The organism is Mycobacterium lehmannii (assembly GCF_002245535.1).
Taxonomy (GTDB): domain Bacteria; phylum Actinomycetota; class Actinomycetes; order Mycobacteriales; family Mycobacteriaceae; genus Mycobacterium; species Mycobacterium lehmannii.
The window spans coordinates 169,341-268,178 of sequence record NZ_NKCN01000004.1 but is presented as its reverse complement, the minus strand read 5'-3'; the positions used below and the strand labels follow the sequence as shown (position 1 = coordinate 268,178).

The following is a 98,838-nucleotide window of genomic DNA, read 5'->3' as shown; positions in this document are numbered from 1 at the left end:
AGATAGGTATAAGAGACAGCCGGGGACCACGTCGCCGCCGGCGCCACCACCGCCCACGACAACCCGTTCGGGCCCGCGACAGGTCACCTATTCGGTGACGGGAACCAAAGCACCGGGAGACATCATCACCGTGACCTACATCGACGCGTCGGGCCGAAGCCGGACCCAGCGCAACGTCTACATCCCGTGGTCGTTGACCGTGACGCCGATCTCGCAGTCCGAGGTCGGTTCGGTGCAGGCGTCGAGCCTGTTCCTGGTCAGCCGGTTGAACTGCTCGATAACCACGAGCGACGGCACCGTGCTGTCGTCGAACACCAACAACGCCGCACAGACCAGCTGCTGATGACGTACGAAACGGACGCGTCGGGGCGCTCGCGGTTGACCCCGGCACTGGATCTCCGCGAACTCGACCGCACCGATCGCATCCTGCTCGGCTCGTGCGCGGCGATCTGGCTGGTGGCGCTCGGCACCGGGGTCGCCGCGACGGTCGCGCTGGTCGACCTCGGGCGAGGGCCGGCCGAGTCGTCCAGGGATGCCGGCACGCCGTGGCTGCTCTACACCGTCATCGGGATCTCCGCGGTGGTGATCATCGGCGCGGTTCCGCTGCTGTTGCGCGCCCGCCGGGACGCGCTGGCCGAATCGCCGCAGCCCCAAGCCGCCGGACCCGCGCCGGCCGCCTCGGCGGCTCCCGGCCGGGGGCGGCCGATGGACCCGACACCGCCCACTGAGAAGTTGCCGTACGCGGCGCCGCGCCAGGAGCGCATCCTCGAGGCGCCTGCGCCGGCGTCGACGCCCGCATCCGCGGCCGTTGACCTGCTGGGGCTGCGCTGCGCCGTGGCGATCGCCTGCGCGATCGGAGTCGCCATGGTGGCCATCGGTGTGGCCACCTATCTGATGGCGGTCGACAGCAATGTCGCGGCCTGGGTTTTTTATGGGTTGACCGCTCTGGTCACGCTCGCCATGCCCGTCGTGCCGTGGTTCTACCTCAAAGAACTACGCGCCCTGCTCGATCAGCAGGGCGCGTAAGTCCTTCACAGCGGGCGCTTTTCGAGCGTGCCGGCTGCCTCAGTGGTGGCCGTTGGACGAGTCTCCGTCGCGAGAGCCATGCCCGTTCGACGAGCCGTTGCGCTCCTGGTGCTCGGCCAGCGCGGTGAGCGCCTTGCGCTCGCCGGCGTGCAGAGCCGCGGTCAGCGCCTCGTGCTCTTCGATCGGGTCGGCCGTGAGGAAGCTGCCGGTACCCGGCGCGCCCGCGGAGCCCAGCTTGTTCATCCGCTTCGGGATGGCAGCGCCCTGGTATTCCAACGGAATCGGATGACCGTGCTCGTCCACCGGGCCCAGCGGCTGGTGCAGCTCGATGTAGGCACCGTGCGGCAACCGCTTGATGATGCCGGTCTCGATGCCGTGTTCGAGTACCTCGCGGTCACTGCGCTGGAGGCCGACGGCCCACCGGTAGGCGATGTAGTAGACGATCGCGGGCAGCACCACCATGCCGATGCGTCCGATCCACGTCGTCGCGTTCAGCGAGATGTGGAACTTGAACGCGATGATGTCGTTCATCGCGCACAGCGTGAACAGCATGTACAGCGCGATCGCCGCCGACCCCAACGCGGTCCGCACCGGGGCGTCACGCGGACGCTGCAGCAGGTTGTGGTGTGCAGTGTCGCCGGTCAGCTTCTTCTCGATGTACGGGTAGGCGATCAGCAGCGTGAACACCAGGCCCATGAACAGCGCCACCCAGGTGGACGCCGGGACGGTGTAGTTGCCGAAGTAGAGCTCCCACGGCGGGAAGATACGCGCCACGCCCTCGGTCCACATCATGTAGAAGTCCGGCTGGCTACCCGCCGACACTTGAGATGGCTTGTACGGCCCGAGATTCCAGACGGGGTTGATCGTCAATAGCCCACCCATCAGGCCGAGGATGCCGACGGTCATCGCGAAGAAGGCACCCGACTTCACCGCGAACACCGGCATGACGCGCACGCCGACGACGTTGGTCTCGGTGCGGCCCGGGCCGGGGAACTGGGTGTGCTTCTGGAACCACACCAGGGCGAGGTGAAGCCCGATGAGCGCCAACATGATTCCGGGGATCAGCAGGATGTGCAGGGCGTACATCCTGGGAATCCAGAATCCGTCGGTCGCACACTCGTAACCGACGCCGCCGCAGGGGAAGTCGCCGCCGAACAGCGCCCAATGCAACCAGGTGCCGATCACCGGCATGCCAAGCGAGATCGACGAGAGCGCGGCTCGCAGCCCGATGCCGGACAGCAGGTCATCGGGCAGCGAGTAACCGAAGTAGCCCTCGAACATCGCCAGGATCAGCAGCAGCGCGCCGATCACCCAGTTCGCCTCACGCGGCCGCCGGAAGGCGCCGGTGAAGAAGATGCGAGCCAGGTGCACCATGATCGCCGCGGCGAACAGCAGTGCGGCCCAGTGGTGGATCTGGCGGACGAACAGTCCGCCGCGGACCTCGAAGCTGATGTCGAGCGTCGACTCGTAGGCCTTCGACATCTGCACACCGCGCAGCGGCTGGTACACGCCGTCGTAGGTGACCTCGGCCATCGACGGGTCGAAGAACAGCGTCAGGTACACGCCGGTGATCAGCAGCACGATGAAGCTGTACAGCGCGATCTCGCCCAGCAGGAAGGACCAGTGGGTCGGGAACACCTTGTTCAGCTGGCGTCGCACCGCCGCGGAGGGGTGATAGCGGGAATCGATGGCATTCCCTTGGCCCGCCGCGACTTCGGCGAGGTTCGGCGGCTTCGGCAGTGATGGACTCATGCTGTTTTCCGTTCCCAGAAGGCCGGCCCGACGGGTTCGATGAAGTCGCCGTTGGCGACGAGGTACCCGTCCTGGTCGATGGTGATGGGCAGCTGCGCCAGCGCGCGCGCAGCCGGGCCGAATATGGGTTTAGCGAAGTGCAGCGCGTCGAACTGCGACTGGTGGCACGGGCAGAGGATGCGATACGACTGCTGCTCGTACAGCGACGAGGGGCAGCCCAGGTGAGAGCAGACCTTCGTATAGGCGAACAGGTCGCCAAAGTTGAAGCTCTCCTGCCCCTTGCGCTTGACCACCCGGGGCAGGTCTTGCGCCTTGATTCTGATCAACATGACGGGATTGCGCACACCCATCGCGATCTCGGCGAGATGGTGGTGCGACTCGACAGTGGTTCCGTCGCCGTCGGATTCGCGCCACGGGAACACCGTCTCCATACCGCCGGCATCGATGTCCTCGGGGCGCATCTTGACGAAGGTGCCGCTGCCGGTGGAGCGGGCCAAAAAGATGGTCTCGCCCTCGTACCGCGGTGTCCACCCGGACGTCCACAGCACCGCCTTCTTGCCTTCGGCGGTCTGGACGACGGGTTTCCACGGGTTCTTGATCAAACCGCCCGCGAACGCCACCAGCGTGCCGAGGCCGAACGCGCCGAGGCCGATGCCCAGCGAGAGGCCGACCAGCTTGCGCCGCTTGATCGTCGAGCCTTCCAGCGCGTCGGTCAGGTTCGCCACGACCGTCTTGCGGTGGATCTCGGGGGAGGCGCCGTCATGGCGTTCCTGGATCGAGATCTCCTCGGGGATGAACTTCTTCTGGTACAGCACCGCACCGATGCCGATCGCCAAGATCGACAGCCCGAAGGTCAACCCGTACAGCGGCGTGGTCAGGCTGAACAGGAACTCGCCCTCGGAGCCGTAGGGCACGTACTCCCACGGCCAGAACAGGAACACCAACAGCAGGGCCAGGCCCGAAAATCCGCCCAGCAGAAGCCAGTACGAGACGACGCGGCTGGCGCGCTTCTCGGCCTTGGTGTCGGGGACCGGCCAGCGGCTTTCCTTGTAGACGATTTCGACGCCGTCGAGTTTGCCGCCGAGTTCGACCAGTTCCTCGCGGGACATCGCGGCCAGTTCGGCGTCGGTGGGCTGCCCCGGTACACCGGCCTGGCCGGGCGCGTCGGTGCCCTTCGGGGTGTTCTCTGTGCCGTTGCCCGGTTCGCTCATGCTCGCGCTCCGATCCACAGGGCCGCGGCGATGACGGCCACCATGCCGATGATCCAGGCCGCCATGCCCTCGGGCGCGGGGCCGAACCCGCCCAGGCCGTAGCCGCCGTAGCTCGGTGCCTCCGCCGACTCGCGGACGTAGGCGACGATGTCGCGCTTCTCATCCGGCGACAGCTGCCGGTCCGAGAACTTCGGCATGTTCTGCGGGCCGGTGAGCATCGCGGTGTAGATCTGCGCGGGCGTGGCGTCACCGAGGTCGGGCGCGTACTTGCCCGACGACAGGGCGCCGCCCTTGCCGGTGAAGTTGTGACACGAGGCGCAGTTCAGCCGGAACAGGTCGCCGCCGCGGGCGACGTTGTCGCCCAGCAGCGACTCCTGTGCGACGCGTCCGTTGTCGTCGCGCGGGACGACCGGGCCGCCGCCGTTGGCCTGCACGTAGGCGCCGAGCGCGTCGGTCTGCGCCTCGTCGAATACCGGGTCCTTCTTCGGGGCCTGGGCCTCGCCGCGCATCGCGGGCATGCGGCCGGTCGAGACCTGGAAGTAGACCGCCGCCTCGCCTACGCCGATGAGGCTGGGCCCGCGGTCGGGCACACCCTGGAGGTTGACGCCGTGGCAGGTCACGCACGAGGTGTCGAACAGCTGCTTACCCGTGCGCAACAGCGCCGACTGCGATTCGTCGGCGACCGCGACTTGCGGCGCGGGCGTCAGGGTCGCGGCGAGACCGCCGGCGACGCCCAGTCCGAGCAGCAGCAGCACAGCACCTGACAGGCGCCGGCGTAGCCGACGGCGCGACTTGTCGGTCATCGAACTCCTTCTCATCGGATTCATCGGCGAGCCGATCAACGGACGAAGTAAATGACGGCGAACAATGCGATCCAGACGATGTCGACGAAGTGCCAGTAGTACGACACCACGATCGCCGCGGTGGCCTGAGCCGGAGTGAACTTACTCATCCGGGTTCGGGCCAGCAGGATGAGGAAGGCGACAAGGCCGCCGATCACGTGCAATCCGTGGAATCCCGTGGCCAGGTAGAACACTGAGCCGTAGGCGCTGCTGGAGATGGTGGTGCCGTGCTTGACCAGTTCCATGTACTCGTAGCCCTGGCCGAGGACGAAGAACAACCCCATCGCGAAGGTGAGGGTGTACCAGCGGCGCAACCCGAACACGTCGCCGCGTTCGGCGGCGAATACGCCCATCTGGCAGGTGAACGACGAGGCGATCAGAACCAGCGTGACCGGGACGGCCTGCATGAGGTTCAACTCGGTCGGCGGCGGCGGCCATTCGCCCGCCGCTTGCGAACGCGCGGTGAAGTACATCGCGAACAGGCCAGCAAAGAACATCAGCTCGCTGGACAGCCAGACGATGGTGCCGACACTGACCATGTTCGGCCGGTTCAGCGAATGTACTCGCGACGTGATTGCGGTTCCGGAGGTACCTACAGCGCTCGTCACAGGAGCAAGTATGACGCTTTGTAGTTGTCGATCACCACCCGGGTCCGCAGTTTCGTCAATAATCGCGTGGTGGCTTCTCCCAAAAACCCCGATTCCTTCACCTGGCCCCGGATCCTTGGCCGCCTCACCACCGGTCAGTCGCTGGAGAACGGCCAGGCGGCGTGGGCGATGGACCAGATCATGACCGGCGCGGCCACCCCTGCTCAGATCGCCGGTTTCGGGGTGTCCATGCGGATGAAACGCCCGACGTCGGCCGAGGTGACGGAGCTGGCCGACATCATGCTCAAACACGCGCGCCGTGTCCCGACCGACGTGATCGGCACCGCGACCGTCGACGTCGTGGGGACCGGCGGGGACGGCGCCAACACCCAGAACCTGTCCACGATGGCGGCCATCATCGTCGCGGCCGCGGGCGTGCCGGTGATCAAGCACGGGAACCGTGCCGCGTCGTCGCTGTCCGGCGGTGCCGACACGCTCGAGGCGCTCGGGGTGCGCATCGATCTGGGTCCCGACGAAGTCGCGCGCAGCGTCGCCGAGATCGGTATCGGGTTCGCGTTCGCGCCCCACTTCCACCCGTCGTACCGGCACGCAGGCGTGGTGCGCCGCGAGCTCGGGGTGCCCACGGTGTTCAACCTGCTCGGCCCGCTGACCAACCCGGCAGCGCCGCGGGCCGGGCTGGTCGGTTGCGCATGGGGCGACCTGGCCGAGGTGATGGCCGGCGTGTTCGCGGCCCGCGGGTCCAGCGTGCTGGTGGTCCACGGCGACGACGGTCTCGACGAGCTCACCACCACCACGACCAGCACGATCTGGCGCGTACAGGCGGGCACGGTCGAACAACTGAAGTTCGACCCCGCCGCGTTCGGCTTCAAGCGCGCCGAGATCTCCGAACTGGTCGGTGGCGACGCCGAGGCCAACGCGGCCTCGGTGCGCGCGGTGCTCGGCGGTGCGCCGGGGGCGGTGCGCGACGCCGTGATCCTCAACGCCGCGGGCGCGCTGGTGGCGCACGCGGGCCTAGCCAGCGACGCCAAATGGTTGCCGGCCTGGGAGAGCGGGCTGGCCAAGGCGGCCGAGGCCATCGACTCCGGGGCGGCCGAACAGCTCCTCGCGCGTTGGGTGCGGTTCACTCAAAAAGCCTGAGCGGGTTGTCCTTTCGACCTGTTCGGCGGCCAGCCTCGCCGAGCGCGCCGACGCGGCCCACGCCGCCCACCGGCCCGCTGCATGCGTCGGCAAGCAGTAGCCCTCGTCGGCGCGCACGATGCGCACGCCGGGCTGGTGTAGCCACCGCGCGATCAGTGCCGTCTCCTCGACCAGCGCGCCGCCCAACGGTGCCGTCGACGGCAGAATGGCTTGTGCGCCAGCGCAAATCGCGTCGACAACGGGCATCGGGGGAACCCCGCGCGGCGCGTTTCCCGCCGCGGCCAGTTGGCCGTTGCGGATCACCGCGAGGTGCCATCCACCGCTGCCGTCCGGGCGTGCCGCCACCAACTCGGTGACGGCGACCAGCGCCCGCAGTCGCTGGCCTCGCCACAGTCCATCGATCGCGGCGGCGGCGTGATCGCGTAGTCGCGCCGCGGTCTCGTAGCGGCCGCGGTCGGCGAGGTCGGCGACGTGGGCCAGCACCGCGGCCAGCGCCCGGCCGTCGCGGCCGGCCATCAGGTCGGCCGCCTGCGCGACCGTCTCCGCGTACTCGTCGGCGCCCACGTCGCGGGGCGCCGGGCACGGCGACAACTCCCGGTCGGGGCAGGCCGGGCCGTGCACCGCGGCGCGCCCCAGCTTCTTGGTGCACGTCCGCACCCCGGTGAACCGAGCCAGCAGGGCGGCGGTGTCGACGGCGTCCGCACGCGCGCGGAACGGGCCGATCACCGCGTCGTGCTTGGGGGTGCGCACGATCGAGAAGCGGGGAAAGGCCTCGTCGGTCAACGTGATCCACCACCATCGGTGCGGGAACTTCGACCGGCGGTTGTAGGGCGGGGCGTGCGCGGCCAGCAGGCGCAGCTCGCGCACGCCTGCCTCGAGATCGTGCGCGCATTCGACGTGGTCGACCGCGGTGGCCAGCGACGCCATCTCCTTGATGCGGGTGCGTGAGTCGGAGCCGTTGAAGTACTGCCCGACGCGTCGCCGCAGGTTGACGGCCGTGCCGACGTAGAGCACCTGGGCGCCGGGGCCGCGGAACAGGTAGACGCCGGGCCGGTGGGGCAGCGCGGCGGCGAGGTGGCGGTTGCGCCGCTGCGCCGGGGTGACGTCGGGCAGGTACGAACGCAACTCCGTGTACGTGTGCACGCCCTGGTTGCCCACGCGCTCGATCAGCCCGTGCAGCACGTCGACCGTGGCGCGCGCGTCGTCGAGTGCTCGGTGCGTCGGGGTGGTGCTCGCGCCGAACAAGCGGGCCAGCGCGGAGAGGCGGACGCTGGGCGCCTCGTCGCGGGTGAGGACCCGACGGGCCAGTTTGACCGTGCACAGCACCGGCGGCCGCGGCCAGGCGATCTGAGCGCGTTCGGCGGCGGCCCGCAGGAACCCGATGTCGAATCCGGCGTTGTGGGCGACCAGCACGGCCCCGCGCGAGAACTCCAGGAATGCCGGCAGCACCGACTCGATCCGCGGCGCGTTGCACACCATCGCGGTGGTGATCCCGGTCAGCGCAACGATCTGCGGCGGGATGCTGCGGCCCGGGTCCACCAGCGTCGCCAGTTCGCCGAGCACGACGCCGCCGCGCACCTTGACCGCCCCGATCTCGGTGATCTGGTCGTGGTTGTCGCCGCTGGCGCGGCCTCCGGTGGTCTCGAGGTCGACGACGACGAACGTGGTGTCGCGCAGTGAGACGTCAGCCTGCCGATCGACATCGGCGAAGCTGAGCTGGCTCACGGATCGACCGTAGAAAACCCCACCGACAGCTTCGGGTTGCCACGCGGACCCGCAGAATTTGTCGGTACCTCCCGATAGCGTGCGGACCGCACCGACCGAGAGGAGCCATTCGTGGGCACGGTGAAGATCGACTGCGACGACTGCGCGGTCCGCGGACCGGGCTGTCAGGACTGCGTCGTGAGTGTTCTGCTGGGCGTACCCGACACCTTGCTGGACGACGAGCGTCGAGCTTTGGAGGTGCTCGCCGACGTGGGCCTGGCACCGCGGCTGCGACTGGTACCCATCCGGCGGGAAGGCAGTTCAGGTGTCGCCTGATGACACGCGGCGCGACGGGCGACGGAACGAAATATGAGCTGCCTGTTAAATTTGCGTCTTCTGTTGGACAACGCCGATGCCGTTTCGTAACCTGTCTGAGACCTAAGGGCTATTCGACACGGCTTCGTTCCGGAAGTTGAAGGACGCAAAATCTTGAGGCTCGACCGCACGCGTTTGACCATTCGTGGGTTCCTTCGCCCCTTCGTCAGCGCGATAGTCGGTATCACTTTTTTCGCAAGTCTCTTCGCGGTCAGTGTGCAGGCCGATCCGGCCGACGACGCGCTGGCGAAGCTCAACGAACTGTCGCGTCAGGCCGAGCAGACCACCGAGGCGATGCACTCGGCGCAGCTCGATCTCGACAACAAGCTGGCCATCCAGCGGGATGCGGAGGCCAAGCACGCCGCCGATGCGGCAGCGGCGAACGCGGCCCGCGAACAGCTGGCAAAGTTTCAGGTCGCCGTCGACAAGGTTGCCGCAGCCCAATATATGGGCGGTAGAACCGATGGACTGGACGCGATCCTGACCGCCGGTTCGCCGCAGGGCCTCATCGATCAGCTGTCCGTACAACGCGTGATGGCCGCCCAGATGTCGGCGCAGATGAAGAGCTACCGCGAAATGGGCAGGCAGGCGGCCCTGGCCGAAGAAGCCTCCGCGAAGTCGGCCGCCGAGGCGAAGACCGCGGCCGAACAGGCCGCCGCCGTCCGGGCCGATCTGCAGTCCAAGCAGAGCACGCTGCAGGTGCAGATCGCGGTCGTGAAGTCGCAGTACGAGGCGCTGACCCCGAACCAGCGTGAGGCGCTCGCCGCCCTCCCGCCCATGCCTCCGGTGCCTGCGCCGGCGCCGGTGCCACCCGGCGATGATCCCGCGGTCCTGGCCGCACCGCCCGCGCCCGGGGCCATTCCGCCCGGAGACGTCGCGGCCCCGGGGGCCGGACACTCCGCGACCGTGATCCAGGCCGCGCTGAGCCGTATCGGCTCGCCGTACTCCTGGGGCGGATCCGGACCGAACGCGTTCGACTGCTCGGGGCTGGTGATGTGGGCGTTCCAACAGGCCGGCATCTCGCTGCCCCACTCCAGCCAGGCGCTGGCCCGCGGCGGTCAGCCGGTGTCGCAGGACCAGATGCAGCCGGGGGACGTCGTCAACTACTACTCCGACGCGTCGCACTCGGCGATCTACATCGGTGACGGAATGATGGTGCACGCCTCGACCTACGGCACGCCGGTGCGGGTCGCCCCGGTGGACAATGCGCCGATCTACAACGTCCGCCGTTACTGACCGCCGGGGTGTCGCGCACGCGAGGAGTAGGTCTCGGCTCGCGGCGCTGCTCATCGCCGAACTGATCTTCGCACTGCTGATCGTCGGCCGCTCCGAGGTCCCGTCCGGTCCGGTGGTGGCCACGCCGCCCGCTGCTCCGGTGTCGCTGACCACGCCGACCGCGGCATCGCGCGTCCACACGCTCGCCGACGGCCGTGCGGTCCGGTTGATGAATCTCGGCGGGCCGCGGACCGAGCGGTTGCTGTCCCGGATCGCGGCTGAGTCGGACGGGGCCGCGGCGGCGGTCACCGCGTTCTGGGGACCGGAGTGGCCGCGCGAGATCGTCATCGCCGTCGCAGGCACCGGCGCGCAGTTCGCGGCGATCGGCGGCGGTGACTCCCACACCGCGGCCACCACTACGCCCGAGCGGATCATGTTCGCCCCCGGCGCTGCCGATCTGAGCGACGCCGCGTTGCGAATCGTGTTGCGCCACGAGCTGTTTCATTACGCTGCCCGCACTCGAACCGCGTCGGACGCTCCGCGCTGGCTCACCGAGGGGGTGGCCGACTTCGTGGCCCGGCCCGCCACACCGGTGCCGGACGCTTCGCTTCTCACGCTGCCCGGTGACGCCGAACTGTCGGGGCCAGAGCGTTCGCTGGCCTACGACCGGGCGTGGTGGTTCAGCAGGTTCGTCGCCGACCGGTTCGGCGAAGCCACGCTGCTCGCGCTGTACCAGCGGGCCTGCGGAGCCGGCCACCCCGACGTCGCGACGGCGGTGCGCGACATCCTCGGAACGGACCTCGATACGGTGCTGGCCGAGTGGCGGCAGTGGGCGAGTCGATGACGTGACGCGGGTTCTGTTGGTCACCAACGACTTTCCGCCGCGGCGCGGTGGCATCCAGTCCTATCTGCAGGAGTTGGTCGACCACCTCGAGGCCGAAGGGCGGCACACGCTGACGGTGTACGCGCCGAAATGGAAGGGTTCCGACGCGTTCGACCGGGACGCGTCGTATCGAGTCGTGCGGCACCCGACCACCCTCATGCTGCCCGAACCGTCGGTGAGCGGCCGGATGCGGCGCCTCATCGAGCAGACCGGGGCCGAGACGGTTTGGTTCGGCGCCGCGGCTCCGCTGGCGCTGATGGCGCCGCTGGCCCGCGACGCGGGCGCACGCCGGGTGATCGCCAGTACGCACGGTCACGAGGTCGGCTGGTCCATGTTGCCCCTGGCTCGAACCGCGCTGCGGCGCATCGGATCCGCCACCGATGCGGTCACCTACGTCAGCCAGTACACCCGGCGCCGATTCGCCTCGGCGTTCGGGCCACGGGCCGCGCTCGAACACCTACCGCCGGGGGTCGACACGGACCGGTTCACGCCCGACGAGGTCGCGCGAGCCGAACTGCGCGCCCGCTACCGGCTCGGCAACCGCCCCGTCGTCGTATGCCTGTCGCGACTGGTTCCGCGCAAGGGGCAGGACATGCTGATTCGGGCGATGCCCGCGATCCGGCAGCGCGTGCCCGATGCGGCGCTGGTGATCGTCGGCGGCGGGCCCTACCGGTCGACCCTGCACAAGCTGGCGCACAGCTTCGGGGTGGCCGACGACGTCGTCTTCACCGACGCCGTCCCCGGCGACGAGTTGCCCGCACACCACGCCATGGCCGACGTGTTCGCAATGCCGTGCCGGACCCGCGGCGCCGGGCTGGACGTCGAGGGACTGGGCATCGTTTATCTCGAGGCGTCGGCGGCCGGTGTTCCGGTCGTGGCGGGCCGGTCGGGTGGTGCGCCGGAGACCGTGCGGGACGGCGAGACCGGCGTGGTGGTCGACGGCTGGGACGTCGGCGCGATAGCGGCGGCTGTCAGCGACCTGCTGGCCGATCCCGACCGTGCCGTGCGGATGGGCGCGGCGGGTCGGCGCTGGGTGGTCGAGAACTGGCAGTGGCACACCCAGGCGAGGCGACTGTCGAACCTGCTCTACCCCGAGTAGAGCGCCTCGATGTCGCTGGCGAACTTCTCCGCCACCACCTTGCGCTTGACCTTCATCGTCGGGGTCAACTCACCGCTGTCCTCGGTGAAGTCCACCGGCAGGATGCGGAACTTGCGGATCCCCTCGGCCTTGGACACCGCCTGATTGGCGTCCTTGACGGCGAGGTCGATCTCGGCGACCAGGTCCGGGTCGGTGGCCAGGTCGCCCACCGAGGCGTCCGCGTTCTTGCTGTTGCGTTCCTTCCAGCCCTCGATCGCCTCGGGGTCGATGGTGATCAACGCGCCGACGAAGGGTTTGGCGTCGCCGACCGCCATCGCCTGGCTGATCAGCGGGTGTGCACGCAACCGGTCCTCGAGGATTGCCGGGGCGACGTTCTTGCCGCCAGCGGTCACGATGATTTCCTTCTTGCGGCCGATGATGGTCAGGAAGCCGTCGTCGTCGATCGCGCCGAGGTCGCCGGTGTGGAACCAGCCGTCGGAGGAGAAGACGGCCTTGGTCTCCTCCTCGTTCTTCCAGTAGCCGTTGAACACAACGCCGCCCCTGACCAGCAACTCGTCATCGTCGTTGATGCGCATGCTGTTGCCTGGCAACGGCGTTCCGACCGAACCGACCTTGACGTTGTCGATCCGGTTGACGGTGATCGCGGCGCTGGTCTCGGTCAAGCCGTAGCCTTCGTAGATCGTCAGCCCCACCCCGCGGTAGAAGTGACCGAGCCGTGCGCCCAGCGGAGCGCCGCCGGAGATGGCGGCGCGGCAGTCGCCGCCCAGCGCCGCCCGTAGTTTGCCGTAGACCAGGCGGTCGAACACCGCGTGCTTGGCGCGCAGCAGCAGGCCGGCCTTGCCGGTGTCCAACGACTTGCTCCACTCGATCGCGGTGTTGACGGCCATCTCGAAGATCCGGCCCTTGCCGTCGTTGTGGGCGTTCTGCTCGGCGGTGTTGTAGACCTTCTCGAACACCCGCGGCACCGACACCACCACGGTCGGCTTGAACACCGCGAACGTCGCCACGAGGTTCTTGATGTCGCTGGTGAAGCCCAACGTGACCTTGTTGGCGAGCGCGGCGAGCGTGATCGCCCTGGCCAGCACGTGCGCGAGCGGCAGGAACACCAGCATGCGCTCGCCCTTGGCCAGCAGCGTCGGGAAGCACTCCTTGGAGCCGCGGATCTCGTAGACCAGGTTGGAGTGGGTGAGCTGACAGCCCTTCGGCTGGCCGGTGGTGCCGGAGGTGTAGATCAGCGTCGCGGGATCGGCGGCCGCCAGACCGGCCATCCGGTCGTCGAGTTGTTTGGCATCGACCGACTTTCCCGCCTCGGCGAGTTCGTCGAGCGCCGACGTGCCCGCGCTCTCGATGCGCAGCACATCGCGCAGCCCGGGCAGTTCGTCCTTGAGGTGCTCGATCCTGTCGGCGTGCGCGTCGGTCTCGACGATCAGCAGCACGGATTCGGAGTCCGAGAGCACGAACTTCACCTGCTCGGGCGAACTGGTCTCATAGATCGGCACGGTGAGCGCACCGGTGGCCAGGATCGCGAAGTCCAGGATGGGCCATTCGTAGCGGGTGGCCGACAGCAGCGCCACGCGGTCGCCCGGTTGCACGCCCCTGGCGATCAGGCCGAGCGCGGCGGAGCGAATCTGGTCGGCGGCCTGCCTGCACGTCACATCTGTCCACGAACCGTCGACGAGGCGCTGGAAGATCACATGGTCGGGATCGTCGCGCTCATGGTCGAACACGGCGGTGACGACGTTGTCGTGCTCCTCCACCGTGAAGGACGCTGGCACACTGAACTCACGCACGGTCTTGGCCTCTCGATGCGGCTGCTCTTGCCGTATCCACCCTAGTCGGCCGGTATCCGGGCGGGCAGGATCGTATGTGAAGCTGGTATGCCATGCACAGCATTCAGATCGCGGACGACACGTTCGTCGCGGCTGACCCCGCCGAGGTCGGCCGCTACATCGCCGAGCCCGCGAGCTGGCGTCGCTGGTGGCCGGACCTGCGGCTGACCGTGGTGGAGGATCGCGGCGACAAGGGCCACCGGTGGACTGTCACCGGGGCGCTCGTCGGGACCATGGAGATCTGGCTGGAACCGGTGCTCGACGGGGTCGTGCTGCACTATTTCCTGCACGCCGAGCCGGCGGGGGTGGCGGCGTGGCAGCTGGCCAAGATGAATCTGGCGAAGATGAACCACCGGCGACGGGTCGCGGGTAAGAACATGGCATTCGAGGTGAAGCAGCGGCTGGAGGCCACGCGCCCGGTGGGTGTTTCGCCGTTGGCCTGAGGCTTCGGCCGCCGACAACAGGGGAGGGTAGATTTTCAACGTGGCGGACAAGACGGCGCAGACCATCTACATCGATGCCGATCCCTCGACGGTCATGGACGTCATCGCGGACATCGGGTCCTATCCGGACTGGGTGGCCGAATACAAGGAGACCGAGGTGCTCGAGGCCGACGCCGAGGGCTATCCCAAGACCGCCCGGCTCGTGCTGGATGCCGCCGTCCTCAAGGACACCATGGTGTTGTCCTACAACTGGCCGCCTGACCGCAAGTCGGTGACGTGGTCGCTGGTGTCGAGCTCCCTGCTGAGGTCGCTGGAAGGCGCATATCGACTGTCGCCCAAGGGATCCGGGACCGATGTCACCTATGAGCTGTCGGTTGATCTGATCATTCCGATGATCGGGCTGTTGAAGCGCAAAGCCGAACGGCGCCTCACCGACACCGCGTTGAAGGACCTCAAGAAACGAGTCGAGGCTGAGTGAGCTGAATGCCCCCGACCCGCCTGTCGCCAAGATCGGCCTGTTCGTCGGTAAGGGCGGGGTCGGCAAGTCGACGTTGGCGACCGCCACCGCCGTGCGTGACGCACGCGCGGGGCTGCGTGTGCTGATCGTCTCGACCGATCAGGCCCACTCCATTGGCGACGTGCTCGGGGTGACCGTGACACCGACCGGCGCGCGCCGGCCCACCCGGGTGTTCACCGACGACGCCGACGCCGGTGGCGGAGCACTGGACGCGCTGGCGTTGGATACGTTGGCCCTGCTCGAAGCGCGGTGGCGCGAGATCGCGGGCCTACTGTCCGACAGGTTCCCCGAGTCCGAATTGGGAAGCGTTGCCCCGGAGGAACTTTCGGCCCTGCCCGGTGTCCAGGAGGTGCTCGGCCTCTACGAGGTGGGCGAACTGGCGGCCTCTGGGGACTGGGACCGGATCGTGGTTGACTGCGCGTCGACCGCCGACGCGCTGCGCATGCTCACCCTGCCCGCGACGTTCGGTTTGTACCTGGAGCGGGCGTGGCCGCGGCACCGGCGGCTGTCCACTGGATTCGACGATCCGCACAGCGCGGCCGTCGTGGCCCTGTTCGAACGCATCAGCGCGGGCACCGACACACTGAGCGCGATGCTCACCGACGGTTCCAAGGTCAGCGCGCATCTGGTGATGACCGCCGAGCGGGTGGTGGCCGCCGAGGCCGCCCGGACGCTGGGTTCGTTGGCGCTGATGGGCGTTTCGGTAGCCGAGCTGATCGTCAACCAGATACTCGTACAAGACGATTCGTTCGAATACCGCAACCTGCCCGAACATCCCGCCTTCGATTGGTACACCGAGCGGATATCCGAACAGCGGGCCGTCCTCGATCAGCTCGACGCGACCATCGGCGATGTGCAACTCGTCCTGGTCCCGCATCTGGCCGGCGAGCCGATAGGGGCGAAGGCGCTCGGTGAGCTGCTGGACTGCGCACGCCGCCGCGACGGGTCGCCCCCGCCCGGTCCGTTGCGCCCGATCGTCGACCGCGAGTCCGGCTCCGGCCTCGAATCGGTGTACCGGTTACGGCTAGAGTTGCCGCAGGTCGACTCCTCGGCGCTAACGCTGGGCCGGGTCGACGACGATCTGATAGTCGGCGCGGGCGGATTGCGGCGCCGGGTCCGATTGGCGTCCGTGTTGCGGCGATGCATCGTCGTGGACGCGCAGCTGCGTGGGAGTGAGTTGATCGTGCGGTTCCGACCGAATCCGGAGGTGTGGCCGAAGTGACGACGCCACACGGCGATCTCGGACCGGAGCTGCGGGCGCTCGCGCAGGCCATCCTGGACCGGCTGGACCCCGCGGTGCGACTGGCCGCGGCGCGCGCGACGACCGGTACGGCGGGCAAGTGTCAGCAGGTCTGGTGCCCGGTGTGTGCGCTTGCTGCCCTGGCCGCGGGCGAACAGCATCCGTTGCTCACCGTCGTCGCCGAGCACAGCGTCGCCCTGCTTGCCGTGGTTCGGGCGATTCTGGACCAGGCAGCAGAAGGCCCGTCGGGGCCGGACACACCTCCGGACGGGCCACCGGACGGCCCGGGCCCGAACGGCTCGGCTCCGCCTCCTGCGCCGGGTCGATATCAGCACATTCCGGTAACTGTCGAGGAGTAGTCTTGCGCGCTGTGGTCGCATCCACAGTGCGTGGGTAAAGTTGGCGCAGAACACCGGCCGGTGTTCGATCACCGGGAGGGCCCATGTGGTATTGGCTGTTCAAGTACATCTTCATGGGACCTCTGCTGACCTTGCTGGGACGGCCGAAAGTCGAAGGGCTGGAGCATGTTCCGCCGTCTGGCGCGGCGATCTTGGCGAGTAACCACCTTGCGGTCGCGGACAGTTTCTACAAGCCGCTCGTCGTCAGCCGGCGCATCACATTTCTGGCCAAGGCCGAGTACTTCACCGGCACCGGGCTCAAGGGCTGGTTCCAGCGCTGGTTCTACACCGTCGCCGGTCAGGTGCCGATCGACCGCACCGACGCGGATTCGGCACAGGCCGCACTGACCACCGCAGAACGCATCCTGGGTGAGGGCAAGCTGCTCGGGATGTATCCGGAAGGCACCCGGTCCCCGGACGGGCGGCTTTACAAGGGCAAGACCGGACTGGCGCGGCTCGCGCTGCAAACGGGCGTGCCGGTGATCCCGGTTGCGATGATCGGCACCGACTCGGTCAACCCGCCCGGCAGCAAGATGTGGCGATTCGGCAAGGTCCACGTGAAATTCGGCAAGCCGATGGACTTCACCCGCTTCGAGGGGTTGGCGGGCAACCGCTTCATCGAGCGCGCGGTCATCGACGAGGTGATGTACGAGCTGATGCGGCTGTCGGGTCAGGAGTACGTCGACCTCTACGCCGCCGACGTCAAGGAAGGCAGGGCCGACGACACGGCAAAGCCGTCGGCCCGCATGCCGGAGGTAGCCGCCGGCTGAGCCGGCAATTCAACCGGGGCCGGCTGAGCCGGCAATTCAGCCGGGGCCGGCTGAGCCGGCAATTCAACCGGGGCCGGCTGAGCCGGTAATTCAACCGGGGCCGGCTGAGCCGGTAATTCAACCGGGCCGGCTGAGGCCGCCTAGTTCACCGCGGGTACCGGCGCCTCGTCGACGACCGGCCTGCTGCGCATCGCCGGCGCCGCCGTCAGCGACCCGGCAACCACAATCACCGCGATCGCCCACCACACATAGGAACCGCCGACCAGCTGTCGCCACAGCGACGCGGCGGTCTCCTGGTGCTCGGGCATCAGCGTGATCGGTGTCCACACCATCAACGCAAAGCCCGCGGCGGCCACCACGCCCAGCGCCGCATGGCGCCTCCGATAGGCCACCAGCGCCGTGACCAGCAGGGTCGGCAGCGCCCACACCCAGTGGTGCGACCACGACACCGGCGACACCACCAACCCGAACATCGCCACGCAGATCAGTGCCAGCACCGGTTCGTCGGCCTTGAGCACGCGTCGCACCGCCCACACGGTGAGCGCCAGCACCGCGAAGCAGGCCGCGGTCCACAACACGAACCGTGGCCCTTCGCTCAGCCCCAGCCGAGCCAGGGCCCCGGCGATGTTCTGGTTGGTGTTCAGCGTCGCCGTGCCGATGCGATCGGTGTTGCGCACGGTCTCGGTCCAGTACTCCAGGGAGTCACGCCAGGCGAACGCCACCCCGATCAGCGTGGCGACGACGGCGGACACCGCGGTGACGACCACCGCGCGAACGTCGCGGCGCAGCACGAAATACAGCAGGAAGACCGCCGGGGTCAGCTTCAGCGCGATGGCCAGACCCAGGAGCATGCCCCGCGGCCAGGGTGTCCTGCGCGGCACGCAGTCGGCGATCACCAACGTCATCAGCACGACGTTGATCTGGCCGAAGTCGAAGTTCGACCGGATGGGCTCCAAATAGACCACCGCTGGGGCGACGATCGCGGCGGCCAGCCACGCCTGCCGCAGCCACGCGGGTTCGGTCGTCACCGACGTCTTCGACCAGACATCGCACCGGTGCAGCACGATCGTCAGCGCGACGATGAGCAGCACCAGCGTGGTCACCGTGATCGCGACGCTTGCCGCTTCCAGCGACAGCAACGCGAACGGCGCGAACACCACGGCGGCAAGTGGGGGATAGGTGAACGGCAGATCGAGGCCGCCCCTGGTGTGGAACATCGCGCCGTCGGCGTAGAGCGGCCTGCCGTCCAGCCAGGCCTGCCCGCCCATCCGGTAGACGTCGACGTCGATGCGGTAGGGCACCCGGCCGAGCACACGCCAGCCCGCCCAGGCCAACGCCGCCAGGGTCAGCAGCTGAAACAGCCGCCAGGCGAGCGTTGGCCCCCAACCAGCCCCGCCGGGCGACCGCCACGTACTCATGTCGCTGACCAGACTATCGGGGTGCCTCGGCGCGTCGGTCGGTATCCCGGGCGCGACACGCGCAGGTCGGCGTAAGTTTTCTGGGTGCTCGCGGACTTACACCTCGTATTCGGCGTCCCGCACGCGCGGGTGCCGCTCATGTACTGCCTGATCGCGTTCATCCTGACGTTCTTCGTCACCCGCACGATCGTGCGGTACATCCGCAGGCATGCCGGCAGCGATGCGCCGCGCAAGTGGTGGCAGCCGCGCAACATCTCTGTTTCCGGCTCTGGGCTGCACATCCACCACGTGGTGATCGGCGTGGTCCTGGTCATGATCTCCGGTGTGACGATGGTGACGTTGAGTGTCGACGGGGGAGTACCCGAATTCACGGCGGCGGCAATCTTTTTCGGAATCGGTGCAGCGCTGGTGCTTGACGAGTTCGCGCTGATCCTGCATTTGCAGGACGTGTACTGGGCCGAGGACGGCCGAACCTCGGTCGATGCGGTGTTCGCCGCCGTCGCCGTCGCAGGCCTGCTGATCCTGGGCTTCAACCCGTTGTCGTTCTTCGACATCGACATCTGGCGCAACGACCACTCGCTGACCGCGCGGGCGGGCGTGATCGTGGCGGCCGTGCTGACCTTGATGCTGGCCGTCATCGTGTTGCTCAAGGGCAAGGTGTGGACCGGGCTGGTGGGGATGTTCGTGACGCCGCTGCTGTTTGTCGGAGCGATCCGGTTGTCGAGGCCGCATGCGCCTTGGGCGCGCTGGCGCTACACGAACCGCCCGCGCAAGATGCATCGGGCGCTGGAGCGCGAGCGCTGGCTGCGGCGCCCGGTGGTTCAGGCCAAACTGTGGCTGCAAGACGCCATCGCGGGTATGCCCAAGTTTCCCGACGACGCCAAGGTCGATGAGCAACTCGACCGCGAGATCCACGCCGCACCCGCCCCGAAGGATCGGTCGGTCGCGGCCGCACCCCAGAAGGAACCCGCGTAGTGCGCTACTTCTACGACACGGAATTCATCGACAACGGGCGCACCATCGACCTGATCTCGATCGGTGTCGCCGCCGAGGACGGTCGCGAGTATTACGCCGTGTCAACCGAATTCGACCCTGACCGGGCAGGCAGCTGGGTCCGCAAGCATGTGTTGCCCAAGCTTCCGCCGCCGTCCTCACAGCTGTGGCGCTCGCGTCGGCAGATCCGCTCGGAGCTGGAGGACTTCTTCGGAATCGACGGAGACGAGCCGATCGAGCTGTGGGCCTGGGTGGGCGCCTACGACCACGTCGTGTTGTGTCAGCTGTGGGGCCCGATGACCGATCTTCCGCCGGCGATACCGCGCTTCACCCGCGAGTTGCGCCAGTTCTGGGAGGAGCGCGGTTCGCCGCGCATGCCCCCGCGCCCGCGCGACGCCCACGATGCATTGGTCGACGCTCGCCACAATTTGCGGCGGTTCCAGCTGATGACCACCGGTGAAGCGCCGGGCCAGCGGTGAAAAGCACATGTCGCGGGCCGTTACCATGAACGGGTGAACTGGACCGTCGACGTACCCATCGAACAGCTGCCCTCGTTGCCGCCGCTGCCCGATGAGCTGCGGCAGCGGCTCGACGCCGCGCTCGCCAAGCCCGCGGTGCAGCAGCCGACCTGGGATGTCGAAGCGGCGAAGAACATGCGCACCGTGCTCGAGAGCGTCCCGCCGGTGACCGTGCCCGCCGAAGTGGAACGACTCAAGGACCTGCTGGCCGCCGTGGCCCGCGGCGAGGCGTTCCTGCTGCAGGGCGGCGACTGCGCCGAGACCTTCGTCAACAACACCGAGCCCCACATCCGGGCCAACCTGCGGGCGCTGCTGCAGATGGCCGTGGTGCTGACCTACGGCGCCAGCGTGCCGGTGGTCAAGGTGGCCCGCATCGCAGGCCAGTACGCCAAACCGCGCTCGGCCGACATCGACGCGCTCGGTCTGCGGTCCTACCGCGGCGACATGATCAACGGATTCGCGCCCGACGCCGCTGTGCGTGAGCACGACCCGTCGCGGCTGGTCCGCGCGTACGCCAACGCCAGCGCCGCGATGAACCTGGTACGCGCCCTGACCGGTTCGGGCCTGGCGTCGCTGCACCTGGTGCACGACTGGAACCGCGAGTTCGTCCGCACGTCGCCCGCCGGTGCCCGGTACGAGGCGCTGGCCGGTGAGATCGACCGCGCGCTGACGTTCATGAGCGCGTGCGGGGTCGACAACCGCAACCTGGAGACCGCCGAGATCTACGCGAGCCACGAGGCGTTGGTGCTCGATTATGAGCGCGCGATGCTGCGGCTGTCGGAGACCGAGCAGGGCTCGAAGCTCTACGACCTGTCCGCGCATTACGTGTGGATCGGTGAGCGCACCCGTCAGCTCGACGGCGCCCACATCGCGTTCGCGGAGGTGATTGCGAATCCGATCGGGGTCAAGCTCGGCCCGACCATGACACCGGAGCTGGCCGTCGAGTACGTCGAACGCCTCGACCCGAACAACGAGCCGGGTCGGCTGACGCTGGTCACCCGCATGGGTAACAACAAGGTGCGTGACCTGCTGCCGCCGATCATCGAGAAGGTGCAGGCCACCGGCCATCAGGTGGTTTGGCAGTGCGACCCGATGCACGGCAACACCCACGAGTCCTCGACCGGCTACAAGACCCGCCACTTCGACCGGATCGTCGATGAGGTGCAGGGTTACTTCGAGGTGCACAGGGCGCTGGGCACCCATCCCGGCGGCATCCACGTCGAGATCACCGGCGAGAACGTCACCGAATGCCTCGGTGGGGCGCAGGACATCTCGGACGCCGACCTCGCCGGGCGTTACGAGACGGCGTGCGACCCGCGGTTGAACACCCAGCAGAGCCTGGAGTTGGCGTTCCTGGTCGCGGAGATGCTGCGCGACTAGTCGGACGACGATCAAGCGGCGAGGGACGAGCCGCGTTGAGGAGTCCGACAGTGCAATTAGTCGGACGACGATCAAGCGGCGAGGGACGAGCCGCGTTGAGGGGTCCGACAGTACAACTAGATCAGGCTGGACAGGTTGCTGCCGGTCGTCCACGCAACCGCCGCAACCAGCGCCGTCAGTGTGATCACCGCGATCACCCAGAACAGCAGTGCGCGCCTGGCGCGCTGCCGCGCCCAGTAGAACTCCTCGAGCTCGATTCCGGCGAACCGTCCCGACACCGTTTCGTATTCGGGTTCGGGGGCCTGCCAGTCGTCGCGCGGTAGCGTCCGGGTCGCCTGACGTGGTGCGGGCGGGGCCGCAGCCGCCGGCGGCGCCGCAGGCGGGTGAAGAGGAACCGACGCGTTCTGAGCGGAGTTGCGTGGTGCCGGCACCCGAAACGGCGGGAGGCCGAGTTCGTCGACGATCGCTTCGAGCTCCTCACCCATCTCCCGGGCATCGGCATAGCGCCGGGCCGGATCGCGGGCGGTCGCGCGCAACACCAGCTCGTCGAACTGCGCGGGCACGCCAGCGATCACCGAGCCCGGAGCCGGGACGTCATTGTCCATCCGCTGATACGCGACGGCCAGCGCCGAGTCGCCCGCGAACGGCGTGCGGCCGGTCAGCAGTTCGTAGGTCAAGATGCCCGCCGCGTAGACGTCGCTGCGGGGATCGGCGTCACCGGTGCTGACCTGTTCGGGTGACAGATACGCCGCGGTGCCCAGGATGACGCTGGTCGAGGTGATTTTGGCTTCGGCCACCGCCCGCACCAGTCCGAAGTCGGCGATCTTGACGTCGCCGTCGTCGGAGATCAGCACGTTCTCGGGTTTGACGTCGCGGTGCACCAGGCCTGCGCGGTGTGCTGCGGCCAGCCCGCCGAGAACCGGGCCGAGCACCGCAGCGGCGGCGTGCGGCGGCATCGGCCCACGCTCGCGCAGCAGCTCCCGCAGCGTGCCGCCCTCGACGAGTTCCATCACCAGGAACGGCGGAGGACCGCCCGTGCGTCCGCCGCCCTGGTCGTACACCGCGACCAGACCCGGATCGGTCAACCGCGCCACCGCGCGCGCCTCGCGCTGGAACCTGGTGAGGAACTGAGAGTCGCCCGCATAGCGGCTGTCCATCACCTTCAGCGCGACCGGACGATCCAGCCGCAGATCGAGTCCGCGGTACACGGACGACATGCCCCCAGTCGCGATCATCACGTCGACGCGGTACCGACCGTCGAGCACGGTTCCCAGCAGCGGGTCCGTCCGCGGGTAGGCCTCCACCGGAGACATGTTACGGAGCACGACACCGGCGGCTTGCGGCTCCGGCCGACGGTTAGGAGACTTAGACTCGGTGCGGTGAGCAGTATTCCGGCCTCCGAGGATGTCCTCGATCCCGGCGAGGACGTCTACGACCTACCCACCGTCGCCGAGATGCTCGGTGTCGCGGTGACGAAAGTGCATCAGCAGCTGCGGGACGGCCATCTGATCGGCGTCCGGCGCGACGGGGTCGTCGTGGTTCCGAAAGTGTTCTTCGACGACACCGGCCACGTCGTCAAGAGCCTGCCCGGACTACTCGTCGTGCTGCGCGATGGGGGCTACCACCACACCGAGATCGTTCGGTGGCTGTTCACGCCCGACGCATCCCTGACCATCAGGCGCGACGGCGCGACCGGCGAACTGCCTAATGCTCGGCCCGTTGATGCTCTTCACTCGCATCAGGCCCGTGAGGTGGTGCGCCGGGCCCAGGCGATGGCTTATTGACCGCCCGCGGTCGTGGCCTATTGACCGTCCACGGTCGTGGCTTATTGACCGCCCGTGTTCTTTGCGGCGCGTTCTTCAGCGAGTACCACGCCACCGCGGCGCATGCCAGCGAGAGCAGCACGTGGGGCCACGAGTACATCCCGTGCGCCCCATCGGGTTTCCAGATCACCATGATCCACGTCGACAGGCCCGCGATGATCGCGATCGACCGCCTGCTCTGAGCCAGCGCAGCCACCACGGCCAGCGGCCAGGTGTAGTACCAGGGCAGCGCCGCGGGCACGAGAAGCACCACGATCACCATCACCACCGCGATACCGGTCAGCGCTTCGCGGTCGGTGTGCCGAAACCGCCACCACACGAACGGAAGTGACAGTGCAATGAGCGCGATGCCGATGATCCTGGCGACGTCGAGCACCGCATAGAAGTTCACCGGCAGGAACAGGCCGCCGACCGCGTTGATCACGTTGGCCGCCGCGGTGGGCAGGGTCAGCCAGTTGATGATCTTCACCGAACCCGCCAAGGCCGTCAGCCAGCCCAGCCCGACGCCCGCGGCAAACGACAGCACGGCGAACACCGCGGTGAAGATCAGCGCCGAGCCCGCCGACGCCGTCACGAATGCCTTGACCGCCGAGACGTCGCGCCTGTTGCGCATGTCCCGCGCCCACACCCAGACCATGAACGGAAGCGCCAGTCCCGCGGTCGCTTTCACCGCGACCGCCGCGGCGATCAGGCTCACGCCCCACAGGTGGCGGCCGGAGAACGTCAACGCGATGCCTGCCATCATCAGGCCGACCATCAGCATCTCGTTGTGCACGCCGCCCATCAGGTGGATGATCACCAGCGGGTTGAGCACGCAGATCCACAGCGCGGTCGCACCGTCGGCGCCGATATGTCTTGCGACGCGCGGCGCGGCCCAGATCAGCAGCGCCAAGCCGGGAAGCATGCCCAGCCGCAACAACATGGTGCCCGCGACCACATCGTTGCCGACCAGCATCGTGACGAACTTGGCGATCAGGATGAAACCCGGCCCGTACGGTGCCGTGGTGGTGGTCCAGATGGGACTGACGTTGTCCAGCAACGAGTTCGGGTTGTCGACGGGCCCGACCGCGTACGGGTCGAGGCCGTCGCGCAGTAGTGCCCCCTGCGCGAGGTAGGAGTAGGTGTCGCGGCTGAACAGCGGGACGCTCAGCAGCAGCGGCGCCAGCCAGATGCCGGTGGTGGCCACCATCGTGTATTCGGTTGCGGTGCGGTCGATCACCCGTCGTCCCAGCCACAGCCACGCCGCCAGCATCAGTGCCACACCGCCCCACAACAGGATCGACGACAGCACCAGGCCGTGCCCGAACCGCAGCCACGACAGGTGCAGCGACTCCAGCAGCGGGTCGTGCAGGCGCGTGCTTCCCGCGCCCAGCCCTCCGGCGGTGATCAACACGGCGCCGAGGAAGCCCAGCCGGGCAGGTTGGGCCTGTGGTGACGTCGCAAACGAGGTCAACCGTGAAAGGTGTGCAGTGAAGCCGGATTTCGACGGCCGTGTTGATGGGGAGGTCGATGGGGAGGTCGTCATCGTTATGCGGTTCGATTCGCGACCAATCGGGCGAGCTCGGACAACCCCGTCTTGGCATGGGCGTCGATGTCGACGGAGTCGAGGATGTCGAGCGCGCGGCGGGTGAGCTCGGAGATGCGGTTCTCCACCGCGGCGAGCGCGCCGACGGACTCGATCACTGTGCACAGTTCCTGGACCTGGGCGTCGGAGAGTTTCGACCCGATGGAGGTGCGCAGCAGCTTCGCCGCCGCGGGGTCGGCCTCTTCGGCCAGCTCGACCGCCTCGGCCAACAGCACCGTGCGCTTGCCTGCTCGCAGATCGTCACCGGACGGCTTGCCGGTGACCGCGGGATCGCCGAACACCCCGAGCACGTCGTCGCGTAGCTGGAACGCCACACCGAGGTCGGTGCCGAACTGATGGAAGGCGGCATGGACGTCGGGCCGGTCGGCGGCCGCGGCGGCGCCGAGTTGTAGCGGCCGGGTGATCGTGTACGACGCGGTCTTGTAGATGTTGACCGTCAGCGCCGAAGCCACCGAATCGGCTCCGCTGGCCTCGGCGACGATGTCGAGGTACTGGCCGCCGAGCACCTCGGTGCGGATCGCGCCCCACACCCGGCGGACCCGCACGGCGGCCTCGGTCGACAGGTTCGCCGTTGCGACGACGTCGTCAGCCCAGACCAGGGCCAGGTCGCCGAGCAGGATCGCCGCCGACACGCCGAACTGCTCGGCCGAGCCGTGCCAGCCGTGCGTGCGGTGCCGCTCGGTGAACAGCCGGTGCACGGTCGGCAACCCTCGGCGGGTCGCCGAGGCGTCGATGACATCGTCGTGGACCAATGCGCAGGCGTGCAGCAGCTCGAGCGCCGAACACAACCGCAGGACGTCCGGATTGAGGGGGTCCTCGGGCTGCTCGGCGACCGCCCGCCACCCCCAGTAGGCGAACGCGGGCCGCAGCCGCTTGCCGCCGCGCAGCACGAATTCCTCCAGCGCGGCGGTCATTTCGGCGTAGTCGTCGCCCATGTAGGCGCATTCGCTGCGACGCTGCCGTAGATAGTCCCGCAGCTGATCGGTGACGGCCCCCGCCAACTCGACGGCCGACGGTGCCGTGGCATGCACGCTCAGCGGGCGCCCCTTTCTCTATGCGACCACCCTGCCCCGAACGCCTTCAGCGTAGAGCCTGCGCTAATCGCGGGCTTCGCCCACTTTCGGCGATTGGTCACGGCTCATGTACGCCAGGGTTCCGATGATGGCCGCCACCACGAAGGAGCCGAGGCCCAGCCAGATCGCGGCACCGGTGAAGGACCGTGCGCTGGGGTCGGTGTAGCGGGCTTGTGCGTTCATGGTGCTGACCACGCCGGGCCGCAACTGCCACTCGACGATCTCGGCCGACACCTGATCACCGTTGGTGGAGGTGACTTCGCCAGGGAACGACACGGTCACCGACACGTCGGCCTCCGAATCGCTGAGCGAGGTGAGGTCGGCGCGCCCCTCGAGGATGACGAGGTCACCCGCCCGGCGCAACGAGAGGTCGACGCCGGCGGCGTCGCGGTTCATGTTGGCCAGCTGAGGCAGTTCGGCGAAGGTGAGGTCGGAGAACACCGCCTGAGAGCCGACGTAGTCGTCGCGGCTGTACTCCGAGACCGCCACCTTGTTGGCGAACGGCAGGTTGTTCAGCAGCTGCGGGCCCTTGTCGTCGGCGTTCCGCGGCTTTGCCGCCGCGACGATCTGACCGGACACCCGGTCGTCGGGAGAGACCGTGATCGAGGCCCGCACCCGGACGCAGCCGACGGCGGTCGGAAGCACGACGAGGATCAGCATCACGAGTGCGAGCAGGCGGGTTCTGCTGCTGCGGTGGCGGGCCGGCACGTGGTCATCGTGCCAGACCGAGCCGAGCCGAGGCGTCGGTGACATCAAATCCGTGTCACAGCGGCAATGACCGCCCCAGGATCGCGAAAGCCCGCGGATCGCCCGCGAAATGGTAGCCACGGATGACGTCGGTGAAGCCGAGCCTGCGGTACAGCCGCCACGCCCGGTTCGCCTCACCGTTGATCTCCGGCGTCGACAACAACACGTGGGACTCCTGGCGGTCGGAGAGCAGTCGGCGTGCCAGCGCCTCACCGAGCCCCTGTCCCTGGGCTCGCGGGTGGATGTGCAGTTCGGTGAGCTCGAAGTAGCTCGTCATCAACGCAGCGATGGAGTTGCGGTCGGTGCCGACCCGCTGCAGCCCGGCCACCACCTGCTGCTGCCACCACTGGTCAGGGGCGCCGCAGTAGCCGTAGGCGATGCCGACCATCGGGGCTGAGGTCAGTTCGGCCTCGCCGGCGGGTGCGTCCTCGGAATCGCCGATGGTCACCGCCGCCACGGCCTTCCACCCGGGCCTGCGGGTGTGCTCGAGCCACATCGACGCCCGCTGTGCCTCGGTGCCGCGCGGATAGCGCATCGCGTCGACGTAGACGGCGAGCGCGTCACCGAGCCGGCGCTGCATATCGCTCGGCGACAGATCGATGAGAAATGTCGCCAACTGTGTCTGCCTCTCCGCGTATCGGGGCGGTGTCGTCTCAACCATTATCGAGTGGATCCGCCTGCGCCTCCCACGCGGCGGCGTCCGTCATACAATCGGGCGTCGAACAAGGTGGTACGGCTCAGATCGACCTCGTATCATGACTGTTAGATGCCCGTGAACGCGGGCACACATGACTTTGAACAATGAGATGGCCACGGTGGGCCCCTGGGTTCCGAGGGAGGGACGAATGCCACTCTCCGATCATGAGCAGCGCATGCTCGACCAGATCGAGAGCGCGCTCTATGCCGAGGACCCGAAGTTCGCTTCGAGTGTCCGAGGCGGAACCCTGCGCGCACCCTCGACCCGGCGCCGCCTGCAGGGTGCCGCGCTCTTCGTGCTCGGCCTCGCCATGCTGGTGTCCGGTGTCGCGATACCTGCCACCCAGATCGGTGGCTTCCCGGTGCTCTCGGTACTCGGGTTCATCGTGATGTTCGGCGGTGTGGTGTTCGCGATCACCGGCCCGCGCGTCCCCGGTGGACGCGACCGTTCGGTCGCCGAACCGGGCGCTCCCCGGCAGAAGCGGGGCAAGGGTTCGGGTGGATCGTTTGCCAGCCGCATGGAGGATCGCTTCCGTCGCCGCTTCGACGAATAGGCGCTGACGCGACACAGGGGTAGCCCGCACCGCGGGCTGCCCCTTTTTCGTGTGTCCGACTGCTGACCGCCCCCACTTCACCCCACCGCCTCCCGCGCCGCGTCCACCTGCGCTTTTCTTCACCATTGCGCTCGACGCCGGGACGTTGTCGCCCTCGCCACGTCGGCTGTGGGGCGAGGGGTGGGGACTCACCAGGAAAATTGACGCGCAAATGGTGGATGGTGGGGGATTGTGGGGTAAAGTGGCGGACAACGGAGCGACCGGGGCTCTGTTGATCGGCAGGGAGGTGGCGAGATGTTTCTCGGCACCTACACGCCGAAGCTCGACGACAAGGGGCGGCTCACGCTGCCCGCCAAGTTCCGCGACGCGCTGGCAGGAGGGTTGATGGTCACCAAAAGCCAAGATCACAGCCTTGCCGTCTACCCGCGCGCCGAGTTCGAGAAGCTGGCCCGACGGGCGTCGCAGGCATCGCGTAGCAACCCGGAAGCACGCGCATTCCTGCGGAACCTGGCCGCGGCCACCGACGAACAGCATCCCGACGCACAAGGCCGAATCACGCTGTCAGCTGATCACCGCCGCTACGCGAACCTCTCGAAGGACTGCGTGGTGATCGGATCGGTCGACTACCTGGAAATCTGGGACTCCACCGCATGGCAGGAGTACCAGCAGACCCACGAAGAAAACTTCTCCGCGGCCACCGATGAAGCTCTGCACGACATCATCTGATTCGGCGGTCGACCGGCACAGGCATCCAGTCCGTGCATCGCGGCCTCTGCCCGAACCGGCCCTGGCGTACTTCCCCGACGTCAGGTCCGCGCTCTCGGACAGGGACCCCGGTGCAGGGATTTCGGGTGGAGGCGAGGGAGACAGGGCGATGGCACGGCGCAGCGGCGACCACGGACATGTGCCGGTCCTGCTGGACCGCTGCGTCGAGCTGCTCACACCCGCACTGACACGGCGCGGTTCCGACGGTGAGGGTGCGGTGCTCGTCGATGCCACCCTCGGAGCCGGCGGGCATGCGGAGCGCTTCCTGACCGAACTGCCCGGTCTGCGGCTGATCGGCTTGGACCGCGACCCCAACGCGTTGTGGATCGCCGGCGAGCGCCTGTCGCGGTTCGGTGACCGGGTGATGCTGGTCCGCACGCGGTACGACGGCATCGGCAGGGTGCTTGGCGACGACCGCTACCGGGCCAGCCATGCCGATGGAATCCTGTTCGACCTCGGCGTGTCCTCGATGCAGCTCGACCGCACCGAACGCGGCTTCTCCTACGCCGCCGACGCGCCACTGGACATGCGGATGGATCCCGACGCGGAACTGACCGCCGCCGAGGTGGTGAACACCTACGACCAGAAATCGCTGACCCGGCTTCTGCGCGAGTTCGGCGAGGAACGTTTCGCGAGCCGGATCGCCGCCCAGCTCATCCGCAGGCGCGCCCGCCAGCCGTTCCGAACCACCGGGGAACTCGTCGAGCTGCTGTACCAGGCGATTCCCGCGCCGGCGCGCCGAACCGGTGGCCACCCGGCGAAGCGCACATTTCAAGCGCTTCGCATCGCGGTCAACGGAGAATTGGACTCGCTGCGCGAGGCGTTGCCTGCGGCGCTGAACGCTCTGGCTCCCGGCGGCCGCATCGTCGTGATGGCCTACCAGTCCCTGGAGGACCGCATCGTCAAGGCGGCCTTCGCCTCCGCAACGGCGTCCAGGACGCCGCCCGGCTTACCGGTGGAACTGCCGGGTCACGAGCCGGAGTTCGTCGCACTGACTCGCGGTGCCGAGCGTGCAGCTCCCGAGGAGATCGAACGGAACCCGCGTAGCGCACCTGTGCGGCTACGAGCACTGGAGAAGGTGGGGGCACCCAGGTGAACGCCAAGCAGGCCAAGCAGACCAAACAGCGCAAACCGGCCAAGCCGGCCAAGCGGGCAAAAGCGGTGCGCAGCGCCGACGAACGACGGCGCACCGGCGCTCAGCGGCGCTCAGCCGACGCGCAGGCGCGCCGCAAGCCGACCCGCGAGCAGCGACCGCAGCGCTCAGCGCCGCAGACCAACCCCATCCCGCGCCCGACCGGCGCACCGAGCAGGCCCAAGAACGCCAGCCAGGCCAAGGCGCGTGCCAAGGCGCGGAAGGCCAAGGCGCCAAAGGTCGTTCGGACACCATTACGCCAGCGCATCATCGTCAAACTGGCCTCGGTGGAGCTCAGCCCGCGGGCGCTGGTGGCCAGGGTGCCGTTCGTGGTGCTGGTGATCGGCGCGCTGGGAGTGGGCCTGGGCACGACGCTGTGGCTGTCCACCGACGCCGCCGAGCGGTCCTATCAACTGGGCAACGCTCGCGAGACGAATCAGGCTCTGCTGCAACAGAAGGAAGCGCTCGAGCGCGACGTGCTCGAGGCGCAGGCCGCCCCGGCGTTGGCAGAAGCGGCACGCGAGCTCGGGATGATCCCGTCCCGCGACACCGCACACCTCGTACAGGACCCGGCCGGTAACTGGGTGGTGGTCGGCACACCCAAGCCGGCGGAGGGCGTTCCGCCACCGCCGCTGAACACACCGCTGCCCGACGCGACCCCGCAGGCGCCCCCACCCGGTCCGCGGCCGCCCGCGCCGCGGGTCGTCGATCCCCGCGAGGTCACCGTCCGGATGCCGACGCGTACGGCGCCCACCCCGAATGTGCCCACCCCGAATGTGCCCGGCGCCGCGGTGCCGCAGGCTATCCCGGCGGCGCCGCAGGCGCTCCCGGGTCAGCCGCCGGTGCCCGGTGCCGCACCGGGGCCGATGGTCCCGCCGGCGGCGCCGATGGCCCCGACCGACGCCCTGCACATCCCGAACCCGCAGGTGCTGCCGGGTCCCGTGCCCGGCGCCGAACAGTTCAGCCCGGCGGTCGTGCCTCCCGCGGTCGTGCCCCCCGCGGTCGTTCCTCCGGCGGGTCCCGGCGCATGAGCCGCGAGCGTCGGCCCCGCAAGGCCGCACCGGCCGCCGGCCCTCAGGAGCGCTCGGCCAAAGCGCGGCGGACGCGCGCTCCGATCACTGAAACCGGGCTGCGCAGTGCCTCTTTCGTGTTCCGGCATCGCGTGGGCAACGCGGCGATCTTCCTCGTCCTGATCGTCGCGGCGGGGCAGCTGTTCCATCTCCAGGTGCCCCGCGCCGACGGATTGCGGGCCGAGGCGGCCAGCCAGCTCAAGGTCACCGACGTCGACAAGGCCGTTCGCGGGGCGATCGTCGACCGCAACAACGACAAGCTGGCCTTCACCATCGAGGCGCGCGCGCTGACCTTCCAGCCGCAGAAGGTCCGCAAGCAGTTGGAGGAGGCCAGGGCGAAAAGCACCGAGGCGCCCGAACCCGACCGCAGGCTTCGCGACATCGCCGCCGAGGTGGCGTTGCGGCTGAACAACAAGCCGGACTCGGCCACCGTCCTCAAGAAGCTCAAGAGCAACGAGACGTTCGTCTATCTCGCCCGTGCGGTCGATCCCGCCATCGCCGAGGCGATCACCAAGAAGTTCCCCGAGGTCGGTTCGGAGCGCCAAGACCTGCGCCAGTATCCAGGCGGCTCGCTGGCGGCCAACATCGTCGGCGGTATCGACTGGGATGGGCACGGCCTTCTGGGACTAGAGGATTCGCTCGATGCCGTACTGGCGGGCACCGACGGGTCGATCACCTACGACCGCGGGTCCGACGGCGTGGTCATCCCGGGTAGTTACCGCAACCGCCACGACGCGGTCGACGGTTCCACGGTCATGCTGACCATCGACGACGACATCCAGTTCTACGTCCAGCAGCAGGTGCAGCAGGCCAAGAACCTGTCCGGCGCCAAGAACGTCTCCGCGGTCGTCCTCGACGCGAAATCCGCTGAGGTGCTGGCGATGGCGAACGACAACACGTTCGACCCGAGCCAGGACATCGGCAGGCAGGAGCACCGCCAGCTGGGCAACCCCGCGGTGTCCTCGCCGTATGAACCGGGTTCGGTCAACAAGATCGTCACCGCCGCATCGGTCATCGAGTACGGGTTGTCACATCCCGACGAGGTGCTGCAGGTGCCGGGGTCGATCCACATGGGTGGGGTCACGGTCGGGGACGCCTGGGAGCACGGGACGATGCCGTACACCACAACGGGCATCTTCGGTAAGTCCTCCAACGTCGGCACGCTGATGCTGGCGCAGCGCCTCGGTCCTGAGCGCTTCTTCGAGATGGTCCGCAAGTTCGGCCTCGGGCAGCGCACCGGAGTGGGCCTGCCGGGTGAGAGCGCGGGCCTGGTCCCGCCGATCGACCAGTGGTCGGGCAGCACATTCGCCAACCTGCCCATCGGACAGGGCCTTTCGATGACCCTGCTGCAGATGGCGGGCATGTATCAGACCATCGCCAACGACGGTGTGCGCGTCCCGCCGCGCATCGTCAAGACCACCATCGCCTCCGACGGCACCCGCACCGACGAGCCTCGCCCCGAGGGCGTTCGGGTGGTGTCGCCGGAAACGGCCGAGACCGTGCGGCAGATGTTGCGGGCCACGGTGCAGCGCGACCCGACAGGGGTGCAGCAGGGCACGGGTTCGCAGGCGGCGGTCGAGGGCTACCAGATCTCCGGGAAGACCGGAACCGCACAGCAGATCAACCCGGCCTGTGGCTGCTACTACAGCGACGTCTACTGGATCACGTTCGCAGGCATTGCCACCACCGACGACCCGCGCTACGTCGTGGCCATCATGATGGACCACCCGCAGCGCACGGCCGACGGCCAGCCGGGCACCACGTCGGCGCCGCTGTTCCACAACATCGCCTCCTGGCTGCTGCAGCGCGAGAACGTGCCGCTGTCGCCGGATCCCGAGTCGCGGTTGACCCTGGTAGCCGACTGACGAAGATGCCGACGGCCCCGATATGTCGCGGGGGCCGCCAGCGCGACTGGGTACTGTGTCAACGCCATGAACCTGCGACCCAGCCATCCCGCCGGCGCGGCGCTTGGACCGCTGGCCGGGCAGGTCCAGGCGGTGCCCGCGGGCGGTGCCGTACCGGAGGTCCGCGTCACCGGCGTCACGTTGCGCAGCGGGGACGTCGAACCGGGTGACCTGTTCGCGGCGCTGCCGGGGGCGTCGTCGCACGGCGCCCGCTACGCCGCCGAGGCGGTCGCTCGCGGTGCGGCAGCGATCCTCACCGACCCCGACGGGCTGGCGATGTTGGGGCCCGATGTGGAGATCCCGGTCGTGGTCCACCCGGATCCGCGGTCGGTGCTCGGCGCGGTGGCCGCCGAGGTGTACGGCCGGCCGTCCGAGCGGCTGCGGGTCATCGGCGTCACCGGCACCTCCGGCAAGACCACCACCACCTATCTGGTGGAGGCCGGGCTGCGGTCGGCTGAGCGGGCGGCCGGACTGGTCGGCACCGTCGGCATCCGGATCGACGGCCGCGATCAGGCCAGCGTCCTCACCACGCCCGAGGCGCCGGACCTGCAGGCTCTGCTCGCGGTGATGGTCGAGCAGGGCGTCGACACCGTCGTGATGGAGGTGTCGAGCCACGCGCTCACCCTCGGCCGCGTCGACGGTGTGCATTTTGCGGTCGGCGGGTTCACCAACCTGTCGCGTGACCATCTCGACTTCCACCCGACGATGCGGGACTACTTCGAGGCCAAGGCGCGACTGTTCGCTCCCGAATCTGCCAACCGCGCAGAGCTTTCCGTGCTCTGCGTCGACGACGACGCAGGTCGGGAGATGGCCAGGTTGGCGCGCGAGCCCGTGACGGTCAGCGCGACCGGCCGGGTCGCCGACTGGACTATCGAGGACATCCGAACGGTCGGCCGCAACGCACAGGAGTTCTTCGCGGTGGACCCGGCGGGTGTGCACCACCACCTGCAGATCGGGCTGCCGGGACGTTACAACGTGGCCAACTGCCTGCTCGCGATCGCGCTGCTCGACGCGGTCGGGGTGTCACCCGAACAAGCCGTGCCCGGTCTGCGCACCGCGACGGTGCCGGGGCGGATGGAGCCCGTCGAGCGCGGGCAGGACTTCCTGGCGGTGGTCGACTACGCGCACAAGCCCGGTGCCCTGCAGGCCGTGCTGGAGACGTTGCGGGCAGACACCGACGGCCGACTGGCGGTCGTGTTCGGGGCGGGCGGTAACCGCGATCCCGGCAAGCGGGGCCCGATGGGCCGCGTCGCCTCCGAACTGGCCGATCTGGTGGTCGTGACCGACGACAACCCGCGCGACGAGGACCCCGCCGAGATCCGCGCGGCGATCGTGGCCGGCGCGGTGGGCCGTGCGGAGGTCGTCGAGATCGGTGATCGCCGCGCCGCGATCGAGCACGCCGTGGCGTGGGCGCGACCGGGGGATGTCGTGCTCGTCGCGGGCAAGGGCCACGAGGCAGGGCAGACCGGCGCCGGGGTCACCCGACCTTTCGACGACCGCGAGGAGTTGGCTCGCGCCATCGAGGCACAAGGACCCCTGCCGTGATCGACCTGACGCTGGCCAGGGTCGCCGAGATCGTCGGCGGCCGCCTCGCCGACATCTCCGAAGCCGACGCCGCGACCACCCGGGTCACCGGCACCGTCGAGTTCGACTCGCGGGCCGTCACACCCGGCGGTCTGTTCCTCGCGCTGCCCGGAGCCCGCTCGGACGGGCACGACTTCGCCGCCGCGGCGGTGCAGGCCGGGGCGGCGGCGGTGCTGGCCGCCCGCCCGGTCGGGGTGCCTGCGATCGTCGTCGACCCGACACCGGAGACATCCGACCGCGCGGCGGGCGTGCTCGAACACGACGCCGACGGTTCGGGTGCAGCCGTGCTCACGGCGTTGGCGAAGCTGGCCGGTGCGGTCGCCGCGGAACTCGTCGCAGGCGGGCTCACGATCATTGGGATCACCGGATCGTCGGGTAAGACCTCGACCAAGGACCTGGTCGCCGCGGTGCTGGCCCCGCTCGGTGAGGTGATCGCGCCGCCCGGTTCGTTCAACAACGAACTCGGGCATCCGTGGACGGTGCTGCGCGCGACGCGGTCCACCGACTTCCTGGTGTTGGAGATGTCGGCACGGCATCGCGGCAACATCGCCGCGCTGGCCGCGATCGCCCCGCCCTCGATCGCGGTGGTGCTCAACGTGGGCACCGCACACCTGGGCGAATTCGGGTCGCGGGAGGCCATCGCCGAAACCAAATCCGAACTGCCACAAGCGGTCCCATCATCGGGGGCCGTCGTACTCAACGTCGACGACGCCGCGGTGGCGGCGATGGCCGCCAAGACCGCCGCGCGCATCGTGCAGGTGTCGCGCGAGCCGGGCGGGCGCGACGTGGACGTGTGGGCCGAAGCGATCACGCTCGACGAGCTGGCCAGGCCGCGGTTCAGCATGCACGCCGGCGCCGGGTCCGTCGACGTCGCGCTGGCCGTCCACGGGGACCACCAGGTGTCCAACGCGCTGTGCGCGGCGGCCGTGGCGCTGGAGTGCGGCGCCTCCCTCGAGCAGGTGGCCACCGCGCTGGCGACCGCCGGTCCGGTGTCCAAACACCGCATGCAGGTCGTCACCCGCAGCGACGGCGTCACCGTCATCAACGACGCCTACAACGCCAACCCCGATTCGATGGGCGCGGGCCTCAAGGCGCTGGCGTGGATGGCCCGCGTGGGCGGGGGCCGGCGCCGCAGCTGGGCGGTGCTCGGCGAGATGGCCGAACTCGGCGACGACGCGATATCCGAGCATGACCGCATCGGCCGGCTGGCCGTGCGCTTAGATGTGTCACGACTCATCGTCGTCGGAACCGGGAGGACTATGAGCGCCATGCACCACGGCGCGGTGATGGAGGGATCGTGGGGGGCTGAGGCCACCATGGTCGCCGACGCCGACGCGGCGCTTGACCTCCTGCGCGCCGAACTGCAGCCGTCCGACGTGGTGCTGGTGAAGGCGTCGAACGCAGCCGGCCTCGGCGCACTGGCCGAAGCTTTGCTCGAGCTTCGGTCCGCCGACATCCAGGACCCGAACGCATGAGGCAGATCCTCATCGCCGTCGGCATCGCGCTGACGGTGTCGATCCTGCTCACACCGGTGCTGATCCGGCTGTTCACCCGCCAGGGGTTCGGGCACGAGATCCGCGAGGACGGACCGCCCACCCACGCCAAGAAGCGCGGCACCCCGTCGATGGGCGGCGTGGCGATCGTCGCGGGCATCTGGGCCAGCTACCTGGGAACGCACCTCGTGGGCGTCGTGATCGACGGCCGGGGGCCGTCGGCTTCGGGCCTTCTCGTGCTGTTTCTGGCCAGCGCCCTGGCCGTCGTCGGATTCGTCGACGACCTGATCAAGATCCGGCGTTCGCGCAACCTAGGGCTCAACAAGACCGCCAAAACCGTCGGCATCCTGACCGCCGCGGTGATCTTCGGTGTGCTGGCGCTGCAGTTCCGCAACGCCGACGGGTTGACGCCCGGCAGCGCCGAACTGTCCTATGTGCGCGAGATCGCCACGGTCACACTGCCACCCGCACTGTTCGTGTTGTTCTGCATCGTGGTGGTCAGCGCGTGGTCGAACGCGGTGAACTTCACCGACGGGCTGGACGGGTTGGCCGCGGGCGCGATGGCGATGGTGTGCGCGGCCTACGTACTGATCACGTTCTGGCAGTTCCGCAACGCCTGCGCGACGAGCCCGGGCCTGGGCTGTTACAACGTGCGCGACCCTCTGGACTTGGCGATCATCGCCGCGGCCACCGCGGGCGCCTGCATCGGGTTCCTGTGGTGGAACGCCGCGCCCGCCAAGATCTTTATGGGCGACACCGGCTCGCTCGCCCTCGGCGGCATCATCGCCGGGCTGTCGGTGGCCAGCCGCACCGAGATGCTCGCCGTAGTGCTCGGCGCCCTGTTCGTGGCCGAGGTGGTCTCGGTCGTCGTGCAGATCCTGGCGTTCCGCACCACCGGCCGTAGGGTTTTCCGGATGGCGCCGTTCCACCACCACTTCGAGCTGGTGGGGTGGGCCGAAACCACGGTGATCATCCGGTTCTGGTTGCTCACCGCGATCGCCTGCGGCCTCGGCGTCGCGTTGTTCTACAGCGAGTGGCTGACGACCGTCGGTGCCTGACATGACGCATCTCGAGCCGCTGGTTCCCGGCGCCCGGGTGCTGGTGACCGGCGCGGGCCTGACCGGCCGCTCGGTGAGCGCCGTACTGGAGCCCACCGGCGTGCGGTTGACGATCTGCGACGACGATCCGCTGGCGCTGCAGCGGTTGATCACGCCCGCCAGGGTCGTGACCACCGCCGAGGCCCAGGCCACCATCGGCGAATACGCGCTCGTGATCACCAGTCCCGGGTTCGCGCCGACCGCTCCCGTACTGGCCGCAGCGGCACAAGCGAGCGTTCCGGTCTGGGGCGACGTGGAACTGGCCTGGCGGTTGGACCGGGCGGGCTGGTTCGGGCCGTCGCGGCGCTGGCTCGTGGTCACCGGGACCAACGGCAAGACCACGACCACATCGATGTTGCACGCGATGCTCGTCGCCGCCGGGCGAAACGCGGTGCTGTGCGGCAACATCGGCAACCCCGTCATCGACGTCCTCGCCGAACCGTCCGACCTGCTGGCGGTGGAGCTGTCCAGCTTCCAGCTGCACTGGGCGCCGTCGCTGCGGCCGGACGCGGGCGTGGTGCTCAACGTCGCCGAGGACCACCTCGACTGGCACGGGTCCATGGCCGCCTACGCCGGTGCCAAGGCCCGGGTGCTCGACGGCCGCGTCGCCGTGGTCGGACTCGACGACCCGGTGGCCGCAGGCCTGCTGGACACGGCGGCGGCCCCGACGCGCGTCGGGTTCCGGCTGGCGGAGCCAGGCCCCGGCGAACTGGGCGTGGTGGACGGCGCGCTGGTCGACAACGCGTTCGGGACCGGTGTGCGGTTGGCCGATGCCGCATCGATCGCGGTGGCCGGCCCGGTCGGGGTGCTCAACGCGCTCGGTGCCGCCGCGCTGGCCCGCGCGGTCGACGTGCCCCCGGCCGCCATCGCCGACGCGCTCGCCGGTTTCCGGGTGGGCAGGCACCGCGCCGAGGTCATCGGCACCGTCGACGGCGTCACGTACGTCGACGACTCGAAGGCGACCAATCCGCACGCCGCCCGGGCATCGATCGCCGCGTACCCGCGAGTGGTGTGGGTGGCCGGTGGGCTGCTCAAGGGCGCCTCGGTCGAGGAGCTGCTCACTTCGATGTCGAATCGGCTGGTCGGAGCGGTGTTGATTGGCCGCGACCGGGCCCTGATCGCCGAGGCGTTATCGCGACACGCCCCGGATGTCCCCGTCATCGAGGTTGTGACGGGGGAGGATTTTGGGGTGCAAGGGACAAATGGGTCGGATGTTAATCCTGTTACTCATGTGATCAGGCTCGAGGGAACGCAAACCGGTGACACGATCATGGCCGCAGTGGTCGACGCCGCCCGCGGCCTCGCCAGGTCCGGCGACACCGTGCTGCTGGCTCCCGCAGGCGCCTCCTTCGACCAGTTCAGCGGCTACAGTCACCGCGGCGACGCGTTCGCCGACGCCGTGCGCGCTCTGACCCGATAGTCGCCGATGACCACCATCCTGACCCGGCTGCGGCTTCGCAGGGCGGGCGCCGAAGACAAACCGGCCGAGCCGGTGCCCGCGACCGCCGGGCATCGGACCCGGGTCGGGGCGTGGCTCGGCCGCCCGATGACGTCGTTCCACCTCATCATCGCGGTGGCCGCGCTGCTGACCACGCTGGGGCTGACGATGGTTCTGTCGGCGTCGGGGGTGTACTCCTACGACCAGGACGGGTCGCCGTGGGTCGTCTTCGCCAAGCAGGTGTTGTGGACGGTCATCGGGCTGTTCGGGTTCTACGTCGCGATGCGGATCCCGGTGCAACTGATGCGACGCATGGCCTTCTCCAGCTTCGCGCTCACCATCGTGCTGCTGATCCTGGTGCTGATCCCGGGAATCGGCACCGTGGCCAACGGTTCGCGTGGGTGGTTCGTGGTCGCGGGGTTCTCGATGCAACCCTCCGAACTGGCCAAGATCGCGTTCGCCATCTGGGGCGCGCATCTGCTGGCCGCGCGCCGCATGGAGCAGGCCTCGCTGCGGGAGATGCTGATCCCGTTGGTGCCCGCCGCATTCGTCGCACTGGCGCTGATCGTCGCCCAGCCCGACCTCGGGCAGACGGTGTCGCTGGGCATCATCCTGCTGGGTCTGCTCTGGTACGCGGGCCTGCCGCTGCGGGTGTTCGTGTCCTCGCTGTTCATGGTCGTGGTGTCGGCCGCGGTGCTGGCGATGGCCGAGGGGTACCGCTCCGCGCGGGTGCAGTCCTGGTTGAACCCCGCCGCCGACACACAGGGTTCGGGCTATCAGGCCCGCCAGGCACGGTTCGCGCTGGCCAACGGCGGTGTGTTCGGCGACGGCCTGGGTCAGGGCGCGGCCAAGTGGAACTACCTGCCCAACGCGCACAACGACTTCATCTTCGCGATCATCGGCGAGGAACTCGGCTTCATCGGAGCCGGCGGCCTGCTGTGCCTGTTCGGCCTGTTCGCCTACACCGGGATGCGCATCGCGCGGCGCTCCGCGGACCCGTTCCTGCGCCTGCTCACCGCCACCGCAACGCTGTGGATCATGGGCCAGGTGTTCATCAACGTCGGCTATGTGGTGGGCCTGCTTCCCGTGACCGGGCTGCAGCTGCCCCTCATCTCGGCGGGTGGAACCTCAACGGCGACAACACTTCTGATGATCGGCATCATGGCGAGCGCGGCACGGCACGAACCCGAGGCGGTGGCGGCGTTGCGGGCCGGGCGCGACGACCGGGTCAACAGGCTGCTGCGGCTGCCCCTGCCCGCGCCCTACGTGCCGTCGCGGACCGAGGCGGTGCGCGACCGGCTCAACAAGCGCGGTTCGGAGCGACCCGGCAAACCGCCGGCGGGCAAGCGCACCCGGGCACCCAAGCCCGCGGCCAAACAGCCACCCAAGTCCGCCCGCAAACGCCAGACGGCCGGTAAGCCGGCCCGGGCGGCAAGGCATCATGGAGGCGGCCGCGCGGACAGCAACCGGCGGCGCGCACTGGAAGGTCAGCGTTACGGGTGAACGACACGGGTCCCGTCCCTCGGCGGCCGGGGGACGACCGGGGAGTCTCCGTGATCCTCGCGGGCGGTGGCACCGCAGGACACGTCGAACCGGCGATGGCGGTGGCCGACGCCCTGACCGACTTGGTGCCCGACGTGCGGATTACCGCCCTGGGCACCGAGCGGGGCCTGGAGACCCGGCTGGTCCCCGAACGCGGCTATCACCTCGAGCTGATCACGCCGGTGCCACTGCCCCGAAAACTCTCCGGCGACCTCCTGCGCCTGCCCCTGCGGGTGCGGCGGGCGGTGCGCCAGACCCGGGCGCTGCTCGACGAGGTCGAGGCCGACGTGGTGATCGGCTTCGGCGGTTACGTCGCGTTGCCCGCCTATCTGGCCGCGCGAAGCGTGCGCAGAAGCAAGCGCGTGCCGGTGGTGGTGCACGAGGCGAACGCTCGCGCGGGCTGGGCCAACCGCGTCGGTGCCCGTTCGGCACGACGGGTGCTCTCGGCCGTCGCCGACCCTGGACTGGGCAAGCCAGCCGAGGTGGTCGGGGTTCCGGTGCGCGCGGCGATCACCTCGCTGGACCGCACGGCGTTGCGGGCCGAGGCGCGCGCCCACTTCGGTTTCGCCCCTGACGCCCGGGTGCTGTTGGTGTTCGGCGGGTCGCAGGGCGCGCAGTCGCTGAACAGGGCCGTCTCGGGCGCCGCCAAAGACCTTGCGGCGGCTGGTATCTCGGTGCTGCACGCCCACGGCCCCAAGAACACCCTCGATTTGCGCGAGCCCGCCGACGGCGACCCGCCGTATGTCCCTGTGCCCTATCTGAACCGGATGGACCTGGCGTACGCCGCCGCCGACGTCGCGATGTGCCGGTCGGGAGCGATGACGGTCGCCGAACTGACCGCGGTCGGGTTGCCCGCGGTATACGTTCCGCTGCCGATCGGCAACGGCGAACAACGGCTCAACGCACTTCCCGTCGTCGAGGCCGGGGGCGGGCTGATCGTCGACGACGCCGACCTGTCGCCGGGTTTCGTCGCCGAGACCGTCGTCGACCTGCTCACCGACACCGGCCGGTTGCAGACGATGACGGCGGGCGCCGCCCTGGCCGGTCACCGCGACGCGGCACGGCGGGTCGCCGAGATCGCCATCGAGGTGGCACAAGCCGAGTCCCGAAAGGGTCTGCGGTGAAACCGAAATCGCTGCCCGAGGAGCTGCAGCGGGTGCACATGGTGGGCATCGGCGGTGCCGGCATGTCGGGCATCGCGCGCATCCTGCTCGACCGCGGCGGGCTGGTGTCGGGCTCCGATGCCAAGGAGTCGCGCGCGGTGGCCGCGTTGCGGGCCCGCGGTGCCGCGATCCGGATCGGACACGACGCCTCCTCGCTGGACCTGTTGCCGAACGGCCCGACCGCCGTCGTCACCACCCACGCCGCCATCCCCAAGACCAATCCGGAACTGGTCGAGGCCCGTCGACGCGGTGTCCCGGTGATCCTGCGGCCGGTGGTCCTGGCCAAGCTGATGGCAGGCCACACCACGCTGATGGTGACCGGCACCCACGGCAAGACCACCACGACGTCGATGCTCATCGTGGCGTTGCAGCACAGCGGGTTCGACCCGTCGTTCGCGGTGGGCGGGGACCTCGGCGAGGCGGGCACCAACGCCCACAACGGCAGCGGCGACGTCTTCGTGGCGGAGGCCGACGAAAGCGACGGCTCACTGCTGGAGTACAGCCCCGATGTCGCGGTGGTGACGAACATCGAGGCCGACCATCTCGACTTCTTCGGAAGCGCCGAAGCCTACGGCGCCGTGTTCGACGACTTCGTCGAACGCCTCAAACCCGGTGGCGCGCTTGTGGTCTGCACGGACGACCCGGGCGCCGCGGCGCTCGCCGAGCGCACCGAGGAGCTGGGCATCCGCGTACTGCGCTACGGCAGCGACCCGAGCCGGCCGCTGCAGGGCACCTTGTTGAACTGGGAGCAGCACGACACCGGCGCGGTGGCGCACATACAGTTCGCCGACGAACCGCACCCGCGGGTGATGCGGCTCGCGGTGCCGGGACGGCACATGGCGCTCAACGCGATCGGCGCGATGCTCGCGGCGGTCGAGGCGGGTGCACCGGTCGATGCGGTGCTCGACGGGCTGGCCGGTTTCGAAGGGGTGCGGCGCCGGTTCGAGTTGGTCGGAGAGGCGAACGGCGTGCGGGTCTTCGACGACTACGCGCACCATCCGACCGAGGTGCGCGCCACGCTCGGTGCGCTGCACACCGTCACTGAGCAGGCCGGCGGTCGTTCGATTGTCGTCTTCCAGCCGCACTTGTATTCACGCACACAGACATTCGCCCGCGAGTTCGGACAGGCGCTCGACGGTGCCGACGAAGTGTTCGTGCTCGACGTCTACGCCGCCCGCGAGCAGCCGATCGCGGGCGTCAGCGGAGCAAGCATCGTCGAGCACGTCAGCGTGCCGGGAACCTATGTGCCCGACTTCTCGGCGGTCTCAGCGCGGGTGGCCGAGGCCGCCGCACCGGGCGACGTCGTCGTCACGATGGGCGCCGGCGACGTCACGATGCTCGGCCCGGAGATCCTCACCGCGCTGCGCGTCAAGGCCAACCGGAGCACACCGGGGTCGCGATGACCGGGCCGAGCGACCGTGACCCGGAGCCCTCGGAGGCGCCCGAGCCGGGGGAGGATGCGCCGCAGTCGCATGAGACGCCGCAAGACGCGGAGTCGCCGCCGGACTCCGAAACGTCGCCAGACTCTGAAACATCCAATCAGACACCGGATTTCGAAGGCCCGCGCCGGCGCGCGCGCCGCGAGCGTGAGGAGCGCCGCGCGGCTCAAGCCCGCGCCACGGCGATCGAGCAGGCCCGCAGGGAGGCCAAGCGGCGCGCACTGGGCAAGCCCGCGGGCGACACCCGCAAACTGCGGAGGGGAACGGTCCGCGGCCTGAAGGTGCTGATGTGGTCGGCGCTGATCAGCGTCATCGTCGTCGGGCTCGGACTGCTGCTGTACTTCACTCCGGTCATGGCGGTGCGCAACACGGTGGTCACCGGTGTGGGCGCGGTGACGCAGGAGGAGATCGTCGCCGCGGCGGCCGTCGCGCCGGGCACGCCGCTGCTGCAGGTGAACACCGACAACGTCGCCGAGCGGGTGGCCGCGATCCGGCGGATCGCCAGCGCACGTGTTCAGCGCCAGTATCCGTCCACCCTGCGGATCACCGTCGTCGAGCGAGTTCCGGTGGTGGTCAAGGACTATCCGGATGGACCGCACCTGTTCGACCGCGACGGCGTCGACTTCGCGATCGGCCCGCCGCCGCCGGGGGTGCCCTACCTCGACACCGACAATCCCGGTCCCAACGACGCACCGACCAAAGCGGCGCTGCAGGTGATGACGTCGCTGCGCCCGGAGGTCGCCGCGCAGGTCGCCCGCATCGCGGCGCCCTCGGTCGCGTCCATCACCCTGCAGCTCATCGACGGCAGGGAGGTGGTGTGGGGAACCACTGACCGGACCGAGGAGAAGGCGCTCAAACTCGGGGCGTTGCTCACCCAGCCGGGCAAGACCTACGACGTGTCGAGTCCCGACCTGCCGACCGTGAAGTGAGTCTCTGCGTCCAACTCGCCGTTGCGAGTCCAGCGCGAAGTTGCACGAAAATTTGTCGCGCGTGTCGGCGCGCCTGCGTCGCTAGGTCGCGACCTCGCCCTACCGTTCTGGTTGCGCGGAACAACTTGACATAACTATAACCCTCTGGTTGAGGTTTAGGGTTTGCCAAGGCTCGGCGTGTCGTCGGACAACTTGGGAGGAAGGGATCGCGATGACCCCCCCACATAACTACCTCGCCGTCATCAAGGTGGTCGGCATCGGTGGCGGCGGCGTCAATGCCGTCAACCGGATGATCGAGCAAGGCCTCAAGGGCGTGGAGTTCATCGCCATCAACACCGACGCACAGGCGTTGTTGATGAGCGACGCCGACGTCAAGCTCGACGTCGGTCGCGATTCCACGCGCGGTCTCGGCGCCGGCGCCGATCCCGAAGTGGGGCGCAAGGCCGCCGAAGACGCCAAGGACGACATCGAGGAGCTGCTGCGCGGCGCCGACATGGTGTTCGTCACGGCGGGCGAGGGCGGCGGCACCGGCACGGGTGGCGCTCCGGTGGTGGCGTCGATCGCGCGCAAGCTCGGCGCGTTGACCGTCGGCGTTGTGACGCGGCCGTTCTCGTTCGAAGGCAAGCGGCGCAGCAACCAGGCCGAGAACGGCATCCAGGCGTTGCGGGAGAGCTGCGACACGCTCATCGTGATCCCCAACGACCGGCTGCTGCAGATGGGCGATGCTGCGGTCTCGCTGATGGACGCGTTCCGCAGCGCCGACGAGGTGCTGCTCAACGGCGTGCAGGGGATCACTGACCTGATCACCACACCCGGCCTGATCAACGTCGACTTCGCCGACGTCAAGGGCGTGATGAGCGGGGCGGGCACCGCGCTGATGGGCATCGGTTCGGCACGCGGCGACGGCCGTGCGCTCAAAGCCGCCGAGATCGCGATCAACTCGCCGCTACTGGAGGCGTCGATGGAGGGCGCGCAGGGTGTGCTGCTCTCGGTCGCCGGCGGCAGCGATCTGGGCCTGTTCGAGATCAACGAAGCCGCGTCGCTGGTGCAGGACGCCGCCCATCCCGATGCCAACATCATCTTCGGCACGGTCATCGACGACTCGCTCGGCGACGAGGTGCGGGTCACCGTGATCGCCGCAGGCTTCGACTCCGCCGGTCCTGGACGCAAACCGGTGGTCAGCCCGGCCGAAGGGCAGGGCATCACCCCGGGCAAGGCCGGCAAGGTGAGCACATCGCTGTTCGAGCCCGCGGATCCGGCGAGCGTGCCGGTACACACCAACGGCGCGACGGTCAGTATCGGCGGGGACGATGACGACGACGTCGACGTGCCGCCGTTCATGCGCCACTGATCCGGCAATACTGGCGACCGTGACGGTTCGCATACGGCGCGTGACCACGACACGGGCCGGCGGCGTCTCCGCGCCGCCGTTCGACACCTTCAACCTCGGCGACCACGTCGGCGACGATCCGCAGGCCGTCGCCGCCAACCGCAAACGGCTCGGCGGCGCCATCGGATTGGGCGATGACGCAATCGTGTGGATGAATCAGGTGCACGGGGATCACGTCGCCGTGGTCGACGACGCCACGGATCATCCGGTCGACAAAACTGACGCATTGGTCACCGCCACACCGCGGTTGGCTTTGGCGGTGGTCACCGCCGATTGCGTTCCCGTTTTATTGGGCGACGCGCGCGCCGGTGTGGTGGCCGCCGTGCACGCCGGGCGCGTCGGTGCGCAAAACGGCGTCGTGGCGCGCACCGTCGAGGCGATGCTGTCGCTCGGCGCGCACGCCGAGGACATCTCGGCGTTGCTCGGACCGGCGGCCAGCGGGCGCAACTACGAGGTCCCCGAGGCCATGGCCGCCGAGGTCGAGACCGCGCTGCCCGGCAGCCGCACGATGAGCGCGAAGAACACACCCGCGCTGGACCTGCGAGCCGGAATCCACCGGCAATTAACGACTTTGGGTGTCACCGCCATCGACGTCGACCCTCGCTGCACGATCGAGGACCGCAACTTGTTCAGCCATCGCCGCGACGCCCCGACCGGGCGGTTCGCCTCACTGGTGTGGATGGAGTGAGCGACACCGTGCCGTCCTCCCGCGAAGTCGAGCTGAGCCAAGCGCTGGCGGCCGTGCGCAAACGCCTGGCCGCCGCCGCCGAGGCCGCAGGGCGCGATATCACCGACATTGAATTGTTACCGGTAACCAAATTCTTTCCCGCCCACGATGTCATTATTCTTCGCCGTTTGGGTTGTGAGGCTTTCGGCGAATCACGCGAACAGGAAGCGTCGAATAAAGTCCGAGAAATCGCCGCCATTCCCGATGTCGGATCCATTCGCTGGCACATGGTCGGCCGGATACAGCGCAATAAAGCGCGATCCATTGCCGGCTGGGCGTATGCGGCGCACTCGGTCGACACCCGCAAATTGATCGACGCGCTGAGCCGCGCGGCGTCCTCCGCGCTCGACGAGGGCAGGCGCAACGAACCGCTGCGCGTCTTCATCCAGCTGAGCCTCGATGGGGACGAAAGCCGCGGCGGCGTCGACATCGACGAACCCGATTCGGTCGACGAATTGTGCGCCGCCGCGCACGCCGCACCCGGACTGGAGTTCGCCGGGCTGATGGCGATCCCTCCGCTCGGCGAGGATGCGGACGCGGCGTTCGCGCGCGTGAACGCCGAGTACAAGCGGGTGCAGGCCGGCTACCCGCAGCGCCTTCAGCTGTCGGCCGGTATGTCGAACGATCTCGAAGCGGCGGTCAAACACGGCTCGACATGTGTGCGTGTCGGTACCGCGTTATTGGGACAACGTCCTTTACCGTCACCAGAAGTAGTCACTCCAGTCACATCTTCATCACAGACACCAGAGTCCAGGGCATGAGAAGGGTCGAACGATGAGCACACTTCACAAGGTCAAGGCCTACTTCGGTATGGCCCCGATGGACGACTACGACGACGAGTACTACGAGGACGACGACCGCGGCGCCTCACGTGGATATTCGCGCCGTAGTCGAGACGAACACTTCGACGACGACGGGTACGGCCCGGGCCACCGCGGTTACGACGACCGCGACTACGACGATGCGCCGGGCGGTTACCGCGGTTACGAGGACCGCTTCGAGCCGAGACTGCGCGCACCGCGCGAGTTCGAGCGCCCGGCACCCCGTTTCGCCCCGATGCGCGGCGCCACCCGCGGCGCGCTGGCCATGGACCCCCGCAGGATGGCCGAGCTGTTCGAGGCGGGCAGCCCGCTGGCGAAGATCACCACGCTGCGGCCGAAGGACTACAGCGAGGCCCGCACGATCGGCGAACGGTTCCGCGACGGAACCCCGGTGATCATGGACCTGGTGTCGATGGACAACGCCGATGCCAAGCGCCTCGTCGACTTCGCCGCAGGCCTGGCCTTCGCGCTGAGGGGGTCGTTCGACAAGGTGGCCACCAAGGTGTTCCTGCTGTCGCCGGCGGACATCGACGTGACGGCCGAGGAGCGGCGCCGCATCGCCGAGGCCGGCTTCTACTCCTATCAATAGGTCGTCTCACAGACGGGTAGGCTGGCGTCGCGTGCGGGCTTGAGAGGTCTCGGGCGAGACTTGCCTGTATCAAGCCTGTAGTAAACGTCACATCTGAGCCCGTAGTGAGGACCGTCCGCGTTGTCGCTTTTTTTCGAAATCCTGGGCTTCGCCCTGTTCGTCTTCTGGCTGCTGCTGATCGCGCGGGTTGTGGTCGAGTTCATCCGGTCGTTTTCCCGGGACTGGCATCCGAAGGGCGCCACCGTGGTGATCCTCGAGATCATCATGACGCTGACCGATCCGCCGGTGAAGCTACTGCGGCGGCTCATTCCCCAGCTCACGATAGGTGCGGTGCGCTTCGACCTGTCGATCATGGTGCTGCTGCTCGTCGCCTTCATCGGCATGCAACTGGCCTTCGGCGCGGCGGCCTGAGACCGCATCGAGCCAGACGGAATCGGCTCTCCCGATGAGTGGAGACCGGGCCGTTTGCCGGCAAGAAATTGAGCGGCGAAATGGTCGCCGCGTGTCCGGCCGTGTTTGAAATTCGCTCTTAATTTCATCCTCTTCTGCTACGGCCGCGTCTGGTGTGACAGGATGGACGCCAGTTACGTTCCACCCACGCTCTACACTTTGAGACCGGTTGACTGTCCAGACTTCAAGGGGGCGACAATGCCGCTCACACCCGCCGACGTTCACAACGTCGCGTTCAGCAAGCCACCCATTGGCAAGCGCGGCTACAACGAGGATGAGGTTGACGCGTTCCTCGATCTGGTCGAGAACGAGCTGACGCGCCTCATCGAGGAGAACGCGGATCTTCGGCAGCGTGTCGCCGAGCTGGAGCAGGAGTTGGCTTCCGGCTCCGGCGGAAGCCAGTCGACACAGGCCATGCCGGTCTACGAGCAGCCCGCCCCCGAGCCTGCTCCGACTCCGCAGCCGGCCTATGAGGCGCCTTCGTCGCAGCCCAGCGAGGACCAGGCGTTGAAGGCGGCCAAGGTGTTGAGCCTGGCCCAGGACACCGCGGACCGGTTGACCAGCACCGCGAAGGCCGAGTCGGAAAAGCTGCTCGCCGATGCGCGGGCGCAGGCCGATGCCCTGGTGAGCGAGGCGCGGCAGACCGCCGAGACCACCGTCGCCGATGCTCGCCAGCGCGCCGACGCGATGCTCGCCGACGCCCAGACCCGGTCCGAGGCGCAGCTGCGCCAGGCGCAGGAGAAGGCCGACGCCCTGCAGGCGGATGCGGAGCGCAAGCACTCCGAGATCATGGGCACCATCAATCAGCAGCGCACCGTGCTGGAGGGCCGCCTCGAACAGTTGCGCACGTTCGAGCGCGAATACCGCACCCGGCTCAAGACTTATCTGGAGTCCCAGCTCGAGGAGCTCGGCCAGCGCGGTTCGGCCGCGCCCGTCGACTCCAGCGCCGGAAACGACGGCGGTGGTTTCAATCAGTTCAACCGGGGAAACAACTGAACCCGCTTTGGCCTAGGGTTGATCAATGCTGATCGTTGCGCTCGTCCTCGCTGTCATCGGCCTCGCGGCACTGGTGACGGCCGTCGTCACCAGCAATGAACTGATCGCCTGGGTCTGTATTGCGGCCAGCGTGATCGGTGTGGTGCTGCTGATCGTGGATGCGGTGCGGGAGCGCTCGGGCCGCAAGGCCGACGCGGCGCCCGACGCGCAGACCGATGCCGATCCGGAGTACTACGAGGACTATCCCGACGACGAGGCCGTCGCGGAGCAACCCGAGTACGCGGGCGAGCCCGGCGCCGACGACGAGACCACGGTCGTCGAACAAGCCGACTCCGGCGAAGACCGCCGCTAATTCCCTTGGCGCCCTTGCTGGTCCGGCTCGCCGGGGGCCAGCAGGTCGCGCACTTCGTCGTCGCTGACCTGATGGAAGTCGGCGAACACCTGGCCGACGGCCTCGAATCCCTGCGGCATGCTCGCGCAGACGACGTCGTCGGCTTCCTTGGCTAGCTCGCGGCACGCCGACGGCGGTCCGACCGGGACGGCGACGACGATCCGCGCCGGGTTCTTGGACCGCACGGCACGCACCGCGGCGAGCATGCTGGCTCCGGTGGCGATCCCGTCGTCGACCAGGATCACCGTCCTGCCCGTCAACTCGGGAGGCGGGCGGTCGCCGCGATAGGCCTGCTCGCGCCGGTTCAACTCCTCGGTCTCGCGAGCGATCGCGGCCTGCATCGCCTCGTCACCGATGCCCAGGTTGCGCACGAGGTTGTCGTTGACGACGACACCGCCCCCGCTGGCCAGCGCGCCCATCGCGAGCTCCTCCCATTGCGGCACACCGAGCTTGCGGACCAGGAAGACGTCGAGGGGAGCCTGCAGCGAGCGGGCCACCTGCGCGGCGACCGGAACGCCGCCGCGCGCGAGTCCCAACACCACCACATCGTGACCGCGGTAAGACGACAACTCGCGGGCCAGAACCTCGCCGGCCTCCCGGCGGTCCTGATACAGGCGTTTGCCGCTTCGGCGGGCGAGCCCGCTCCATCCGTTCATGACTACGACCGTGGGTACCCCACCCTGAAGCAATCCATCGGCATGACGGCGACGAATATCGACACATGGGAATCGAATACGAGAGCGTCGTCGGGCACACGCTCGACGAGGTGTTCGGCTGGTACGCACGACCCGGCGCGATGAGGCGGCTGATCCCGCCGTGGCAGCCGATGAAGGCGATCGCGGAAGCCGAGTCGCTGGCCGATGGGCGCGCGGTGCTCGGGCTGCCGGGTGGTCTGCGTTGGATCGCCCAGCACGACCCGGGCCGCTATGACCCGCCGCGCCGCTTCGTCGACGTGCTGACCTCGGACGGGCCGGCCTCGTGGCCGCCGCGACTGGTCGGCCGGTGGACCCACGTTCACGAGTTCGGCGAGGCCCCCGGCGGCACCCGGGTTTATGACCGCATCGAGGCGCCGGTGCCGGCGGCGGCGCTGCGGCCGATGTTCGTCTACCGCCACCGCCAACTGGCCGACGACCTTGCCGCTCACCGCGACGCCGCCGACGCAGGGCTTCGCCCGCTCACGGTCGCGGTCAGCGGCGCATCGGGTCTGGTCGGGTCGGCGTTGACAGCGTTCCTGAGCACGGGAGGGCACCGAGTGATCCGGCTGGTGCGGCGGGCGGCGGCGGGCGCGGACGAGCGGCAGTGGAATCCCGATCGGCCGGATCCAGGGCTGTTGACCGGGGTCGATGCGGTCGTGCACCTGGCGGGTGCGTCGATAGCCGGCCGGTTCACCGACGCCCACAAGGACGCGATCCGCGCCAGCCGCCTCGAACCGACCCGTCGGCTCGCCGAGGTGGCGGCGCGGGCCGATGACGGACCGAGAATCTTCGTCAGTGCGTCGGCGGTGGGCATCTACGGTTTCGACCGCGGCGATGCGGCGCTGACCGAGGAAAGCGTGGCCGGGGACGGCTTCCTGGCCGAGGTGGTCCGGGATTGGGAGGCGGCGACGGCGCCGGCCGCCGAGGCGGGGTTGCGGGTCGTCACCATCCGGACGGGGATCGTGCAGTCCGCGCGCGGGGGCACGCTGCGCCTGATGCGGCCGTTGTTCGCCGCCGGCCTGGGTGGCCGGCTGGGCAGCGGCAGGCAGTGGCTGGCGTGGATCGCGCTCGACGATCTGCTCGACGTGTATCTCCGCGCGCTCTACGACGACCGGATGGCCGGTCCCGTCAATGCGGTGGCCCCACATCCGGTGCGCAACGCCGACTACACCAGGACGCTGGCGCGGGTGCTGCGCCGTCCCGCCGTCGTGCCGGTTCCGTCGTTCGGGCCGCGACTACTGCTCGGGGAACAGGGAGCGCGCGAACTCGCCGAAGCCAATCAACGAGTGCTGCCCGCCGCATTGCAGGCGCTCGGCCATCGCTTCCGTCATCCGTCGCTGGACGGTGCGCTCGCTCACGAGCTCGGGCACGGTTGACCGGCCACACGTGTCACGAAGCCGTGCACGAGACACCGTACCCGGCTGGCCGCGTCGCCTGCGAACCTGTCTGTCTGAGAACGTAATTCGTCACGGGTGAGGCCGAAGGCGGCGACTTCGCCGATATCGTCGTCGGCCAGCCATCGGTCCAGCAGCTCGAGGTCGACCTCGGGGTGGAACTGCAGCGCGAGCGCGCGGCCGAACCGGAACGCCTGGGATGCGTCGGCGGTGCGGGCCAGTTCGGTGGCGCCGGGCGGCAGTGTCCAGCGGTCGTGGTGCCATTGGAACCATCGACCGCCGGGCACCAGTTCCGGATCGGTGGACTCGACGTCATACCAACCGATCTCGGGTGACAGCGACCGTGTGACCGTCCCGCCGAAGCTCTGCGCCAGCAGTTGTCCGCCGAAGCAGATGCCGAGGATCGCGATGCCCGCGTCGGCCGCGCGGCAGATCATCGCCATCTCCTCGCCGACCCAGGTGCGGCGCAGCGCGTCGTCGTAGACGGGCCAGCGCGCGCCGAGAGGTACAAGCACGTCGTAGTGGGTCGGGTCGGGAAACGTGACGTCGTCGGCAGGGGAGTGTGTGCGCTCACGGGGCACCACCTCGAAGGTGTGCACGTCGAAGCCCTCGTCGACGAACGCCTCGCCGAGCAGCGCCTCGGTCGCGAGGGGGTCGTTGTAGAGAAACAGGACTCTTGCCGTCACGCGGCCCATTATTCCGCGCGTAGATCCAGCGTCGAGTGGGCATCCCACGGGGTGTCAGTGCTGGCCGAATGGTTCCTCACCGCCGGTGAACGCGGTAACCCCGATTGGGAGCTGCCGGCGTGGAGCGAGGGCAACCACGCCGAGGCTCTTATTCACGGCGCGTCGTACTTCGATCGGCTCGTCACCGAGGTTGAGGCGCTTCGCGCGGGAGATCACCTGTTCTTCGCCGACTGGCGCGGCGACGCCGACCAGAGGTTGCGCGACAACGGCCCTACCGTCGCCGAACTGTTCCGCTCGGCCGCCGAGCGCGGCGTGCTCGTCAAGGGTCTGATGTGGCGGTCGTATCCAAATCGCTTGCAGTTCAACGAGGAGCAGAACCGTCACCTGGCCGAGACCATCGAGCGCGCCGGTGGGGAGGTGCTGCTCGATCAGCGGGTGCTGGTGGGCGGATCGCATCATCAACGGCTGGTGCTGCTCCGCCACCCCGGTGAACCGGAGCGGGACGTGGCGTTCATCGGAGGCATCGACCTGTGCCACTCGCGTCGCGACGACGCGTCGCACCGCGGTGACCCGCAGGCGGTGCAGATGTCGAAGCGGTACGGGGAGCGCCCGCCGTGGCACGACGTGCAGCTGCAGGTGCGCGGTCCGGTCATCGGGGCGCTGGACGTCACCTTCCGGGAGCGGTGGACGGCGCGCGCGCCGCTGGATCTGTTCAACCCGCTTGCGTGGCTTCGCGACAGGTTCGGGGGCGAGGACCAGCGGCCGCGCCCGCTACCGGAGCAACCGCCGGACCCGCCGGCCTGCGGACCGCACGCGGTGCAGGTGCTCCGCACCTACGGCGACGCCTTGATCCAGTACGAGTTCGCCAAGGAGGGCGAACGCAGCATCGCACGCGGCTACACGAAGGCGATTCGGCGCGCCAGGAGCCTGATCTATCTGGAGGACCAGTATCTGTGGTCCGATGAGATCGCCAACCTCTTGGTCGAGGCGTTGACCAACAATCCCGACCTGCAACTGGTGGCGGTCGTGCCGCGCTACTTCGATCTGGAAGGTGGTCTTGGCCGCCCGCCGACGCTGGTCGGGCGTCAACTGGCGCTCGACGCGTGCCGCCGCGCCGCGCCTGACCGGGTGCACGTGTTCGACGTCGAAAACCACGAGGGCACACCGGTTTATGTGCACTCGAAGGTGTGTGTCATCGACGACACCTGGGCCTGCATCGGCAGCGACAACTTCAATCGCCGGTCGTGGACACATGACAGCGAACTGTCGTGCGCGGTGCTCGACGCCGACGACCGGTTCGCGCGTGATTTACGGCTGCGGTTGTTGCGCGAGCATCTCGACCGGGCCGAGGACGGCAGCGAAGACGAGGGTCTGGTCGACCCGGTCGCCGCCGTCGACGAGATGATCGCGTGCGCAGCGATTTTGGAGGATTGGCATCGGTCGGGCCGCTCCGGGTCGCGACCGCCGGGACGACTGCGACCGCACGAGAGCGAGCGGGTCGATCCGCTGACACGGCTGTGGGCCGAACCCGCCTACCGGATGATCTTCGACCCCGACGGTCGCTCGTATCGCGACCGGCTGTTGCGGCGGCGGCCGTGAACGTCGAGGAGTGGTTCCTGACCGAGCAGGAGCGCGGCAACCCGGCGTCGGACATCCCGGCGTGGTGCGAAGGAAACCGCGTCGAACCGCTCGTGCACGGCTCGACCTATTTCGACCACCTCGCCACCGAGGTGGAGGCGCTCGCGGCGGGCGACTACGTGTTCTTCACCGACTGGCGTGGCGACCCCGACGAGAAGATGCGTGACAACGGGCCGACGGTTCGCGAGTTGTTCTGCCGTGCAGCCGAACGCGGGGTGGTGGTCAAGGGTCTGGTGTGGCGGTCGCATCTCGATGAGCTCTCCTACAGCGAGGAGGAGAACCGCCATCTCGGTAAGCACATCGAGAAGGCCGGCGGCGAGGTCCTGTTGGACCAGCGGGTGCGGATCGGCGGTTCGCATCATCAGAAGCTGGTCGTGATCCGCCATCCCGGTTCCCCGGAGCGCGATGTGGCGTTCGCGGGAGGCATCGACCTGTGTCACTCGCGGCGGGATGACGCCTCGCACCACGGCGACCCTCAGGCGATCGAGATGTCACCGCGCTACGGCGACCATCCACCGTGGCATGACGTGCAGTTGCGGTTGCAGGGGCCGGTCGTCGGCGCGCTGGACATGACGTTTCGTGAACGGTGGAACGATCCTGCGTCCCTGGACATGCTGAATCCTTTGGCATGGCTGCGGGACAAGTTCAGTGGCACGGACATGACCGCCGATGCGCTGCCGGAGCAACCGCCGCACCCGCCACCGTGCGGTCCGCACAGCGTGCAGGTGCTGCGGACCTACCCGGACGCCCATTTCGCGTACGACTTCGCGCCGCACGGCGAGCGCAGCATCGCCCGCGCGTACAGCAAGGCGGTGCCGCGGGCTCGCCGGCTGATCTACCTGGAGGACCAGTACCTGTGGTCCAAGCGGGTGGCCGACCTGTTCGCGGCGGCGCTACGGGCCAACTCCGATCTGCATCTGGTCGCGGTGGTGCCGCGTTACCCCGATGTCGACGGCCGGCTGGCCCTGCCGCCCAACCAGGTCGGGCGTTGGCAGGCCATCGAGACGTGTCAACGTGCCGCACCGGATCGGGTGCACGTGTTCGATGTCGAGAACCACGAGGGCACACCGGTGTACGTGCATGCGAAGGTCTGCGTGATCGACGATGTGTGGGCGTGTTCGGGTAGCGACAACTTCAACCGGCGATCGTGGACGCACGACAGCGAGTTATCCTGTGCGGTACTGGATTCCGAGGGCGTTTTCGCACGGGATTTCAGGCTGAAGCTGATGCGCGAGCATCTGGACCGCAGCGAGGACGGCGGCCTGGTCGATCCGGTCACCGCGGTGTCCGAGATCGTTGAAACCGCAGAGGCGCTGGAGGCGTGGTACGCCTCGGGTCGGCGAGGACCGAGACCGCCCGGCCGCTTGCGCCCGCACAAGGCCGAACGACTCGGGCTGCTGACGCGGCTGTGGGCCGAGCCGGTGTACCGGTTCATGTACGACCCGGACGGGCGTTCGTACCGAGACCGGCTCCGGCGCAAGCTGTGAATCCGGCGTGCCTAGGATCGCTGTATGACAGTGGTTCTGGTGCACGGTAATCCGGAGACGGATGCGATCTGGGGGCCCATGGTCGACGTCCTCGGCCGCGATGACGTGGTGCTGCTGTCGCCGCCGGGGTTCGGCGCACCGCTGCCCGACGACTTCTCGGCTACGTACCTTGACTATCGGGACTGGCTCGAGCGCGAACTGGAGCGCATCGGTGAACCCGTCGATCTGGTGGGACACGACTGGGGCGGCGGTCACGTCGTCAACGTGGCGATGCGCCGTCCCGAACTCCTGCGCACCTGGGCCAGCGACGTCGTGGGGCTATTCGATCCCGACTATGTCTGGCACGAGCTCGCCCAGGTGTGGCAGACGCCCGGAGCCGGTGAGGAACTGGTCGAGGCGATGATGGGCGGCACGGTCGAAGACAAGACGGCGCAAATGGCCGGTCTGGGACTCCCACCCGATGTCGCAACAGCGCTCGCCCGGGCGCAAGGTCCCGAGATGGGGCGCGCGATCCTGGCGCTGTACCGCTCTGCGGCCCAGCCGGTTCTGTCCGAGGCGGGCCGCCAGCTCGAGAAGGCTGCCGCCCGTCCGGGGTCGTCGTTTCTCGCGACGGAGGACACGTACGTGGGCACCGAGGACATGCGCCGGCGGGCGGCGGCGCGAGCAGGCGCGCGCACAGAGGTTCTCGACGGCTTGGGGCACTGGTGGATGGTGCAGGATCCCGCACGCGCGGCCGAGGTGCTCGCCCGATTCTGGGAGACGGCTGCCTGACGGGCCGACCTGTCCGTTCTGATCGCTCGCCGGCCGGCGTAACCCACGCCACATTTGTTTCGTCAACGTTTCCGGCGACCGGACCGCCTTGCACCGCCTGTGTGAGCGGGAGTTGACCTTTCGGTCACGGACGTGCAACGGCTACGGAATGGCCGCACTTCATCGTGATGCCTGTGAAGACTCTGAGCCGCAGCCGCACCATCGACAACTGGGACGCCGAGGACCTCGAGGCCTGGGAATCCGGTGGCAAGAAGATCGCCAAGCGGAACCTGATCTGGTCGATATTCGCCGAGCACGTCGGATTCTCAGTGTGGTCGATCTGGTCGGTGATGGTGCTGTTCATGCCCCAGGACGTCTACGGCATCGATGCGGCGGGCAAGTTCTACCTGGTCGCCATGCCCACCCTGGTCGGCGCATTCATGCGGATCCCGTACACCATCGCCCCCGCAAGGTTCGGCGGGCGTAACTGGACCATCGTCAGTGCCCTGCTGCTATTGATCCCGACCGTGCTGACGCTGTGGGTGATGAACACCCCCGGCACGTCCTACACCACGTTCATGATCGTGGCCGCGGTCGCGGGAGTCGGCGGCGGTAACTTCGCGTCGTCGATGACCAACATCAACGCGTTCTACCCGCAGCGGCTCAAGGGGTGGGCGCTCGGCCTGAACGCCGGCGGCGGCAACATTGGGGTACCGGTGATTCAGCTGGTCGGGCTCCTGGTGATCGCCACCGTCAGCAACACCGCACCCGAAATCGTCTGCGCCATCTACCTTGTCCTGATCGCGTTGGCCGCGCTGGGGGCGGCACTGTTCATGGACAACCTCGGCAATCAGCGGTCGAACCTGGGCGCCATGGCAGAGGCGTTGCGGTTCAAGCACTCCTGGGTGATGAGCTTTCTCTACATCGGCACGTTCGGCTCGTTCATCGGCTTCTCGTTCGCCTTCGGGCAGGTGCTGCAGATCAACTTCCTCGCCGGCGGCGACACCCCCGCGCAGGCGTCGCTGCACGCCGCCCAGATCGCGTTCATCGGCCCGCTGCTGGGTTCGATCTCGCGTCCGTTCGGCGGCAAGCTGTCCGATCGGGTCGGCGGGGGCAGGGTCACCCTCTACACCTTCATCGCGATGATCTTCGCCGCAGGAATCCTGGTGGCGGCCGGCGTGCTCGACGACGGTATGGCAGGTGCGGCCACCAGCGGTCAGATGGCCGCCTACGTAACCGGTTTCATCCTGTTGTTCGTCTTGTCGGGCATCGGCAACGGCTCGACCTACAAGATGATCCCGTCGATCTTCGAAGCCAAGGCCCAGGGTCGCGACGACTGGAGCCGCGAGGACAAAGCCGCCTGGTCGCGCAGCATGTCCGGCGCGTTGATCGGCTTCGCTGGTGCGGTCGGCGCCCTCGGCGGCGTATTCATCAACGTCGTGCTGCGCGCGTCGTACGTCAGCGACGCCAAGTCCGCCACCAACGCGTTCTGGGTGTTCCTCGGCTTCTACGTGATCTGCGCGATCGTCACGTGGTTTGTGTTCCTGCGCATGCAGACCTCGCGGACCGGCGCCGGCGAGCAGGTCGGCCGCGTCGCTTCACCGGTGCCCGCCTGACGCCCATGGTGACTCGGACGGCGTGTTCGTACTGCGGCGTGGGCTGCGGTATCGAGGTGCACACCACCACCGACCGGCAGACCGGTAACCCGGTGATCGCGCGGGTGTCCGGGGACAAGCTGCACCCGGCCAACTTCGGCAGGCTGTGCACCAAGGGCGCCACCCACGCCGAGTTGATGCGCGCCGCGGACGGCCGGTTGACCTCGGCGATGCTGCGGCCCAGCCGCGACGAGGAACTGGTCCCGATCCCCGTTGACGACGCCGTTGCCGAGGCCGGCCGGCGGCTGCGGGAGATCGTCGAGCAGCACGGTCCCGACGCGGTGGCGCTGTACGTGTCGGGCCAGATGTCCATCGAGGCGCAGTATCTCGCGACCAAACTGGCCAAGGGGTTCCTGCGCACGGTGCACATCGAGTCGAACTCACGGCTGTGCATGGCCAGCGCCGGAACCGGCTTCAAACAATCGCTGGGCGCCGACGGTCCGCCGGGGTCGTACGCCGACTTCGATTGCAGCGACCTGTTCTTCGTCATCGGCTCGAACATGGCCGACTGTCACCCCATCCTGCACCTGCGCATGGTCGACCGGCTCAAGGCAGGCGCCAAGCTGATCGTCGTCGACCCCCGCCGCACGACGACCGCCGAACGCGCTGACCTGTTCCTGCAGATCAAACCCGGCACCGATCTCGCGTTACTGAACGGGCTGCTGAATCTGTTAGTCGAAAACGGCGCCATCGACCTCGTTTTCATTGATCAACACACCGAGGGTTGGGAGGCGATGCCGGCGTTTCTCGCCGACTACACGCCCGAAAAGGTCGCTCACGTCACGGGTTTGGCGGAGGCCGACATCCGGCTCGCCGCCCAGATGATCGCCGACGCGGGGGAGTGGCTGAGCTGCTGGACGATGGGGCTCAACCAGAGCACTCACGGTACGTGGAACACGAACGCGATCTGCAACCTGCATCTGGCCACGGGCGCGATCTGCCGACCGGGCAGCGGGCCGATGTCGCTGACGGGACAACCCAATGCGATGGGTGGACGCGAAATGGGTTATATGGGCCCGGGGCTGCCGGGTCAGCGCTCGGTGACATCGGCGCAGGACCGCGCATTCGTCGAGAAGCAGTGGGGCGTGGCCCCCGGCACGATCCGTGCGGACGTCGGCCCAGGCACCGTCGACATGTTCCGGCAACTCGCTGAAGGCGACATCAAAGCGTGCTGGATCATTTGCACCAATCCCGTTGCCAGCGTGGCCAACCGGGCGACGGTCATCGATGGGTTACGTGCCGCCGAGCTCGTCATCACCCAGGACACCTACAGCGCGACCGCCACCAACACCTACGCCGACATCGTGCTACCCGCGACCATGTGGGCGGAATCCGATGCGGTGATGGTCAACTCCGAACGTAATCTCACGCTGCTGCAGCAGTCCATTCCGGCGCCGGGACAGGCCAGGCCCGACTGGCAACTGATCTGCCAGGTCGCGACCCACATGGGCTTCGGCGAGCATTTCGCCTACACCTCCAGCGAGCAGATCTTCGACGAGATCCGGCGGTTCTGGAACCCGAAGACCGGCTACGACATTCGCGGTGCCAGCTACGCGCGGCTGCGGGAGACCTCGGTGCAGTGGCCGTGCGCGCCGGACGACGAGTCCGATCGCCATCCCATCCGCTACGTCAACGACGGTGTCAGCCAGGAGTACTTCGTCGACGAGCGCGGACAGGCGCCGCGACTGGCCTTCCCAACCCCGTCGCGGCGGGCGATCTTTCACGCCCGCCCGCATATGGACGCGCGGGAACTGCCCGACGATGACTACCCGATGGTGCTCAACACCGGTCGGCTGCAACATCAGTGGCACACCATGACCAAGACGGGACGCGTCGAGTCGCTCAACAAGCTCACCGGTGAGCCGTTCGTCGAGGTGCATCCCGAGGATGCGCTGCGGCTGGGCATCGAGAACGGACGACCGGTCGAGCTCACGACGCGGCGCGGGGGCGCGGTGCTGACCGCCGTCGTCACCGAACGCGTACGGCAGGGCAGCTGTTTCGTGCCTTTCCATTGGAACGACGAGCACGGTCAGAACCTCACCGTCAACGCGTTGACCAACGACGCGGTCGACCCCGATTCGCTGCAGCCCGAGTTCAAGGTCTGCGCGGTCGACCTGCGACCGGTCGCGTCGCCGACGCTCAGCGAGCAGGAATCGCTCTACGTGTCAGGCTTTTTCAGCGGACTGGCCGAGGCCGGGGCCGATGTTCCGGTGCTGCCCGATTCAGCGCCCGTATGCACCGAGGTACGACAGTGGATCAACGGCCTGCTCGCGGGCCAGGCCCACCGTTCCTCCGAAGAACCGGTCGCTCGACCAGAACTCGACGATGGGCCGCTCGTGCTGTGGGCGTCGCAGACCGGCAACGCCGAGGACTTCGCCTCCCGACTCGCCGAGCGGCTCGGCAACGCCCAGTTGGTGAACATGGACGACCTCGCGCCGGCCGACCTCGCGACGGCCCGTGACGTACTCGTGGTCACGAGCACGTTCGGCGACGGCGGACCGCCCGACAACGGCGCGAGCTTCTGGCAGCGGCTGCAGTCCTCGGAGGCGACGCCGTTGACCGGCGTGCGGTATGCGGTGCTGGGCATCGGCGACCGCTCCTACGACGACTTCTGCGGCCACGCCAAGGCCGTCGACACGAGGCTGGCGGACCTCGGCGCCGTGCGGCTGCTCGAGCGCGCCGACTGCGAGGCCTATGACGACGAGCGGATGCGACGCTGGGCCGACGATGTCACCGCACTGCTCACCCCCGGCATCGACACGTCGCCGCCCAGGGGTGGCGTAACGACACTCGCGCGCCCGGCCACCGTCGCTCAGCCGTTCACTCGCGCGCGCCCCCTCGTCGTGCCGCTGGCCCGCAACGTAGTGCTCACCGGACCGGCGTCTCGAAAAGAGGTGCGGCAGTTCGGATTCGACATCTCCGAACACGACGTCACCTACGCAGCAGGTGATTCGCTGGGAGTGTGCGCCACCAACGATCCCGCGACGGTCGACGCGTGGCTGGCGGCCACCGGAATGCCGACTCAGCACAGCGTCGAAATCGACGGCGCCGAGATGTCGTTGCGCGATGCGCTCATCTCGCACTTCGACTTCTGCCGGATCACTCCCGACCTGGTGCGCTTCATCGCCGAGCACAGCCGCGACGCCAAGGCGCTGCGGGCACCCAAGGCCAAGCTGGACAAGTGGCTGGCCGGCCGCAACGGCCTTGACCTCGTCCAGGAATTCGTCGTGCACGCCGATCCCGACGAGTGGCGCGAGGTGCTGGTCCGGTTGACTCCGCGCAGCTATTCCATTTCGTCGAGCCCGCTGGTCAGCCCGCACGAGGTGCAGCTGACGGTGTCGGTGGTGCGCTACCGTGGCGCCGACGGCGGTCGTAGTGGCGGCGTCTGCTCGACCTTTCTGGCCGACCGCGCGTCGTCGGTGCCGGTTTTTCTGCAGCGCTCACCGCATTTCCGCCCGCCGGAGGACGGCTCGGTTCCGATGATCATGGTGGGTCCCGGCACGGGCGTCGCGCCGTTCCGTGGCTTCCTGCAGGAGCGACGGGCCCTCGGCCACCGCGGTCGCAACTGGTTGTTCTTCGGTGAGCAGCACCGCGACCAGAACTACTACTACCGCGACGATTTCGAGGATATGGCTCGCGACGGCCTGCTCGACCGGTTGGACCTCGCGTTTTCCCGCGATCAGGCCTCGCGGGTCTACGTCCAGCACCGGATGCTCGACCGCGGTGCTCAACTGTGGCGCTGGCTCGACGACGGCGCGCACTTCTACGTCTGCGGCGACGCCAGCCGCATGGCCAAGGACGTCGACGCCGCGTTGACCACGATCATCGAGCGGCACGGCGCGATGTCACACGAACAGGCGCACGACTACAAGCGCGAACTGGTCGCGGCCAAACGCTACGTACGCGACGTGTACTGAGCGCTCGCCGTGTCGCGAGCGTGCAGAGACTGCTGAACTCGAGAGGCGCGTCGTGGGCAGACACGCACGTTCGCCGAGATAGTGCTCGGTGTGTGGAACCACGGCATAAGTGCAGTTGAGTCAGGTTTGGAGAAGTCTGCACACCACGATTTCCCACGGCCACAATGACTTCCAACCACCCTCAACCCCCATGCGCCACCTAATTGAACGGCCCGCACCGCTACCGCGAACTCTCGCTACGCGAACTCTCGCTACGCGGACGCCTTCGACCTCCGATCGCCCCGCGACTTCGGATCACTTCTGGACACCCTTCTGCGGGCTACAACATCGAACACGCCGACCGCCGGCGTGCCAGCACAGTCGCCGGCCGGATCTGTCAGACCTCGAATGTATGTTCGAAGCATGTCGGGGACAGCGTTGCAGGTGGCGATCGCCGAGTTGCGGGCCGCCTATGAGCAGGTGGTTGCCTGTGATCTGGAGCTGTTGACCCGCCATGACCTGGTGGCCGCCCTCGATGAGTTCGAAACGCTGTCGTGTCAGCTGCCGACGTTGGGCCAGCGTTTGCTGGCCCGTCTGCGGTGCGAGGCCACTCCGGCTGAGATGGGTGCGCACTCCTGGAAGGAAGTCCTGCGAGTGCGCTACCGGACCTCCACACGCGAGGCCAATCGGCGCCTGACCGAGGCTGACTTGTTGGCCCCCCGCCAGGCGGTGAGCGGCGCGTCGCTGCCACCGGCACTGGCCGCCACGGCAGCCGCTCAAGGCCACGGGCTAATCAACGCCGAACATGTCGAGGTCATCCGCAAATCACTGCACAAGCTGCCGGGCTGGGTCGACACCGCCACCCGCGAACAATTCGAACTGGACCTGGTGCGCACCGCGGTCACGGTCGGACCCAAAGAACTCACCGACACCGCCGAACTGACGCTGTTTCTACTCGACCAAGACGGCCCCGCGCCCAGCGACGTCGACCGGGCCCGCAAACGCGGAATCACAAAATCCCCACAAGGCCCTGACGGGATGGTGGGGCTGCGCGCGATGCTCACCCCCGAAGCGTGGGCGCTGTGGGAGGCGATCTTCGCCAAATACGCCGCCCCGGGCATGTGCAACCCCGACGATGCCCAGCCGTGCACCTCGGGCACCCCCTCCCAGGCCCAGATCGACAACGACCACCGCAGCCTGGCCCAGCGTCAGCACGATGCGCTGATCGCTGTGGGGCGTATCGCGTTGATGAGCGGTGAGTTGGGCCGGCTCAACGGGCTACCGGTGTCGATCATCATCCGCACCACGTTGCAGGACCTGGAATCGCGCGCCGGGGTCGGCACCACCGGCGGGGGCACCCGCATGCCCATCAGTGAGGTGATCCGGTTGGCCGGCCACGCCAACCACTACCTGGCGGTGTTCGACCAAGCCACCGGTTCGGCGCTGGATCTGTTCCGCACCAAGCGCATCGCCTCCCCTGCGCAGCGGATCATGTTGATCGCTCGTGATGGCGGATGCACTAAACCGTGCTGCACCGTGGGGGCCTACGGCTGCCAAGCACACCACGTCGAAGCTGATTGGACCGATGGGGGCAACACCAACATCGACGAACTCGGCCTGGCCTGCGGACCCGACAACCGCAGCGTCACCGACGGCGGCTGGACCACCCGCATGAACAACCGCGGCGAAGTCGAATGGCTGCCCCCGCCGGGCCTCGACACCGGCCAAGCCCGCCTCAACTACTACCACCGACCCGAACGCCTCCTGCACCCCCACGACCCCGAAGAGCAACCCTCGACGCCTCGCACCGAACCGACCACGACCCCCGATGAAGACCCGCCGTCGAATGCTGAGCCTGCTGACGGCAACCAGGTCGCCGAGTCCGAGCCACCTGCGGTAGCGCCCGCCGACGATAACCAGACAGCCGACGAAATCGCAGACACGGCGTCAAGCACCGAGCCTGCTGACGGCAACGTCGCCGAAACAGAAACGGGCGCCGCAGTACCCACCGACGACAGCGAAATAGCCCACGAAGACACTGCGTCGGTTGCCGAGCCCGCCGACGACAATAACGCCGTCGAAACCGATTCCGCCGCCGCAGTGTCAGTCGACGGATCCGGTGAGCCCGGCGGACCAGCACCCCCAGGAGGCCGGGCGGCCTGACCGCCGGCGCGAACAAGCCCCGGGGATCCGCCTGGATTATCCGAGGCCGCGGGATCAACATCACTCGAGCAATTCGGCAAGTTCACGTTAACCACGGCAGCCGACTACACGACCTATGCACCGGCCGCGACCACGACACCGCCTCCAGCGCAATTACTGGCGCAAACCAACAGAAAAACCCCGGCCGATGGCCGGGGCGATCTGTAACCAATGACTCAACTCATCACAATGGTGTCCGAGGGGGGACTTGTCCGTCTACGACACGGGTCGTGGTCTGGCGATTGGGGCGCTGACCGCTTCGGTCAAGCACCGGTCCACCTTTTTCGCTCAATCGCGACGCCGAGGAGCTCGCCCATCGGGCGGCCAGCCGTCGGTACCGGACTCAAGCGGAATATTCAGAGATCGAAGCAGGATCGAAAAGAGCCGCCAATTGGCGATTGCTCCGACAAGTTCGACCAAAACCGCGTGATCGCTATTGAACGCCTTCTGGCACCCAGCCCAGTTTTCCTCGGAGATGACCCCGTCGCGTACCACATCATCGGTCGCTGCGAGGACCGCACGCTCGACTGGCCCGAGGCTTTCGGAATTCTGCCAGTCGCGCACCGCGAGGAGATCACGCTCAGGCACGCCGAGCAGTGTGGCGATTCGCCAATGTTGAGTCCATTCGTATTCGGAGCCAGTGATCCAGCCGATGCGCAAGATGACCAGCTCGCGTAGCCGCGCGTCAAGGGAACCGCGGAAGAGTAACGCGTCCAGCAGCCCATACAGCGCAACCGCCACACGCGGCTGATGAAGTGCCACGCGGAATACCGACAGCTCTGCCAACTCTTCGGGCAACCCACATTCGGCAGCTCGCAGCTGGGCCTGCTCACGGTCGAGCATCGGTACGCGTTCCGCCATGGTCACGGGTGGCCCTCTCTGTTGAACCTCTGCACCGCCGTTAGGGCGTGGGCAAAAAGACGTTGTGGAGCGCCCCACTTGATCGGGCACTTTCATCTGCAAGCGAAGTGAGCAGCTGTGCGAGCCCAGCGAATCCGGTTGATTCTCTGGTGATCCGGTCGAACGGCCAGCGGCCCATGGCGAGAATCTCGAGGGCTGCCCGGTAGGCGGGATACTCCACGCCGAGTGCGCCTACGACGTGTAATTCTTTATAGACCAACAAGTCTGGTTCAAACCGGGGCGCGCCGCCTCCTCCGCGGGTGCCGGCCACCACAATTGTGCCGCCGGGCCTGGCAAGGCCGACGGCATCGGCGAACGCGGAGGGTGCTTTGGCGGTGACGTCGACGACCACGTCGGCAAGCCGTCCGCCTGTCTCACGCTGAAGCGCGGTCGCTGCATCGTCCTGCGATACATCGATGGGCAGGTCGACACCGAATGATCTGGCGATGGCCAGTCGTTGTTCGTCGCGTGGGCCGACGCCGGTCATCGCGACGAACGCGGCTCCCGCCTCTTTGGCCGCCACCGCCGCACAGATTCCGCGGATGCCGGGCCCCAGGATCGCTACGACGTCCCCGGCCTTGGTGTCGGGAAGAGTCGCCCCCCATTGGATACCGGCCCCGAGAGGGTTGAACAACGTGGCGAGAACGGGGTCCATGTCTTCGGCAATCGGGAGCAGCATCGCGTCCCACGGAAGCTCCACATGGGTGGCGTATCCGCCCCATAAGCCCGCGCCGATCTCCACGTCGACGAACCCGAACATGGTGGCGATGCCGTTCACCGCGCACCGCCGGTATTCGCCGCGGCGGCACTCGGGGCAGTCTCGGCAGGACCGGAACACCTCAACGGCCACGCGCTGGCCGGCTTGTACACCCCAGCGTTGGCCGGCCGCAGCGCCGACATGTTCGACGATGCCGACGATTTCGTGCCCTGGAACGAATGAGAAGCCGGCAGGCAGGTGTCCGGTGAATTGTTCGTGATCTGTTCCGCACAGACCGCATGCTTCAACTCGCAGGATCGCACCCCGGTCGCCGACGTCGGGGATGATCATCTGGCGCCGCTGCAGACTCCGCGGTCCGGTCAGCACCATCGCCTCGGCGATCATGGAAGCTCGAATCCGGTGAACGACCCTGTGTTTCGGAGGCACACCGTTTTACCTACATACATTTCCCCGCCCATCGCCTCGGCAATCTGCGGATCGTCGCTGCGTGCGACGACTCTTCGCCCGTCGGACAGGTGCGCGATGATCGGAGTCCATCGAGGTTGCCCGTCTCGGTCGTAGACGACGGTGTATCCGTCCACTGTCGCGCAACCGGTCGCCTCGTCGACGCCTGCGACACCCAACCTCGATGAATCGATCTGAGCTTGCTCGACCGCCGTGTCGAGCAGTCGCCACCCGGTTGGTGGCGGGGTGGCCGACCACAGACCGACCGAATGCTTCGTCGAATACCACCCGAGGCCGGTGACGAGTCCGACATCGGTTGGGTCGCGTCTACACCGTCGGACCATCTCAACGATCGAGTGGCTGACGTAATTGTTTCCGGGACCGCCGTGATACGGCAGGCCTCCGGTTACTGTGAGGCCTCTGTCGTCGAGGGGGTCCAAGTCGAGAGCCTCGGCAGTCATCTCAATTGCCGACGGGAAGCAGGAGTAGAGATCGAACCACCGGATGTCGTCGATGGTCAACCGCCCCGCATTGAGAGCCTTCCGTGCCGCTACCTCGATACCCGATGAGCGACTGAGGTCCGGCCGTTCCACGGGGAAGTACACGTCGTTGCAAGTCGCTGCTGACCAGGGAAAGACCCAACGATCGCGCGCGACGCCCAATTCGTCCGCCACCTCGGCCGCCATGAGAATGAAGGCGGCAGCCATGTCGACGGACATGATGCTGTTGAGCAACTTGGGATAGGGCAAGCAGACCATGCGGTTTTCCGCGGTGACTTCGCTGAGTTCGGTGGCACTTCGTGCGCGTGGGAACCAGGCCTGTTCCGGATGGCGTGCCGCCTCGGCTGTGAACGGTGCCATCAGCGTGCCCAGCCACTCCCGTTGAGCATCGAAGTCGCGGCCGTGGCGCGCGGCGATCGCGGACTCGAAGATGGGATACACCTCGTGCGGCCAACTCAGACCCACCGACAATTCGGCTTGACTCAGCCCGGGGCGGGCGTCGCCCAGGGATTCGTCGCCGGAGCGGGGTGGGGGCGGCGAGTCGAGAAGTGCCCTGCCCTGAAGCTTGCGTGCGGAATGCCCGCTCTCCGCCCCGACGACCAGGACGACATCTGCACGGCCTTCGCGTATTTCGCCACCCAACACCTCGACGAGATACTGCGGGGTGTTTCCGCCGACGGGACAGCTGATGCGGCGGGCGGGACTGATGTGCATCGCTTCGGCGATCCTGCTGGCGGGATTGTCGCGCGGTATGACCAGGATGCCGGGAGTCGCGACGGTGTCGATGCGCCGCTCGACCGGGCGACCTGCGTCTTTGACCGCGCGGCGTGCGGCTTCTACCGCCAAGTCGATCGGGTCCACGAAGTCGTTCCCGCGATGGGTAACTTCGCCCACGCCGACGACAACCGGGGTACGCGCTTCTACCAACATCGGCATCGGCATCCGCTCAGGGCCACGGGGCTGACTTGAGACATAACTGCGATGGTGTCATGTGCGTGGGCAAGTCACAATGGTGTGCGCGCGCGGCATACTGGCTGTGTGTCGACGAGGTTGTTGAGATGGGGCGCCGCCGCGCCGACAGATCGTGGGTCCGCTCGCGACCGGTTGCTCGATGCTGCCGAGCGGTGCCTCGAGAGTTGCGGTGTGGTGGGCACGACTATGGAGGACATCGGCAGAACAGCGGGTGTGTCCAGGGCAACGGTGTATCGCTACTTCCCCAGTCGGGAGGCGGTGATGTCGGGCGTCATCATTCGCGCCGCCGAGCGCTATCTCGACCGCATCAGCCCGCGGATCGCGGCGCACGCCGACCTGGGCTCCGCGCTCGTCGACTTCGTGGAATACACGGTTGAGGCCGCGCGCCGCGAAGAGATCATCGGATTGTTGTTCGGCAGCGACGAGGAACTAGCCGGCGTGGGTCTCGCGGCGGGGACCTCGACGTCCCTCTTCGAAATCGTCACCGAATTTCTGCGTCCCATCTTCACCAGACACTGGAGTTGCGTGGAACCGGGGGTCTCCGTCGACGACGCCGCCGAGTGGGTTGTCCGCACGATACTGAGCCTGCTGACTGTTCGAGGGCCGCGGGAGCGCAGTCGTGACGGACTCCGGGCGTTTCTGTCGAGGTTTCTCCTTCCGGCGATCCTGGCGGGTGACCACGCTCGACCGATGTGACATCTATGGAGTAATGTCTCGACGGCAGATGAGGTAGGAGGGCCTGTGCAATTCACCACGTTCAACGAACAGGTCGCTGAGCAACTCAAGAGCGCAGCAGAAACCACGGGCGGGTTGGCCGGTTACCTCGGCTTCCGTCACACCGAATTCGCTGCGGGACGGCTCGTCGCGGAGATGGACGCACGCGACGACCTGAAGACGCCGTTCGGCAACCTGCATGGGGGCTGCTTATCGGCCATGGTCGACCACTGCCTCGGCGTGGTGTTTTATCCCGTGATTCCACTGGGATCTTGGGTCGCGACAACGGAGTTCAAACTGAATCTGCTTCGTCCGGTCTCCAGCGGCACCTGTGTAGCCACAGCTGAGATCATCGCGCTGGGCAGAACCAGCGGGGTGGCGCGGATCGACATCTGCAACGACGGCAGAGCGGTGTGTGCGGCCCAGGGAACCGTCACCGTCGTCGCACCGAAGACGAGCTCCTGATGTCGGCAAAGAGAACAGGCGATTCGTCGGCTCCTGTGGTCGAGCGCGTGCCCACGGCAGACGGGCTGGCGCTGGCCGTCGACCTCTACCACTGTGACGCACCGCGGGCGGTCGTGTTGCTCCTTCACGGCGGCGGTCAAAGCCGACACGCCTGGGACGTCACCGCCCAACGCCTGCACCAGCGGGGATACACGGTGGCCGCGTACGACACCAGGGGACACGGGGACAGCGACTGGGACCCCGACGGACGCTATGACATGGACCGGCTGGGGTCCGACCTATTGGCCGTGCGCTCATACGCCGATTCCGGCCGCCCCGTCGCCGCGATCGGCGCATCTCTGGGCGGGTTGACCATTCTCGGAACACACTTGCTCGCCCCGCCGGATCTATGGCAGGCCGTCGTGCTGGTTGACGTCACTCCGCGAATGGAGATGGACGGCGCCCGACGAGTCGTAGCGTTCATGTCGGCACACCCCGAAGGTTTCGACAGCCTAGAGTCGGCCGCTGACGTGATCGCCGCCTACAACCCGCACCGCCCTCGCCCCGAAAACCTCGACGGGCTCCGAAAAGTCCTCGCCCGTCGCGAAGACGGTCGCTGGTCCTGGCGATGGGATCCAGCCTTCGTGACGTCGAATTTCCAGTTCCTGCAGGGTGATCCAGACGAGGGCGCTGAGTACTTCGAGATGATGAGCGCCTTCCTTCTCGATGGTGCGCGGCAGGTGTCCGCGCCAACGCTGCTGGTCCGGGGCCTACTATCTGACATCGTCTCCGAAGAGACAGTAAGGCATTTCCTGACCGTCGTTCCGCACGCGCAAACCGTTGACGTGTCGGGCGCGGGACACATGATTGCCGGCGACAACAACGACGCATTCTCGACGGCGGTCGTCGAATTCCTCGACAGGACCATATGAACCCTGCTGTCGGTTGACTGCCCATGTAGGGCTGGCGCCTATCCTGCTCCTATGCCAACTGAACCAGTGCGGGTGTCTTTCCGCCGGCATGTGCGCGAAAAGGTTTTGAGGGCGACACGAGAACTCGCCATCGAGAAGGGCTGGGATCAGGTCCGGATGAGCGAGGTTGCCGAATCGGTCGGCGTCTCCCGCCCGACGTTGTACAAAGAGTTCGGCGACAAACAGGGGCTCGGCGACGCGCTTGTGGTGTCGGAGGGCCAGCGCTTTATGGAAGGCATTCTTGCCGTCCTTGCCGAACACGTGGGCGACGTGCGGGGCGGCATCACCGCAGCGGTGCAATTCACCCTCTGTGAAGCAGAAGACAGCCCGCTCCTCAAGGCAGTTCTGACGTCCAACCCTTCGGGGAATGATCGCGGTGGCTCGTCGTCTACTGGAGTCCTACCTCTTCTGCCGACGTCGGCTTCCCTGCTTCAGCTCTGCTCCGCGGCTCTGATCACGTGGTTTAACGACCACTTCGACGATCTCGATCCCGAAGACGTTGAGGAGGTCGCAGATGTTCTGGTGCGACTGACAGTGAGTCATGTTGTACTCCCCGCCGCGGACATCGCCACCACCGGTGAGCGGATCTCCCGCGTAGCACTCAGGTACCTGGGAGTTGTCCACAGTTTGTAGCCAGCAAGCTCTCGTGTCAGATCGAGCCGGCGAGGAGCTCTGAGCGGTCAACTCGGAGCTGCTGGCTGATGGCCCGCTTACTGGACATGAAATCGCGAGGACGATTGACGCAGTCGGCGGCGATGAGTTCGCCCTCGCGGAAGTAGAAGCAGCTGAAGTCACGGTCACGCGACGGGTCACCACTGAGCAACAGTTCGTCGTATCCGGCGTTGAGACCGGCAATCTGGAGTTTGAGATCGTACTGGTCGGACCAGAACCACGGAAGCGCAGCGATTGCGCTGTGTTTTCCGCAGATTGTCGCCGCAGCGATCTTGGCCTGCTCGCCGGCGCTCGATACGGATTCCAAACGAATACGCGAGCCGTATCGAGCCATGGTGTGGCTCGTGCAGTCGCCGGCGGCCACGATGTCGGGGTCGCTGGTGCGGGCCTGGTCGTCGATCACGATGCCGTTGTCGACGGATAATCCTGCGGCCGAGGCGAGCTCGGTGTTCGGCACCACACCGACGCCGACGATGACCAAGTCGGCGGGGATCGATTCGCCGTCAGCCAGCACGACCTCCTGCACCCCACCGTTACCGGAGAAGGCTTCGACGAGGGCGTGTGTTCGGATCTCCACTCCCTCGCCGCGGTGGATTCGCGTGTAAAACGCGGAAACCTCCGGCGCGGTGACCCTTTCGAGTACACGCTCGGTTGCCTCGAGGACGGTGACGTTCATGCCGAGCGAACACAGCGAGGCCGCCGTTTCCAACCCGATGTAACCGCCGCCCACGATCACAACCCTCCGACCCGGTGTGGCGGCGGCACGGATCAACTCGACGTCTGCAGCGGTACGCAGGTAGTGAATTCCGGGAAGATCCACCCCTGGTGTGGGGAGTCGTCTGGCCCTTGCGCCGGTGCATAACGCGAGCTTGGTGTACGTCAGCGTGTCGCCGGTGCTCAGAGACACACGCTTGGCACTCCGGTGGATCGCCTCCACGGTCGCATTCAAGAGTCGAATGTGCTGCTTTTCGTAGAAATCAGCGCCGCGAATCAGGAGGTCGTCGAGGCCGTTCTTGCCGGCCAGGTATCCCTTCGACAACGGAGGCCGGTGGTAGGGCAGTCCCCCCTCGTCGCCGATGAGCACGACCTCCCCAGACCACCCCTCCCTTCGAAGATTAGCTGCCAACTGCGCGCCGGCGTGGCTCGCGCCGACGATCACCGCTCGTTCGGGAGTCATGCACTCGGCCTGGGAGTGAGGCGAACCATCAGCTTGCTGATACCCCTGACGAAATTCGATTGCACATACTCGGGTTCGCCGACCACCTCGATGTTCTCAAAGCGAGGGAGCAATTCCTCCCACAGGATTCGAAGCTGCAACTCAGCAAGTCGGTTTCCCATGCACCTGTGCACGCCGAACCCGAACGAGATGTGATTGCGGGCGTTGCTCCTATCGATGATCAACTCATCGGCCCGCTCGAAGACACGCTCATCGCGGTTACCAGAGGCGTACCACATCACGACCTTGTCGCCCTTGCGGATGAATTGCCCGTTCAACATGATGTCTTTTTTCGCGACTCGGCGCATGTACGCCAACGGGGTCTGCCAGCGAATGATCTCGGACACCATGTTGGGAATCAGGTCAGGGTTCGCCTTCAACTTCTCGAACTGATCGGGGAACTGGTTCAAGGCGAGAACCCCTCCGCTCATCGAGTTGCGAGTCGTGTCGTTTCCCCCGACGATCAGCAATACCAAATTGCCGAGGAATTCCATCGGGCGGTCGATGAGATCCTTAGTGTCCTCGTTGGCCTGCAGCATCGTGATCAGATCGAAGCCCGGTCGCTCCCCGTTGGCGGTACGGGCCGCCTTGTCATGCCAGAGAGCGCTGAGCCCCTTCGCCATGTCGACCATGCCACGAAACACTCTGTCGTTGTCGGAAGGACCGCCATTGGCTTGCTCCATGGAGGTGGCGAGGTCCGACCATTCCACGAGCTTGTGCCGCTGCTCGTACGGGAAGTCCAGCAGGGTCGCGAGCATGCGCGCTGTCAGTTCGATGGAGACGTGGTGCACCCAATTGAACGGCTGATCCACCGGTAGATCGTCCAGCACTTCCTGGACACGCGAGCGGATCAGCCCCTCCATCTCGCGCAGGTTCTTCGGCGCGACAACCCCTTGGACGGAAGCGCGCTGCAGGTCGTGTTGTGGCGGATCCATCGCGATGAACATGGCGATGTCCATAAAACGAGGCGGTCTCCCGATGATGATGAACGGCTCTGCGGAGAAAGCCTCGTGGTTCTTGTCGACGGCGATGATGTCCGCGTGGCGGGTCACCGACCAGAACGGGCCGAACGGACTGCGAGCCTGGTAATGCACCGGCGCCTCGTTGCGCACGCGTTCGAAGTAGGACTTCCAGCGGCCTTGGCGGTAGAGGAACGGGTTGCTGAGATCGATGTCGGCGATATCGACGTCCTCGACCGGAGGAATGGGCGTCTCGGTGAAGATCTTCTTACCATTGGTTCCGGTTACCCACCGACGTGTCTTGTCGTAGAGGTGTGCGCCGCGGATTTGCAGCTCCAGAGGCACGGCAGACTGGGCTTTGGCGGCCACTGCCGCGGGAATACTCATTATTGTTTCCTCCAAATCCATGACGTTGTTTCAGAGCTGGAACTCAGGTAGCTCGACCGTCAAGCCATCCCATGCCTCGGAGGCGGCCATCTGGCAGGACAGCCTCGACGTCCGCTGACGCTCGGGGTTCATCGCGAGCATCTCCTCTTCGTTGGCGCCGCAGAGTCCCACCGTGTCCGACCACTCGGGAGCGACGATCACGTGGCATGTTCCGCATGCGGCTTCCCCTCCGCAATCGCCGTCGATGCCGGGCACCGCGTTATTGACCGCAATCTGCATCAAGGACTGCCCTTCGGCCAAGGGGGCTTCGTACTTCTCGCCGTCATGAGAGACGAAGGTGACGACTGCCATGATTAACTCTCCTCAATCTGGAACTTCTCTTTTTAGTGTTGTCGCGCGTGACCAGCGTCGCTAGACTCGCAGGAGTCAAAGAGTTGTGTTTTTAGCTCACGCGCAGGGAGGCACGTGAAACTCGACGACTCGGGTATGCCAGCGCTGGCTTTCCTGCAGATGCTGGACAGTGAGGCGCTGGGGCATGACGCCAGCATTGCGCTGCGCAGCATCATGGTTCGCGAGCACGTCACCGAGTCGATGTTGGTGGGCCGCGACGCGCAGGTCCCCTTACGGTGGTTCAGGGAGATATATTCCGATTTCGATTGTGATCAGGGAACCCGTCTGGGTTTCGCGTTCGCTGAACACGCCAAACTGACGTCCTTTGGGGCACTCAGTGTTCCCTTGGTCAGCGCGGGCTCGGTAGCCGAGGTTGTCGAGTTGCTTGCTTATCTGCCGGTGATCACCACAGCCCTCAGCCCGTCGTTCCATTCGACGGAACGCGGCCTCACGATCGGGCTCACCGGTCGCACCGGTGACGCGGGCCTGAACTGCCTGGCCGTCACCTACGGTGGGCTGGCGCTGTTGCGTCTGCTCGACATGCTCGCGGGTGCCGTACCGAATATTGAACTGCATCTGAGTCATTCAGCGCCGGAGTCGTGGGTTCTTCATGACGAAGTGTTGGCGGGTCGGATCTTCTTCGACGCCCCCAGCTCGTTCGTCCACGTTCCCGCGGCTACGCTGGAGGAGGTCTGTCGATTCTCCGATCCTGTGGCGTACCGGATTGCCGTCACCGATTTGCAGCGAACTCTCGATCAACGACGTGACACGTCGGTCTCCGAAAAAGTAAGGGACCTGCTCGAGAAAGATCCCGGAAAAACGAACATCAGCCGGACGGCGGGCGAGCTCTCGATATCCCCGAGCACGTTGAAGCGGCGCCTGCGCGAAGAGGGGACCACCTTTCGAGAATTACGTCAGTCGTTCTTGCAGGAGCGAGCAATTCTGCGAATTCTCGACAGATCGGTGTCTGTAAGCGAGATCGCGGCAGAACTCGGGTACGCGGACCTCACGAACTTCACACATGCGTTCAAACGGTGGACCGGTCGGTCACCGCGCCACTTCAGAAAAACGCGCGACTGAGCGCGCAAAGTTCCGCCCGGGCGCGTGCCGGGCGTCCACCGGAACCAGCGGGCTTCGCGATCGGCCTCATCTGTCACCTGGACATCGTCGAGAAACGACACGATCGGCGCGGGTTTCGGTCATCGCAGCACCCTCTTGGGAAGAGGCGCAACGACATCCAGAGAATCCATACCGCGCTGGCGGCGGGTGCGGGCCGGGGGTGACGCGGACCCCCTAGTCACGCTATGCTAACCGTCGTTCACGTCGGGACCGGCGTTGAACGCGTGGTCGGAAGGAGTCCGGATGCCACACGACCAGCCGGCCATCATCGGTGCCGCCGAAGTCGCTCCAGGAAGAAACGTTCCGTACACCTCCACTGAATTGCATGTGCGCGCCGCGGTCGCGGCTCTCGCCGACGCAGGGGTGGTCCCAGACGAGGTCGACGGTCTCGTGTGCGCCGGGCCGATGACGAACGAGGGTTCGATCTTCCTGTCCGAGGACCTCATGGACTATCTCGGGCTGCACAACCTGAAACTTCAGATGACCTGTCAGCTTGGCGGCGGGACCCATCTGGCCATGACGCGCATGGCGAGTAACGTCATCGCCCGGGGCGAGGCCGAGACGGTGCTGGTCGTGTCGGCGGGCAAGTTTCCACCGATCCGCGATGGCGGGCGCGAACTGATGGCGCTGGTGTGTGACCACGCGTTCGAGATGCCCTACGGACCCTCCGTGCCGGCGCTGTACGGTTTGATCGCGCAGGCCTGGATGCACGAGACGGGACAGGGCAAGGCGGACATCGCCGAGGTCACCGCGTCGCAGGACCGGTGGGCCGCGCTGAATCCCGCGGCGATCGCGCACCGCTCACAACGCCTGACTGTGGAGGACGTGCTGGCGTCCCGCCCGATCGCCGGGCCGTTCCACTTCTACCACTGCTCGATTCCCTGCGAGGGCGGTGGCGCGCTCGTGCTGGGCTCGGCCCGCCGGGCTCGCGCGGGCAAACACCGGCCGGTACACCTGCTCGGGTTTGGAGAGGGTCACACCCACGGTTTTCTGACCTCGCTGGCCCGCCCGGGTCGTACCGGGGCCGCCCGTTCGGGTCCGATGGCCTTCGAGCGCTCCGGACGGGCGCCGGCCGACATCGACATCGCCTTGCTCTACGACGCCTTCGCCTCAAACCCGGCGATGATCCTGGAGGAGGCGGGCTTCGTGAAGCCCGGCGGGGCAGGCGATTTCTACCGTGACGGCCGCGCCGATCCGGGGGGCGACCTTCCGGTGAACACCGACGGCGGCCTGATCCGGTTCGGGCACACCGGGACCTCCTCTGGCATTTCGCAGATCCTCGAGGGTTATTGGCAGTTGTCCGGTCGCGCCGAGGGCCGTCAGGTCTTCGGGGCGGACACCGCGTTCGTGCACAGCTACGGCTCGATGCTGTGCAGTCACGTCAGCATGGTGATGGAGGGAGCGTCATGACCGCAGCTTCGAGTTCCCTCGACGGTCTGCACGATCCTGAGGCGCTGCCGCCGCTGACCGATGTCAACCGTCCCTACTTCGCAGCAGCGGCCCGCGGCGTACTCGTCTTCCAGCGGTGCGCGAACGGCCACCCGTTCCTCTACCCGCGGCTGGTGTGTCCCGTCTGCCATGACGGTGAGTTGGCCTGGGAGACCGCGGCGGGTACTGGTGAGATCGTCAGTTTCGCGCCGGTGTACCGCCCCCCGTGGGACTCGTTCCCGCGCAGCGAGCCGTACGTCGTCGTGCTCGTTCGTCTGGACGAGGGGCCGCAGTTGTTGGCCAGTCTCGAGGGCGTGGCCCCCGATGAAGTTGCGATCGGCGCAAGAGTGCGCGCAGTGTTCGAGCGGGTGAACGAGGACCTTGGGCTGGTCCGATTCAGGCCGGCGGCGTCGTGAGCACGTACGGGGTCTCGGTGCTCGGCGCGGACTTGGCCACCCTTGTCGAGACCGCCGAGGCTACCGACCTCGCCGGCTTCGACGCCGCCTGGGCCTCGGAGTTCTACTCGCGCTCCGGCTCGATCTCGATGGCCGCGATGGCCGCGCGCACAAAGCGCTGCCGCATCGGGTCGTCGATCCTGTATGGCGTCGGGCGCAGCCCGCTCGTGCTCGCCACCGAGGCGCGTGACCTCGACGAGCTTTCAGGCGGGCGCGTCGTGCTCGGGCTCGGCAACGGCACACGCCGCATGATGAGCGACTGGCACGGCGTGGAGGACACCTCCGCTCCCGCTCTGCGCATGGAGGAGCTGGTCCCGCTCGTGCGTCGGATCTGGAACCTGCACGAGGGCCCCGTGCGCCATGAGGGTCGCTTCTATCGGATGAATCTCGTCCCGACCGGCGACGTCGCGCCGCCGCAGCGGGCCATCCCGATCATCACCGCGGGCGTGCGTCCGCGGATGTGCGAGGTGGCAGGGCGCGTCGCCGACGGGTTGGCCGGTCATCCGCTATTCACCACGACCTACGTCGAGGAGGTCGCCCGCCCAGCCGTCGTGCGCGGTGCGGAGCGGGCCGGACGCGATCCCGCCGACATTGAGATCGTCTCGATGGTCATCTGCGCGGTGCACGACGACCCACAGATCGCACGCCGTGAGGCCGCGCAGCAGATCGCGTTCTACTCCTCGGTGAAGACCTACGAACACGTTCTCGATGTGAGCGGCTTCGCCAGGCAGGGGGCGGCGATTCGCGACGCGTTCGCGCGGCGTGACCTGCCGGCCATGTTCGCAGCCGTCACCGACGACATGATCGACGCGATGGCGGTGGCCGGCACCGCCGCCGAGGTCCGAGAAGGGCTGCGCCGCTACGAGGGCGTGCTGGACCACATCGTTCTCTACTCACCCTCGATCGGCCTCGCGCCCGAGCGCATCGCCGAGAACCTAGGCAGCCTCATTCGCGATTGTGCACCGGCCTTCGCCGGCGGGAAAGGTGACCAGAGTGGCTGACGCATCGCTCATCGGGACGCAACTCGGGAGCACCACATTTCCCGTCGACCGGTCCAAAGTGCGCGAGTTCGCGCTGTCCCTCGACGACCACGACCCGATCTACCAGGACGCCGCAGCGGCCCGCGCCGCCGGCTTCGGCGCGATCCCCGCTCCGCCGACCTTCGTCGTCTCCTCGGCTCACTGGCGCGCCGACGACGACATGTTCGGCGCCCTCGGGCTCGACCTGCGACGCGTACTGCACGGTGAGTGCGGCTGGGAGTATTTCGCGCCGGTGGTCGTCGGCGACGAGCTCACCGAGACGCGTCGGGTGTCGAACGTGACCAGCCGCGAGGGCAAGCGCGGCGGCACCATGACAATCGTGACGATCGAGACCGACTTCACCAACCAGCGCGACGAACTCGTCGTGCGCCAGACCGACGTCTTGATCGAAACCGGAGGCTCCACCCAATGACGACATCCCCCGCGCCGGTGGCGTTGGCCGCCGGCGACGAGATGCCGAGCTCACAGTTCGGCCCGCTGACGCGCTCGCACATCGTCCGCTACGCCGGGTCCGGCGGCGACTTCAACCCGATCCACCATGACGAGGAGTTCGCCCGCGCGGCCGGCATGCCCGGTGTGTTCGGTATGGGACTGCTGCACGGCGGTGTGCTCGCCCAGCGGCTGACCGCCTGGGTGGGGCTGGCCAACATCCGCTCGTTCCGCATCCGGTTCACCGGTCAGGTATGGCCCGGTGACCTGCTCAGCTTCGGCGGCAGGGTCACCGGCGTGCGCGAGGCCGGAGGGCAGCAGGTGGCAGACCTCGAACTCGTGGTCACGCGCCAGTCCGGCGAACCCGCGATAAAGGGGAGCGCCGTCGTGCAGGTGGCCCGGTGAGCGCGCCAACGAGCGACGTCACCGGCCTCGGGATGACATTCGGGACCTTCGACGAAGGCCGGGCGTGGGTCGGTCATCGCTCCGAACCGCGGCGTGGGTGGTTCCCGATCGACCGCTCGATGGTGTTGTACTACTGCTCGCTCGTCGAGGACGCGAACCCCCGTTACTGGGAGGGTGAGGACTGCCCGCCCGGGCTGCTGATGAGCCTCGGCTTCGCGCCGCAGTGGGTGCCCGGGTACCTAGCGCGTGCCGACATGATGTTCGCGCTCAGCGTCCCGTTGCCGGGCCACCACATCATCAACGCCTCGACGACGACGGAGTTCGAACGCCGGCCCCGGGTAGGCGATCACGTGTCGATCGTGGAGGAGATCGCCTCGATCTCCGAGCCGAAGACGACGCGGGTGGGCACCGGCGTGTTCATCACCACGGTGAGTACGTTCTCCGACCAGCACGGTGAGGTCATCGGCCGCAACACCAACGTGCTCTTCCGATACGACACCGCCGATAGTGAAGGCGCATCATGAACGGATCCACCGAGCACAGCATGGTCCGCTTCCCCGTGCGGTTCGAGGACATCGCCGTCGGCGACACCCTGACGCCCGTCTCGATCGAGATCAGCTACAAGCGCATCTGCATGAACGCGGCTTCGACATGGGACTGGTTCCCCGGTCACCACGACCCCGACTACGCGCGCAGCCAGGGCCAGCGCACAATCTACCTGTCAACCCTCTTCTTCCATGGCTTCATCGACCGCGGCCTCAACGAATGGGCCGGACCCGACGCGCTCATCCGGCGCCGCAGAATCTCAATGATCCGGTCGATCTACCCGGGCCAGACCGCGACCCTGAGCGGCAAGGTCGTGGCCAAACGCGACGATGGCGGACGGCGCCTCGTCGACCTCGAGTTGCTCGTCTCGAGCGAAGATGGTCCGTGCGTGCCGAGTGAAGCCACCGTTGAGCTGGCCGACCCGTTTGTCGAGGTGCCGGGGTGAACTGCCACTCACATGCGAGACGACGGTGAGGGACGGAGGCTCGGTGGCCGAGCAACCGATTCGCTACGAGGTCGTCGACAGCGTGGCCTGGCTGACGATAAACCGGCCCGAGGCGCGCAACGCGCTGAACAACGCTGTGCGCACGGGGCTTATCGACGCGGTACTCCGCTTCAATGACGACGACGCGGCGAAGGTGCTCGTCCTCACCGGCGTGGGCGATAAGGCGTTCTGCGCCGGCGGGGACTTGAAGGAGATGGCGCAGAACGCGCTCAAGGTGCCCCCGAAGGACTTCGCTCCGCAGTTCGGCCGCAACATCGATGTCGCGAAGCCGACGATCGCGGCCGTCAACGGTGTCGCGTTCGCCGGGGGCTTCCTGCTCGCGCAGCAGTGCGACCTGGTCGTGGCCGCCGAACACGCGACCTTCGCCGTCAGCGAGGTCAAGGTCGGCCGCGGTTCGCCGTGGGCGACACCCCTGTCGTGGCTGGTGCCCCCGCGCGTTGCCATGCAAATCCTGCTGACCGGCGACCCGATCACCGCCGCGCGCGCCCACCAGGTCGGCTTGGTCAATGAGGTGGTGCCGGCCGATCAGTTACGCGAGCGTACCCAGCAGTTGGCGCTCAGCATCGCCGCGAACGCACCGCTGTCCGTGCTCGCGTCCAAGCGCACCGTGTACCTCTCGGCGCAGCACCACCTCGCCGCCGCGTACGACCTGGCCGACGAGATATGGGAGCCGGTCTATCTGAGCGACGACGCGCAGGAAGGCCCGGCGGCGTTCCGCGAGAAGCGCGCGCCGCAGTGGAAGGGACACTGACATGGCGGTGAGCATGCAGTCGGTTATCACCGACATCGAAGCGGAGACGGCAGCCCTACGCGGATTGGTCGCGCCGCTGACCGAAGGTCCGCGCGGCTGGGACGCGCCGACTCCGGCCGTGGGCTGGACGATCCGCGACCAGATCAGCCATCTGGCGTTCTTCGACGACGTCGCGGTGCGCTCGGCCACCGACCCCGACGGGTTCAGCAGCGACTACCTGCCGATGATGGCCGACGGAGCCATCTCACCCGACGTCATCGCCGAGCGCTACCGTCAAATGCCGGCTGCCGACCTGCTCGCGTGGTTCGACACGTCGCGTGCCGCCCTCGTTGCGGCGTTCGCGGACATTGACCCGGCGACCCGCCTGCCGTGGTTCGGGCCGCCGATGAGCGCGGTCTCGTCGCTGACAGCGCGACTCATGGAGACCTGGGCGCACGGCCAGGACGTCGTCGACGCGCTCGGCGCGACCCGCGAGGCCACGGCACGGCTGCGTCACGTGGCCCACATCGGGGTGGGTGCACGCGCGTTCAGCTACCTGGCCAACGGTCTGGACCTGCCCGCGGACCCGGTACGCGTTGAGCTGACCGCTCCGGACGGCAGCGTCTGGACGTGGGGGCCAGCCGACGCGGCCAACCGCGTGAGCGGGCCGGCGCTCGACTTTTGCCTGTTGGTCACCCAACGCCGCCACCGCGACGACACCGCTTTGGTCGCCGACGGCCCGCTGGCCGACCAGTGGCTCGCGATCGCCCAGGCCTTCGCGGGGCCCCCTGGCGGCGGGCGCGTGGCGGGCCAGTTTGCAGGGCGTCAGCGGTGAGCGTCCCGGTCCGCATCGGCAACTGCTCCGGCTTTTACGGCGACCGCATCGCCGCAGCCCGCGAGATGGTCGAGGGCGGACCGATCGACGTCCTGTGCGGTGACTATCTGGCCGAGCTGACCATGCTCATCCTGGCCAAGGCCCAGGCCAAAGACCCGTCCGGCGGGTACGCGCGGACTTTCCTCACCCAAATGGAACAGGTGCTGGGCACCTGTCTCGATCATGGCATCAAGGTCGTCGCGAACGCGGGCGGGCTGAATCCCGCCGGCTTGGCCGCCGCGTTGCGCGAGCTGTCCGCCCGTCTCGGCCTCACCGCGCGCGTCGCTCACGTCGAGGGCGACGACCTACGTGGCGACCTCCACGCAATCACGCCGCCCGTCGGCGACATCAAACCGGTATCGGCCAACGCGTACCTCGGCGCCTGGGGCATCACCGAGGCGCTGCGTTCGGGCGCCGACGTCGTCGTGACCGGCCGGGTCACCGACGCATCCCTGGTCGTCGGTCCAGCCGCCTGGTGGCACGCCTGGGCACCCGCCGACTGGGATCGGCTCGCGGGCGCGGTCGTCGCCGGGCACGTGATCGAGTGCGGCCCTCAGGCGACGGGCGGCAACTACGCGTTCCTGGACGAGATCACGGACCGCCGCTACCCGGGGTTTCCGATCGCCGAGGTCGCCGAGGACGGCTCTTCGGTGATCACGAAGCATCCCGGCACCGGGGGACTGGTCTCAGTCGGCACGGTCACCGCCCAGCTGCTCTACGAGACCGCTGAACCTGCCTACCTCGGCCCCGACGTCGTCGCCCACTTCGACACCATCCGGCTGGCTCAACAGGGTGAGCACCGCGTCGCGATCAGCGGTACGAAAGGCAGTCCGCCGCCGGACACGTTGAAGGTGGCGTTGAATGAGGTGGGCGGCTTCCGTAACACAATGACCATGGTGCTCACCGGCCTCGACATCGGGGCCAAGGCGGCTTTCGCCGAACAGCAGCTCTTCGACGTTCTCGGCGGACGCGACGCCTTCGACGAAGTCGACGTGAGGCTGTTGCGTTTCGACGTCTCCGACGCACCGACGAACGAGCAAGCCTGCGCGCACCTGCGTGTGACGGTGAAGGACGCCGACCCGCGCAAGGTGGGCCGAGCCTTCTCCGGGGGGGTCATGGAGATCGCCCTGGCTGGTTTCGCCGGCTTCCACACCACCACGCCACCGTCCTCGGAGACCGCCTTCGGCGTCTACCGGCCGGCCTACGTAGCGCGGTCGGCCCTCACGCACGTACTCGTCGACGCCGACGGCACACGGCACGAGATCCCCGACCCGCCGACCGGTGCCGTCCCGCCGGCTAGGATCGCCGCGCTCGCGAAGCTGCCAGTGCCGTCCGGGCCGACACGTCGCGCGCCGCTCGGGTCGGTACTCGGCGCGCGGTCCGGAGACAAGGGCGGCAACGCTAACCTCGGCCTGTGGGCACGGGATGACCCTGGGTACGCGTGGGCGCGTGACTACCTCAGCGTCGAGCGGCTGCGCACTCTGCTCGGGCCGGAGACGGCGCACCTGCCCATGGAGCGCTTCGAACTGCCGAACCTGCGCGCCCTCAACGTGGTGGTGCACGGCTTGCTCGGTGACGGGGTGGCCTCCTCGACCCGGCTGGACGCACAGGCCAAGGGGCTCGGGGAATACGTGCGGTCCCGCATGGTGGACATTCCCCAGTCGCTGCTCGACACACACTAAATCCGGTGCGGGGCGCCGTCTACCTGCTGTGTAACCGCGCGGCTGAACAGCGCCGCAACGGCCGCGGCGGCCAGCATCGCCTCAATCGTCGCGTCGTCCAGCGACGCCGGCATGTACGCGGACGCGTTGAGCAATGACAGCACGGCGGCGACCAGGCCCTGTGCGCGCTCACGGTCCAGATCGCCCCGTGCTCGTACGAGTGCCTCGACCCAAAAGGACTCGTAGCTGTGCTGTCGGCGTCGCAGGGCACGGGTCGCCAGCGGCGACAGCGAGCGGTGCTCGCGGGCGTAGACGGCCAACAGGCCGCGTCGTCGCGCGCCGAAGGCCGCGTGCAGGTCGACAAGGGCGTGCAGGACCTCCGTCGGTGTGCCGGCCGTGGTGGCGCGCCGGGCGCCGGCCAGCAGCTCAGTCATGGCGGCGTCGCATAACTCGCGAAGGATCGCGTCCTTGTTCTGAAAGTGCCGGTAGACGGCCGGCCCGCTCACCCCTGCTGCGGCACCGATGTCGTCGATGCCCACGGCGTGAAAGCCTTGCCGCGCGAACAGGTCGGCGGCGGCCTCGAGGAGCAGTTTGCGGCGCAAACCGGCCACTTTCAGGCCTCCTGTCGATTTGTGGTTACGTTGTTCGCCGTCCGATCCGCTGGGCTGGGATCCTACCGACGCTGGGGTTGCCTGCGTCGGCACCCGCCGCACCGAATCGAGGGAGGTGAACGAAACCGCTAGCCCCCGCCGATGCTGTCGATCCTTTTCTCAGTTCATGATTTAGGGGCCCTGCTCCGAACCCGCGATGTGCAGCGGCACGACTCAGCGCAAAACGACTCCGCCCTCGATGCCCGTGAACTGCGCGCGCAGCTCGGTCTTGAGCAGCTTGCCGGTGGCGTTGCGCGGCAGTTCGGCGACGAAGTGCACGTCACGCGGACACTTGAAGTGTGCCAGCCGCTCCCGGCACCACGCCACGATCTCCTCGGCGCTCGGCGCCTGCGTCGCCGGGTCGGCAACCACGACCGCGACGACGCGTTCGCCCCACTTCGCGTCCTTACCGCCGATCACGGCGGCGTCGAACACCGCCGGGTGGCGGAAGAGGACCTGCTCGACCTCGATCGGGTAGACGTTCTCGCCGCCGGAGATGATCATGTCCTTCTTGCGGTCGACGAGGGTGATGAAGCCCTCCGCGTCCATGCGCCCGAGATCGCCCGTGTGGAACCAGCCCCCGCGCAACGCCTCGGCGCTCGAATCGGCCTTCATCCAGTAGCCGGTGAACACATTCGGACCGCGCACGATCAGTTCGCCCACGGTGTCGGTCGCGACGTCGCGGTCGTCGTCGTCGACGATGCGGGCGTCGACATGCATCGCGACGCGGCCGATCGACCCGGCCCGCGTGCTGATGTTCTCGGCGTCGAGGACGGTCACCAGGGGAGCGGTCTCGGTCATGCCGAAGCCCTCGGTGAAGGGCACGCCTCGCTCGCGCATGAAGTCGATGACCGTGAGGGGGACGGGCGACCCGCCGCCCATGGCGAAACGCAGCGCAGACAGGTTGAAGGAGTCGAAGTCGGACACCTGTGTGAGAGCGGTCCACATGGCCGGCACCATGAACTGAACCGTGACGTGGTGGTCGGCCATCGCCTGCAGCGTAGCTCGCGGCTCGAAGGACGGCATGATGACGCTGGTGCCGCCGACGTAGAGCAGCGGCAGGGTGTGTACTCCCAGCCCGCCGATGTGGAACAACGGCGCCACCGCGACGGTGACGTCCTCGCCCCGCAGGCCGATGTCGGTGCCGAGGACGTTGATCGCGTTCCATAGCAGGTTGTCGTGGGTGAGGATCGCGCCCTTGGGTCGGCCCGTCGTCCCCGACGTGTACATGATGAACGCGGGGTCGCTGCCGTCGACGTCACCGTTGAGCGGTTCGGGCGCGGCGCCCGAGACGACGTCTTCGTAGCCGAGCTCGCCCGGCGCCGGCGCCCCACCGGCGCGTACGACATGGCGCACGCGGACTCCGGACTCGGTGACGGCGCTCTTGGCCTGCGCGGCGAACGGCTCGTGGAAGACCAGAACATCGGCGCCTGAGTCGGCCAGGATGTAGCCGATCTCGGGTCCGGCAAGGCGCACGTTGAGCGGAACTGCAAGTGCGCCGATTTTGGCGCAGCCCAGCAGCACCTGGATGAACTCGGTCGAATTGACCAGCAGCATCGCGACCCGATCGCCCTTGCGCACGCCGAGGGCGATGAGTGCGGCGGCGACCTGGTTGGTGCGCCGATCGAGGTCGGCGTAGGTGATGTGCGCGCCGTTGCTGATCAACGCGGTGCGCCCGCCGTTGAGGAAGGCGCGCCGGGTCACCCACTGACCGATGCCGAGTTGCATGCGATTCCCTTTCCGTCCGCGGCGACTCAGTAGGACGCGGGCAGTTTCAGGCTGTGCTGCGCCACGAAGTTGAGGATCATTTCGCGGCTGATCGGCGCGGTGCGCATGAGCCGGGCCGGACCCCACAACGTGGCGAGGCCGTACTCGGTGGCCATGCCGTTGCCGCCGTGGGTCTGAATCGCCTGGTCGAGCGCCAGGATGCCCGCCTCGGCTGCGGCATATTTCGCCATGTTCGACGCCTCACCCGACCCCGGATCGCCGGCGTCGTGCAGGGCGGCGGCACGCTGGGTCATCAACCGGGCCAGCTCGACCTGGATCTTGGCGTGGGCGAGGGGGTGCGATACGCCCTGGTGCGAGCCGATCGGCGCTCCCCACACGTGGCGGTTGCGGGCGTAATCGGCGGCTTTATCCAGCGCGTAACGGCCGATGCCGTTGCCGAGCGCTGCCCCCATGATTCGCTCCGGGTTCAGGCCCATGAAGACCTGGCGCAGGCCCTCGTTCTCCGTGCCGATAAGGTTGGCGGCCGGCACGCGGACGTCATCGAAGAATAGAGTGAACTGCTTCTCTGGAGTGACCGCCTGGACCGGGATGAGTGACTTGGTGAGCCCGGGGACATCGGTGGGCACGACGAGCAGGCTGAGTAGTCCGCGACCACTGTCGTTGGTAGACGTTCGGGTGACGACCAGGATCGCTTCGGCTTCGTCGACACCGGAGATGTAGTACTTGGTGCCGTTGATGACCCAGTCGTCGCCGTCGCGTTTCGCGGTCGTGGAGATGTTGTGCGAGTTCGAGCCCGCGTCCGGCTCGGTGATTGCGAATGCCATGATCGTCTCGCCGCTGGCGATGCCCGGCAGCCACTGCTGCTTGAGTTCCTCACTGCCGAATGCCTGGATGATCGTGCCGCAGATGGTTGGCGAGACGACGGTCATCAGCAGCGGGCAGCCCGCCGCGGCGAGCTCCTCACCGACGATCTGCAAGTCGTAGATGCCGCCGCCGCCGCCGCCGTACTGCTCGGAAAGGTTCACCCCGAGGAAGCCCTGTTTGCCCACGGCCTGCCACAGCTCGGTGCTCTTCGCGCCGGCCAGCGATTTTTCCAGGTAGTACTCGTGTCCGAAGTCCTTGGCGATCTCGGCGACCGCCTTGCGCAGGTCCTGACGTTCCTCTGTCTCGTGCAATTCCATGACACTCCTCACATCGGTATCGACGCGCCACCGATCGGGAGCGCGCCGGGTTCATTAGAGCTCGGTGGCGTCCGACGCCACTTCACCGCCGTCCACCGCCTCGACCACGGCGAGGACGTCACCGCTCGAGACCTGATGGCCGACCTGGACCGGCAGGGCGCTCAGCACCCCGTCGATCGGGCTCGCGACGGTGTGCTCCATCTTCATCGCCTCCAGGACGACAAGGGTTTGGCCCGCCGAGACCGTCTCGCCCTCGGCGACCGGTAGTCGGATCACCGAGCCCGGCATCGGCGCGGTGAGCGACCCGGGCGGGTTGAGAGTGCTCGGGTCGACGAAGCGTGGCGCCAGCCGCAGGGCGGAGTAGCCGGCGACCGAGTCGAGGTGGGCAACATCGCCGTCGAGGACGACATCATAAGTGCGGCGCACCCCGTCGACGCGCAGCACCACCCGCTCGCTACTGCCCTCGACAACCTCGACGTCGGCCAACGGCTCGTCGTCGACCTGCAGGCAGGTCCCTGTCGAACCTAACGTGTACCCGACGCGCACTTCGCGCCCACCCTGGGTCTGCCAGGTCGTGGTCTGCGGCTGCGAAGGGTTGTTGCGCCAGCCGGCGGGCAACGTGGCCTGCAGAGTTGCGACGGCACGCCGCGCGGCCACCCCGGCCACGGTCGCCGCGACGGCGTGCAGGCGCTCGGACTGCGTGTCTGGGAGGGCAGCGCCGAGTTGGGCGACGTCGTGTCGGTCAAGGAACCCAGTGTCGGTGCCCCGCCCGGCGAACTCGTCATGGCGCAGGACGCGAACAAGCAGGTTGCGATTGGTGGTCACGCCGTGAATACGGGCGCCGGCCAGCGCCGCCGAGAGGCTGGCAAGTGCCTCGTCGCGCGTTGGTGCCCACGCGATGACCTTGGCCAGCAGCGAATCGTAGTAATGACTGATGACCGAACCGGCACGAAAACCCGAGTCAACCCGCACGCCGGCAAGCGCCGGGACATCCAAGGTGCGCAGGGTGCCGGTACAGGGCCGGTAGTCATCGGCCGGATCCTCGGCGCACAGACGGGCCTCGACCGCGTGACCGCGAATTCGCGGGTTGTGCATCTCCTCAGGCAGCGGGCGGCCCATGGCTACGAGCAGCTGGGCACGCACCAGGTCGAGGCCGGTGATCAGCTCGGTAACCGGGTGCTCGACCTGCAGCCGGGTGTTCATCTCGAGGAAGGCGAAGGAGTCGGCTTTGCCATCCTGAGCGGCGTCGTAGACGAACTCGACCGTCCCGGCGCCTACGTAGCCGACGGCGCGCGCGGCGGCGATGGCGGCCTCGCTCATCCGAGCGCGCAACGCGTCGTCGACGACCGGTGACGGCGCCTCCTCGATCACCTTCTGGTGTCGACGCTGCACGGAGCACTCGCGCTCGAACAGAGAGACGACGTTTCCGTGCGTGTCGGCCATGATCTGGATCTCGACGTGGCGTGGGCGCTGGACGTAACGCTCGAGGAAGACGGTGCCGTCGGCGAACGCGGCGGCGGCCTCACGCGAAGCGGAGGTGACCGCTTCGTCGAGCTCGTCCGGCGACGCGACAATGCGCATGCCTCGGCCACCGCCGCCGGCGCTGGCCTTGACCAGCACGGGGTAGCCGACGTCGGCGGCCAGCTTCGCCAGCTGCTCGGCCGATAGCCCCGTCGTGTCGCCACCGGGCAGCACAGGCACCCCCGCGTCGGACATCGTCTTCTTGGCCTGCAGCTTCGAGCCCATCGCGTCGATCGCCCCGGGCGGCGGACCGATGAAGACGAGGTCGGCGGCGGCACAGGCGCGCGCGAACCCGGCGTTTTCCGAAAGGAAGCCGTAGCCGGGGTGTACTGCGTCCGCGCCGGTGAGCGAGGCAGCGGCGATGATCCGGTGGATGTCGAGGTAGGTCTCAGCGGCAGACGAGCCGGGAAGGTGCACGGCCTCGTCGGCGTCGGCGACGTGCCACGCGTCGGCGTCGGCGTCGGAATAGACCGCGACGGTGGCGATGCCGAGATCGCGGCAAGTGCGGAACACCCGCCGCGCGATCTCGCCACGGTTGGCGACCAGGACCTTGCGGATCTTGGGCATCGCCATCACATCCGGAACACGCCGTAGCCACGCTGGCCACGGACCTCGCCGTTGTGGATCACCGACAGGCAGAACCCGAGAACGGTCCGCGTATCGCGGGGATCGATGATCCCGTCGTCGTAAAGTCGGCCGCTGTTGGCCAGTGCGACGGATTCGCGCTCGATCTGTTCCTCGACGGCGGCGCGCATCTGGGCGTCGGCCTCCTCGTCGAAGGGCAGCCCGCGGTCGGCGGCGGACTCGCGCGCCACGATGGACAGCACTCCGGCCAGTTGCGCCGGACCCATCACGGCCGACTTCGAGTTAGGCCAAGCGAATAGGAAACGCGGCGAGTACGATCGCCCGCACATGCCGTAGTTCCCGGCACCGTAGGACGCACCCATGGTGATGGTCACGTGGGGGACCGTGCTGTTGGATACGGCGTTGATCATCTTGGCGCCGTCCTTGATGATGCCGCCCTGTTCGTACTCGGCACCGACCATGAAACCGGTGGTGTTCTGCAGGAAGATGAGGGGGGTGTCGATCTGATTTGCCAGTTGGATGAACTGCGAACCTTTCTCGGCCTCCTCACTGAACAGGATGCCCCGTGCGTTGGCGAGGATGCCGACTGGGAAGCCGTGGATCGAGGCCCAGCCGGTGACGAGTGACGTGCCGTAGAGAGGTTTGAACTCGTCGAAGGCCGAGCCGTCGACCACTCGGGCGATGACGTCGCGGGGGTCGAAGGGCACCTTCGGATCGACCGACGCGATGCCGAGCAGCTGATCGGGGTCGTGCACCGGTGGGTGCGGCGGCGTGGTGGGTCCGGGGCCGTTCTTCCGCCAGTTGAGCCGCGCCATGATGCGACGGCCGATGCGGATCGCATCCTGCTCGTCCTCGGCCATGTAATCGGCCAGCCCCGAGGTGCGGGCGTGCATGTCGGCGCCGCCGAGCGACTCGTCATCGGAGACCTCGCCCGTGGCCATCTTGACCAGCGGCGGACCCCCGAGGAACACCTTGGAACGGTTGCGAACCATCACGACGTAGTCGCACATGCCCGGGACGTACGCACCTCCAGCGGTGGAGTTGCCGAAGACCAAGGCCAGTGTCGGCAGCCCCGCTGCGCTGTGCTGTGTCAAGTCGTGGAACAGCTGTCCGCCGGGCACGAAGATGTCTGCCTGTGTGGGCAGGTCGGCGCCGCCAGACTCGACGATGTTGATGATGGGCAGTCGGTTCTCCCGCGCGATGGCCATGCCGCGGAACACCTTGCGGAAGGTATAGGGGTTCGATGCGCCGCCGCGGACGGTGGGGTCGTGGGCGATGATCATCGACTCGATGCCCTCGACTACGCCGATGCCGACCACCACGCTACCGCCGACGGGGAACTTACTGCCCCAGGCGGCGAAGGGACATAGTTCGAGGAACGCCGTGTCGGGGTCGAGCATCAGCTCGATGCGCTCGCGGACGAGCAGCTTGCCCCGCTTGCGGTGGCGCGCAACGTATTTCGCGCCTCCGCCGCCGTTGACCAGCGCCAGTTGCTCCACGATGGTGTGGAGTTGCGCGCTCAGTCCTTCGCGGTTCTTGAGATACCCGGGCGCGGTGTCGTCGACCCGGTCGGGCAAGACCTGTACCAAAATTTTCCCTCCGGGCGAGCATCGACGTCATCTGCTAGGCGCTGATGTTAGCCGCAATTAACATCAGGTGACAACGGCGGCAGGGCTTGCGTCAGATTTGTTTCCCGCGCCGCGATTCCGTCGAAGCGCGATGGATCGAAGCGGTGCGCTTCGCTGCAGATCGAGCGATCAAAGGAATTGACTGCGGGCGCGACGGCACACACAGGGCCCTTGCTAGGTCGTATCGAGTTCCTCGTCCGGCGCGCGTGGAGTCTACGGTCGCGATCTCGGGTGAACGCCAGCAGTGATTATCAGCGTCGCGCCATGCGCCTCAGCCAACCGAGTCGTATATAAATCCGGGTCGGTCAGAATCTATCGGGTCTCGTCAACTGCGGCCAGCCGCGGAGCGGCCTGATCAGGCGCCTGCCCGAGGGTATATAGGCCGAGACTGCCGAGAAAACCCGCACAGTGCTCGATAAGCATTTCAGTCGAGAGGTTCAGTTGTCCGTCTATCCAGCGACGGAGTATCTCGAACAGGCCCCCGACACCGTAGGTGGCGGCGAGATCTGCGACTTGAAGCACCTCGCTGGGTATATCGAGGTGCAAGCGGGCCTCTCTGAGCACCAGCTCCGCAAAATCGGTCATCAGCTCGCTTCGCAGCTGCCGAAGGAGGGGTTCTGCGCCCGATTCGACAAACAGTATGCGGGCCATGCTGGGATCGTTCTCGATCACCTGAACCAGGGCCTTGATCGGAGCGTAAGCGAGTTCTTGAGGAGCAACCGTGTCGTCCGGAATGGCGCTGGTTATCACCGCCTGGAAGGTGGCGGAGATCTTGGCAAATACCGCGCGCAAGAGTGCGTCTCGGTCGCGAAACTGCTGGTAGAAGTACCGGCTCGTCACTCCTGACTTCGCACACACGGCGGTCACGGTGCACGCGGTAGCTCCGTGGGTGCCCATGATTGAGACCGCGGCATCAATCAACATCACGCGGCGCTGCGCATCGCGTTGAGCTGCGGACAGCCCGCCATAAACACGTGCTGGACTCATGTCCTACAGTCTGGCAGTCTTATCTGACAAGGCATAAAGTCAGATCCAACTTCGAGGAAGGACCTCCAGTGTCGGAAGATCAAGCCCGGACCAGGACCCGCGTGCTGCCAAAACCCAGGCGTGTTCGTTTTCCGATGCCGACCTCCACGAAGCGGCAACACTTCGTGGATGGCGACCTGGTGATGAGCCATTTCATCTCGGTGCTTTCTGCGACGTTCCCGGAAGGCGAGGATTTCTTCATCCGCTCGGTCAGGAACTTCCAGAGCTCCATCGACGATCCCCAATTGGATACAGCGGTCAAGGGTTTCATCGGACAAGAGGCCACACATCGACACCAGCATCGTCTCCTCAACGAGCGACTCCAGGTCATGGGGTATCCGACGGCGCGAATCGACCGTCATGTCGCACGCCTGATCAAGCGATTGGAACGGCGCTTTTCGCCGGAAATGCGGCTGTCCATGACCTCCGCGTTGGAGCACTACACCGCTACGCTGGCAGAAATCATTCTTACCAGCGAAGACGCCCAGAAGCTCATCGGACAGACAGAGGTTCGACCGATTCTGCTGTGGCATGCCTTCGAGGAGTCGGAGCACAAAGCGGTTGCCTTCGATGTCTATCGGCTCGTGGGAGGAACCGAGCGCACCCGTGTACGCGGCATGCGGATCGCTTCAGTAATTCTGTTCGGCGAACTCATTCTGCAGACTGCCCTGTCCATGGCCGCTGACAAAGCCTCATATAACCCGGTCACGTTGGTGCGCAGTCTGTACCGCTTCAGTCGCACCCCGATGTTCACCGCCGATGCGCTGCGGCGTTTCCGTTCCTACAATCGCCCGGGTTTCCATCCTGATGATTGGGACAGCGCCGCGGTCCTGGAGCATTGGAGCAAAGAACTGTTCGACCAAGACGGTTCACAGCGAGTTATCGCTTCGTCGGGATAGCAAAGATGCGGAAGTGCGGCGACGCAGGAGCACCGTTCCTGCGTCGCTCCTTCCGAACAGGGTGCGACGCGTCGGTCGACTCACGGATTCGGTGCTCGGTGGCCGGTGAAGGTGGCGGTCGGACCCGCAAATGCGGTTCGCAGCGATCGCCACGGGGCTGGCTGGCCCTGTTGTGAGCCTCGATCAGTCGCTGATGACATAGCGTTGAGCCAGGGTTTCAGCAAGTCTGCTGGTGTGCGCGACCACTTCTTTCTCGGTCACCGCAAGCAAACCGGAGTGCCAGGCGGTGATGACTTCGACGAATCCCCCGACAGCGATCAGGGTGTCCATGCGAAGGGCTATCTCGTCGGCATCTTGTCGGAGGTGTGGCCGGCTTGCCTCAACGACCAACTGCGTTGCTTCCTGTAGCGCCACGGCGCGGCGGTCTTGTAGCGGTGAGCTACCGACATGCTGAGCGAGGAGGATGCGTGCCCGGCCCGGATCGCGTGCGATCCGGTCGACCACGATGGTGATCGCCGCGGTGATGGTTTCGATCGGCGGCCGATTCGCACGCTCGTTGAAGAGCGCGGCGACCTCGCCGAGCATGTCATTGCGGACGCCATCCCACGCAGCAACGAGCAGCTCATCGCGCGTCTTGAAGCCCTCGTAGAAGTATCGATCGTTCAGCCCTGTGCGGGCGCATACGCCGCGCATAGTGACCGCGGCCCAACCGCTCTCACTCCAAATCTCGGTTGCGGCCTCGATCAATTGCTGCCGTCGCTCGGCACGACGCTCGGCCCCGGTCCGACCACCCCAGCGCTTGTTTCTCGACCGCACCTCTCCATCTTGACAAGGTGCTCGTTCCACCACCAAACTGGTGGCATGCGACACCAATGGTGGCTGGTGCCCCCAGATGAGAGTTTCCCCACAGCAGACGTCCATGTCGCGACCCGAAAGGCAGACGGATGAGATTGCTGCCCTTCGGCGGCGCACCAGGCAGAACGCACCGCGCCGATGCAGTCGTCACGGGCGCAGGAAGCGGTATCGGCCGCGCATTCGCCGTGGAGCTTGCGCGCCGAGGTGGACGCGTGGTGTGCGCCGACAAAGATCCCGTCACTGCAAAAGAGTCGGCAGAGTTGGTGAGGCAGGCTGGCGGCGAGGGCTTCGACATCGCATGCGATGTCACCGATCTTGAGCAGGTCCGCAACCTCGCTGATGTGAGCGAAGACTGGTTCGAGAAGGCTGCGAGCCTCGTCATCAACAACGCCGGAATCGGTGCGGGCGGCAACCGCATCGGCGCGACGTCGATCGAGGACTGGAACGCGGCGATTTCTGTCAACCTCTGGGGCGTTATCTACGGCTGCGAGACTTTTGTGCCTCGGCTCCGCAGCAATGGGCATGGCGGAGTCATCAATGTGGCGTCGGCAGCGAGCTTTGGCTCGGCCCCTCGGATGGCGGCTTACAACGTGAGCAAGGCCGGGGTGCTCGCTCTGTCGGAGACATTGGCGGCCGAACTGAGCGGTACTGACATCAACGTCACAGTGCTTTGCCCCACCTTCGTGAAGACGAACATCGTCAACAATCCTCAAATCGACGAGGCGGCTGCAAGACTCGCGGCCAACCTGATGAAATGGACCGGCATTTCGCCACAGCACGTTGCTCGAACGACGTTGAACGCGCACGATCGCGGACAAATTTATGTAGTACCCCAACTCGATGCCAAAGTCTTGTGGCAACTCAAGAGAGCCCTACCCGGCCCCTTTGCTCGCACGCTGGGCCTCGTGGAGCGCATGGCCTCATGGAACGATTCAGCCGAGTAGAGGAGCAGGGAAAATGGCTTTCGCATACAGTGACATGCTCGAGACAATCAAAAACAAGCAATGGGCTCTTGCCGATATCGATTGGAACGCCCCTGGCGCGGAACTGATCACCGATGAACAGCGTCCCAAACTCAAGCAATTCATGTCCGACGTGGTGTGGATTGAGCATGTTGGAGCACGTGCCTTCGCCGCGATGGCTCCAAAGGCGCCATTCGAAGCGCTCGGAGACATTTACCGTTACTTTCACGCCGAGGAGCAGCGTCACGCCAATGCCGAACTTGCCTTGATGCGTCGCTGGGGCATGCTCGAGGAAGGCGAGAAACCGGTCCCGAACAAGAATATTCGGCTGGTCATCGAATGGCTGGACCGTTATGCGGAAGCCCTGCCCCTGACCGTCATCGGGGCCGCGATTCCGGCACTGGAGACTGCGCTCGATGGAGCGCTGCTGAAGTTTCTCCTCGATGAGGTTGACGACCCTGTGTGCGGGGAGGTGTTCAACAAGGTCAACAGCGACGAATCAAGGCATCTCGCGGTTGGCTTCCAGGTCTTGAATGACCTGGGCGCCAGCCCGATGCGAATCCACGCCATCCAAACTGCGGGTGCTCTTGTCGACCCGCGCATTCTCACCGGCGCGTTGCTGTATATCCCGCTCCTGACGCGCATGTTGATGAATCTCAACGCTATGGGTCTGTCCGAGGAGAAGTTATACAACGCAGTGACGCGGTATGCCAATGTCGGCGATCGCAGTGAGCATACGCGGAGGGTGCCCGGCTATCACATCTTGAAGGCGCACATGTCGTCGTCCATCAAGCGGTCCCAGCCTCTGCACTTCGTGTCTCAGCGCCTTGGCAATGCGATCGATGTTTTCCCTGTTCAGATTTTCGGTCGGCCGCCATCCTGGACGGACGAACTGACCTACGAACCGGTTGCCAAATGACAGGCACCACGACGACGTTGATCGTCGGCGCCGGGTTCGCAGGTATCGGTGCGGCGATCAGACTGCTTCAAGAGGGCACGGATGACTTCGTCATCCTGGAACGGTCAGATCGCGTCGGAGGCACCTGGCGAGACAATACTTATCCCGGTGCGGCCTGCGATATTCCCTCGCTTCTCTACTCCTACTCGTTCGAGCCGAATCCGGGCTGGACTCGTACCTACTCGGGGAGCGCTGAGATCCTCGAATATATCGACGATATGGTCGCCAAGTACGATCTTGCCCGGTTCATCCAGTTTGATACCGACGTGACTGCCTTGGAATTCGATGAGAGTGCCGGCATCTGGATGGCCGACACGGCAGATGGAAAGCGGTATCTCACCCGGTCAGTTGTGATGGCCAGTGGACCACTTGCCAACGCCAGCTTTCCCGATATTCGGGGTATTGACTCGTACGGTGGAAAAAAGATCCACAGCGCTCGATGGGACCATGGCTACGATCTCGGCGGTAAGAGGGTTGCAGTCATCGGGACAGGCGCGAGCGCGGTTCAGATCATTCCCGAGCTCGTAAAGTCGGCTGCCTCGGTCAAAGTCTTCCAGAGAACGCCCGGCTGGGTGTTGCCCAGGGTGAACTTCAGGCATCCGGCCTGGGCGCGTTCGACCTTCACACACCTGCCGGTGAGCGAACAAGCGCTCCGCGACGCGTGGTTTTGGGCCCACGAAGTGATGGCAGTGGGTATGGTCTGGAACACCGCCGCGACGTCCGCGATACAGCTGGCGGCCAAGGCTCATCTCCGTCGGCAGGTGAAAGACTCCTGGTTGAGACGTCAGTTGACGCCCCATTTCAGGCCTGGATGCAAGCGCATGCTCATGACCAGTGATTATTACCCTGCGCTACAGGCGGATAACTGCAAGCTGATCAGCTGGCCGATCGCCACATTGTCACCCAACGGTGTTCGGACCGCCGACGGTGTCGAGCACGAAGTGGACTGTATCGTATTTGCCACTGGCTTCGATGTGGCCAAACGTGGCACCCCGTTCCCGATTAGCGGCCTCGGCGGTCGGAAGCTCGGCGATGAATGGTCTCAGGGGACATTTGCCTTCAAGAGCGTGAGCGTGGCCGGGTATCCGAACTTATTCTTCACTTTCGGACCGAATTCCGGGCCAGGCCACAACTCGGCGCTCGTATATATGGAGGCTGCAATTGACTATATAGTCAAGGCGATCAAGCTCCTTCAGCAAAATGACATCGGCACTTTGGATGTGAGGGAGGATCGTCAGGACCGCTATCACTCCGAAATTCAGCGCCGCCTTCGACGAACGACTTGGAATTCGGGGTGCAGCAGTTGGTATTTGACCGAGGACGGCTACAACGGCACGATGTACCCAGGTTTCGCGACCCAGTTTATGAGAGAACTATCCCGCTTGGATCCTCATGATTACGTGATAACCCGGCGCGACGATACACACGTCGAGCTGACGCAATCACTCTGAATACAAGTTTGCAAGGCTGACCGTCAGAACGGTGAAATACAGGAATGGATCGCAAGTCCGACCGTAATTACGAGATAATTATCATAGGAGCTGGATTTTCCGGCATCGGGTCTGGCATTAGCTTGATGAAGGCGGGATTTACCGACTTCTTGATGGTTGATGACGCCGATGGCGTAGGTGGTACGTGGCACTGGAACACCTACCCGGGTATCGCTGTCGATATACCGTCGTACAGTTATCAATTCTCATACGAAATGCGGCCCTCTTGGTCGCGCACGTACGCCCACGGCAATGAGCTCAAAGCCTATGCCGAGCGATGTGTTGAAAAGTATCGGCTCTGGGACCATATTCGTTTCAACACAACCATTACCGAGGCTTGTTTCGACGAGAACGCAACACGGTGGCATTTGACCAGTGCCAATGGTGAGGAGTTCACGGCACGCTTCGTGATAAATTGCTCCGGCGTTCTCAGTCGGCCAAAGTGGCCTGAAATCAAGGGGGTGCGAGATTTCGCCGGCGTTACGCTCCACACGGCTAGATGGGACAATGCCAAAGATCTCAGCGGGAAGAGGGTTGCAGTAATCGGTACCGGTGCATCGGCGGTGCAACTGATACCCGAAGTCGCAAAGAAAGCAGAGAGTCTGACGGTATTTCAGCGAACTCCAATTTATTGTCTGCCGAAGCCAGACTTCCCCATACCGACGTGGGGTGGAAGGCTTCTACATTTCCTGCCGGGGGCACAATTGGCGACCAGGACCGCCAGCCAGGCGTTCGTGGAAATCACTTTCCCAATCGCCGCTCACTTTCATACGGTGATACCGTTCGCCGATGTCATGGAGAGCGCCGCAAAGCGGTACATGCGGCGTGAGGTCCATGACCCGACGACGAGAGAACAACTCATTCCGCGCTACTCGTTGGGCTGTAAACGACCCAGCTTCCACAATTCCTATCTCGCAACGTACAACCGGTCCAACGTTTCGCTCGAGACGAGCGGCATAACCCATATCGACCATGCATCCGTCCATACTCGAGACGGCAAAGCTCATCCCATTGACGTCTTGATCCTGGCCACCGGCTTCAAAGTGATGGAGTCGGGCAACATGCCAACTTACGTATTGAAGGGACGCGGCGGGCTGGAGCAGGCTACATGGTGGGACGAGCATCGACTGCAGGCCTTCGAAGGGGTGAGCGTCCCGGGATTTCCGAATCATTTCAACATCTTCGGCCCGTACGGCTACAACGGTTCCTCGTACTTCACGCTCATCGAGGCGCAGAGTCGGCACATCGTCCGGTGTCTTCGTCGCGCGCGGGCGCTGGGTGCTAACTGCGTGGAGGTCAAGAAGGAGGCGAACGACCGTTATTTCGCCGAAGTGCTAAGGCGGCGTCACAGACAGGTTTTCTGGCAGCCGAGCTGTTCCAATGCCAACAGCTACTACTTCGACAGGCACGGTGACGTTCCACTCCGTCCATCAACGACTCTGGAGACCTATTGGCGGAGCCGCACCTTTCGCCTCTCGGACTACCGATTCGAGAATCGGCCCGAAGAGGTGTGTCCCCGGTGACCAGAATGGATGCCCCTGACTGGCAGCCCAGTCTTGCCAGTCATCTCGTCGCGATGTCCTCGCGAACCACGCTGCGGCCACTGGCGCAGCTGATGCCATCAAACGCCTACGGACTTGCGGTGATGGATCGCGTGCTTCGAACAGCGCTCGTAGCCTCACGGCCTCGGCGCGGCGTCACAGTGCGCAAGGTTGACACTGTATTCGCCGGAGGCCCGGTTCGTGGGGACTGGATCACCACGCCTGCCATTAATCCGCATGCCAACCCTTTGCTGTACATCCACGGCGGCGCCTATTCTATGTGCTCGCCGGAGACGCACCGCGGTCTTCTTGGTGAACTCGCCTCGGCGAGCGGGCGCCCCATCTTCGCAGTGAAGTATCGTCTTGCCCCGCGGTATCCCTATCCCGCAGCCGCGGACGATGCGCTGAATGCGTATCGCTGGCTTACCAGCGGAGGGTCCCCGGGTTCTTGTCAGCGCACCGTCGCGGTTGCCGGCGATTCAGCGGGCGGTCAGCTCACGATGGCCACGGCCTTGGGCGCACGTGCAGTTGGATTGCCGCTCCCTGATGCGATGCTGCTGATGTCTCCCGTCCTGGATCTCAGGTGCGAACTTGCCAGAGCGCGTGAAATTCGCCGCCGGGATCCTTTTGCCTCCGCTCAATCAGCGGCGCGCGCTCTTGACCTCTACGTAGGTGGCGCAGATCGCGGAGATCCGCGCCTCAGCGTGCTTGACGCGGACCTCACCTCGATGCCGCCGATCCTCATTCAGGTGGGCGGGAGAGAAATGTTGATCGATGACTCGCGCCGTCTCGCCGAGCGACTTCAATCAGCTGGATCCCACGTCGAGATCCAGGTATACCGGGGACAGATCCATGTATTCCAGGCTATGTTCCGGATTCTTCCCGAAGCCCGAGACGCGATTCATCGAGCGGGACGCTTCCTTGAAGCCTCGGAAGTCAGGTGAAAGTGTCCGAACAGGCAATGCTCCTACACCTACACCACCTCGACCGCCGCAGCGTGAAGTCAGTCGTCTCTGCCTCATGAGCAGCAACTTCGCGACGGCCTGTCGCGCATACGATCCGTCGATCGTGATCATCGGGGCCGGCTTCGCCGGGGTTGCGATGGCCCACCGGCTGAAGAAGGACGGGTTCACGAACTTCACGATCCTGGAAAAGGCTGCAGACATCGGGGGTGTTTGGCGTGACAACACCTATCCGGGAGCGGCCTGCGACGTGCCGTCAGCGTTGTACTCACTCTCGTACAAGCCCAATCCTCGTTGGTCACGGCGATATGCCGAGCAACCCGAGATACTCAAGTACCTCCAACAACTCGTGGAGAGTGGCGGACTGGCCGCGCATCTGCGTACCCAGACCGAAGTTGTCGCAATGACCTTCGATGACCAAATAGGGCGTTGGACCCTGGTTACGAACTCGAACGAGACAATAACCTGCGATGTCGTCGTCTCGGCCGTGGGTCAGCTCTCCTTGCTCCACGTACCCGTTATTGCCGACGCAGACACCTTCCAGGGGCCGCGCTTTCATTCGGCGCGTTGGGACCGATCGGTTTCGCTTCGCGGCAAGCAAGTAGCCGTCATCGGCACAGGAGCTAGTGCCATCCAATTCGTGCCACACATCGCCCAGGAGGCGGAGCATGTCACGCTATATCAGCGCACGGCTCCGTGGATCTTGCCGAAGTGGGACAGCAGGTATGGAGTCCTTCACGACAGGGTGAGCGAGTTATTGCCGATGGCGCTGCGCCTCGAGCGTTTCGCGGTATGGCTAATTTTCGAGTTGCTCGCTGTGACGCTAGTCGACGCGAAGCCCCTCTCACGCGTCCTCGGTGCGATCGCGCGCCGCCACCTACATCGGCAGGTTGCTAGCCCATCTTTGCGCGAGCAATTGATGCCTTCGGACGCGCCAGGGTGCAAGCGAGTGCTGTTCTCGAATGATTACTATCCAGCAATCGCGAGTGATCGCGTGTCGTTGGTGCCGAAGGCTATCGCAGAGCTCTGCGACAACGGTGTCAAGACCGTGGATGGAGAGTTTCGTCCTGCAGATGTCGTGATCTACGGAACCGGGTTTCGCGCCACCGATTTTCTCGCCCCGATGTCCGTGCGCGGCTCTCGCGGAGTCTCCTTGGCCGAGGTGTGGAAGACCCAGGCGTACGCATATCTGGGCATCACTGTCCCCATGTTCC

Annotated in this window: 91 protein-coding genes and 1 pseudogene (1 of these 92 cut by a window edge); 65 read left to right on the top strand and 27 right to left on the bottom strand. The window is 66.8% G+C overall.

The features are described from left to right. Both CEX87_RS07685 and CEX87_RS07680 read left to right on the top strand, forming a co-directional pair. On the top strand, positions 1-343 hold a 343-nt coding region (locus tag CEX87_RS07685), incomplete at its 5' end, for an MmpS family transport accessory protein (RefSeq protein ID WP_233151307.1). Further along, complete coding sequence (locus tag CEX87_RS07680; protein WP_064425665.1) at positions 343-1,026, top strand: DUF2561 family protein; 684 nt, start codon at positions 343-345, stop codon at positions 1,024-1,026. The genes CEX87_RS07685 and CEX87_RS07680, both read left to right, overlap by 1 nt. A gap of 39 nt (positions 1,027-1,065) precedes the next feature. Here CEX87_RS07680 and qcrB read toward each other — a convergent pair whose 3' ends face one another. The 4 genes from qcrB to ctaE are packed head-to-tail and all read right to left on the bottom strand — an operon-like array spanning position 1,066 to position 5,439. Continuing rightward, on the bottom strand, positions 1,066-2,778 hold the full coding sequence (gene qcrB, locus CEX87_RS07675) for a cytochrome bc1 complex cytochrome b subunit (protein WP_064425664.1): 1,713 nt from the start codon (positions 2,776-2,778) through the stop codon (positions 1,066-1,068). Beyond that, on the bottom strand, positions 2,775-3,989 hold the full coding sequence (gene qcrA / locus CEX87_RS07670) for a cytochrome bc1 complex Rieske iron-sulfur subunit (protein WP_064418323.1): 1,215 nt from the start codon (positions 3,987-3,989) through the stop codon (positions 2,775-2,777). The genes qcrB and qcrA overlap by 4 nt, the downstream gene beginning before the upstream one ends. Further along, positions 3,986-4,816, bottom strand: a complete 831-nt coding sequence (gene qcrC / locus CEX87_RS07665) for a cytochrome bc1 complex diheme cytochrome c subunit (RefSeq protein ID WP_197505924.1) — start codon at positions 4,814-4,816, stop codon at positions 3,986-3,988. The genes qcrA and qcrC overlap by 4 nt, the downstream gene beginning before the upstream one ends. Positions 4,817-4,827: 11 nt before the next feature. Next, positions 4,828-5,439 (bottom strand): aa3-type cytochrome oxidase subunit III, encoded by a 612-nt coding sequence (ctaE, locus tag CEX87_RS07660; RefSeq protein WP_066808554.1) that lies wholly within the window; start codon positions 5,437-5,439, stop codon positions 4,828-4,830. 69 nt (positions 5,440-5,508) lie between these two features. On the opposite strand from ctaE, the gene trpD reads away from it, so the two are divergent. Continuing rightward, positions 5,509-6,576 carry an anthranilate phosphoribosyltransferase gene (trpD, locus tag CEX87_RS07655; RefSeq protein WP_231984501.1) on the top strand — a complete coding sequence of 356 codons (1,068 nt, stop codon included), beginning with the start codon at positions 5,509-5,511 and terminating at the stop codon, positions 6,574-6,576. Here the strand turns inward: trpD and CEX87_RS07650 are convergent. Continuing rightward, positions 6,514-8,301, bottom strand: a pseudogene (locus tag CEX87_RS07650) (DEDD exonuclease domain-containing protein); the annotation flags it as partial. The gene trpD and the pseudogene CEX87_RS07650 overlap by 63 nt on opposite strands. Before the next feature lie 111 nt (positions 8,302-8,412). Between CEX87_RS07650 and CEX87_RS07645 the strand changes: the two are divergent. The 4 genes from CEX87_RS07645 to CEX87_RS07630 all read left to right on the top strand — a co-directional run bounded on the left by CEX87_RS07645 (position 8,413) and on the right by CEX87_RS07630 (position 11,852). Next, the gene (locus tag CEX87_RS07645) at positions 8,413-8,616 is read left to right on the top strand and encodes a hypothetical protein (protein WP_064349930.1); all 204 of its coding nucleotides are present in this window, start codon (positions 8,413-8,415) and stop codon (positions 8,614-8,616) included. A gap of 153 nt (positions 8,617-8,769) precedes the next feature. Further along, the gene (ripC, locus tag CEX87_RS07640) at positions 8,770-9,891 is read left to right on the top strand and encodes a peptidoglycan hydrolase RipC (protein ID WP_082693832.1); all 1,122 of its coding nucleotides are present in this window, start codon (positions 8,770-8,772) and stop codon (positions 9,889-9,891) included. After that, positions 9,860-10,714, top strand: a complete 855-nt coding sequence (locus tag CEX87_RS07635) for a hypothetical protein (protein ID WP_064394014.1) — start codon at positions 9,860-9,862, stop codon at positions 10,712-10,714. The genes ripC and CEX87_RS07635 overlap by 32 nt, the downstream gene beginning before the upstream one ends. A gap of 1 nt (position 10,715) precedes the next feature. After that, positions 10,716-11,852, top strand: coding sequence for a glycosyltransferase family 4 protein (locus CEX87_RS07630; protein ID WP_068193083.1), 1,137 nt, complete (start codon positions 10,716-10,718; stop codon positions 11,850-11,852). On the opposite strand, the gene CEX87_RS07625 is transcribed toward CEX87_RS07630, so the two are convergent. Next, a complete protein-coding gene (locus CEX87_RS07625) occupies positions 11,840-13,642 on the bottom strand; it encodes an AMP-dependent synthetase/ligase (RefSeq protein WP_066808564.1) in 1,803 nt (600 codons plus the stop codon). The two genes, CEX87_RS07630 and CEX87_RS07625, sit on opposite strands and share 13 nt — an antisense overlap. A gap of 92 nt (positions 13,643-13,734) precedes the next feature. Between CEX87_RS07625 and CEX87_RS07620 the strand changes: the two genes are divergently transcribed. The 5 genes from CEX87_RS07620 (at position 13,735) to CEX87_RS07600 (ending at position 17,049) form a co-directional block, all read left to right on the top strand. Further along, positions 13,735-14,124, top strand: a complete 390-nt coding sequence (locus CEX87_RS07620; protein ID WP_064394011.1) for a hypothetical protein — start codon at positions 13,735-13,737, stop codon at positions 14,122-14,124. A gap of 40 nt (positions 14,125-14,164) precedes the next feature. Next, a complete protein-coding gene (locus CEX87_RS07615) occupies positions 14,165-14,602 on the top strand; it encodes an SRPBCC family protein (protein ID WP_064394010.1) in 438 nt (145 codons plus the stop codon). Between the two features lies 1 nt (position 14,603). Further along, on the top strand, positions 14,604-15,863 hold the full coding sequence (locus tag CEX87_RS07610; protein ID WP_064418319.1) for an ArsA family ATPase: 1,260 nt from the start codon (positions 14,604-14,606) through the stop codon (positions 15,861-15,863). Beyond that, a complete protein-coding gene (locus CEX87_RS07605) occupies positions 15,860-16,240 on the top strand; it encodes a hypothetical protein (protein WP_064418417.1) in 381 nt (126 codons plus the stop codon). The genes CEX87_RS07610 and CEX87_RS07605 overlap by 4 nt, the downstream gene beginning before the upstream one ends. A gap of 83 nt (positions 16,241-16,323) precedes the next feature. Continuing rightward, positions 16,324-17,049: a lysophospholipid acyltransferase family protein gene (locus CEX87_RS07600; RefSeq protein WP_064394008.1), complete on the top strand. Its 726-nt coding sequence runs from the start codon at positions 16,324-16,326 to the stop codon at positions 17,047-17,049. Positions 17,050-17,189: 140 nt separating this feature from the next. On the opposite strand, the gene CEX87_RS07595 is transcribed toward CEX87_RS07600, so the two are convergent. Beyond that, a complete protein-coding gene (locus CEX87_RS07595; RefSeq protein WP_064418318.1) occupies positions 17,190-18,467 on the bottom strand; it encodes a glycosyltransferase family 87 protein in 1,278 nt (425 codons plus the stop codon). A gap of 138 nt (positions 18,468-18,605) precedes the next feature. Here CEX87_RS07595 and CEX87_RS07590 point away from each other — a divergent pair, with 138 nt between their 5' ends. Genes CEX87_RS07590 through CEX87_RS07580 form a run of 3 tightly spaced genes read left to right on the top strand, consistent with a single transcriptional unit; the run spans position 18,606 to position 21,358 of the window. Continuing rightward, positions 18,606-19,442 (top strand): hypothetical protein, encoded by an 837-nt coding sequence (locus CEX87_RS07590; RefSeq protein WP_233151309.1) that lies wholly within the window; start codon positions 18,606-18,608, stop codon positions 19,440-19,442. Further along, complete coding sequence (locus CEX87_RS07585) at positions 19,442-19,939, top strand: polyadenylate-specific 3'-exoribonuclease AS (protein ID WP_064394005.1); 498 nt, start codon at positions 19,442-19,444, stop codon at positions 19,937-19,939. Before CEX87_RS07590 ends, CEX87_RS07585 begins: the two co-directional genes overlap by 1 nt. Before the next feature lie 33 nt (positions 19,940-19,972). After that, a complete protein-coding gene (locus CEX87_RS07580; RefSeq protein ID WP_064394004.1) occupies positions 19,973-21,358 on the top strand; it encodes a class II 3-deoxy-7-phosphoheptulonate synthase in 1,386 nt (461 codons plus the stop codon). 116 nt (positions 21,359-21,474) lie between these two features. On the opposite strand, the gene CEX87_RS07575 is transcribed toward CEX87_RS07580, so the two are convergent. Then, positions 21,475-22,671 carry a protein kinase domain-containing protein gene (locus CEX87_RS07575; RefSeq protein ID WP_064394003.1) on the bottom strand — a complete coding sequence of 399 codons (1,197 nt, stop codon included), beginning with the start codon at positions 22,669-22,671 and terminating at the stop codon, positions 21,475-21,477. A 66-nt stretch (positions 22,672-22,737) separates the two neighbouring features. Here CEX87_RS07575 and CEX87_RS07570 point away from each other — a divergent pair, with 66 nt between their 5' ends. Next, positions 22,738-23,142: an Rv2175c family DNA-binding protein gene (locus tag CEX87_RS07570; protein WP_064425662.1), complete on the top strand. Its 405-nt coding sequence runs from the start codon at positions 22,738-22,740 to the stop codon at positions 23,140-23,142. Here CEX87_RS07570 and CEX87_RS07565 read toward each other — a convergent pair. The 4 genes from CEX87_RS07565 to CEX87_RS07550 form a co-directional block, all read right to left on the bottom strand. Next, positions 23,063-24,706 (bottom strand): alpha-(1->6)-mannopyranosyltransferase A, encoded by a 1,644-nt coding sequence (locus CEX87_RS07565; RefSeq protein ID WP_094286570.1) that lies wholly within the window; start codon positions 24,704-24,706, stop codon positions 23,063-23,065. The genes CEX87_RS07570 and CEX87_RS07565 overlap by 80 nt on opposite strands. 2 nt (positions 24,707-24,708) lie before the next feature. After that, entirely contained in the window at positions 24,709-25,797 is a 1,089-nt protein-coding gene (gene idsA2, locus CEX87_RS07560) for a bifunctional (2E,6E)-farnesyl/geranyl diphosphate synthase (RefSeq protein ID WP_094286569.1), read from the bottom strand. Between the two features lie 66 nt (positions 25,798-25,863). After that, on the bottom strand, positions 25,864-26,592 hold the full coding sequence (locus CEX87_RS07555) for an LppM family (lipo)protein (protein ID WP_109395591.1): 729 nt from the start codon (positions 26,590-26,592) through the stop codon (positions 25,864-25,866). 10 nt (positions 26,593-26,602) lie between these two features. Next, positions 26,603-27,202 carry a GNAT family N-acetyltransferase gene (locus CEX87_RS07550; RefSeq protein WP_064394189.1) on the bottom strand — a complete coding sequence of 200 codons (600 nt, stop codon included), beginning with the start codon at positions 27,200-27,202 and terminating at the stop codon, positions 26,603-26,605. Positions 27,203-27,431: 229 nt separating this feature from the next. Between CEX87_RS07550 and CEX87_RS07545 the strand changes: the two genes are divergently transcribed. From CEX87_RS07545 to CEX87_RS07450, 20 genes are all read left to right on the top strand, one after another. Further along, the gene (locus CEX87_RS07545; protein WP_064349958.1) at positions 27,432-27,836 is read left to right on the top strand and encodes a DUF3040 domain-containing protein; all 405 of its coding nucleotides are present in this window, start codon (positions 27,432-27,434) and stop codon (positions 27,834-27,836) included. Between the two features lie 294 nt (positions 27,837-28,130). Then, entirely contained in the window at positions 28,131-28,562 is a 432-nt protein-coding gene (gene mraZ, locus CEX87_RS07540) for a division/cell wall cluster transcriptional repressor MraZ (protein WP_059098924.1), read from the top strand. Beyond that, positions 28,537-29,697 (top strand): 16S rRNA (cytosine(1402)-N(4))-methyltransferase RsmH, encoded by a 1,161-nt coding sequence (gene rsmH / locus CEX87_RS07535; RefSeq protein ID WP_174523513.1) that lies wholly within the window; start codon positions 28,537-28,539, stop codon positions 29,695-29,697. Before mraZ ends, rsmH begins: the two co-directional genes overlap by 26 nt. Continuing rightward, complete coding sequence (gene ftsL / locus CEX87_RS07530; protein WP_082961913.1) at positions 29,694-30,764, top strand: cell division protein FtsL; 1,071 nt, start codon at positions 29,694-29,696, stop codon at positions 30,762-30,764. Before rsmH ends, ftsL begins: the two co-directional genes overlap by 4 nt. Next, on the top strand, positions 30,761-32,668 hold the full coding sequence (locus CEX87_RS07525) for a peptidoglycan D,D-transpeptidase FtsI family protein (protein WP_094286567.1): 1,908 nt from the start codon (positions 30,761-30,763) through the stop codon (positions 32,666-32,668). The genes ftsL and CEX87_RS07525 overlap by 4 nt, the downstream gene beginning before the upstream one ends. 66 nt (positions 32,669-32,734) lie before the next feature. Beyond that, complete coding sequence (locus CEX87_RS07520) at positions 32,735-34,252, top strand: UDP-N-acetylmuramoyl-L-alanyl-D-glutamate--2,6-diaminopimelate ligase (protein WP_094286566.1); 1,518 nt, start codon at positions 32,735-32,737, stop codon at positions 34,250-34,252. Beyond that, complete coding sequence (locus tag CEX87_RS07515) at positions 34,249-35,766, top strand: UDP-N-acetylmuramoyl-tripeptide--D-alanyl-D-alanine ligase (protein WP_094286565.1); 1,518 nt, start codon at positions 34,249-34,251, stop codon at positions 35,764-35,766. Before CEX87_RS07520 ends, CEX87_RS07515 begins: the two co-directional genes overlap by 4 nt. Further along, complete coding sequence (gene mraY, locus CEX87_RS07510; RefSeq protein ID WP_064393994.1) at positions 35,763-36,842, top strand: phospho-N-acetylmuramoyl-pentapeptide-transferase; 1,080 nt, start codon at positions 35,763-35,765, stop codon at positions 36,840-36,842. The genes CEX87_RS07515 and mraY overlap by 4 nt, the downstream gene beginning before the upstream one ends. Further along, the gene (murD, locus tag CEX87_RS07505) at positions 36,835-38,301 is read left to right on the top strand and encodes a UDP-N-acetylmuramoyl-L-alanine--D-glutamate ligase (RefSeq protein WP_198957172.1); all 1,467 of its coding nucleotides are present in this window, start codon (positions 36,835-36,837) and stop codon (positions 38,299-38,301) included. Before mraY ends, murD begins: the two co-directional genes overlap by 8 nt. 15 nt (positions 38,302-38,316) lie before the next feature. After that, positions 38,317-39,822 carry a putative lipid II flippase FtsW gene (gene ftsW, locus CEX87_RS07500; RefSeq protein ID WP_198957175.1) on the top strand — a complete coding sequence of 502 codons (1,506 nt, stop codon included), beginning with the start codon at positions 38,317-38,319 and terminating at the stop codon, positions 39,820-39,822. Next, positions 39,819-40,985 (top strand): undecaprenyldiphospho-muramoylpentapeptide beta-N-acetylglucosaminyltransferase, encoded by a 1,167-nt coding sequence (gene murG, locus CEX87_RS07495; RefSeq protein WP_064393991.1) that lies wholly within the window; start codon positions 39,819-39,821, stop codon positions 40,983-40,985. Before ftsW ends, murG begins: the two co-directional genes overlap by 4 nt. Before the next feature lie 38 nt (positions 40,986-41,023). After that, a complete protein-coding gene (gene murC / locus CEX87_RS07490; protein WP_064394188.1) occupies positions 41,024-42,427 on the top strand; it encodes a UDP-N-acetylmuramate--L-alanine ligase in 1,404 nt (467 codons plus the stop codon). Next, a complete protein-coding gene (locus CEX87_RS07485; RefSeq protein ID WP_064418309.1) occupies positions 42,424-43,392 on the top strand; it encodes a cell division protein FtsQ/DivIB in 969 nt (322 codons plus the stop codon). The genes murC and CEX87_RS07485 overlap by 4 nt, the downstream gene beginning before the upstream one ends. A gap of 211 nt (positions 43,393-43,603) precedes the next feature. Then, a complete protein-coding gene (gene ftsZ / locus CEX87_RS07480; protein ID WP_064349978.1) occupies positions 43,604-44,743 on the top strand; it encodes a cell division protein FtsZ in 1,140 nt (379 codons plus the stop codon). Positions 44,744-44,762: 19 nt separating this feature from the next. Further along, positions 44,763-45,470, top strand: a complete 708-nt coding sequence (gene pgeF / locus CEX87_RS07475; RefSeq protein ID WP_064418308.1) for a peptidoglycan editing factor PgeF — start codon at positions 44,763-44,765, stop codon at positions 45,468-45,470. Further along, positions 45,467-46,270, top strand: coding sequence for a YggS family pyridoxal phosphate-dependent enzyme (locus CEX87_RS07470; RefSeq protein ID WP_416171890.1), 804 nt, complete (start codon positions 45,467-45,469; stop codon positions 46,268-46,270). Before pgeF ends, CEX87_RS07470 begins: the two co-directional genes overlap by 4 nt. Before the next feature lie 13 nt (positions 46,271-46,283). Next, a complete protein-coding gene (locus CEX87_RS07465; protein WP_066842717.1) occupies positions 46,284-46,919 on the top strand; it encodes a cell division protein SepF in 636 nt (211 codons plus the stop codon). A gap of 120 nt (positions 46,920-47,039) precedes the next feature. Further along, complete coding sequence (locus CEX87_RS07460) at positions 47,040-47,330, top strand: YggT family protein (RefSeq protein WP_064349985.1); 291 nt, start codon at positions 47,040-47,042, stop codon at positions 47,328-47,330. Positions 47,331-47,567: 237 nt separating this feature from the next. Further along, a complete protein-coding gene (gene wag31 / locus CEX87_RS07455) occupies positions 47,568-48,365 on the top strand; it encodes a DivIVA-like cell division protein Wag31 (protein ID WP_064393987.1) in 798 nt (265 codons plus the stop codon). A gap of 25 nt (positions 48,366-48,390) precedes the next feature. Then, the gene (locus CEX87_RS07450) at positions 48,391-48,717 is read left to right on the top strand and encodes a hypothetical protein (RefSeq protein ID WP_064393986.1); all 327 of its coding nucleotides are present in this window, start codon (positions 48,391-48,393) and stop codon (positions 48,715-48,717) included. Here the strand turns inward: CEX87_RS07450 and CEX87_RS07445 are convergent. Continuing rightward, entirely contained in the window at positions 48,714-49,412 is a 699-nt protein-coding gene (locus CEX87_RS07445; protein WP_064393985.1) for a phosphoribosyltransferase, read from the bottom strand. The two genes, CEX87_RS07450 and CEX87_RS07445, sit on opposite strands and share 4 nt — an antisense overlap. Positions 49,413-49,477: 65 nt before the next feature. Here CEX87_RS07445 and CEX87_RS07440 point away from each other — a divergent pair, with 65 nt between their 5' ends. After that, the gene (locus CEX87_RS07440; RefSeq protein WP_066808578.1) at positions 49,478-50,827 is read left to right on the top strand and encodes a TIGR01777 family oxidoreductase; all 1,350 of its coding nucleotides are present in this window, start codon (positions 49,478-49,480) and stop codon (positions 50,825-50,827) included. Here CEX87_RS07440 and CEX87_RS07435 read toward each other — a convergent pair. Continuing rightward, the gene (locus CEX87_RS07435) at positions 50,806-51,540 is read right to left on the bottom strand and encodes a type 1 glutamine amidotransferase (RefSeq protein ID WP_064425653.1); all 735 of its coding nucleotides are present in this window, start codon (positions 51,538-51,540) and stop codon (positions 50,806-50,808) included. The genes CEX87_RS07440 and CEX87_RS07435 overlap by 22 nt on opposite strands. Before the next feature lie 42 nt (positions 51,541-51,582). Between CEX87_RS07435 and CEX87_RS07430 the strand changes: the two genes are divergently transcribed. From CEX87_RS07430 to CEX87_RS07405, 6 genes are all read left to right on the top strand, one after another. Further along, entirely contained in the window at positions 51,583-53,130 is a 1,548-nt protein-coding gene (locus CEX87_RS07430) for a phospholipase D family protein (RefSeq protein WP_064425652.1), read from the top strand. Then, the gene (locus tag CEX87_RS07425; protein WP_094286558.1) at positions 53,127-54,656 is read left to right on the top strand and encodes a phospholipase D family protein; all 1,530 of its coding nucleotides are present in this window, start codon (positions 53,127-53,129) and stop codon (positions 54,654-54,656) included. Before CEX87_RS07430 ends, CEX87_RS07425 begins: the two co-directional genes overlap by 4 nt. A gap of 24 nt (positions 54,657-54,680) precedes the next feature. Then, positions 54,681-55,427 carry an alpha/beta fold hydrolase gene (locus CEX87_RS07420; protein ID WP_094286556.1) on the top strand — a complete coding sequence of 249 codons (747 nt, stop codon included), beginning with the start codon at positions 54,681-54,683 and terminating at the stop codon, positions 55,425-55,427. 167 nt (positions 55,428-55,594) lie between these two features. Further along, a complete protein-coding gene (locus CEX87_RS07415; RefSeq protein ID WP_064418301.1) occupies positions 55,595-57,022 on the top strand; it encodes a nitrate/nitrite transporter in 1,428 nt (475 codons plus the stop codon). Positions 57,023-57,027: 5 nt separating this feature from the next. Further along, entirely contained in the window at positions 57,028-60,978 is a 3,951-nt protein-coding gene (locus tag CEX87_RS07410) for a bifunctional nitrate reductase/sulfite reductase flavoprotein subunit alpha (RefSeq protein ID WP_198957171.1), read from the top strand. Positions 60,979-61,365: 387 nt separating this feature from the next. Beyond that, positions 61,366-63,120 (top strand): HNH endonuclease signature motif containing protein, encoded by a 1,755-nt coding sequence (locus CEX87_RS07405; RefSeq protein ID WP_094286554.1) that lies wholly within the window; start codon positions 61,366-61,368, stop codon positions 63,118-63,120. 327 nt (positions 63,121-63,447) lie between these two features. Here the strand turns inward: CEX87_RS07405 and CEX87_RS07400 are convergent, their stop codons facing one another. Genes CEX87_RS07400 through CEX87_RS07390 form a run of 3 tightly spaced genes read right to left on the bottom strand, consistent with a single transcriptional unit; the run spans position 63,448 to position 66,651 of the window. Then, complete coding sequence (locus CEX87_RS07400; RefSeq protein ID WP_005086626.1) at positions 63,448-64,026, bottom strand: carboxymuconolactone decarboxylase family protein; 579 nt, start codon at positions 64,024-64,026, stop codon at positions 63,448-63,450. 34 nt (positions 64,027-64,060) lie between these two features. Continuing rightward, entirely contained in the window at positions 64,061-65,161 is a 1,101-nt protein-coding gene (locus CEX87_RS07395; RefSeq protein ID WP_005086624.1) for a zinc-dependent alcohol dehydrogenase, read from the bottom strand. Further along, complete coding sequence (locus CEX87_RS07390) at positions 65,158-66,651, bottom strand: acetyl-CoA acetyltransferase (RefSeq protein WP_005110545.1); 1,494 nt, start codon at positions 66,649-66,651, stop codon at positions 65,158-65,160. Before CEX87_RS07390 ends, CEX87_RS07395 begins: the two co-directional genes overlap by 4 nt. An 84-nt stretch (positions 66,652-66,735) precedes the next feature. Here CEX87_RS07390 and CEX87_RS07385 point away from each other — a divergent pair, with 84 nt between their 5' ends. The 4 genes from CEX87_RS07385 (at position 66,736) to CEX87_RS07370 (ending at position 69,455) form a co-directional block, all read left to right on the top strand. After that, positions 66,736-67,389, top strand: a complete 654-nt coding sequence (locus tag CEX87_RS07385) for a TetR/AcrR family transcriptional regulator (protein WP_369816234.1) — start codon at positions 66,736-66,738, stop codon at positions 67,387-67,389. A 45-nt stretch (positions 67,390-67,434) separates the two neighbouring features. Next, positions 67,435-67,872 (top strand): PaaI family thioesterase, encoded by a 438-nt coding sequence (locus CEX87_RS07380; protein ID WP_005086620.1) that lies wholly within the window; start codon positions 67,435-67,437, stop codon positions 67,870-67,872. Further along, positions 67,872-68,783: an alpha/beta fold hydrolase gene (locus CEX87_RS07375; protein ID WP_005086619.1), complete on the top strand. Its 912-nt coding sequence runs from the start codon at positions 67,872-67,874 to the stop codon at positions 68,781-68,783. The genes CEX87_RS07380 and CEX87_RS07375 overlap by 1 nt, the downstream gene beginning before the upstream one ends. A 90-nt stretch (positions 68,784-68,873) precedes the next feature. Further along, entirely contained in the window at positions 68,874-69,455 is a 582-nt protein-coding gene (locus CEX87_RS07370; RefSeq protein ID WP_005110548.1) for a TetR/AcrR family transcriptional regulator, read from the top strand. Positions 69,456-69,471: 16 nt separating this feature from the next. Here the strand turns inward: CEX87_RS07370 and CEX87_RS07365 are convergent, their stop codons facing one another. Genes CEX87_RS07365 through CEX87_RS07355 form a run of 3 tightly spaced genes read right to left on the bottom strand, consistent with a single transcriptional unit; the run spans position 69,472 to position 72,407 of the window. After that, positions 69,472-70,671 (bottom strand): NAD(P)/FAD-dependent oxidoreductase, encoded by a 1,200-nt coding sequence (locus CEX87_RS07365; RefSeq protein ID WP_005086617.1) that lies wholly within the window; start codon positions 70,669-70,671, stop codon positions 69,472-69,474. Further along, positions 70,668-72,056 (bottom strand): cytochrome P450, encoded by a 1,389-nt coding sequence (locus CEX87_RS07360; RefSeq protein ID WP_005086616.1) that lies wholly within the window; start codon positions 72,054-72,056, stop codon positions 70,668-70,670. The genes CEX87_RS07365 and CEX87_RS07360 overlap by 4 nt, the downstream gene beginning before the upstream one ends. 30 nt (positions 72,057-72,086) lie before the next feature. Continuing rightward, the gene (locus CEX87_RS07355; protein WP_005086615.1) at positions 72,087-72,407 is read right to left on the bottom strand and encodes a 2Fe-2S iron-sulfur cluster-binding protein; all 321 of its coding nucleotides are present in this window, start codon (positions 72,405-72,407) and stop codon (positions 72,087-72,089) included. Positions 72,408-72,521: 114 nt separating this feature from the next. Between CEX87_RS07355 and CEX87_RS07350 the strand changes: the two genes are divergently transcribed. The 11 genes from CEX87_RS07350 to CEX87_RS07295 all read left to right on the top strand — a co-directional run bounded on the left by CEX87_RS07350 (position 72,522) and on the right by CEX87_RS07295 (position 81,659). Beyond that, the gene (locus CEX87_RS07350) at positions 72,522-73,526 is read left to right on the top strand and encodes a helix-turn-helix domain-containing protein (protein WP_005086614.1); all 1,005 of its coding nucleotides are present in this window, start codon (positions 72,522-72,524) and stop codon (positions 73,524-73,526) included. Positions 73,527-73,808: 282 nt separating this feature from the next. Then, a complete protein-coding gene (locus tag CEX87_RS07340; protein ID WP_005110553.1) occupies positions 73,809-74,975 on the top strand; it encodes a thiolase family protein in 1,167 nt (388 codons plus the stop codon). Beyond that, a complete protein-coding gene (locus tag CEX87_RS07335; RefSeq protein ID WP_005061010.1) occupies positions 74,972-75,409 on the top strand; it encodes a Zn-ribbon domain-containing OB-fold protein in 438 nt (145 codons plus the stop codon). The genes CEX87_RS07340 and CEX87_RS07335 overlap by 4 nt, the downstream gene beginning before the upstream one ends. Further along, positions 75,406-76,449, top strand: coding sequence for an LLM class flavin-dependent oxidoreductase (locus CEX87_RS07330; RefSeq protein ID WP_005086613.1), 1,044 nt, complete (start codon positions 75,406-75,408; stop codon positions 76,447-76,449). Before CEX87_RS07335 ends, CEX87_RS07330 begins: the two co-directional genes overlap by 4 nt. After that, complete coding sequence (locus CEX87_RS07325) at positions 76,442-76,900, top strand: FAS1-like dehydratase domain-containing protein (protein ID WP_005086612.1); 459 nt, start codon at positions 76,442-76,444, stop codon at positions 76,898-76,900. The genes CEX87_RS07330 and CEX87_RS07325 overlap by 8 nt, the downstream gene beginning before the upstream one ends. Further along, positions 76,897-77,322, top strand: coding sequence for a dihydroxy-acid dehydratase (locus CEX87_RS07320; protein WP_005086611.1), 426 nt, complete (start codon positions 76,897-76,899; stop codon positions 77,320-77,322). Before CEX87_RS07325 ends, CEX87_RS07320 begins: the two co-directional genes overlap by 4 nt. Positions 77,323-77,354: 32 nt before the next feature. Then, complete coding sequence (locus CEX87_RS07315) at positions 77,355-77,846, top strand: FAS1-like dehydratase domain-containing protein (RefSeq protein WP_198957174.1); 492 nt, start codon at positions 77,355-77,357, stop codon at positions 77,844-77,846. After that, on the top strand, positions 77,843-78,313 hold the full coding sequence (locus CEX87_RS07310) for a hotdog family protein (protein ID WP_005086609.1): 471 nt from the start codon (positions 77,843-77,845) through the stop codon (positions 78,311-78,313). The genes CEX87_RS07315 and CEX87_RS07310 overlap by 4 nt, the downstream gene beginning before the upstream one ends. 43 nt (positions 78,314-78,356) lie before the next feature. Beyond that, positions 78,357-79,124, top strand: a complete 768-nt coding sequence (locus tag CEX87_RS07305) for an enoyl-CoA hydratase/isomerase family protein (RefSeq protein ID WP_005086608.1) — start codon at positions 78,357-78,359, stop codon at positions 79,122-79,124. Between the two features lies 1 nt (position 79,125). Then, positions 79,126-79,938, top strand: coding sequence for a TIGR03084 family metal-binding protein (locus CEX87_RS07300; protein ID WP_005116473.1), 813 nt, complete (start codon positions 79,126-79,128; stop codon positions 79,936-79,938). Then, complete coding sequence (locus CEX87_RS07295) at positions 79,935-81,659, top strand: acyclic terpene utilization AtuA family protein (protein WP_005110557.1); 1,725 nt, start codon at positions 79,935-79,937, stop codon at positions 81,657-81,659. The genes CEX87_RS07300 and CEX87_RS07295 overlap by 4 nt, the downstream gene beginning before the upstream one ends. Here CEX87_RS07295 and CEX87_RS07290 read toward each other — a convergent pair. From CEX87_RS07290 to CEX87_RS07260, 6 genes are all read right to left on the bottom strand, one after another. Further along, positions 81,656-82,249: a TetR/AcrR family transcriptional regulator gene (locus CEX87_RS07290; protein WP_005086604.1), complete on the bottom strand. Its 594-nt coding sequence runs from the start codon at positions 82,247-82,249 to the stop codon at positions 81,656-81,658. The two genes, CEX87_RS07295 and CEX87_RS07290, sit on opposite strands and share 4 nt — an antisense overlap. A 213-nt stretch (positions 82,250-82,462) precedes the next feature. Continuing rightward, positions 82,463-84,016 carry an acyl-CoA synthetase gene (locus tag CEX87_RS07285; RefSeq protein ID WP_005086603.1) on the bottom strand — a complete coding sequence of 518 codons (1,554 nt, stop codon included), beginning with the start codon at positions 84,014-84,016 and terminating at the stop codon, positions 82,463-82,465. Positions 84,017-84,042: 26 nt separating this feature from the next. Next, positions 84,043-85,197, bottom strand: a complete 1,155-nt coding sequence (locus tag CEX87_RS07280; RefSeq protein WP_068200068.1) for an acyl-CoA dehydrogenase family protein — start codon at positions 85,195-85,197, stop codon at positions 84,043-84,045. A gap of 54 nt (positions 85,198-85,251) precedes the next feature. Continuing rightward, positions 85,252-87,285, bottom strand: a complete 2,034-nt coding sequence (locus CEX87_RS07275; protein ID WP_005116476.1) for an ATP-binding protein — start codon at positions 87,283-87,285, stop codon at positions 85,252-85,254. Positions 87,286-87,290: 5 nt separating this feature from the next. Further along, positions 87,291-88,892, bottom strand: a complete 1,602-nt coding sequence (locus CEX87_RS07270; protein ID WP_005086599.1) for an acyl-CoA carboxylase subunit beta — start codon at positions 88,890-88,892, stop codon at positions 87,291-87,293. Positions 88,893-89,243: 351 nt separating this feature from the next. After that, on the bottom strand, positions 89,244-89,918 hold the full coding sequence (locus CEX87_RS07260; protein WP_005086598.1) for a TetR/AcrR family transcriptional regulator: 675 nt from the start codon (positions 89,916-89,918) through the stop codon (positions 89,244-89,246). 68 nt (positions 89,919-89,986) lie between these two features. On the opposite strand from CEX87_RS07260, the gene CEX87_RS07255 reads away from it, so the two are divergent. Beyond that, complete coding sequence (locus tag CEX87_RS07255; RefSeq protein WP_005086597.1) at positions 89,987-90,856, top strand: metal-dependent hydrolase; 870 nt, start codon at positions 89,987-89,989, stop codon at positions 90,854-90,856. 183 nt (positions 90,857-91,039) lie between these two features. On the opposite strand, the gene CEX87_RS07250 is transcribed toward CEX87_RS07255, so the two are convergent. After that, on the bottom strand, positions 91,040-91,672 hold the full coding sequence (locus CEX87_RS07250) for a TetR/AcrR family transcriptional regulator (protein WP_005086596.1): 633 nt from the start codon (positions 91,670-91,672) through the stop codon (positions 91,040-91,042). Between the two features lie 128 nt (positions 91,673-91,800). On the opposite strand from CEX87_RS07250, the gene CEX87_RS07245 reads away from it, so the two are divergent. From CEX87_RS07245 to CEX87_RS07220, 6 genes are all read left to right on the top strand, one after another. Continuing rightward, positions 91,801-92,655, top strand: a complete 855-nt coding sequence (locus CEX87_RS07245) for an SDR family NAD(P)-dependent oxidoreductase (RefSeq protein WP_068200066.1) — start codon at positions 91,801-91,803, stop codon at positions 92,653-92,655. Positions 92,656-92,668: 13 nt separating this feature from the next. After that, positions 92,669-93,592 carry a hypothetical protein gene (locus CEX87_RS07240; RefSeq protein WP_005086594.1) on the top strand — a complete coding sequence of 308 codons (924 nt, stop codon included), beginning with the start codon at positions 92,669-92,671 and terminating at the stop codon, positions 93,590-93,592. Further along, complete coding sequence (locus CEX87_RS07235) at positions 93,589-95,082, top strand: flavin-containing monooxygenase (protein ID WP_068200063.1); 1,494 nt, start codon at positions 93,589-93,591, stop codon at positions 95,080-95,082. The genes CEX87_RS07240 and CEX87_RS07235 overlap by 4 nt, the downstream gene beginning before the upstream one ends. Before the next feature lie 44 nt (positions 95,083-95,126). After that, complete coding sequence (locus CEX87_RS07230) at positions 95,127-96,644, top strand: flavin-containing monooxygenase (protein WP_068200060.1); 1,518 nt, start codon at positions 95,127-95,129, stop codon at positions 96,642-96,644. Next, positions 96,641-97,606 (top strand): alpha/beta hydrolase, encoded by a 966-nt coding sequence (locus CEX87_RS07225; protein ID WP_012296509.1) that lies wholly within the window; start codon positions 96,641-96,643, stop codon positions 97,604-97,606. Before CEX87_RS07230 ends, CEX87_RS07225 begins: the two co-directional genes overlap by 4 nt. A 76-nt stretch (positions 97,607-97,682) precedes the next feature. Beyond that, positions 97,683-98,838, top strand: the 5' portion of a protein-coding gene (locus tag CEX87_RS07220) for a flavin-containing monooxygenase (protein WP_068200057.1). It continues 374 nt past the right edge of the window; the window shows 1,156 of its 1,530 coding nt (coding positions 1-1,156); it begins with the start codon at positions 97,683-97,685; its stop codon lies off the right edge, out of view.

Excerpts from the sequence above, each read along its gene's own strand:
- CEX87_RS07680 (WP_064425665.1), top strand. The coding sequence starts at position 343 with ATGACGTACGAAACGGACGCGTCGGGGCGCTCGCGGTTGACCCCGGCA.
- qcrB (WP_064425664.1), bottom strand. The coding sequence starts at position 2,778 with ATGAGTCCATCACTGCCGAAGCCGCCGAACCTCGCCGAAGTCGCGGCG.
- qcrA (WP_064418323.1), bottom strand. The coding sequence starts at position 3,989 with ATGAGCGAACCGGGCAACGGCACAGAGAACACCCCGAAGGGCACCGAC.
- qcrC (WP_197505924.1), bottom strand. The coding sequence starts at position 4,816 with ATGAATCCGATGAGAAGGAGTTCGATGACCGACAAGTCGCGCCGTCGG.
- CEX87_RS07635 (WP_064394014.1), top strand. The coding sequence starts at position 9,860 with ATGCGCCGATCTACAACGTCCGCCGTTACTGACCGCCGGGGTGTCGCG.
- CEX87_RS07620 (WP_064394011.1), top strand. The coding sequence starts at position 13,735 with ATGCACAGCATTCAGATCGCGGACGACACGTTCGTCGCGGCTGACCCC.
- CEX87_RS07600 (WP_064394008.1), top strand. The coding sequence starts at position 16,324 with ATGTGGTATTGGCTGTTCAAGTACATCTTCATGGGACCTCTGCTGACC.
- CEX87_RS07595 (WP_064418318.1), bottom strand. The coding sequence starts at position 18,467 with ATGAGTACGTGGCGGTCGCCCGGCGGGGCTGGTTGGGGGCCAACGCTC.
- CEX87_RS07590 (WP_233151309.1), top strand. The coding sequence starts at position 18,606 with ATGTACTGCCTGATCGCGTTCATCCTGACGTTCTTCGTCACCCGCACG.
- CEX87_RS07575 (WP_064394003.1), bottom strand. The coding sequence starts at position 22,671 with ATGTCTCCGGTGGAGGCCTACCCGCGGACGGACCCGCTGCTGGGAACC.
- CEX87_RS07565 (WP_094286570.1), bottom strand. The coding sequence starts at position 24,706 with ATGACGACCTCCCCATCGACCTCCCCATCAACACGGCCGTCGAAATCC.
- CEX87_RS07555 (WP_109395591.1), bottom strand. The coding sequence starts at position 26,592 with ATGTCACCGACGCCTCGGCTCGGCTCGGTCTGGCACGATGACCACGTG.
- CEX87_RS07545 (WP_064349958.1), top strand. The coding sequence starts at position 27,432 with ATGCCACTCTCCGATCATGAGCAGCGCATGCTCGACCAGATCGAGAGC.
- mraZ (WP_059098924.1), top strand. The coding sequence starts at position 28,131 with ATGTTTCTCGGCACCTACACGCCGAAGCTCGACGACAAGGGGCGGCTC.
- rsmH (WP_174523513.1), top strand. The coding sequence starts at position 28,537 with ATGAAGCTCTGCACGACATCATCTGATTCGGCGGTCGACCGGCACAGG.
- CEX87_RS07525 (WP_094286567.1), top strand. The coding sequence starts at position 30,761 with ATGAGCCGCGAGCGTCGGCCCCGCAAGGCCGCACCGGCCGCCGGCCCT.
- CEX87_RS07520 (WP_094286566.1), top strand. The coding sequence starts at position 32,735 with ATGAACCTGCGACCCAGCCATCCCGCCGGCGCGGCGCTTGGACCGCTG.
- mraY (WP_064393994.1), top strand. The coding sequence starts at position 35,763 with ATGAGGCAGATCCTCATCGCCGTCGGCATCGCGCTGACGGTGTCGATC.
- murC (WP_064394188.1), top strand. The coding sequence starts at position 41,024 with ATGGTGGGCATCGGCGGTGCCGGCATGTCGGGCATCGCGCGCATCCTG.
- CEX87_RS07485 (WP_064418309.1), top strand. The coding sequence starts at position 42,424 with ATGACCGGGCCGAGCGACCGTGACCCGGAGCCCTCGGAGGCGCCCGAG.
- ftsZ (WP_064349978.1), top strand. The coding sequence starts at position 43,604 with ATGACCCCCCCACATAACTACCTCGCCGTCATCAAGGTGGTCGGCATC.
- CEX87_RS07465 (WP_066842717.1), top strand. The coding sequence starts at position 46,284 with ATGAGCACACTTCACAAGGTCAAGGCCTACTTCGGTATGGCCCCGATG.
- wag31 (WP_064393987.1), top strand. The coding sequence starts at position 47,568 with ATGCCGCTCACACCCGCCGACGTTCACAACGTCGCGTTCAGCAAGCCA.
- CEX87_RS07450 (WP_064393986.1), top strand. The coding sequence starts at position 48,391 with ATGCTGATCGTTGCGCTCGTCCTCGCTGTCATCGGCCTCGCGGCACTG.
- CEX87_RS07445 (WP_064393985.1), bottom strand. The coding sequence starts at position 49,412 with ATGAACGGATGGAGCGGGCTCGCCCGCCGAAGCGGCAAACGCCTGTAT.
- CEX87_RS07440 (WP_066808578.1), top strand. The coding sequence starts at position 49,478 with ATGGGAATCGAATACGAGAGCGTCGTCGGGCACACGCTCGACGAGGTG.
- CEX87_RS07435 (WP_064425653.1), bottom strand. The coding sequence starts at position 51,540 with ATGGGCCGCGTGACGGCAAGAGTCCTGTTTCTCTACAACGACCCCCTC.
- CEX87_RS07420 (WP_094286556.1), top strand. The coding sequence starts at position 54,681 with ATGACAGTGGTTCTGGTGCACGGTAATCCGGAGACGGATGCGATCTGG.
- CEX87_RS07415 (WP_064418301.1), top strand. The coding sequence starts at position 55,595 with ATGCCTGTGAAGACTCTGAGCCGCAGCCGCACCATCGACAACTGGGAC.
- CEX87_RS07410 (WP_198957171.1), top strand. The coding sequence starts at position 57,028 with ATGGTGACTCGGACGGCGTGTTCGTACTGCGGCGTGGGCTGCGGTATC.
- CEX87_RS07405 (WP_094286554.1), top strand. The coding sequence starts at position 61,366 with ATGTATGTTCGAAGCATGTCGGGGACAGCGTTGCAGGTGGCGATCGCC.
- CEX87_RS07395 (WP_005086624.1), bottom strand. The coding sequence starts at position 65,161 with ATGATCGCCGAGGCGATGGTGCTGACCGGACCGCGGAGTCTGCAGCGG.
- CEX87_RS07390 (WP_005110545.1), bottom strand. The coding sequence starts at position 66,651 with ATGTTGGTAGAAGCGCGTACCCCGGTTGTCGTCGGCGTGGGCGAAGTT.
- CEX87_RS07375 (WP_005086619.1), top strand. The coding sequence starts at position 67,872 with ATGTCGGCAAAGAGAACAGGCGATTCGTCGGCTCCTGTGGTCGAGCGC.
- CEX87_RS07365 (WP_005086617.1), bottom strand. The coding sequence starts at position 70,671 with ATGACTCCCGAACGAGCGGTGATCGTCGGCGCGAGCCACGCCGGCGCG.
- CEX87_RS07360 (WP_005086616.1), bottom strand. The coding sequence starts at position 72,056 with ATGAGTATTCCCGCGGCAGTGGCCGCCAAAGCCCAGTCTGCCGTGCCT.
- CEX87_RS07355 (WP_005086615.1), bottom strand. The coding sequence starts at position 72,407 with ATGGCAGTCGTCACCTTCGTCTCTCATGACGGCGAGAAGTACGAAGCC.
- CEX87_RS07340 (WP_005110553.1), top strand. The coding sequence starts at position 73,809 with ATGCCACACGACCAGCCGGCCATCATCGGTGCCGCCGAAGTCGCTCCA.
- CEX87_RS07335 (WP_005061010.1), top strand. The coding sequence starts at position 74,972 with ATGACCGCAGCTTCGAGTTCCCTCGACGGTCTGCACGATCCTGAGGCG.
- CEX87_RS07320 (WP_005086611.1), top strand. The coding sequence starts at position 76,897 with ATGACGACATCCCCCGCGCCGGTGGCGTTGGCCGCCGGCGACGAGATG.
- CEX87_RS07315 (WP_198957174.1), top strand. The coding sequence starts at position 77,355 with ATGACATTCGGGACCTTCGACGAAGGCCGGGCGTGGGTCGGTCATCGC.
- CEX87_RS07310 (WP_005086609.1), top strand. The coding sequence starts at position 77,843 with ATGAACGGATCCACCGAGCACAGCATGGTCCGCTTCCCCGTGCGGTTC.
- CEX87_RS07300 (WP_005116473.1), top strand. The coding sequence starts at position 79,126 with ATGGCGGTGAGCATGCAGTCGGTTATCACCGACATCGAAGCGGAGACG.
- CEX87_RS07285 (WP_005086603.1), bottom strand. The coding sequence starts at position 84,016 with ATGCAACTCGGCATCGGTCAGTGGGTGACCCGGCGCGCCTTCCTCAAC.
- CEX87_RS07280 (WP_068200068.1), bottom strand. The coding sequence starts at position 85,197 with ATGGAATTGCACGAGACAGAGGAACGTCAGGACCTGCGCAAGGCGGTC.
- CEX87_RS07275 (WP_005116476.1), bottom strand. The coding sequence starts at position 87,285 with ATGCCCAAGATCCGCAAGGTCCTGGTCGCCAACCGTGGCGAGATCGCG.
- CEX87_RS07260 (WP_005086598.1), bottom strand. The coding sequence starts at position 89,918 with ATGAGTCCAGCACGTGTTTATGGCGGGCTGTCCGCAGCTCAACGCGAT.
- CEX87_RS07245 (WP_068200066.1), top strand. The coding sequence starts at position 91,801 with ATGAGATTGCTGCCCTTCGGCGGCGCACCAGGCAGAACGCACCGCGCC.
- CEX87_RS07240 (WP_005086594.1), top strand. The coding sequence starts at position 92,669 with ATGGCTTTCGCATACAGTGACATGCTCGAGACAATCAAAAACAAGCAA.
- CEX87_RS07235 (WP_068200063.1), top strand. The coding sequence starts at position 93,589 with ATGACAGGCACCACGACGACGTTGATCGTCGGCGCCGGGTTCGCAGGT.
- CEX87_RS07230 (WP_068200060.1), top strand. The coding sequence starts at position 95,127 with ATGGATCGCAAGTCCGACCGTAATTACGAGATAATTATCATAGGAGCT.